At 60.3% G+C, this 115,009-nt stretch carries 99 protein-coding genes, 1 tRNA gene and 1 pseudogene (1 of these 101 cut by a window edge); 39 read left to right on the top strand and 62 right to left on the bottom strand.

What is annotated here, in order from left to right:
- Positions 1–456 carry the beginning of a tryptophan 2,3-dioxygenase family protein gene (locus EI291_RS04535; RefSeq protein WP_125418466.1) on the bottom strand. The gene continues 522 nt to the left of window position 1, outside the view, so the window shows 456 of its 978 coding nt (coding positions 1–456); its start codon is at positions 454–456; its stop codon lies beyond the left edge, outside the window.
- 163 nt (positions 457–619) lie between these two features.
- On the opposite strand from EI291_RS04535, the gene sdaAB reads away from it, so the two are divergent.
- From sdaAB to EI291_RS04500, 7 genes are all read left to right on the top strand, one after another.
- Positions 620–1,300: an L-serine ammonia-lyase, iron-sulfur-dependent subunit beta gene (gene sdaAB, locus EI291_RS04530; RefSeq protein WP_125418464.1), complete on the top strand. Its 681-nt coding sequence runs from the start codon at positions 620–622 to the stop codon at positions 1,298–1,300.
- A gap of 157 nt (positions 1,301–1,457) precedes the next feature.
- Complete coding sequence (locus EI291_RS04525; protein ID WP_125418462.1) at positions 1,458–2,948, top strand: TolC family protein; 1,491 nt, start codon at positions 1,458–1,460, stop codon at positions 2,946–2,948.
- 100 nt (positions 2,949–3,048) lie between these two features.
- Complete coding sequence (locus tag EI291_RS04520; protein WP_125418460.1) at positions 3,049–4,461, top strand: efflux RND transporter periplasmic adaptor subunit; 1,413 nt, start codon at positions 3,049–3,051, stop codon at positions 4,459–4,461.
- A 145-nt stretch (positions 4,462–4,606) separates the two neighbouring features.
- Positions 4,607–5,596, top strand: a complete 990-nt coding sequence (locus EI291_RS04515) for an NAD(P)H-dependent glycerol-3-phosphate dehydrogenase (RefSeq protein ID WP_125418458.1) — start codon at positions 4,607–4,609, stop codon at positions 5,594–5,596.
- Between the two features lies 1 nt (position 5,597).
- On the top strand, positions 5,598–6,062 hold the full coding sequence (locus tag EI291_RS04510) for a hypothetical protein (RefSeq protein WP_125418456.1): 465 nt from the start codon (positions 5,598–5,600) through the stop codon (positions 6,060–6,062).
- Positions 6,063–6,152: 90 nt separating this feature from the next.
- Entirely contained in the window at positions 6,153–6,548 is a 396-nt protein-coding gene (locus tag EI291_RS04505) for a DUF4259 domain-containing protein (protein WP_170172504.1), read from the top strand.
- Between the two features lie 2 nt (positions 6,549–6,550).
- On the top strand, positions 6,551–6,979 hold the full coding sequence (locus EI291_RS04500; RefSeq protein WP_125418452.1) for an EamA family transporter: 429 nt from the start codon (positions 6,551–6,553) through the stop codon (positions 6,977–6,979).
- A gap of 10 nt (positions 6,980–6,989) precedes the next feature.
- On the opposite strand, the gene EI291_RS04495 is transcribed toward EI291_RS04500, so the two are convergent.
- Entirely contained in the window at positions 6,990–7,403 is a 414-nt protein-coding gene (locus EI291_RS04495) for an EamA family transporter (RefSeq protein WP_125418450.1), read from the bottom strand.
- 380 nt (positions 7,404–7,783) lie between these two features.
- On the opposite strand from EI291_RS04495, the gene EI291_RS04490 reads away from it, so the two are divergent.
- The 8 genes from EI291_RS04490 (at position 7,784) to EI291_RS04455 (ending at position 14,311) form a co-directional block, all read left to right on the top strand.
- Complete coding sequence (locus EI291_RS04490) at positions 7,784–8,548, top strand: DUF1223 domain-containing protein (RefSeq protein WP_170172503.1); 765 nt, start codon at positions 7,784–7,786, stop codon at positions 8,546–8,548.
- A 108-nt stretch (positions 8,549–8,656) separates the two neighbouring features.
- Positions 8,657–9,118, top strand: a complete 462-nt coding sequence (locus tag EI291_RS04485) for a hypothetical protein (RefSeq protein WP_125418446.1) — start codon at positions 8,657–8,659, stop codon at positions 9,116–9,118.
- 1 nt (position 9,119) lies between these two features.
- Positions 9,120–9,959, top strand: a complete 840-nt coding sequence (locus EI291_RS04480) for a hypothetical protein (protein ID WP_125418444.1) — start codon at positions 9,120–9,122, stop codon at positions 9,957–9,959.
- 78 nt (positions 9,960–10,037) lie between these two features.
- Positions 10,038–10,745 carry a response regulator transcription factor gene (locus EI291_RS04475; RefSeq protein WP_125418442.1) on the top strand — a complete coding sequence of 236 codons (708 nt, stop codon included), beginning with the start codon at positions 10,038–10,040 and terminating at the stop codon, positions 10,743–10,745.
- Positions 10,742–12,259, top strand: a complete 1,518-nt coding sequence (locus EI291_RS04470) for a sensor histidine kinase (RefSeq protein WP_125418440.1) — start codon at positions 10,742–10,744, stop codon at positions 12,257–12,259. The genes EI291_RS04475 and EI291_RS04470 overlap by 4 nt, the downstream gene beginning before the upstream one ends.
- Before the next feature lie 97 nt (positions 12,260–12,356).
- Positions 12,357–13,025, top strand: a complete 669-nt coding sequence (locus EI291_RS04465) for a cytochrome b/b6 domain-containing protein (RefSeq protein ID WP_125418438.1) — start codon at positions 12,357–12,359, stop codon at positions 13,023–13,025.
- A 90-nt stretch (positions 13,026–13,115) separates the two neighbouring features.
- The gene (locus EI291_RS04460) at positions 13,116–13,886 is read left to right on the top strand and encodes a molybdopterin-dependent oxidoreductase (RefSeq protein ID WP_125418436.1); all 771 of its coding nucleotides are present in this window, start codon (positions 13,116–13,118) and stop codon (positions 13,884–13,886) included.
- Between the two features lie 164 nt (positions 13,887–14,050).
- Entirely contained in the window at positions 14,051–14,311 is a 261-nt protein-coding gene (locus tag EI291_RS04455) for a hypothetical protein (RefSeq protein WP_125418434.1), read from the top strand.
- A 249-nt stretch (positions 14,312–14,560) separates the two neighbouring features.
- On the opposite strand, the gene msrA is transcribed toward EI291_RS04455, so the two are convergent.
- From msrA to EI291_RS04440, 3 genes are all read right to left on the bottom strand, one after another.
- Entirely contained in the window at positions 14,561–15,244 is a 684-nt protein-coding gene (gene msrA, locus EI291_RS04450) for a peptide-methionine (S)-S-oxide reductase MsrA (RefSeq protein ID WP_125418432.1), read from the bottom strand.
- Positions 15,245–15,661: 417 nt separating this feature from the next.
- Positions 15,662–17,446, bottom strand: a complete 1,785-nt coding sequence (locus EI291_RS04445; RefSeq protein WP_125418430.1) for a sensor histidine kinase — start codon at positions 17,444–17,446, stop codon at positions 15,662–15,664.
- Between the two features lie 339 nt (positions 17,447–17,785).
- A complete protein-coding gene (locus EI291_RS04440) occupies positions 17,786–19,144 on the bottom strand; it encodes a sigma-54-dependent transcriptional regulator (protein WP_044017549.1) in 1,359 nt (452 codons plus the stop codon).
- A gap of 191 nt (positions 19,145–19,335) precedes the next feature.
- Between EI291_RS04440 and EI291_RS04435 the strand changes: the two genes are divergently transcribed.
- Together EI291_RS04435 and EI291_RS04430 are read left to right on the top strand one after the other, a co-directional pair.
- Complete coding sequence (locus tag EI291_RS04435; protein WP_125418428.1) at positions 19,336–19,725, top strand: YbbC/YhhH family protein; 390 nt, start codon at positions 19,336–19,338, stop codon at positions 19,723–19,725.
- A gap of 9 nt (positions 19,726–19,734) precedes the next feature.
- Positions 19,735–20,151 (top strand): DUF3592 domain-containing protein, encoded by a 417-nt coding sequence (locus EI291_RS04430; RefSeq protein ID WP_125418426.1) that lies wholly within the window; start codon positions 19,735–19,737, stop codon positions 20,149–20,151.
- 13 nt (positions 20,152–20,164) lie between these two features.
- On the opposite strand, the gene EI291_RS04425 is transcribed toward EI291_RS04430, so the two are convergent.
- The 5 genes from EI291_RS04425 to EI291_RS04405 form a co-directional block, all read right to left on the bottom strand.
- Positions 20,165–20,995, bottom strand: coding sequence for an ATP-binding cassette domain-containing protein (locus EI291_RS04425; protein WP_125418424.1), 831 nt, complete (start codon positions 20,993–20,995; stop codon positions 20,165–20,167).
- 242 nt (positions 20,996–21,237) lie between these two features.
- Positions 21,238–22,014 carry an ABC transporter permease gene (locus tag EI291_RS04420; RefSeq protein WP_125418422.1) on the bottom strand — a complete coding sequence of 259 codons (777 nt, stop codon included), beginning with the start codon at positions 22,012–22,014 and terminating at the stop codon, positions 21,238–21,240.
- Between the two features lie 159 nt (positions 22,015–22,173).
- Positions 22,174–23,952, bottom strand: a complete 1,779-nt coding sequence (locus EI291_RS04415; RefSeq protein ID WP_125418420.1) for an OmpA family protein — start codon at positions 23,950–23,952, stop codon at positions 22,174–22,176.
- Between the two features lie 283 nt (positions 23,953–24,235).
- A complete protein-coding gene (locus EI291_RS04410; RefSeq protein WP_125418418.1) occupies positions 24,236–25,225 on the bottom strand; it encodes a PspA/IM30 family protein in 990 nt (329 codons plus the stop codon).
- A 94-nt stretch (positions 25,226–25,319) separates the two neighbouring features.
- On the bottom strand, positions 25,320–26,012 hold the full coding sequence (locus EI291_RS04405; RefSeq protein WP_125418416.1) for a hypothetical protein: 693 nt from the start codon (positions 26,010–26,012) through the stop codon (positions 25,320–25,322).
- A gap of 236 nt (positions 26,013–26,248) precedes the next feature.
- Here EI291_RS04405 and EI291_RS04400 point away from each other — a divergent pair, with 236 nt between their 5' ends.
- The gene (locus tag EI291_RS04400) at positions 26,249–26,665 is read left to right on the top strand and encodes a hypothetical protein (protein WP_125418414.1); all 417 of its coding nucleotides are present in this window, start codon (positions 26,249–26,251) and stop codon (positions 26,663–26,665) included.
- Here EI291_RS04400 and EI291_RS04395 read toward each other — a convergent pair.
- Entirely contained in the window at positions 26,662–28,728 is a 2,067-nt protein-coding gene (locus tag EI291_RS04395; RefSeq protein ID WP_125418412.1) for a tetratricopeptide repeat-containing sensor histidine kinase, read from the bottom strand. The two genes, EI291_RS04400 and EI291_RS04395, sit on opposite strands and share 4 nt — an antisense overlap.
- Before the next feature lie 202 nt (positions 28,729–28,930).
- On the opposite strand from EI291_RS04395, the gene EI291_RS04390 reads away from it, so the two are divergent.
- A complete protein-coding gene (locus EI291_RS04390; protein WP_125418410.1) occupies positions 28,931–29,827 on the top strand; it encodes a DNA/RNA non-specific endonuclease in 897 nt (298 codons plus the stop codon).
- A gap of 101 nt (positions 29,828–29,928) precedes the next feature.
- Here EI291_RS04390 and EI291_RS04385 read toward each other — a convergent pair whose 3' ends face one another.
- Both EI291_RS04385 and EI291_RS04380 read right to left on the bottom strand, forming a co-directional pair.
- Positions 29,929–30,348 carry a hypothetical protein gene (locus EI291_RS04385; RefSeq protein ID WP_125418409.1) on the bottom strand — a complete coding sequence of 140 codons (420 nt, stop codon included), beginning with the start codon at positions 30,346–30,348 and terminating at the stop codon, positions 29,929–29,931.
- Positions 30,349–30,691: 343 nt separating this feature from the next.
- Entirely contained in the window at positions 30,692–30,985 is a 294-nt protein-coding gene (locus tag EI291_RS04380; RefSeq protein WP_125418408.1) for a hypothetical protein, read from the bottom strand.
- A 253-nt stretch (positions 30,986–31,238) separates the two neighbouring features.
- Here EI291_RS04380 and EI291_RS04375 point away from each other — a divergent pair, with 253 nt between their 5' ends.
- Together EI291_RS04375 and EI291_RS04370 are read left to right on the top strand one after the other, a co-directional pair.
- Positions 31,239–31,517: a hypothetical protein gene (locus EI291_RS04375; RefSeq protein WP_125418407.1), complete on the top strand. Its 279-nt coding sequence runs from the start codon at positions 31,239–31,241 to the stop codon at positions 31,515–31,517.
- A gap of 223 nt (positions 31,518–31,740) precedes the next feature.
- Complete coding sequence (locus EI291_RS04370) at positions 31,741–31,956, top strand: hypothetical protein (protein WP_125418406.1); 216 nt, start codon at positions 31,741–31,743, stop codon at positions 31,954–31,956.
- A gap of 135 nt (positions 31,957–32,091) precedes the next feature.
- Here the strand turns inward: EI291_RS04370 and EI291_RS04365 are convergent, their stop codons facing one another.
- The 4 genes from EI291_RS04365 to EI291_RS04350 form a co-directional block, all read right to left on the bottom strand.
- Complete coding sequence (locus tag EI291_RS04365; protein ID WP_125418404.1) at positions 32,092–32,604, bottom strand: hypothetical protein; 513 nt, start codon at positions 32,602–32,604, stop codon at positions 32,092–32,094.
- 173 nt (positions 32,605–32,777) lie between these two features.
- Positions 32,778–32,850: transfer RNA gene (locus EI291_RS04360), tRNA-Thr, on the bottom strand.
- Between the two features lie 152 nt (positions 32,851–33,002).
- A complete protein-coding gene (locus EI291_RS04355; RefSeq protein WP_125418402.1) occupies positions 33,003–35,327 on the bottom strand; it encodes a DUF349 domain-containing protein in 2,325 nt (774 codons plus the stop codon).
- Positions 35,328–35,376: 49 nt separating this feature from the next.
- A complete protein-coding gene (locus EI291_RS04350) occupies positions 35,377–35,943 on the bottom strand; it encodes a YqgE/AlgH family protein (protein WP_125418400.1) in 567 nt (188 codons plus the stop codon).
- Positions 35,944–36,190: 247 nt separating this feature from the next.
- On the opposite strand from EI291_RS04350, the gene pdxH reads away from it, so the two are divergent.
- The 3 genes from pdxH (at position 36,191) to EI291_RS04335 (ending at position 38,913) form a co-directional block, all read left to right on the top strand.
- Positions 36,191–36,841, top strand: a complete 651-nt coding sequence (gene pdxH, locus EI291_RS04345; RefSeq protein ID WP_125418398.1) for a pyridoxamine 5'-phosphate oxidase — start codon at positions 36,191–36,193, stop codon at positions 36,839–36,841.
- Between the two features lie 145 nt (positions 36,842–36,986).
- Complete coding sequence (locus EI291_RS04340) at positions 36,987–38,309, top strand: DUF1015 domain-containing protein (RefSeq protein WP_125418396.1); 1,323 nt, start codon at positions 36,987–36,989, stop codon at positions 38,307–38,309.
- A gap of 1 nt (position 38,310) precedes the next feature.
- Positions 38,311–38,913: a Maf family nucleotide pyrophosphatase gene (locus EI291_RS04335; RefSeq protein WP_205701563.1), complete on the top strand. Its 603-nt coding sequence runs from the start codon at positions 38,311–38,313 to the stop codon at positions 38,911–38,913.
- A gap of 456 nt (positions 38,914–39,369) precedes the next feature.
- Here EI291_RS04335 and EI291_RS04325 read toward each other — a convergent pair whose 3' ends face one another.
- The 5 genes from EI291_RS04325 to parS (EI291_RS04305) form a co-directional block, all read right to left on the bottom strand.
- Positions 39,370–40,020, bottom strand: a complete 651-nt coding sequence (locus EI291_RS04325) for a flavin reductase family protein (protein ID WP_125418392.1) — start codon at positions 40,018–40,020, stop codon at positions 39,370–39,372.
- A 151-nt stretch (positions 40,021–40,171) separates the two neighbouring features.
- Positions 40,172–40,744 carry a fasciclin domain-containing protein gene (locus tag EI291_RS04320; protein WP_125418390.1) on the bottom strand — a complete coding sequence of 191 codons (573 nt, stop codon included), beginning with the start codon at positions 40,742–40,744 and terminating at the stop codon, positions 40,172–40,174.
- Between the two features lie 174 nt (positions 40,745–40,918).
- A complete protein-coding gene (locus tag EI291_RS04315) occupies positions 40,919–42,259 on the bottom strand; it encodes a L,D-transpeptidase family protein (RefSeq protein WP_170172502.1) in 1,341 nt (446 codons plus the stop codon).
- A gap of 307 nt (positions 42,260–42,566) precedes the next feature.
- Positions 42,567–43,025: an RES family NAD+ phosphorylase gene (locus tag EI291_RS04310; protein WP_125418386.1), complete on the bottom strand. Its 459-nt coding sequence runs from the start codon at positions 43,023–43,025 to the stop codon at positions 42,567–42,569.
- Between the two features lie 63 nt (positions 43,026–43,088).
- Complete coding sequence (gene parS, locus EI291_RS04305) at positions 43,089–43,541, bottom strand: type II RES/Xre toxin-antitoxin system antitoxin (protein ID WP_125418384.1); 453 nt, start codon at positions 43,539–43,541, stop codon at positions 43,089–43,091.
- Between the two features lie 146 nt (positions 43,542–43,687).
- On the opposite strand from parS (EI291_RS04305), the gene EI291_RS04300 reads away from it, so the two are divergent.
- The 5 genes from EI291_RS04300 to EI291_RS04280 all read left to right on the top strand — a co-directional run bounded on the left by EI291_RS04300 (position 43,688) and on the right by EI291_RS04280 (position 50,549).
- Entirely contained in the window at positions 43,688–44,368 is a 681-nt protein-coding gene (locus EI291_RS04300; RefSeq protein WP_125418382.1) for an HD domain-containing protein, read from the top strand.
- 17 nt (positions 44,369–44,385) lie between these two features.
- A complete protein-coding gene (locus EI291_RS04295; protein ID WP_125418380.1) occupies positions 44,386–44,628 on the top strand; it encodes a hypothetical protein in 243 nt (80 codons plus the stop codon).
- Between the two features lie 128 nt (positions 44,629–44,756).
- Complete coding sequence (gene gyrA, locus EI291_RS04290) at positions 44,757–47,342, top strand: DNA gyrase subunit A (protein ID WP_125419082.1); 2,586 nt, start codon at positions 44,757–44,759, stop codon at positions 47,340–47,342.
- A gap of 87 nt (positions 47,343–47,429) precedes the next feature.
- The gene (locus tag EI291_RS04285; RefSeq protein WP_125418378.1) at positions 47,430–48,572 is read left to right on the top strand and encodes a tetratricopeptide repeat protein; all 1,143 of its coding nucleotides are present in this window, start codon (positions 47,430–47,432) and stop codon (positions 48,570–48,572) included.
- A 939-nt stretch (positions 48,573–49,511) separates the two neighbouring features.
- The gene (locus tag EI291_RS04280) at positions 49,512–50,549 is read left to right on the top strand and encodes a hypothetical protein (protein ID WP_125418376.1); all 1,038 of its coding nucleotides are present in this window, start codon (positions 49,512–49,514) and stop codon (positions 50,547–50,549) included.
- 159 nt (positions 50,550–50,708) lie between these two features.
- On the opposite strand, the gene EI291_RS04275 is transcribed toward EI291_RS04280, so the two are convergent.
- On the bottom strand, positions 50,709–52,388 hold the full coding sequence (locus tag EI291_RS04275) for an ArnT family glycosyltransferase (protein ID WP_125418374.1): 1,680 nt from the start codon (positions 52,386–52,388) through the stop codon (positions 50,709–50,711).
- 122 nt (positions 52,389–52,510) lie between these two features.
- Positions 52,511–53,413, bottom strand: a complete 903-nt coding sequence (locus EI291_RS04270) for a glycerophosphodiester phosphodiesterase (protein ID WP_125418372.1) — start codon at positions 53,411–53,413, stop codon at positions 52,511–52,513.
- Between the two features lie 191 nt (positions 53,414–53,604).
- Here EI291_RS04270 and EI291_RS04265 point away from each other — a divergent pair, with 191 nt between their 5' ends.
- Positions 53,605–54,585 (top strand): GDP-mannose 4,6-dehydratase, encoded by a 981-nt coding sequence (locus EI291_RS04265; RefSeq protein WP_125418370.1) that lies wholly within the window; start codon positions 53,605–53,607, stop codon positions 54,583–54,585.
- A 185-nt stretch (positions 54,586–54,770) separates the two neighbouring features.
- On the opposite strand, the gene EI291_RS04260 is transcribed toward EI291_RS04265, so the two are convergent.
- The 13 genes from EI291_RS04260 to hisG all read right to left on the bottom strand — a co-directional run bounded on the left by EI291_RS04260 (position 54,771) and on the right by hisG (position 67,184).
- The gene (locus tag EI291_RS04260) at positions 54,771–55,430 is read right to left on the bottom strand and encodes a lipid-A-disaccharide synthase N-terminal domain-containing protein (RefSeq protein WP_125418368.1); all 660 of its coding nucleotides are present in this window, start codon (positions 55,428–55,430) and stop codon (positions 54,771–54,773) included.
- Positions 55,431–55,441: 11 nt separating this feature from the next.
- Complete coding sequence (locus tag EI291_RS04255) at positions 55,442–56,224, bottom strand: glycosyltransferase family 2 protein (protein WP_125418366.1); 783 nt, start codon at positions 56,222–56,224, stop codon at positions 55,442–55,444.
- Positions 56,225–56,416: 192 nt separating this feature from the next.
- Positions 56,417–57,739, bottom strand: a complete 1,323-nt coding sequence (locus EI291_RS04250; RefSeq protein ID WP_125418364.1) for a S41 family peptidase — start codon at positions 57,737–57,739, stop codon at positions 56,417–56,419.
- Positions 57,740–57,956: 217 nt separating this feature from the next.
- Positions 57,957–58,484 carry a GNAT family N-acetyltransferase gene (locus EI291_RS04245; RefSeq protein ID WP_125418362.1) on the bottom strand — a complete coding sequence of 176 codons (528 nt, stop codon included), beginning with the start codon at positions 58,482–58,484 and terminating at the stop codon, positions 57,957–57,959.
- A 96-nt stretch (positions 58,485–58,580) separates the two neighbouring features.
- The gene (gene hisIE, locus EI291_RS04240; protein ID WP_125418360.1) at positions 58,581–59,219 is read right to left on the bottom strand and encodes a bifunctional phosphoribosyl-AMP cyclohydrolase/phosphoribosyl-ATP diphosphatase HisIE; all 639 of its coding nucleotides are present in this window, start codon (positions 59,217–59,219) and stop codon (positions 58,581–58,583) included.
- A 94-nt stretch (positions 59,220–59,313) separates the two neighbouring features.
- Entirely contained in the window at positions 59,314–60,072 is a 759-nt protein-coding gene (gene hisF / locus EI291_RS04235) for an imidazole glycerol phosphate synthase subunit HisF (RefSeq protein ID WP_125418358.1), read from the bottom strand.
- Between the two features lie 118 nt (positions 60,073–60,190).
- Positions 60,191–60,907 carry a 1-(5-phosphoribosyl)-5-[(5-phosphoribosylamino)methylideneamino]imidazole-4-carboxamide isomerase gene (gene hisA / locus EI291_RS04230; protein WP_125418356.1) on the bottom strand — a complete coding sequence of 239 codons (717 nt, stop codon included), beginning with the start codon at positions 60,905–60,907 and terminating at the stop codon, positions 60,191–60,193.
- Between the two features lie 150 nt (positions 60,908–61,057).
- Entirely contained in the window at positions 61,058–61,648 is a 591-nt protein-coding gene (gene hisH, locus EI291_RS04225) for an imidazole glycerol phosphate synthase subunit HisH (protein WP_125418354.1), read from the bottom strand.
- A 223-nt stretch (positions 61,649–61,871) separates the two neighbouring features.
- Positions 61,872–62,984 (bottom strand): bifunctional histidinol-phosphatase/imidazoleglycerol-phosphate dehydratase HisB, encoded by a 1,113-nt coding sequence (hisB, locus tag EI291_RS04220; protein ID WP_125418352.1) that lies wholly within the window; start codon positions 62,982–62,984, stop codon positions 61,872–61,874.
- Positions 62,985–63,048: 64 nt separating this feature from the next.
- Complete coding sequence (locus EI291_RS22740) at positions 63,049–63,201, bottom strand: hypothetical protein (protein WP_170172501.1); 153 nt, start codon at positions 63,199–63,201, stop codon at positions 63,049–63,051.
- Between the two features lie 519 nt (positions 63,202–63,720).
- The gene (gene hisC / locus EI291_RS04215) at positions 63,721–64,773 is read right to left on the bottom strand and encodes a histidinol-phosphate transaminase (protein WP_125418350.1); all 1,053 of its coding nucleotides are present in this window, start codon (positions 64,771–64,773) and stop codon (positions 63,721–63,723) included.
- Between the two features lie 170 nt (positions 64,774–64,943).
- A complete protein-coding gene (gene hisD / locus EI291_RS04210; protein WP_125418348.1) occupies positions 64,944–66,245 on the bottom strand; it encodes a histidinol dehydrogenase in 1,302 nt (433 codons plus the stop codon).
- Positions 66,246–66,332: 87 nt separating this feature from the next.
- Positions 66,333–67,184 (bottom strand): ATP phosphoribosyltransferase, encoded by an 852-nt coding sequence (gene hisG / locus EI291_RS04205; protein ID WP_125418346.1) that lies wholly within the window; start codon positions 67,182–67,184, stop codon positions 66,333–66,335.
- 526 nt (positions 67,185–67,710) lie between these two features.
- Between hisG and EI291_RS04200 the strand changes: the two genes are divergently transcribed.
- Positions 67,711–68,727, top strand: a complete 1,017-nt coding sequence (locus EI291_RS04200; protein ID WP_125418344.1) for a DUF2911 domain-containing protein — start codon at positions 67,711–67,713, stop codon at positions 68,725–68,727.
- Positions 68,728–68,829: 102 nt separating this feature from the next.
- On the opposite strand, the gene EI291_RS04195 is transcribed toward EI291_RS04200, so the two are convergent.
- The 6 genes from EI291_RS04195 to mnmA all read right to left on the bottom strand — a co-directional run bounded on the left by EI291_RS04195 (position 68,830) and on the right by mnmA (position 76,814).
- A complete protein-coding gene (locus tag EI291_RS04195) occupies positions 68,830–71,385 on the bottom strand; it encodes a TonB-dependent receptor (protein WP_125418342.1) in 2,556 nt (851 codons plus the stop codon).
- Between the two features lie 10 nt (positions 71,386–71,395).
- Positions 71,396–72,094, bottom strand: coding sequence for a ribulose-phosphate 3-epimerase (gene rpe / locus EI291_RS04190; protein ID WP_125418340.1), 699 nt, complete (start codon positions 72,092–72,094; stop codon positions 71,396–71,398).
- Between the two features lie 233 nt (positions 72,095–72,327).
- Positions 72,328–72,657: a hypothetical protein gene (locus EI291_RS04185; RefSeq protein ID WP_125418338.1), complete on the bottom strand. Its 330-nt coding sequence runs from the start codon at positions 72,655–72,657 to the stop codon at positions 72,328–72,330.
- Between the two features lie 193 nt (positions 72,658–72,850).
- Positions 72,851–74,557, bottom strand: coding sequence for a S8 family serine peptidase (locus tag EI291_RS04180; protein WP_125418336.1), 1,707 nt, complete (start codon positions 74,555–74,557; stop codon positions 72,851–72,853).
- Between the two features lie 159 nt (positions 74,558–74,716).
- Positions 74,717–75,496, bottom strand: coding sequence for a hypothetical protein (locus EI291_RS04175; RefSeq protein ID WP_125418334.1), 780 nt, complete (start codon positions 75,494–75,496; stop codon positions 74,717–74,719).
- A 172-nt stretch (positions 75,497–75,668) separates the two neighbouring features.
- Positions 75,669–76,814, bottom strand: coding sequence for a tRNA 2-thiouridine(34) synthase MnmA (mnmA, locus tag EI291_RS04170; RefSeq protein WP_125418332.1), 1,146 nt, complete (start codon positions 76,812–76,814; stop codon positions 75,669–75,671).
- A gap of 277 nt (positions 76,815–77,091) precedes the next feature.
- On the opposite strand from mnmA, the gene EI291_RS04165 reads away from it, so the two are divergent.
- A complete protein-coding gene (locus EI291_RS04165; RefSeq protein WP_125418330.1) occupies positions 77,092–77,715 on the top strand; it encodes a beta/alpha barrel domain-containing protein in 624 nt (207 codons plus the stop codon).
- 84 nt (positions 77,716–77,799) lie between these two features.
- Here the strand turns inward: EI291_RS04165 and EI291_RS04160 are convergent, their stop codons facing one another.
- The 9 genes from EI291_RS04160 to EI291_RS04120 all read right to left on the bottom strand — a co-directional run bounded on the left by EI291_RS04160 (position 77,800) and on the right by EI291_RS04120 (position 89,789).
- Positions 77,800–78,606, bottom strand: a complete 807-nt coding sequence (locus tag EI291_RS04160) for a maleylpyruvate isomerase N-terminal domain-containing protein (RefSeq protein WP_205701562.1) — start codon at positions 78,604–78,606, stop codon at positions 77,800–77,802.
- Between the two features lie 117 nt (positions 78,607–78,723).
- Positions 78,724–79,386: a tRNA (guanosine(46)-N7)-methyltransferase TrmB gene (trmB, locus tag EI291_RS04155; protein ID WP_125418326.1), complete on the bottom strand. Its 663-nt coding sequence runs from the start codon at positions 79,384–79,386 to the stop codon at positions 78,724–78,726.
- A gap of 116 nt (positions 79,387–79,502) precedes the next feature.
- A complete protein-coding gene (locus EI291_RS04150; RefSeq protein ID WP_125418324.1) occupies positions 79,503–80,804 on the bottom strand; it encodes a bifunctional folylpolyglutamate synthase/dihydrofolate synthase in 1,302 nt (433 codons plus the stop codon).
- A gap of 123 nt (positions 80,805–80,927) precedes the next feature.
- Positions 80,928–81,812: a hypothetical protein gene (locus EI291_RS04145; RefSeq protein WP_125418322.1), complete on the bottom strand. Its 885-nt coding sequence runs from the start codon at positions 81,810–81,812 to the stop codon at positions 80,928–80,930.
- Between the two features lie 135 nt (positions 81,813–81,947).
- The gene (locus EI291_RS04140) at positions 81,948–82,358 is read right to left on the bottom strand and encodes an ExbD/TolR family protein (RefSeq protein ID WP_125418320.1); all 411 of its coding nucleotides are present in this window, start codon (positions 82,356–82,358) and stop codon (positions 81,948–81,950) included.
- 99 nt (positions 82,359–82,457) lie between these two features.
- Positions 82,458–83,192 (bottom strand): MotA/TolQ/ExbB proton channel family protein, encoded by a 735-nt coding sequence (locus EI291_RS04135; RefSeq protein WP_125418318.1) that lies wholly within the window; start codon positions 83,190–83,192, stop codon positions 82,458–82,460.
- A 110-nt stretch (positions 83,193–83,302) separates the two neighbouring features.
- On the bottom strand, positions 83,303–84,502 hold the full coding sequence (locus EI291_RS04130; protein WP_125418316.1) for an HU domain-containing protein: 1,200 nt from the start codon (positions 84,500–84,502) through the stop codon (positions 83,303–83,305).
- Between the two features lie 194 nt (positions 84,503–84,696).
- The gene (locus tag EI291_RS04125) at positions 84,697–86,397 is read right to left on the bottom strand and encodes a TonB-dependent receptor (protein WP_125418314.1); all 1,701 of its coding nucleotides are present in this window, start codon (positions 86,395–86,397) and stop codon (positions 84,697–84,699) included.
- A 152-nt stretch (positions 86,398–86,549) separates the two neighbouring features.
- Entirely contained in the window at positions 86,550–89,789 is a 3,240-nt protein-coding gene (locus EI291_RS04120) for a tetratricopeptide repeat protein (RefSeq protein WP_240635364.1), read from the bottom strand.
- Between the two features lie 207 nt (positions 89,790–89,996).
- On the opposite strand from EI291_RS04120, the gene EI291_RS04115 reads away from it, so the two are divergent.
- The 4 genes from EI291_RS04115 to EI291_RS04100 all read left to right on the top strand — a co-directional run bounded on the left by EI291_RS04115 (position 89,997) and on the right by EI291_RS04100 (position 100,450).
- Complete coding sequence (locus tag EI291_RS04115) at positions 89,997–92,453, top strand: FG-GAP-like repeat-containing protein (RefSeq protein ID WP_170172500.1); 2,457 nt, start codon at positions 89,997–89,999, stop codon at positions 92,451–92,453.
- A gap of 502 nt (positions 92,454–92,955) precedes the next feature.
- Complete coding sequence (locus EI291_RS04110) at positions 92,956–93,525, top strand: hypothetical protein (RefSeq protein ID WP_148103377.1); 570 nt, start codon at positions 92,956–92,958, stop codon at positions 93,523–93,525.
- A 459-nt stretch (positions 93,526–93,984) separates the two neighbouring features.
- The gene (locus EI291_RS04105) at positions 93,985–98,439 is read left to right on the top strand and encodes a PKD domain-containing protein (RefSeq protein WP_125418308.1); all 4,455 of its coding nucleotides are present in this window, start codon (positions 93,985–93,987) and stop codon (positions 98,437–98,439) included.
- Positions 98,440–98,740: 301 nt separating this feature from the next.
- Positions 98,741–100,450, top strand: a complete 1,710-nt coding sequence (locus tag EI291_RS04100) for an alpha/beta fold hydrolase (protein ID WP_125418306.1) — start codon at positions 98,741–98,743, stop codon at positions 100,448–100,450.
- Here the strand turns inward: EI291_RS04100 and EI291_RS04095 are convergent.
- From EI291_RS04095 to holA, 7 genes are all read right to left on the bottom strand, one after another.
- On the bottom strand, positions 100,447–100,734 hold the full coding sequence (locus EI291_RS04095) for a hypothetical protein (RefSeq protein ID WP_125418304.1): 288 nt from the start codon (positions 100,732–100,734) through the stop codon (positions 100,447–100,449). The two genes, EI291_RS04100 and EI291_RS04095, sit on opposite strands and share 4 nt — an antisense overlap.
- Positions 100,735–100,906: 172 nt before the next feature.
- Positions 100,907–104,260, bottom strand: a complete 3,354-nt coding sequence (locus EI291_RS04090; protein WP_125418302.1) for a DEAD/DEAH box helicase — start codon at positions 104,258–104,260, stop codon at positions 100,907–100,909.
- A gap of 149 nt (positions 104,261–104,409) precedes the next feature.
- The gene (locus EI291_RS04085) at positions 104,410–104,871 is read right to left on the bottom strand and encodes an RES family NAD+ phosphorylase (protein ID WP_125418300.1); all 462 of its coding nucleotides are present in this window, start codon (positions 104,869–104,871) and stop codon (positions 104,410–104,412) included.
- Positions 104,872–104,880: 9 nt separating this feature from the next.
- On the bottom strand, positions 104,881–105,342 hold the full coding sequence (gene parS / locus EI291_RS04080) for a type II RES/Xre toxin-antitoxin system antitoxin (RefSeq protein ID WP_240635363.1): 462 nt from the start codon (positions 105,340–105,342) through the stop codon (positions 104,881–104,883).
- Positions 105,343–105,555: 213 nt separating this feature from the next.
- Entirely contained in the window at positions 105,556–107,226 is a 1,671-nt protein-coding gene (locus tag EI291_RS04075) for an NHL repeat-containing protein (protein WP_125418298.1), read from the bottom strand.
- Positions 107,227–107,255: 29 nt separating this feature from the next.
- Positions 107,256–107,969: a porin family protein gene (locus EI291_RS04070; protein ID WP_125418296.1), complete on the bottom strand. Its 714-nt coding sequence runs from the start codon at positions 107,967–107,969 to the stop codon at positions 107,256–107,258.
- Between the two features lie 94 nt (positions 107,970–108,063).
- The gene (holA, locus tag EI291_RS04065; RefSeq protein ID WP_125418294.1) at positions 108,064–109,143 is read right to left on the bottom strand and encodes a DNA polymerase III subunit delta; all 1,080 of its coding nucleotides are present in this window, start codon (positions 109,141–109,143) and stop codon (positions 108,064–108,066) included.
- 231 nt (positions 109,144–109,374) lie between these two features.
- Between holA and tyrS the strand changes: the two genes are divergently transcribed.
- Positions 109,375–110,670 (top strand): tyrosine--tRNA ligase, encoded by a 1,296-nt coding sequence (gene tyrS, locus EI291_RS04060; protein WP_125418292.1) that lies wholly within the window; start codon positions 109,375–109,377, stop codon positions 110,668–110,670.
- Between the two features lie 186 nt (positions 110,671–110,856).
- Here tyrS and EI291_RS23400 read toward each other — a convergent pair.
- Both EI291_RS23400 and EI291_RS04050 read right to left on the bottom strand, forming a co-directional pair.
- Positions 110,857–111,030 (bottom strand): annotated as a pseudogene (locus EI291_RS23400) (histone H1); the annotation flags it as partial.
- A gap of 242 nt (positions 111,031–111,272) precedes the next feature.
- Positions 111,273–112,523: an aminotransferase class I/II-fold pyridoxal phosphate-dependent enzyme gene (locus EI291_RS04050; protein ID WP_125418288.1), complete on the bottom strand. Its 1,251-nt coding sequence runs from the start codon at positions 112,521–112,523 to the stop codon at positions 111,273–111,275.
- Between the two features lie 64 nt (positions 112,524–112,587).
- On the opposite strand from EI291_RS04050, the gene EI291_RS04045 reads away from it, so the two are divergent.
- Both EI291_RS04045 and accC read left to right on the top strand, forming a co-directional pair.
- Positions 112,588–112,842 carry a hypothetical protein gene (locus EI291_RS04045; protein WP_170172499.1) on the top strand — a complete coding sequence of 85 codons (255 nt, stop codon included), beginning with the start codon at positions 112,588–112,590 and terminating at the stop codon, positions 112,840–112,842.
- A 37-nt stretch (positions 112,843–112,879) separates the two neighbouring features.
- Complete coding sequence (gene accC, locus EI291_RS04040; RefSeq protein ID WP_125418284.1) at positions 112,880–114,388, top strand: acetyl-CoA carboxylase biotin carboxylase subunit; 1,509 nt, start codon at positions 112,880–112,882, stop codon at positions 114,386–114,388.
- Between the two features lie 121 nt (positions 114,389–114,509).
- Here accC and EI291_RS04035 read toward each other — a convergent pair whose 3' ends face one another.
- Positions 114,510–114,887, bottom strand: a complete 378-nt coding sequence (locus EI291_RS04035; RefSeq protein ID WP_125418282.1) for a hypothetical protein — start codon at positions 114,885–114,887, stop codon at positions 114,510–114,512.
- Between the last annotated feature and the right edge of the window lie 122 nt (positions 114,888–115,009).

The raw sequence follows: 115,009 nt of genomic DNA, 5'->3' as shown, positions 1-115,009 counted from the left end.
CATGCGGTACTGCACGCTCTGGAAGCCCGAGGCCGGCATCAATGCCATCCGGAACTCCAGAAACTGCTGCTTATCCATGCCGTCCACCATCACATCGAACGAGTCGATGAGGTTTTCGAAGTAGCGGTTGATGCGGCCCACCCGGCGCGTAACTTCCTCCACGGTGGGCGCGGCCAGGTCGCCCAGCTGCTCATACTCGCAGAGGCAGAGCTTGAAGTAGAGCTCCGTAATCTGGTGGTAAATGATAAAAATCCGCTCGTCGGGGATGGTGGTCAGGGGGCGCTGCAGGCTCAGCAGAGTTTCCAGCTGAATGTAGTCCCAGTAGCCTAGGTACCGGGTGTGGTAGAGGCCCTCGAGGTAAGCGGCCAGATCCTGGTCGTCGGCGGCGTAGCGTTGCTGCAGGCGCTGCAGCTGGGCCAGCACGGCCGGCGTAGGCTCGAATTCGGGAGAGGTCATGAGCGCGGGGCGGAAAGGAGGGTAGTGGGTGCTACAAGGTGCAAAGATGGGAAAAGGGGCGCAAGTGCAGAGTCGGAAGCTGGTAAAGCCGGTTTAGGCAACGAATTGGCCTCGATGAGCATCTGTTTCTCAGCTCACCACTTTCCTTACCTTTACCCCGCTTATGGCAGAAAAATCCAGCATTTTCGATATGATTGGCCCGGTGATGATAGGACCCAGCTCCTCACACACGGCCGGGGTGGTGCGCATTGCGCGGGCCGCCATCCGTATTCTGGGCAGCGTGCCCACCCACGCCACCATCACCTTCTACAACTCCTTTGCCCGCACCTACGAGGGCCACGGCTCCGACCGCGCCATCGTGGCCGGCCTGCTGGGCATGCCCACCGACGATGTGCGCATCCGGGAGGCGTTTGACCACGCCAAGGAAGCCGGGCTGCAGTACACGTTTCAGGGCGTGGGCAACGCCTCTACCATGCACCCCAACACCATTAAATTGCAGCTGCGCGATGAGCGCACGGGCCGGGCGGTGGAGGTAATCGGGCAGAGCCGGGGCGGGGGCGTTATCCGGATTGTGGAGGTGGATGGGTTTCCGTCCGACTTCTCGGCCTCCCTGCACACGCTCATCATTGATGCCGACGACGTGCCCGGCTCCATTGCCTTTATTGCCAGCGTAATTGCCCACGACGACTGCAACATTGCCACCATGTTCGTGAGCCGGAAGGGTAAGAACGACGCCGCCCGGCAGTTCATCGAAGTCGATTCGGGCCTGCGCGACATTACCCTGGAGTACCTGCGGCAGCTGCGCTGGGTGCACCACGTCACGTACATTCCTACCATCGACTAACGGTGGCAATAGCCCGGTTAACGGCAGATTTTGCGCGGTTTGTTGATTTCCCGTTTGGCGGGCCGGGACCATCCGATACCTTTGGTGGCCCCGGCCACCGCGCTACGGTGTGTGCCCGGCCGCCGGTTGTGTTCCGTCAGCCCTCAACTCTCTCCCTATGAAGTGTACTTACTGGCTGCTGCTAAGTTCCGGGCTGCTGGCCGCCGGGCCGCTACAGGCCCAGCAGGTTCCGGTGCAGCCCCCCGCCGGCACGCTGCCGACAGCGGCTCCTACCGGCCCCTGGACGCTGCAGCGCGCCGTGGATTATGCCCTGCAGAACAACCTTTCGGTGCGCCAGCAGCAGCTCAGCTCCGAGCTGCAGAACGCCACCCTGCGCCAGAGCCGGGCTGCGCTGCTGCCCTCGGCCAACCTGAGCGGCACCCAGGCCTGGAACTTCGGTACCAGCATTGACCCGCTCACCAACGAGTTCAAGAGCCAGACCATCCGGTCCAACAACTTCTCGGCCAACTCGCAGGTGACGCTGTTTTCGGGCTTTCAGCTGCGCAATACCGTCCGGCGCAACGCCCTCGACTCGGAGGCCAGCGTGCTGGACATTGAAAAGGCCCGCAACGATTTGTCGCTGAACGTGGCCTCGGCGTTTCTGCAGCTGGTGCTGGCCGAGGAGCTGGTGCGCACCAATGAGGTGCGGGTGAGCAGCACCCGCAGTCAGGTGGAGCGCACGCAGAAACTGCTCAAAGCCGGGGCCATTCCGGAAAGCAACCTGCTGGATATTCAGGCCCAGCAGGCTTCCGACGAGCTGAACGTCATCACGGCCCAGAATCAGCGCGACCTGGCCCGGCTCTCCCTCACGCAGCTGCTGAACCTGCCCACGCCTACGGGCTTCACCATTGAGGTGCCCCAGCTGGCTGACCCCGACGACGCGCCGTTGCTGGAGGCCGACCCCGACGGCACGTACCAGACAGCCCAGAGCCTGCTGCCCGAAATCAAGGCCGCTGATCTGCGCGTCCGCTCGGCCCAGCGCAGCCTCGATATTGCCCGCGGCGGCTACTATCCGCGGCTGGCCCTGGGGGCCGGTATCTTCACGGGTTACTCCTCGGCGCGCTCTTCGTTTATTCAAACCGGCCTGGATTCCACGTTTATTCCGGTAATCAACCGCGCCACTGGCCTGCCCGATCCTACGCTGGGGCTGCTCACGGTGCAGCCGCGCCGCGAGTTCAGCTCCACGGCCTTCTCTCAGCAGATTAAGGACAACCTGGGTAAAAACATCCAGTTTTCGCTGCAAGTCCCTATCCTGAACGGCCTGCAGGTGCGCACCTCGGTGCAGCGCGCCCAGATCAATATTCAGCAGCAGGAGCTGCGCGCCGAGCAAACCCGCCTGACGGTACGCCAGAGCATTCAGCAGGCCTACGCCGATGCCATTGCCGCCCAGCGCCGCTACTTCTCGGCGCGCCGGCAGGTGGAGGCCCTTACCACGGCCTACCGCAACGCCGAAATCCGCTTCAACAACGGCCTGCTCAACGGCACCGAGTTCAACATTGCCAAAAACAACCTGACCGCCGCCGAATCGACCATGATTCAGGCCAAGTACGAATTCATCTTCCGGCGCAAGGTGCTGGACTTCTACCAGGGCCGCCCCATTGCCCTGTAAGCGTGAGCCGGTTTTCAGGAACTGGGCATTAGTTTAAGTAGAAGTTTTGCCAAGCGGTTGTAAGTGGCTAAGAAACTGATTTTTAACATCTCTCCCGAACATGAAAAATAATCGTACCCTGTTCATCCTGCTCGGCGTACTTGTGCTGCTGCTTGGCGGCTTTGTAGTGGCGAAAAAGATGGGTTTAATAGGGAAGCCGGCCGGTACTGAGGTGCTGGCAGCCAAAGCCACCCCGGCTACCATCGTGGAGAAAGTAAGCGCCTCGGGCAAGGTACAGCCGGAAACCGAGGTGAAGATTTCCCCCGACGTATCGGGCGAAATTACCGAGCTGTACGTGCAGGAAGGCGACTCCGTGAAGAAGGGCCAGCTGCTGCTGCGTATCCGCCCCGATAACTACCAGGCCATGGTTAGTCAGCAGAGTGCCGTGGTGGGCACCCAGCAGGCCAATGTGGGGCAGAGCCAGGCCCGCCTGCAGCAGCTCATTGCCAGCGCCCGCCAGACCGAGCTGACTTACCGCCGTAACGCCTCTCTGTACAAGCAGAAGGTGATTTCGCAGTCGGACTACGAAGCCAGCAAGGCGGCGTATGATGCCTCGCAGGAGGAAATCAACTCGGCCCGCCAGAACATCCGGGCGGCTCAAAGCAGCGTGCGCAGCGCCCAGGCCGGCCTGGAGGAAGCCCGCAAAAACCTCAACAAAACCACCATTTATGCACCCGTAAGCGGCACCGTGAGCAAGCTCAACGTGAAGAAGGGCGAGCGGGTAGTGGGTACTTCCCAGATGGCGGGTACCGAAATCATGCGTATCGCCAACCTCAACAATATGGAGGTGCGGGTGAGCGTAAACGAAAACGACATCATCAACGTGGACCTGGGCGACTCGGCCGACGTGGAGGTGGACAGCTACGCCAGCAAGGACCAGAAGTTCCGGGGCGTGGTAACGGCCATTGCCAACACGGCTAAGGATGCCCTCACGGCCGAAGCCGTAACCGAGTTTGAGGTGCGCATCCGGCTGCTGCCTGAGTCGTACCGCACGCTCACGCGCACGGTACAGGGCCGCACTATGGTGCCGTTCCGCCCCGGCATGACGGCCTCCGTGGACATCATCACCAACCGCAAAGCCAACGTACTGAGCGTGCCGCTGGCCGCCGTAACTACCCGCTCCGACAGCGCCAAGACGGAAGACAAGAAAAACGCGCCGGCCGTGCGCGTTAGTCGGGGCAACTCGGCCCAGCCCGACAAGCCAGAGGCTACCGGCGTGAAGGCCCCGGTGCAGGAAGTGGTGTTCCTGATTCGGAACGGAAAAGCCGTAATGACACCCGTGAAAACCGGTATTAGCGACTTCCAGAACATGGAAATCCTGAGCGGTATTCAGGCCGGCGACCAGGTGGTGAGCGGGCCGTTCCGGGCCGTGGCCAAAACACTGAAAGATGGGGCATTGGTAGTGGTGAAGGATGCCAAAACCCTCGACAAGGCCGCCATGAAGGAAGATGCGCCTGAGGAGGATGGGAAATAATATGCCCGAGGCTACTGCCTGAGCAGTAGTTTTTAACCCCAGCCGGAAGGCGGGTTCTCCTGACCGGAGGGCCCGCCTTCCGTTTTTTTTGGCTAAGATTGACGGAGAACTTCACCCGCTCACTCCCTCACCACTTCCCACCCCCTTGGAAAAAATAGCCATGCTCGGCGGCGGCTCCTGGGCTACCGCGCTGACGAAAATCCTCTCCGAAAACGGTAGCCGCGTCCACTGGTGGATGCGCAGCAAGGACGACGTGCAGCACCTGCTGCGCACCCGCCACAACCCGCGCTACCTGTCCTCCGTGGCCCACGACCTGAGCCGGGTGCTGCCCACCACTGACCTGGAAGAAGCCGTGCGCGAAGCCGACTGGCTGGTGCTGGCCGTGCCCGCCGCCTTCGTGCAGAGCACCCTCGACAAGCTGGGCCGCGACGAGCTGAAGAACAAGCGGGTCATTTCGGCCATCAAGGGCATGATTCCGGGCAAAAACGTGCTGGTGACGGATTACGTGGCCGAGCGGTTCCGGCTGCCCCACACCCGCCTGGGCGTGGTGGCCGGCCCCTGCCACGCCGAGGAGGTGGCCCTGGAAAAGCAGAGCTACCTCACCATTGGCTCACCCGACGCCGACCTGGCCGAGGAGTTCTGCCAGCTGCTGCGCAACCGCTACGTGAAAGCCAATCCCGCCGAGGACCTCGACGGCATTGAGTACTGCGCCGTGATGAAGAACATCATTGCCCTGACCGGCGGCATTGCCCACGGTCTGGGCTACGGCGACAACTTCCAGGCGGTGTTGGTGAGCAACGCCGTGCAGGAAATGCGCCGCTTTGTGCATGCCCTCAACCCCCAGCCCCGCGACCTGTCGGCCTCCGCCTACCTGGGTGATTTGCTGGTGACGGCGTACTCGCAGTTCTCCCGCAACCGCACTTTTGGCAGTATGGTGGGGCGGGGTTACTCCGTGAAATCAGCCCAGCTGGAGATGAACATGGTGGCGGAGGGCTACTACGCTGTGAAGAGCATCTATGAGTTGAACCGCAAGCTGCAGGTGTCCATGCCCATTACCTCGGCCGCCTACCACATCCTCTACGAGAAAATTTCCCCGGCCATTGAGATTGAGCTGCTGAAGGAGAAATTCAAGTAGGATGGAGCGGGCGAATTCTGGAAGAAGCTGGCGTACAAGCTGGTATTTTGCTTTGGGAGCCGGCTGGTGCGGTGTGTTGCTGCTGACGCTTTCCTGGTTAGTGCTGGGTAAGCCTTCCTGGCTACACCTGCTGACGGATGATGTAGGTTGGACGATTTACCCACCGCTTACCGCGTTGCCGCAGGCTTGGCCGGGCGGGGACGATAGCCTGCGCGAATGCCTGGAAGCCGTTATTTGCGGCAGCTTATTCCTCGCTGGTTGGTTTCGGGCATGGCGGCTGCGTCGTCGGAATGCGCTACCTGATGGCAACCGGTGGTTTCGTTGGTCGCTGCTGTTGCTACTGCCGCTGCTGGTGCAACTAGGTGGCAACGTGTATGCCGCCTGCTACCTGCGCAACACCGAAGAACAACTTTTACAGGAACTACAGCATAGTTCGCCAGATTCAACTTCCGGCGCGGGGCGGTAGTCGATGCGCAATTTTGCGGCTAAACAAAACCGCCGTTTCTGCGTCTGCTACTCATACTTTTTATATCAACAGCGAAACATAACACACCACATGGGCACCTGGGACTACCATAACTTCGACAACGACGACGCGGCGGATTTCGCCGAAAACTTCCGTCAGGACCCTAACGAGGCCATTTTGTACGAAGCCCTGGCTACTGCTGCCGAGACGGAGGACTCCCTGGAAATACCGGAAGCCGCTGAGGCATTGGCCGCCGCCGAAATTGTAGCCGCCATCCTGGGCCACCCGGCCACTGATTTTTTGCCCGGGCTGCTGCTGGCCGTTAATGGGATGGAAGTGGATGACGACCTGGCCGATCTGGCCGTAGAGGCCGTGGAAGCCGTGGTACGCAAATCGGAGCTGCAGGAAGAGTGGGCCAACTCGCCTGATTACCCTAAGTGGCAGCAGCAGCAACAGGACTTGCTGGCCCGCTTACAGGCTGAATAAGCATGCCCTGGCTCGTACTGGCCCTGCTCACGGCATTTTGCCTGGCGGGCTATAACTTCTTCATTAAGCTGGCCTCGGGGCACATTTCGGCGGCGGCCGGCGCGGTTATTCTGCAGCTGGTAGCGGCGGCTTTAGGCGGCGTGTGGCTGCTCATGCTGCGGCTGAAAGGCCAGCCGTTGGAAATCAGCGGGAAGGGGCTGGGCCTGGCGGCAGCGGCCGGAATAGGTGTGGGCCTGGCCGAAATCCTGACGTTCGTGGTATTCAGCCGGGGCGTACCTTCCTCGGTAGGCACGCCGGTTATCGTGGGCGGCTCGGTGCTGCTGACGGCCGTGCTGGGGCTGGTAGTGCTGCGCGAGGCGTTATCGGGGCCGCAGGTGCTGGGGTTGCTGCTGATTGTGGGCGGTATTGCCTTGCTGGCCCGGGGCCACTAGGCTGGCGGCCTCACCGGATCAGCACCAAGGTGCCGGCCAGAATCAGGCCCGCGCCCAGGCCGGTCTGCCAGGTGAGCTTTTCGCCCAGAAACAGCACCGCCAGCAGAATGGCCAGGGCCACGCTCAGCTTATCCACCGGGGCCACCTTCGACACCGGCCCCAACTGCAGCGCCCGGAAGTAAAACAGCCACGAAAGGCCGGTAGCCAGCCCCGACAGGCCTAGAAACACCCAGTTCTGCCGCGTGAGCTGGTTAAGTCCGCCCAGACCCTGCTGGAAATATACAATTCCCCAGGCCAGCACCAGAATAACCACAGTGCGCACGGCCGTAGCCAAGCTGGAGTCCACGCCCTTCATGCCGACTTTAGCCAGAATAGCCGTAAGAGCCGCAAACAGGGCCGAAAGCAGCGCGTAAAGCCACCACATAAGCAGAGGAGAAAAGATAGACTGAGGAAGGACAAGAAGCACAAATGCGCGCCCTGATGTGACTGCGCAGGCCCGGGCTGCATTGGCAACTGGTGTCGGGCCCCACGTACGCACAACGAACCGCAGAAGGTATTTGTGTACTGTTTTGGTCACGCGCGAGTCACGGGCCGACCACGGAACCGCTCTGACACAGCCCGGCGGCCGTTCAGGCAGCATACTAGATGTCACGAAACTGTACGGGCCTTCCGGTGGGTTGGTTAGTGGTGGGCAAATGAAGTGATTTACAGCGAATAAACGGCGGGAAAAGCTGGCGGATGGATGATGAATCACAATCCGCTCAGCTGGCCATGCCGCGCTTGTCCACCCCATTCATTTTTGCCATGCACGTTGCGTTTCGCTTGCTCTGGCTGCTGCCCCTGGGAGCAGCCGTTCCTTTGTCCCGGCCTGCTGCCCGGCCCGCCGCTCCGGCCCGGGTGCTGGTGCCGGTAGAGCTGTTCACCTCCGAGGGCTGTTCCAGCTGCCCCGCGGCCGATGCGCTGCTGCGCGAGCTGACGGCCGCTCAGCCCGTGCCCGGGGTAGAAATTCTGGCCCTGGGCGAGCATGTAGACTACTGGAATCGCCTGGGTTGGCAGGATGCCTTTTCGCAGCCCGCCTTCACGCAGCGGCAGCACATGTATGCCGAAGGGTTTGGGTCGGGCAGCTACACGCCGCAGGCCGTAGTGGGTGGGCGTACGGAGCTGGTTGGGCACCAGCGCGAAAAGCTGCTGGCCGCCATCCGGGAGGCTGCCCGGGCCCCGCAGGCCACCGTGGTCCTGACGGCCGAAGCCGCCGGCAGCACCCACCGCCTGCAGGTGCGGGTAAGCGGTGCCCCCGCAGCCGGCGCCCAGGTGCTGCTGGCCATTACCGAATCCGGGCTGGCCTCACAGGTGGGGCGGGGCGAAAATGCGGGCCGACTGCTGCGCCACGCGGCTGTAGTGCGGGAGCTGCGGCCATTGGGAACGGCCACTGCGGCCGGCACGTTTGCCGCTACCGTTCCCGTCAACGTCAATTCCGGCTGGAAAACGGCGGGCCTGCGTTACGTGGTGCTGGTGCAGGCGTCCGTTACCCACTACATCACCGGTGCCGCGGTATTGCCGGCGGAGTGAGGGCAGCGCGGCTTGTCGGGCGGGCGGTTCCTCAATTCAGCACTTTCCTGTGATGATTTCGTGATACCTGTCCCGCTTCTTTGTGGCCTCACTTCAGCCTACTCGGTTATGCCACAACTTCTGAAATACCTGCCGCTGCTGGGGTTGCTGGCGGCCGGTTCCACCGCCTGCTCTTCCCACGATGACGCGGCCGACCCACAGCCCGCCGCTGTTACCGACCCTGCGACGCTCACAACGCTCAAAACCGGCTCGGTGGTGGCCCAGGGTGGTACCAGCAGCAAAGGCACGCTGCTGGTAGCCCGCAATGCGGCCGGCAAGGAGCTGGTGCGCCTGAATCCGGATTTCATGACGGAATTTCATACCGGCTCGGTCGCTATTTACCTGGCCCGCTCCGCCGACCAGATTCGGGTGCAGCGTGCGGCCAACCCGGCCAACGTGCTGAAAGTGGGCGTAATCACCCAGAACGGGCTGCAGGACCTGGTATATGAAGGCTCCCACGCGGGCTTTACGCACGTGGTGCTGTACTGCGAGGCGGCGCAGTACAACTTCGGGGCTGCCGAGCTGAAGTAGCATGGTGGCCGCTCCGTTGTTTTGGCGGTGGGTGCTGAGCCTGCTGCTGCTGCCCGCCCTGGCTGAGGCCGGCGGGGGCTGGACGCGCAAAAAAAAGCGCGGCTACGCCAAGGTGGGCCTCACCCTGGTGGGCTCCTCGCGCTACCATACCCTCGGCGGCCAACTCATCGAAACGGCCCGCTACCGTCAGCAGCTGCTGAGCCTCTACGGCGAGTATGGTCTTACCGACCGCCTCGAAACCGTCGTGAACCTGCCCCTGTATCGCCGCGCCACTTTTCCCGAAACCACTCCCGGCCAAGGTATCGGCGACGCCGAGGTGGGCCTGCGCTACGGCCTGCTCAGGGGCCGCTGGCCGCTGGCCGTGGGGGTGGCCGTGGAGCTGCCCACCGGCAACCCCCGCACCCGGGGCTACAGCCGCCAGGACCCGCGCAGCTTCGTGCAGCTGCCCACCGGTGATGGAGAGCTGAACATCTGGACCCGGGCGGCGCTGTCGCACAGTCTGGGGCCGGCGTTTCTGACGCTGGAAGCCGCCTACAACCAGCGCACCCGCGGTTTCACCAGCCAGTACAGCTACGGGGTGCAGGTGGGCTACCGGCTGGGGCAGCGGCTCTGGCTCACGGCATCGGGGCGGACCCTGGCCAACGTGCGGCCCCCGCGTCCCGACCGGCTGGCCAGCATCGGGCTGGGCGAGGGCGTGGCCTACTCCACGGCCGCCGTGGGGGCCAGCTACCACCTCGGGCCCCACCTGCGCGTCGGGACCGACTGGGCCGTGGGGTTTGGCCGCCTGCGCAACGTGTACTCGGCCCGCCCGCTGACCCTGGGAGCCGCCTGGGAATGGTAACAGAATTGCGCTATTTTCAGCCCGCCGGGGCCTGGGGCGTGCTGCCCTCCACTCTTTTCCACTTCACCGTTCCCTTGTATGTCGCGCGCCCTTATTGTGGAAGATGACGTGGATATCGCCACGCTGGTGCAGGTAAATCTGCGCGACATCGACTGTCAGGCCACCATTACCGGCAACGGCCTCGAGGGGCTGCGGCTGGGGGCGGAGGGGCAGTTCGACGTCATTATCCTGGATATCATGCTGCCCGGCCTCAACGGCATTGAAGTCTGTCGGCGGCTGCGCGAGCAGCGGGTAAGCACGCCCATCCTCATGCTCACCAGCCGCGACGAGGAAATCGACAAAGTGCTGGCTCTGGATCTGGGGGCCGATGACTACCTCACCAAACCCTTTAGTGTGCGGGAGCTGCTGGCCCGGGTGAAAGCCCGCCTGCGCCGTCTGGCCCCCGACGCCGACCCGGCCGCTGGCACGGCCACCCGTTTTCGTCTGCGCGACCTGGCCCTCGATACGGAGCTGCACCGCGTAACGGTGGGCGGGCGGGTAGTGGAGCTCACGGCCAAGGAGTTCGATCTGCTGGCCCTGTTTCTGCGCCATCCCGGCCGCACGTACACCCGCACCCAGCTTCTGGACCAGGTGTGGGGCTATTCCTACGCCGGCTACGAGCACACCGTCAACTCCCATATCAACCGTCTGCGCATGAAGATTGAGCGGGACCCGGCCAGCCCCGAGTACGTGCTGACGGTGTGGGGCGTAGGCTATAAGCTCAACGATGAGCTGACCAGCGTATGAGCCGCGGACTGAGCCGGTGGTGGCCCCGGGGGCTGCAGGCGCGCCTGTCGGTGCTGCTGGTGCTGCTGGTGCTGGCGGTGAGCGGTGGGTACGTGCTGCTGCTGGCCCGCAGCACCGAGAAGTACCTGGCCGAAGACCTCCAGAAAAACAACCGGCTGCTGGCGGCCTCGGTGGCCGAGGTGCTGCAGATTGACGAAGCCACCAACGAAATTCCCCAGCCGGCCCTGCGCCGCACCTTCGATGCGGCCATGACCATCAACCCCAGCATCAAGCTGTACCTGGTGGGGCTGGATGGGCGCATTCTCACCTCATCGGCCGCGCCCCGGGAGGTGAAGCTCACCCGCATTCCAATGGCTCCGGTGCAGGCGTTTCTGGCGGGGCGGCAGCCGCTGCCCATCTTCGGGGCCGACCCGCGCAATCCGGCCGTGGCCCGGCCGTTTTCGGTGGTGCAGCTGCACACGCGCGCCGGCCAGCCGCACTGCTACCTCTACATTACCCTGGGCGGGGGCGCGGCCGGCGACGAAGTGGCGTCGCTGCGCCAAAGCTACATTCTCAGCACGCTGCTGCGTACCCTGGCCGTGGCCGCTGCCGTGGTGCTGGTAGTGGGGCTGCTGCTGATTCCGCTGCTGACCCGCAGCCTGCGCCGCCTGCAGGCGGCCGTGCGCGGTCTGCAGGCCGGCGACTACACCACCCGCGTGCGGGGCATTGGGGCGGGGGATGAGCTGGGCGAGCTGGCCGCCACCTTCAACGATATGGCCGCCCGCACCGAGCAGGCCATGCACACGCTGCAAAGCAACGACCGGCTGCGCCGCGAGCTGGTGGCCAACATCAGCCACGATTTGCGCACCCCGCTGGCCAGCATCGAAGGGTATACCGAAACCATCCTGCTCCGCCAGCACCTGCTCACCGACGCCGAGCGGCAGCAGTATCTGCAGACCATCCTCCACAACACCCGCAGCCTGAAGCGGCTGGTGTCGGAGCTGTTCGAGCTGAGCAAGCTGGAAGCCCGCCAGACGGTGCCCCGTCCCGAGCCTTTTTCCGTGACGGAGCTGGTGCAGGACGTGGTGCTGAAGCTGGCGCCCGAAGCCCGGACGCGGGCCATCAGCCTGGAAGCCCGCTGGGAAGGAGCCGTGCCGTTTGTGTGCGCCGATGTGGGCCTGATTGAGCGGGTACTGCAAAACCTGCTCGATAATGCCCTGCGCTACACGCCCGCCGGCGGAGCCGTGCAGGTGCTGGTAGCTGCCCCCGACGAGCGGCACCGCGTGCCCCTGCTGGTGCGCGACACCGGCCGCGGCATTGCCTCCCACGACCTGCCCCATGTCTTCGACCGGTTTTACCGCTCCGATCAGGTCCGCGAAAAAACCAAGGACGGCCTGGGCCTCGGGCTGGCCATTGCCCGCAAAATTATTCTGCTACACGAGGACGACCTTACCGTCAGCAGCACCGAAGGCAGCGGCACCTGCTTTACGTTCTCCCTGCCCGTTTATGCGCCGGGAGATGAGGTACTGCGCTGATCAGGTGCCCGATACGGCGGGGTACCGGCCGTAGGGCAGCTCACTGTATCCCTGCCTTCTGCTATTCTTTCATCCTGCATCATTCCCTCCTGACACCATGAAACAACTCCGCGAAAAGCATCCGCTGGCAATCCGCTGGTTTCACTGGATTAATTTTCCGGTGCTGGCCCTGATGATCTGGAGTGGACTCTGGATTTACTGGGCCAACGACGTGTACCGCCTCGGCTGGGGCAACACCACGCTGCTGCGCTTCTTCCCGCAGTCGTTTTACGAAGCCTTCGATGTGCCCTACAAACTGGCCCGGGGCATGAGCTGGCACTTTGTGCTGATGTGGGTATTTGCCCTGAACGGCCTGCTGTATGTGGTGTACACGCTGGTATCGGGGGAGTGGCGGGAGTTGCTGCCAACGCGCCGCTCCTTCGCCGAAGCCTGGCAGGTGGTGCTGCACGATGTAGGGCTGCGCAAGCAGCCGCTGCCGCCGCGCAAGTTCAACGGGGCCCAGCAGCTGGCCTACACCGCGGTGGTGCTGATGGGGGCGGGCTCCCTGCTCACGGGGGCCGCCATCTACAAGCCCACGCAGCTGGCCTGGCTGACTACCCTGCTGGGCGGCTACGAATGGGCGCGCCTGGAGCATTTTGCCCTCACCATCGGGTACGTGCTGTTTTTTGTGGTGCACGTGGCCCAGGTGATAAAAGCCGGCTGGAACAACTTCCGCGCCATGGTAGCCGGTTTCGAGGTGGTGGACGTGCCGGCGGGGGACGCCTGAGTCCTGACTGCTGCATGCTAAGCGGTGTCCGCCTCACACGGGCCTCCCTGTACGCAATCTGTATTATGCAACACGCAACAACCACACTCCATGCCTGATACCCCACAAACTCCCCTGACGCCGACCGATGAGGCGGTGCTGCAGGAGGCCCGCCGCCGGTCGCGGCGCTCGTTTCTGGTGGGCGGCACGGCGGCCCTGGCCGGGCTGCTGGGCTGGCGCTGGCTCAGCACCGGCTCCGAAGCCGACGGCCTGTCGGGGCCGCTCCGTACGGTTCTCGATGCCAATGCCCGCGTGGCCGGCCGCTACTTCAGCCCCACGCACCTGGCCCCGGAATTTGCCCGCAGCCGGGCCCGCCGCCCGCGCGCCAATGGCAGCGTGGGCCTGGACGAAGAGCTGGACCCGGCCGCCTGGCGGCTGCGCGTAACGCCGGCCGGGGGCACCATCCCCCGCGAATTCACGCTGGCCGAGCTGCAGGCCCTGCCCCGGGTGGAAATGACCACTGAGCTCAAGTGCATTGAAGGGTGGAGTACCATCGTGACCTGGGCCGGGGTGCGCTTTGCCGATTTTCTGGCCCGCTACCCGCTGGCTTCTGCCGCAGCCCCATTCGTGCACCTTACCACTCCCGATGAGGCCTATTTCGTGGGCCTGGATATGGCCAGTGCGCTGCACCCCCAAACGCTGCTCTGTTACGAAATGAACGGCCAGCCGCTCACTGCCGAGCACGGCGCGCCCCTGCGGCTGGTAACGCCCGTGAAGTATGGTATTAAGCAGATCAAGCGTCTGGGCCACATCCGCTTCCCCGCCCAGCGTCCGCCCGACTACTGGGCCGCGCGGGGCTACGACTGGTACGCCGGGCTCTGAACCGGCCCGCGCCGCGGCTGCCCGATGTGATAAAAGCATTGTTCGGGCGTGATACTCTCGTGATAGGGGGGACGCTTCTTTGCATCGGCTTCCACGGCAGGAGCCGGCCCCGGAAAGGGCCGACCGTGGCGGACCATTCATCATTCCTTACCCCCTTCAACCGTATGCTGCGTTTCCTCACCTCCGCCCCCAAAGCCCTGTTGCTCGCCAGCGCCTTACTGCTCAGCGCCGCTACCCTACCCGCTGCTGCCCACCAGGGCAAGATGCAGGATGGTAAGATGCAGGATGGCAAAATGGCCAAAGGCACCACATCGAAAACCAAAATGAAAACGGATAAAATGAAGATGGCCGACAACAAGATGGCGAAGTCGAAAATGGCGGATGATAAAATGAAGGACGACAAGATGAAAGCTGGGAAAATGTAAAGCCAGGCTTTAAATTGTCAGTACGCAAAAGGCGCGTTGGCTACCCGGTAGCCAACGCGCCTTTTTATGGGGTTGGCAGCGGCCGGCCGCGCCCTGATTCCGCAGGCTGTCCGATACTCTTCTGCTTTCTTCCTGACTCCGGAAGCCGTGGCCGGCCGGAACTCTGCCGCAGGTGACAAGGGCAAACAAAAGCACCACTCCAGTGCTGAAGTGGTGCCCGGGGAATGCGCTGCCGGAACCCGAAGTAGCTTACAGTACCGCGGTGGCCTTAAGCCGGTCGGGGAAGGCCTTGCGGAACTTCTCAACCTTAGGCTGTGACACGTGCCGCAGGTAAGGATTCTCGGGGTGGAGGCGGTAGTAGCCTTGGTGGTAGCTTTCGGCCGGCCAGAAGGCAGTGAAGGCCGCTACCTGCGTTACCACAGGGCTGCTGTAGTGATGCGAGGCATCTACCCGGCGGATGGCGGCCTCAATGAGCTGCCGTTCCTGGGGGGTGCGGTAGAACGCCACCGAGCGGTACTGCGGCCCGGCGTCGGGGCCCTGGCGGTTGCGGGTGGTAGGGTCGTGGGCTCCCAGCAGGAACACCTCCAGCAGCGTCTGGTAGCTGAGTTGGCGCGGGTCGTAGTACACCTGCACCGATTCGGCGTGGCCGGTGGTGGCGCTGCATACTTCTTCGTAGGACGGGTTGCGCACCTTGCCGCCGCTGTAGCCCGCTACTACGGCCTGCACGCCCCGGAGCTCTTCAAATATCTCCTCGAAGCTCCAGAAGCAGCCGCCCCCGAAGGTGGCCACGGCCAGCCCTCGGGTATCGGTGGGGGCCGGACCGGCTGTAGAACGGTCTGATTGGGCGTGCAGTGGGGCTGGCAGCAGCAGGGAGCCCAGCAGCAGGCCGGCCAGCACCCGGCGCTGGCAGAAAGCTAGAAAAACAAAACGCATGGGACAGGGGGAAAAAGGGGGAGGATACCGCCTCAACACCGGGCGGCTGGCAAACGTCCCGCAACCTATCCGCAGGGTATCACAAATACTTCACGGCGGCGTAGCGTTTCTGTACGCACGCAAAAGCGCCAGCGGAAGATGGAGCTTCGGCTGGCGCTTTCTGGTTGTGGAAAAGGGGACGGTGTTGGCCGCTCTTACAGGAGCATTGCCAGAGGGATGTACAAAGGTGCACCAATCCGTTGCCCGCCTCAAGCCCTTTTGTGTTCAGATTGTGACATGCCTAACCAGTTGGCAGGAGCTTTCCATTGGGACTTCTGACAAGGAAAAACTATTTATTCAATCCCGTATACAGGTATATTCGATAGTAAATAAGCCGGGTTGTGACATGCAACCAAGTTGGCTTCACCAGCTAATTCGCTACCGTTCTGATGCCGGCAGCGTGAAGCGGAAGTGGCTGCCCTGTTGCGGGGCACTTTCCACCCATAGCCGTCCGCCCTGGGCCTCAATGAACTCGCGGGAAATACTCAGCCCCAGGCCTGAGCCGCCCTTATGGCCGCTGTTCAGGCCTGGTACTTCCGAAAAGCGCTGGAAAATCCGCTCATGATACTCCGCCGCAATGCCCGGTCCGCAGTCCTGCACGCCTACTTCCAGCTGCCCGTTGCACTCCGTGGCCCGCACACATAAATCGGCGCCGTGGGGACTGTAGCGGATGGCGTTGGCGAGTAGATTGATGAGTACCCAGGTAGTTTTTTCCAGATCGGCGCGGGCGGAAGGCAGATTCTGAGGCAAGTCTAGGCGTAGCTGCAACTTCCGGTCCTCCAGCTGGGGGCGCACGGTTTCAATGGCGTAGCGCACAATGTCGGACAGCGGAATGGGCTGCACGTCGAACTGGATTTCGGCCCCGGCATCCAGCCTCGACACGGCCAGCAGCTGGCCCACCATGCCCAGCAGGCGCTGGGTTTCATCGCGGATGCCGTCAGCCAGGCGCTGACGCTCTTCCGGCTCCGTGCGCTCGTCCTGCAGCAGCATCAGACTGAGCTTGATGCTGGCCAGCGGGGTTTTCAGCTCGTGCGAGATGGTAGCCAGGTAGTTGGACTTCACCTCATCCAGCTTTTTGAAGTCGGACACGTTGCGCAAACTCAGGATGTGGCCCACAAACTCGGTGCGGCCGGTTTCGCGGTTGCGGCTCACGATGTGGTTGAGCGTGAGCTGGTAGTAGGCCGTTTCGCCGTCGGGGCGGGAGAAGGTGAGCGTGACGGGGGCGGGCGTGGTGCCGGCCTGGGGGCCTTCTTGGGCCAGCAGGGGGCGGAACAGGGCGTTGAGCAGCTCGGTTTCCTGGCTCAGGTCCTCGGCCCGCCGGCCCACCAAAGCGGCAGCCTCGCGGCCCAGCAGCTCCCGGGCCACGGGATTGGCCAGCAGCACCGTGCGGTCGGGGTCGAGCAGGAGCAGGCCCTCATCAAGGTGCTCAATCAGGCTTTCCAGGCGGCTCCGCTCCGTAGCCAAAGCCGCCCGCGTGACACTGCGCTGGTCCTGCATGTAGCCAAAGGCGCGGTTCAGGGCCAGGGCCACGGCGCCCACTTCGTCGTTTTTGGCAATGGACACCTGGGTGGCCGGGCCGGGACTGGCCACGTCCTCCACGTCGGCGCGCAGGCGGCGCAACGGGCGCAGCACGGCCCGAGGCAGGCGCACCACCAAACTCAGGCCCACCACCGTGCTCAGCAGCAGCAGGGCCAGCACCGTGCGCCGGGCCTGGCCGGCCGTAGCGGCGGCCTGGTCGGTCTGGCGGTTGAAGGAGCGGGCGTTGAGCTGCATCATGCGGTGGGTAGCGGCCCGCAGCCGGTGCAGCTGGGCTACCTGGGCGCGGGCCGGGGCGCGGTCATCCACCAGGCGCTGGTAGTCGGCCAGCTGCTGGGTGAGCGTGTCCACCAGCTCCAGCTCGCCGGGCTCGGTGATGTTGGCGGCCTCGCGGGTGAGGGCGCGGCGCAGCTGCTGCAGCGGGGGCTGGGCCGTGGGCTGGTCCTGCAGCGCCTCCAGAGCCCGCAGCATCTGCTCGCCGTATTCCACCGAGCGGAAGTTGGCCCGTTGAATGCCCCGGGCCCCGCCTTCCAGCCGCTGCAAACTAAAGAACGTGTACCCGCCCAGCCCCAGCAGCAGGACCAGCATCAGCGCAATGCTCAGGCGGATTTTGAGTTTGAGGGACATGGGATGTGCTAGAGCTAAAAACTAGTTCCCCTCCTTGGAAAGGAGGGGCTAGGGGTGGTTGATGATGAAAGAACGATGATAGAGCTAGTTGCTGGTTGTGTCTGAAAAGTCGTTTGAAACTCGCGGAACGTCATGCTGAGCTTGCCGAAGCATCTCTACCGCTTCGTCAGACGGTTCATGCGAAGCGGTAGAGATGCTTCGGCAAGCTCAGCATGACTGTTTTAGAGTTTTCAGATACAGTCTAGTTGATGTTCAACGATTGTCAACCACCCCCAACCCCTCCTTTCCAAGGAGGGGAACTAGTCTCTAGCTCTAGTTCTCCAAGTAGCGCAACTTCTCCTACAGCTCGTACTCCTGCACCTTCCGGTACAGCGTCGTCAGGCCGATGCCGAGGCGGCGGGCGGCTTCGGTTTTGTTGCCCTGGCACTGGTGCAGCACTTGGCGGATGTGGCGGGCTTCCACGGCGCGCAGGCTCTGGTCGGCGGGGTCGGCGTCGGGGCTGAGGGGGGCGGGCAGGGTGTGGAACTCGTCGGGGAGGTAGCCGGCGGAGAGGGGCTGGTCGGTGGGGGCCAAGATGGCGGCGCGCTCCAGCACATTTTTCAGCTCGCGTACGTTGCCGGGCCACTCGTAGCGCTGCAGCAGCTCCACGCATTCGGGCTCTAGGCCCGGCAGGCGCTTGCGCAGCTGGGCCGCGAAGTGCTGCAGAAAGTGGGCCGCCAGGGCCGGCACGTCGGCGGCCCGGTCGCGCAGGCTGGGCACGTTGAGGGTGAAGACGGAGAGGCGGTAGTAGAGGTCGGGGCGGAAACGGCCTTCGGCGGCTTCCTGCTTGAGGTTGCGGTTGGTGGCGGCCACGATGCGCACGTTCACGCTGGTGGGCTTGGTGTCGCCGAGCTTGGTGAACTGCCGCGTCTCCAGCACCCGCAGGAACTTAGCCTGTACGTTCAGCTCCAGCTCCCCAATTTCGTCCAGAAACAGCGTGCCGCCGCTGGCTTCCTCCAGCAGGCCTTTCTTATCGGCCAGCGCGCCCGTAAACGCGCCCTTCTTGTAGCCAAACAGCTCCGATTCCAGCAAATCCTTCGGGAAAGCCGAGCAGTTGACGGCCACGAAGGGCTTGGCTTTCCGCTCGCTGGCCTCGTGCAACGCCTGGGCAAACAGCTCCTTGCCCGCGCCGGTGGGGCCTTCCAGCAGCACGGTGCTGTCGGTGGGGGCTACCTGGCGGGCCAGGTCCTGGGCGCGGCGCAGGGCCGGGGCCGTGCCAATCATACTCTCGAAGCTGAACCGCTGGCTCATGCGCCGCTCCAGTTCGGCCACGCGGTGGCGCAAGCGGGCTTTTTCGGCGGCGCGCTCTACCACCACCACCAGCTGCTGTTCGTAGTCGCCCTTGGTGAGGTAGTCGAAGGCGCCCTGCTTCATGGCCCGCACGCCATCGGGGATGGTGCCGAAGGCGGTGAGCAGCACAATTTCGCAGTCGGGGGCCTTGGCACGGTAGCGGGGCATCAGGTCCACGCCGTGGCCGTCGGGCAGCTTCACGTCGGAAATGACCACCAGCACCTCGCGGGCGTGCTGCTGCAGCAACTCCAGGCCGCGGCTGGCATCGGGGGCCTGCAGCACGGTGTAGCCTTCCAGCTCCAGCACCCGCGCCAGCAGCTGGCGCAGGCGGGCTTCGTCGTCAATCAGGAGCAGGGTACCGGTGGGCATTTTATGAATTAGTAATGAGGGATTCGGATGCGAAAGTATCGGCTTGTGAGGAAAACTGCAGGCTGGAGTGTAGAGACGCAATATCTTGCGTCTCGTCGTTGAACAAATGGACACGCGTCCTTTAGAACAACGTCAGCAACGACGACACGCAAGATATTGCGTCTCTACAGCCTCCTTATACCTTCTTCTCCATGTTATTACGCTCTACTCTCTATTACACTTTAATCCTACTAGTACTAAGTTTCAGCAGCTGCGCACAAGGCAAAAAACATAGCCGATTAGGGCTGGAAGTTGCAAAGGAAGAGTTGCAGGAAGCACTGAAGAGAACTCCTGAATCGGTCAGTCCCACAATGCAGCAGCCATTGCCGGATAGCATTGCGGCTGTGCGATTTGCTGAGCCCATTCTATTCCGCACGTATGGCAAAAAGCATATCGTGGATGAACGGCCTTATGAGGTGTATCTTATTGACAAATATTGGGTATTGATGGGCACGCTACCAGAAGATTCGATGGGCGGTACATTCACCATCATTCTGGATTCCCGAACCGGACAGATAATTGAGTTGACGCACGGGAAATAAGTATGAGCAATGAGTAATTGGTTCTCGCAGGAAATTTTAGCCCCACTCGCCCTAATTCTTGCAAGTCCCTTCTTTATACTTTCTGGTTTCAAGCAGCGTCAAAAGCGGTTGTACTTGCAGAAGCATGGAACTCAAGCAGAGGGTATAATTATCAGAATGGAAGAGGATACAGGCATGGATGATGCTATAATCTACATTCCGGTGATTGGAATTTGGATTGATCAACAATGGGTAGAATTACGATATGAAGGCGGAAATGCATTCAGCCGTTTGACCCAAGGACAAATTGTGTCGGTACGATATAATCGACTAAATGCCCAAGATTTTATCGTTGTGCAAGACGAAAGAATATGGATTGAATGGCTATTTGGTGTGGTAGGATTGATTTTACTGTTAAGTGGTTTCATATGGAGTGCCCGCTTGTAGCTCGTTTTTGTTCCTAAGCACTGAGCCGAATCTCCTCCTTCAAATGCTCCACGAACCGGACGAACTCCGGCTCGGCTTCCACGTTTTCGTGCCAGGCGAGGCCCATTTCGGCGAGGTTGTACTGGTGCTGGGGGCTGATGGTGGCGCCGGGCAGCAGCTGGCCCGCGGCGTCGCGCTCCTGGCCCAGCAGCCAGAGCCGGTCGGAGAGGGCGGTGGTGGTGGCCAGGTCGTGGGAGACGATGACCACGGTGTTGAGCTCGTCGAGGGTGGTGACTTCGAGGATGATTTTGCGCACCTCGTCAATCATGGCCACGTCGAGGCCGGAGAAGGGCTCGTCGAGTAGGATGAGGTGGTCGGAGCAGAGCAGCTGCTGGGCAATGGCGGCGCGCTGACGCTGGCCGCCTGAGAGGTGGGCCGGGTACTTGCTGCGGTGGGGCGTGAGCTGAAACCGCTCCAAGTATTCTTCGGCTTGGCGGCGGGCCTCGGCGGGGTCGGGGTAGCGGCGGGCAGCGGCCACCAGCAGGTTGTCGAGCAGGGTGCGGTGGTTGAACAGCGGGTAGTGCTGCTGCACGAAGCCCACCGCGCCGGGCGTGGCCGGCTGCTGCGCCTCGCCCACCAGCACCTCGCCGCTGCTGGGGGCCAGCAGCCCCGCCATCAGCCGGCACAGCACCGACTTGCCCATGCCCGAGCGGCCGTAGAAGCCCACCACCTGGCCCTGGTTCATGCCCGGCCGGCACACATCCAGCACCTGCGCCGAAATATCGCGCAGAATGGTTTCCCCATTCAGCGTCAGCGACACATTGTCGAGGGTGAGGACGGGGGATTTGTAGGAGTAGGGAGTCATGGGGATAGAGTGCTTGCTGGTTGATTAGAACGTCATTCCGAGCTTGCCGAGGAATCTCGCGTGCTGACGTTGTGGTGGTGATTCGATGAATAGGAAAGGCTCCTATGCCTAGCTTGGGGCTACATGCTCAGTAGAATGATTACTTCGGCAACGTCAGCACGCAAGATTCTTCGGCTGCGGCTCCGCCTTCGCTCGGAATGACGTTCTTATCCGGCTGACGTTCTTTTAAAACCCCAGCCCACTTACCGCGCGGCGGCCAGGCTGGCGTAGGGGAAAAACACGCGGCGGAGCAGGCCAAAAACATAGTCCTGGGCGGCGCCGGCGGCCAGGATGACGAGCTGGATGGCCACCACGCCGTCGAGGTGGAGGTAGCGGTTTTGCTTGTAGAGCAGCAGGCCGATGCCGCCTTCCGATTGGTAGAGGGTTTCCACCAGGGTTATCATCGTCCAGATGATGGCGAAATTCTGGCGTACCACTTCCAGCATATCGGCCAGCTTGCCCAGCACCACCACTTCCCAGAAGCTGCGCCACTCGCCCAAACCCAGGGTGCGGGCGTGGTCCAGCTCCTGCTGGGTGGTGCCGAGCATCACGGCCGTCATGCCCGTGACCAGGTACACGGTGGTGGCGAAGGTGAGCACCGAGAGCTTCACCTCGTGGCCCGAGCTCACCAGCAGGGCCACGAAAAACGTGAGGCCGGTAAGGGTGAGGTAGCGCATCTTGGAAGCCGCGTAGGCCAACGGCCGAAAGAAGGGCAGGGCCGTGAGGTAGGAAATCAGCAGCGCCAGCACTGTGGCCATGCCCAGCGCCTGCAACGCGGTGGTCATGCTGGCCCACAGCTCCGGCACCAGGCCCTGGGTGGTAGTGAGGTCGGCCAGGGCGCGCAGCACGTCGCCGAGGGAGGGAAACAGCTGCAGCGGGTAAAACAGCCACAGCAGCAGCAGCAGCCCCGCCTGCCCGGCCACCATCAGGGCAAACGTGGTGCGCGGCGGCCGGGCGTTGGGGAGGAAGAGGGTTTTCATGGGTAGGGTGTGAGAGGAAAAAGAACGCCATGCTGAGCTTGCCGAAGCATCTCTACCGCTTCGTTAAACCAATGCAGACGAAGCGGTAGAGATGCTTCGACTTCGCCTCCGGCTACGCTCAGCATGACGGACGACCTGCACCATCTCGTTCATTCACTGCTAGTTCCCCAGCACGATTTCCACGCGGCGGTTGCGGGCTTTGCCTTCGGGGGTGGTGTTGGGGGCCACGGGCTCCTGGGCGCCGTGGGCGTAGGTTTGCACGCGGCCGGCGGGGAAGGCGCTGGCGCTGCGCTGCTCCAGCCACTGGCGCACGGCCTCGGCGCGGTCCTGGCTGAGCTGCTGGTTGCGCTGGGCGTCGCCCACGTTGTCGGTGTGGCCGTGCACGGCTACTTTCAGGCGGCCGGCTACTACCAGGTCGTTGAAGAGCTTGCTGAGCTGCTGCTCGGCGGCGGGGGTGAAGGTGCGCTGGCCGGTGTTGAACTCGATGTTCCAGGCCCGGCGGCTCACGCTCTGGCGGATTTCGTCATCGGCGGCAAACTGCTGCTGCTCGGCCGGGGCCAGGGTTTTGCCGCGGTATTTGTCCTGCAGCTTGCGCAGCGGGCTCAGGTCCAGCATCTGGTCGAGGGGCACGTAGCTGGGCAGTTCCTTGGGGTAGAGCTGGTGCTGCACGTCGCCGAAGGTTTTATACACGGCGGCGTAGATGTTGGTGCCGCCTTCGTTCAGGCCAAACAGGGCCAGGTTATCGGCAAAGTTGAAGGCCTTGGAGCCACCCAGCTCCACCACCTCGCCGTTGCGGTCGGCCTCGCTCACGCCCTTGTAGTAGCGCAGCCAGTAGCTGCCGGGCTTGTCCTTATCGCCGTACACGGAGGCCGAAATATCGGCGGCGCGGCTCAGGGCCTCGGGGTGCGATTTTACCTGGTCGCCGGCCACGGCCAGGGCCGTCATCAGGGCTTCTACCTCCTTCGGGTGGGCGTCGTACCAGCGCTTGGTGGTTACCATGATGTTGGGCATCTGGTTGCTGTAGTCCTTGGTGCTCACGATGTTCACGAGGCCGCCTTTCTGCTTGGCAATGTTCACGTCGCCGGGCGTCCAGGTGGCAACGGCGTCGGCCACCACGTCTACTTTTACGCCGGTGTTCTTGCCTTTCACCACCTTTACGCGCTGCTCGGGCTTGCCGATGATGTATTTCTCGGCGGCCACCAGGAAGTCGGAGGCGGCCATGAAGTTCACGGCCTCGGGGTCGTAGGTAGTTTCGTCGGGGTTGACTTTGAGGCCGTTGTCGGCGCACCATTTCAGGGCAATGTTCTGGTCCCCGTCGCGCAGGTAGCAGGCCACGGTTTTGCCCAGGGCGGCTTTGGGGTTATCCAGCCACTCCTTGGGGCCCATCAGCTTGTCTTCGCCGAAGCTCTTGCCCACCGAGTAGGGAATGATCTGCAGCCCGGTGCCGGCTTTTTCCAGCTGGGGCTGCACCGCCGAGAAGGCCGGCAGCCCGTCGCCCATGATGCTCACCAGCAGGCCCGGCGTTTCGGGGTTGCTTTGCAGGTCGAGGGCGTTTTTCACCAGGTCGGCCTGCATTTTGGCCACGTCGTCCTGGCGCACAATCTGCATATCCAGGCCACCGGCAGCCATGCTGGAGCCCTGGGTGGTGCGGGGGCCGCCGTTGGCCAGCATACCGGCCATCTGCGAGTTCCAGGCCATCACCTCCCACACGAGCGGGCTGCCCTTACCGGCCGGAGTTTCAGAGGGCAGCGGAGCCAGCGGCACCGCTACGTTGGTGCGCGAGCCGCCGGCGCTGCTCGGCAGCTCAATGGAGCTCAGCAGCACCGATTCGGTGGCGGCTTTCTTGAACAGCACCCCGCTCTGCACGAGTTTGTTGATGCCGAAGTACAGCAGCGCTGCCAGCAGCACGCCTAGTACCAGTTTACCACGGGTTGTCATTGTCGTTATTGGTTTTTAGTTGGTTGTTGTTAGTTTTTGGCTCCCCTCCTTGGAAAATGTCGCGCATCAAGCGAGGGTGGGCTGGGGGTGGTTGATGACGTCTGGCCGTTTTAAGCGCTAGTCGCCTCACCCCAACCCCTCTCCGGGGGGAGAGGGGCTCTAGCTGTAGCTTTTAGTTTTTCTAGTGGTTGTTCTGGTGGGTTTACCACCCCGCCCTTCGGGCACCCCTCCTTGAAAAAAGGAGGGGAGTTTGTAACTCTAGCTTTCATGTTTTTCCTAATCCCTAATCCAGCAGACTGCGGTAGGCGTCGTTGGTGGCGGTGCGCTGCTGGGCGGGGGTGGTGGGGGCGGGTTTCTCGTCGAGCAGGGCGTTGAAGTCGCCTTTCTGATATTTTTCGAGCAGGCGCTGGCCCTTCTCGCTCATCACGCCGTTTTGGATGTCCATTTCCTTCACAAACTCCTGCGAGTAGCGCATGGCCTGCTTGATCTGTCCGAGCTGCTGGGCCATGTCCTGGGCCACGCGGTCGGTAGCCAGGTCGAAGAAGTACTTCTTGTCCGGGTCGCCGCGCAGGATGTTCATGGCGGCCCGCATACCCGAGCTGGTGCGTTTCACCAGCTGGTACTCGTCCTTGAGCAGGTTCACCTTGAACTTGCTGCCGTCAATCTGGCGCAGGGCGGCTTTCAGAATCTGACGCATCACCAGGCTCACGTTCTGGGTGGTGGTGAGCATGGGCTGCAGGCGCTGGTTGTAGTCCTGGAGCTGGGCGGCGCGGCTGGCGTACTGCTCGGCCGCGTCGGGTTCGCGCTGGCGGGTGGCGGCGTCGGCCAGGGCCAAGTACTCGCGCATCTGCAGGGTGTTGGCCTCCAGTTTGCGCTTCACCAGCTCGTGGGCGCCTTCCACGTGGCCCACTTCCTCCTCCATCTTGCGGGCCTCCTGCGAGGTGCTGCGGATGTAGTCCTCCATAATGCCGATGGGGTCGGTGTTGACGAAGATGCCCGCCGCGGTGCGGAAGATCCGCTGCCCGGCGTACCACAGCCCTGCCTTTACGCGGGGGCTGGTGAGCACCAGCCAGGCCGCCAGCAGCACGCCCAGCCCGATGCCCAGCTTCACGGTGTCGAACACCATTTCGACCAGGAAGGGTACAATGGTACCCCAGCAGTACACGCCGGCCCCGGCCAGCCCGGCCAGAAACACCCAGCCGGCTACTTTTTCGGGCTGCTGCCACTTGGGCAGCTCGCCGGATTTGAAATCGGGAGTGGAAAGAGAGTTCATGGTTGTAACAGTGAGTAGTTGGTAGTGAGTAGAGAGAAGCGCCCGGTTAGAAGTCGGTGGGGAGGACCAGAATTTTCACCCGGGCCAGGTCGCTTCACTTCAGCAGAAAGGCCTGCACGGCCTGCTGGTGGGCTTTGAGCTCGGCCGAGGCGGTGGCGTGGGCCAGCTCGTAGGAGGCCAAAGCGGCGGTGGCTTTCTGCTGTTGCTGCTGCAATTCCTGGCGCACGGCCTGTAGGCGCTGCTGGGCTTCTTCCAGCTGCCGGGCCAGGTCGGCCAGGCCGGTTTGCAGCTGCTGTTCCTGCTGCTGCAGCTGCACCAGTGGGCTGGGCGGCACGTTCGGAATCCGGATTTCGCCCACCTTCTCGCGGTGTCGCTCCAGAATGCTGTTGCGGTCCGAGGTCAGCTTTAGCTCAAACTGCTCGGCCGATTTCAGGAGGGCCGGCAAGTCCAGGCTGGTGACGGCGGCAAAGGCGTTGAAGGCCGTCTGGTACAGAATGGGGCCCGAGAGGCCGCTGGCCTGCAGGCTGCTTACCATTTTGGTGAAGGCCATGAAGTCCTTGCCGTCGCCGGCGAGCAATTGCCGGATGTGGTCGAGGTGGCGCTGCTCGGGCTGGGTGAGCAGCGGGGCCGCCAGCGGCGCAGCTGGGGCGGCGTAGCCCGGGCCACTGGCTACGGGGGCGGGCTGGCCGGGCAGGGGGCGCGGGGCCGCTACGGAAGGGCCCTCCGGGGAGGTTTCTTCAATAAAGAAGTCCTTGGCGGCTTTTGCTATGTTGTCGAAGAGAGCCATACAGGTCGGCGGTGTTTGGGAGATGGTACCCCAATGCCAAGTCCGGTGCCTGCTTTTGATAAATAGGATTGTTGTTTGTGTAAATAGTTGATTTTTAGATATATAAATTGATAACAAGATGGCCCTAGTAGGGCAGCGAAAAAGAAAACCCTTCCATTTTGGAAGGGTTGGTTACCGGAATGATAAGACCAGCTAAACAAAAACGGCGGCTTGTTGGTAGTTTGCGGCCACATTCTATGCGCCCGGACATCCCTACACTGTATTTCGAAAACCAAGCCGCCCGGATTCTGGAAGATCCTGCCGGCTACCTGCGGGTGATATGGAAGCCGCAGGAGCGGGACCACCTGACGTTCAGCTCGGTGTTTAATCATATGGCGCAGGCTTTGCAGCGCCACGGCTGGTCAAAAATCCTGGTAGATCAGCGGCATATGAGTGCCTTCAATACGGTTGAGCAGCAATGGATTGTGCGCGAGTGGCTGCCCCGGGCCGTGCTGGACGGGGGCTACCGCTTCGGGGCGGTAATAGTAGCGGAAGATGTTTTTACCCGACTGGCCACGGCTTATGTCACCACATCGGTCCAGAACCTACCGCTGGTGTATCGCACTTTTTCCGATGAGGCTTCGGCTGCCGCGTGGCTGCAGCAGCAACGCTAGCTGCGAGCCGGGCCCGACAGCGGATCAGTTGGCAGGCTGATGGTATACTCCGTACCATTGCTGGGCAAGCTGGCGGCTACCAGGGTGCCGCCTTGGGCCCGCGTAATAATGTCGTAGCTCAGTGCCAGGCTCAGGCTGGTATCGGAGCCTCCCGGGAACCGCTGAAACAGGGTAGTCAGTGCCTCTGCGGGCAGGCTTCGGCCATTATCCCGCACCCGGATTTCCAGGGTAGTGCCGGTATTTAGCGTATGCAACTCCACCTGGGGCACGTAGTCTTCATCGGCCTCCGTAAGGCGTTGCTGCACCGCCAGCAGGGCCGCGCTGAACACGCCCACCAGGGCACGGCCAATATCCTGGCGTACTACCTCTACCCGGGTCAGGGCCGGATCGAGGCGCAGGAGCAGGGCCACGTTGAAATGTCGGTTTTTGGCCCGCAAATCGTGGTACGTAAGCCGTAGGTACTCTTCGGCCAACAGGTTGAGGTCGGTTGGCTGCCGGGGGCCGTGGCCACCCTGGGAGTACTCCAGCATCCCGCGCACAATGGACTCGGCCCGCTGCCCGTGTACCATAATTTTGGCTTGGTTCTGCCCAAGGTTCTGGAGCATCTCATCTACCAGCTCCTGCTCGTGCTCCGGCAGCGTAAGCCGGCTTAGCTCCTGACGTACATCTTCGCACAGCTCCACGCTGATGGCGGCAAATTTGCGCACGCAGTTCACCGGGTTTTGAATTTCGTGGGCCACGCCGGCCATCAGCTCCCCCAACGAGGCCATTTTCTCGCGGAGTACCAGCTGGCTCTGGGCAATTTTCAGCTCCTGCAGGGTACGGGCCAGGTCGTCGCGCTGGGCCGTCAGCTCCTGGGCCTGCTGGCTCACCTGCTCATGCAGGGTACGAAGCTGTTGATGAGCCCGCCGCTGCTGCCGGTTGTTGCGCCACAGCAGGATGGAAATCAGCAGTAGTCCAGCCAGGCCGGTGAGCAATCCGGCCAGTTGCAGGCGCGCTACCAGCTGAGTCCGCTCGTCTTCCAGCTCCTGCAGCCGCTGCTGCTCGGTAAATCCAATGGCATCCAGCTGCTTAATGCGGCGCGGGTTATAGAGACTGTCCTGAGCCGTCAGCATGGCGCGCATGTATTTGAGCGTACTGTCGGGCTGCTGCCGCGCCTCAAACGCCTGGGTAAGCAGCGTGCTGTTACGCACTACGCCCACCACAAAAGGCAGGGCATTGGCCAGGGCCAGCGCTTTGCGGGCATAGTGCACGCTGGAATCGGGCTGGTGAAGCGTCTGGTACAACTCCGCCATGTACTGATAGGCGCGGCTGGCACTACGCAGGTCGTTTTCCGGAAATGCGGCTTTGGCGCTGCGCCGGTAGTACAGTAGGGCCGCTTCCGGGTGCCCCTGCGCATGCTGAAGCAGCCCCAGCTCCCGGAGCACGTACGGCGCCGGATTGCCCCAACTGCTCTGGTGCACCGCGCGGGAGCTGGCCGTGTACCTCCAGGCCTGGTTGAGAAAGAAAGCGGCAGAATCATACCGCCGCAGGCCTTCGTAGCTGGCACCCAGGTTGGTAATCACGCTGATCAGCTGGGACGTGTCGCGGGTGCGGGCCTGCTGGTAGAGGTGTAGTGCCCGAAAAAAGTACTGCAGTGCCGGGCGGTAGTCATCCAGGGCAAAGTAGAGCAGTCCGGTCTGGTTGAGTGTGCGGGCCGTTCCTTCCGTATCGTGACTTTGCTGATTCAGGCGCAGAGCCTGCAAATCCACGCGAAGCGCCTGCGGCAGGTTGCCCCGCTCCCCCAGCAGAATTGCCAGCCGGGAAAGGCAGCGGCCCTCCCCCTTGGGGTAGGTAATGCGGCGTGCCAGCTCCAGGCCCTGCCGGGCATACCATTGCACCGAGTCGAAGCGGGAATAGCGGTAGGAAGCCGCCAGATCGGCCAGCAGCAGTACCCGGGTAGTATCATTGGGGGCCAGAGCCAGGGCCCGCTGCAAGGGCCGGGTCTGGGGGCTCTGGGCCGCAAGTGGCAGGGGCAGCAGCAGCAGTAGGGCCACAAGCCCGCGCAGCAGGCGAAGCATCATTGGGGAGGGGCACAGGTGTGGTATCGGCAGCCGGGTACTGGGCGCATCGATAGTAGTAGGCAAAAGAAGGGCGCAGATTAAAGCAGGAAGCTACGCTATTTCTTCGTAACAAAGAGGGGCGGCGCCGCTCCCGGCCGGAGCGCCGGAAGTAGGCTGCAGGAGGTCGGGGCGCTGCTAGTTTTTCGTCGGCTACCTTTGCCACATGCTGTTCTCACTACCATCCTTCCACCGGAGCGGGAGCAGAGCCTTCTTGCTGGCTGCGGCCTGCTGGGTATCTGCCTGCTCCACCTCGCCCGACCCCACACCGGTTGCGCCCCCCACACCTTCACCGCCGGCCGCTGTGCTGCCCGAGCACCTGACGCTGGGAAACCCCAGCGGAGCCTCGGCGGATGAAAATCAGCCCACCAACTACCTGCTGCTGAAGCCGCAGTATGCCCTCAGTTACCACCGTGACCGGGGTATCCCCAATTGGGTAAGCTGGCACCTGACCATCAGTAACCGGGGCAGTGCTGCCCGCCAGGATGATTTCCGGGCCGATGCGACGCTGCCGGCCGGCTGGTACCAGGTGCAGGCTACCAGCTACTCGGGCTCGGGCTTCGACCGGGGCCACAACTGTCCCTCCGCCGACCGCACGAGTACCGTGGCCGATAACTCCGCCACGTTCCTGATGACGAATATGATGCCTCAGGCTCCGCGCAATAACCAACAGACCTGGGCCAATCTGGAGGATTTCTGCCGTGCTCAGCTCGGCAACGGGGCCAATGAGGTGTACATCATCTGTGGCAGCTACGGCAAAGGCGGCACGGGCTCCGGCGGGTACAAAACCACCCTGGATCAGGGCCGCGTTACTGTGCCGGCCCACATTTGGAAAGTTGTGGTTATTCTGCCCACCGGTGAGCAGGACGCTTCCCGAGTAAGTGCCATCACCCGGGTTATTGCCGTGGATACTCCTAACGATAACACCATTAACACCAACTGGGGGCAGTACCGCACCAGCGTCGATGCCATTGAAACTGCCACTGGCTACGACCTGCTCTCTGCTGTGGCGCCCGCCGTGCAGCAGGTCGTGGAAAGCCGCGTGGACGATGGCCCTATGTAACGAATCCTGTTGATGACTTTACTCAATCACCAAACAAGCGCCCTGACACTAGCCAAGGCGCTTGTTTGGTGACAGGGAGTACTTTTCGATAGTAGCGGCAATCAGTTCAGCTGCCGCAGCCAGGTGGTAGCCGATCCTGCCTCCGTAAAAAGGTGATACAGCAGCACTCCCTCACGTAGGTCCTGCTGTTTAAATTCTGGCGGTAACCGGACGAATACTTCTTCTGAAACCAGCACGGCCGCCTGCATCTCCTGCTGCATGGCGTGCGACACCTGCAGCCACTGGTTGTTCACGAACTCGTGTTCCTGCTCCGTGAATGGGTCCATGCGTCGGTGGTCGCCCAGCATTTTATTCCAGCCCCGTCGTTTCAGCAGATTTTCCAGATGGTGCAGAAACGACTGGAAAATTTCGAAGTGGCGTGGGCCGGAGTTGTAGTCAATGATTACGTAGCCATCAGGGTGTTCGTAAAAACGCCCGATGGGATTCTCAAAGTAGAGCGGCAGGCCCGCAAGCTGTGGCATCGCGCAACGAAAGCAGACAAGTGTTGGAAAGGAGAGGAAAGACCGGCAAGATAAGCGAGAAAATAACTGCTGTATCCTGCTGAAACCGTAAGTTGCCTCCCCGAAAGCCTAAACGCCACCCGACGTGGGAGGTTACATAAAGCTGGAAAGACTAGGCTGGACCACCAGGTTCACCGGGGCCCGGAACAGGATTACGGGCACGCCAGCCAACTTATAACTCATAAAGAACACCCCGATCTGTACAGGCCGGGGCGTTCTTTGCTGCAGAAGTAACCAGCTAGCTACTAGGGCTAAACTATGATTACTGGTCCAGGCGTATCAAGCCAGCCCTGCCAGTAATACACTATGCCAGCACCACCTCTTCGATGGCGGCGCTGATATCTATTTTCTCCACTGGTGGCACCAGAGCAAAGCGGCTTTCGTGAAAGTTAGCTTCCGGAAAACCCGGTGCTACGGCCGCGTTGTTGATCTGGGTGAGCGTGATGCCGAAGCCATTATGCGTATCGTAGATGTCCCGCACGGTATAAATAGGCCCGCGCTTAGGAGTCTGGATATTAGGGTTCTGTGCCAGCAGCAAGGTAAAATCATCATTGGTACAGACTACTTCCTGGCCGGGGTGAAACAGCGGTGCTTTCATGTCAGCAAAGATACTACCAGTGAGCCTACTGTTGCGGCCGAACGGGCAGCGGCACCATGCTCAGCATGTTGCAAGGATGATTATGACCTACTGATTTGCAGTTTGCATTCCGGCTCCCCAGCAAACTTTGCGCTTAAATCCGGCGGCCCGACACGGGAGTAGTACGTCAAAATCCGGCGGAAAGTATCCTTTATAGCTTCGATCCAAGTGGACCATCTTGCCGGCCTGCTTATTCATTTTATCCCATTCTTGCATGAAACATATTGCGTACTCACTGGTCCTGTGCGGGCTGGTGTTCGGCGGCTTGGTTGCTGCACCCGTGCACGCCGCCGTTGCCCCGATCCGGCAACTGACTGCCTCCGTCTCCGATTATTACAGTGGCCTGGCTACCGGTCAGGGCTATCAGGATTACTACGCGCGCATCTATGGTGCCGGGTCGCCGGCTTATACGGCTGCTATCAACAGTGAATACCTGCGCGGGCCAGCCAAGCCCGCTCACAGGCGGCCTCCGACAACGACCAGCAAAACGTAGATTTCTGAACCGACTTCATCGATGGGCTGGGTCGCACGGCCGAGGAGTCCTTCTAGGCCTGCGCGTAGAGCACCCCAGGTCCAACACCCTACAGCTACCTTACAGCAAAAGCCCCGCCCTGCAAAGAGGACGGGGCTTTTGCTGTAAGGTAGCTGTAAACAGCATAAATCCTTGCCAGGATACCGATGAACCCTTTTGGCGCAGATACACGTTGGCCTTATATATGGCAACCACAACAAAATCAACGAAACGCCCCCGCAAAGCCAGCGAGGAAGCTGGGCCGGTGCTCTCCCATGCCGAGCAAATGCAGGCTATGCAGCAACGGGAAGCCGGCAAAACGGTCATGTACCGCTACGATGCCTGGGGGCACATGGAAACGCGCTTTGTGCGCACACAGAACGTGGCGACCTGGGAAGCTAAAGGCTTCATCCGACGCTAGCCTCCGGCAGGTTTTTTTGCAAAAAGAAGAGCCCCTCCACACGTGAGGGGCTTTTTTATGTAAGTAATAGGGGGCTATGTCCTGACTTGGCTAACTAGCAACTCTACGCTATACCGCGCCGTGGCCGCAGAAAATCTACCGAACGATGTAGGGTAAATTGAATTCCCCATCCGTTATCGTTTTGGTTTTTCCATTCGTGCTGCACACGGTGCCTGAGAAGATGCCACTGACTGTTTTCGCCTTCTCATTAAATTCGGTGATCTGAAAAGCCCGGACATTAGACGTGCACCGGTCGCTGGAGAAGTCACCATCCGGACTATTCAGGTATTCGCCCGTTACAATCAGATTGCTGGGTGAACCTGCGCCAAGCGTGATTTTCTCCGCCCGTTTCCGAAACTCGACAATGCGAAAGGAAACACTGGCTCCCTGCACGTCGGTTGTTCCAATATTCACATACAGTTCTCCGGTGCTGGAATTGAGCGTTGCAATGGTGTTTTTCATGACCACGGGAAACGCCGCACCATCCACCTTCACCGAAGCGGTATTAGCCGCTATGGGATTGGCCGGAGTGGGGGAATCGTCATTGCCGGAGCAATCCGTGAGTAGCAGTCCGGATAGGAGTAAGAATGGGAGGTAGATGTATTTCATGATGGTGAAAGATAGTGTTAGCGTAAAAATACAAATTGTAGAGTAGCTACCGCTACGTATGAAAGCCTGCATATAGCGTTGCTGGCTCCTGAAAATAAGTGTATCGACGGATATATCGACCAAACAAAAACGCCTTGCAAATCAAAAATTTACAAGGCGTTTTAAGTGCTGTGAGCCCCCAGTCGGAATCGAACCAACGACCTACTGATTACAAGTCAGTTGCTCTACCAGCTGAGCTATGGAGGCATTCAGGTGGCACAAAAGTAGGAGTTGACGTTGAGCAGGGCAAGTGTTTCAGACAAAAAATGTTGAATAAATCAGTAACGTATTGACTTACCGGGAAATAAAAAAGGGCTCATCCAGTCAGGATAGAGCCCTTTTTTGAAAAGTATGCACGATTAGCTTCTCACGGCGCGTAGCTGGCGTTTCAGGCCGTCGATGCGGGCCTGGGTTTCCGTGATGCGGCCCTGGTACTCCTCCCGCAGCTGCCCCGCGTTTTTGGAACGGGCAAAAAACTCCAGGTTGGTTTTCAGGGTTGAAATATCGTTTTCCAGCTCATTGATTTCCCGGCGCAGGGCTTGCTCCTTTTTGTAGAGCTGCTGCTGGGAGTCGGGAGAGGACTTGAGACGCTCCACCTGCAGGCTAAACAGAAGGTCCGTCCGCTCCGGATAGGAAAGGCCGGGTACCTGGTCCAGGTATTTTGCCATCAGGCTTTGAAATTTTTCTTCAGCCTGACCGGAGGAACGGGCACCATCAAACCCGCGCCACTCCTGCACGTGCTGGCGGAAGCCTTCCAGAGTACCGGGCTGCTCGGGGGTAAGTGCGGCAATGGCTTCGGCCAAGTGGGCAAGATGCTGGATCTGCTCCTGGCTAAGCTGTTGGGCATGCTGCTCCCGCTGGCGGGTTTCTTCCTTCTTACGGTCGAAAAAGGCGTCGCAGGCAGTCCGGAACCGGTTCCATACTTTATCCGATTGCTTTTCAGGCACCCGGCCAATCAGCTTCCAGTCCTTCTGCAGGCGGATAACGGTTTCGCGGGCCCCTTCCCAGTTCGGGTCCTGCAGGGCTGCTTCGGCCTGCTCGCAAAGCTCCAGCTTCCGCTTTAGGTTGGCATTCTTTTCTTCGTCGAGGGCCTTGAAGAACTGGTTCTTTTTTTGAAAAAAGCCCTTGTAAGCGCCCCAGAACTGCTTGTTGAGCTGTTCGGCCTTCTCGCGGGGCACCAGCCCGGCTGCATCCCAGGCTTCCTTGAGTTTCTGCAGCTCATCGGTTTTGGCGCGCCACTCGTTTACCCGCTCCGTCTGAAATTCGCCGTAAGGCCGCAGCTGCTCCAGCAGCGCGGTTTTGCGCTCCAGGTTAGCGTTTTCCTGCGTCTGGCGGGCCGACAGAAACTCCTGCTTACGGTTGTGCACCTGCTCGGAGGCCTGCAGAAAGCGTTGCCAGAGGGTTTCGCGCTGCTCGTTTGGTACGGGACCAATGTGCTTCCACTCCTCGTGCAGCTGGCGCAACTCCTGCAGCGCCTTATTGATGCTGGGCTGTTGTTGCAGAGCATCGGCCCGGCTTATGAGGCCTTCCTTGGCTTCCAGGTTGCGGCGCCGGTCCAGTTCCTTCATCTCGAAGAACAGGCCCCGGTTGTTGTAGTAGATGTCGAGCAGGGCGTGGTAGCTGTTCCAGAGCTCCTGGGCATCCTTTTGGGGTACCGGACCGGTGGCTTTCCAGTCGTTCTGCAGGGCTTTGATGCGGGCCGAGCTATCCTTGGTTTCCGCCGATTCTACCAGGGTGCGCAGCTGGGAGAGCAGGTACTGTTTGTGAGCAAGGTTTTTTTCCCGCTGCTCGTTTTCGGCTTTGGTGTCGCGCGCCCGGGTTTCCCGGAAATCATGGAGGGCTTTGGTAAGGTCGGCGTGGCCGGTGGGACCAGCGTAGGCGAAATCATCCGCCTGGCCGCCTTGTTCTTGGAACTGCTGCCGGGCCGCGGTGCGGTCGGCCTGAATTCCGGTTTCGTACTGCCGGTGCAAATCTGCTATCTGCTTGCGGTTCTGGCGGGCATCCGGCCGACGCAGCAACCCCAGCAAGTGACTAGCCTGACCGGGCAGATCCAGAGAGTTGAAATCAACGGCGGGTACTTCCGGAATGTATTCTTCCTCTTCCTCCGTAGCAGCGGCGTCGGAGGAGGTATGCAGTGAGCCAACGGTAGGGGACTGCTCCAGCGTGGCTTCCACAGAAGCCGCGGTTGGTAACTCCACTACCGGGATTACGTGAGGTGCTTCGTCTTCCATGGGGGCTGCGTCCGGTCCGGTTGTAGCCGCAGGTGGTGTACTTTGGGGCTGCGGGTCAGTTTCGGGGGCTGGTTCATCCGATTCCAAAGTCTCCGTTTCCGGTTGATTTTCGGCGGGCGTAATAGTTCCGTAGTGGGCCATAGCCCGGGCCTCGCCGGCCGAGTGCACGTCGGTGGAGTCAGCTTCGGCAGATACGTGGGTTACCGACTCGGCTGCAGCAGCGGCTTCCGGGGTGCCGGGGGCCGGGTCGGGAGAGGTGGCTTCTGGTTCGGCAGTGCCGGCACCGGCCGGTTCTGCGGGCAGGGGTGGTGTGCCCTGCGCCGGGCGCTCCGTTATATCGTCGGGGGCATTCTGGCGGGAACGAATTTCGGCCAGACGGCGCTCCAGAATGCTTTGTGGCGATTCTCCGTTATCGGCGGAGTTGGAGGTGGGGGTATCTTGGTCAGGTAGCATACGCAATCAGAGGGATGGCCCTGCGCAAGGCAGGGCAAGTGGTGAGGCGTTAATTGAGGCGGGGGTCAGTGGGGTAGTTGGACAGCATCCGGTAGCGGCCGCCTTTTTCGCGCAGAATGGACTGCCAGAAGGCATCGGTGGTCAAAGTAAATACTTTCGCGGCAGCATTGGGCTCCACAATCCAGACATTTTCCCGGACTTCTTCGGCTAGTTGCCCGGCCGTCCAGCCGGAATAGCCCACGTACAGACGGATCTGCTCCGGCGGCACCTGGCCGGTAATCAGCTGATTCAGGAGCTGGCCAAAGTCGCCGCCCCAGTATACCTCACCACCCAGATGCTGCGCCTGTGCCAGGTGGGCCTGCTGGTGGAGGTAGTGCAGGGTATCGGGCTGAACGGGGCCTCCCACGCCCAACGGGAGCCGGGCGGCCGGCAGGGCGTCGCCGCCCTGTAACTCCAGCACGTCACCCAGTTGCAAGGGCGACGGGCGGTTCAGTACCAGGCCAAACGAACCCTCTTCCTCGGAATGACTGCACAGCAGCACCACAGTGCGCTCGAAGTTGGGGTCTCCAAGGAAAGGCTGGGAAATCAGCAGACTACCAGGACGAAGTCGGGACATGGGCTACGGAAAAAGAATAGCGGAAGCGGACAGGAGGCAACAGGAGTAAGTACGGAAAAGATTCGGACTGCGCCCGGAAGCAGCAGCCCGCCGCCGGATAGAAGTACGATGGGGAGGGGGGGCGGGGTTCCGTAGGCCGCCATCATTTGTGCTACCTTGCAGCCGGAATCGGGCGTTACCAGCTTGTGCACCCACACAGCGGCCCCCGGCTCCACCTGTCTGCTTTCGTGTATAAACTCCTGCCCACATGACTGACCAACAGCTGGCCGACCTGCGCCAGACCTACTCGCAACGCACCCTGACGGAAACCGATGTGCAGCCCGATGCAGTGCGGCAATTCCGGGTGTGGCTGGAAGAAGCTCTGCAGGCCCGGCTGGAGGAGCCTTCCGCCATGACGCTGGCTACCGTGAACGAAGCCGGGCAGCCCGCCGCCCGCATTGTGCTGTTGAAAGGCTTGCCGGATGACACCGGTTTTCTGTTTTTTACCAATTACGATTCGCGCAAGGGCCAGGAGCTGGCTACCTGCCCACTGGCCGCTCTCACGTTTTTCTGGCCGGGCCTGGAGCGGCAGGTGCGCATTGAGGGCCGGGTGGAAAAAGCCCCGGAAACTGCATCGACGGAGTATTTCCAGAGTCGGCCGCGCGGCAGCCAGATTGGGGCCTGGGCTTCACCACAGAGCCAGCCCATCCGAAGCCGGGAGGAACTGGAGGAGCGGGAGCAGGCGGTAGAGGCCCGGTTTGCCGGGCAGGAGCCGCTGCCCCGGCCGGAGCACTGGGGCGGCTACCTGCTGCGCCCCCAACGCATCGAATTCTGGCAGGGCCGCCCTTCCCGCCTGCACGACCGGATTGTGTATGAGCGGCACCCCGAAGGCTGGAAAATCAGCCGCCTGGCTCCGTGAGGCTTCGCCACGCCAGAATTCTGAATCAAGAAGTATGAATTTGGACGTACGGGCCGGGTTGCTATCCTCTTAGTTGCGTGGTGCAGCGCCCAGTACCTACTCTTACTTCATGATTCAACTCTCATAACTCATTACTCCACTATTCTTGGCAGAAATTCAACCCATTCGCGGCTGGCGGTACAACGCGGAGCTTAGTCGTCAGATTGATGCGTACGTGTCGCCGTTGTTTGATGTCGTGTCGGTCAAGCAGCGGGAGGCGCTCTACCGCAATCCGCTTAACAGTATTCATCTGTCGGTGCCCCGGGGGCAGGATCCGGCCGGGGAGGCGTGCCGCCGCCTGCGGGAATGGCAGGAGCAGGGCATCCTGCGCCAGGATGCCCTGCCGGGCATCTACGTCTACTACCAGTATTTCCGGCTGCCCGGCAACTCGCACGAGTATTGCCGCAAGGGCTTCATGGCCCACATCCGGGCTTACGACTGGGCCGAAAACGTGGTGCTTCGGCACGAGAATACGCTGCCCGCGGCCGTGAACGACCGGGCCGAACTGCTGGCGCGTACCGAGTTTCAGACCAGCGCCACGCACGGCCTGTACCGCGACGAGGAATTTGAGCTGGAGCAGTATATGGATGAAGCCATGCTGAACCCGCTGTACCAGACGGAAGAGGATTACCAGGGTGCCCGCGACGTGCTGGCCGTTATTCAGGATGCCGGGGTTATTCGGCGGTTTCAGCAGGTGCTGGCCGCGCGGCAGGTGATTCTGGCCGATGGGCACCACCGCTACGAAGGCTCCCTGGCTTACCGCAAAGCCCGGCAGGCGGCGGCCGGGGCGGCCTACTCCGGGCAGGAAACCTGGAATTTTCATTTGATGTATCTGACCAACGCCGCCGCCGACGACCTGCGCATTCTGCCCACGCACCGGCTGCTGCTGGAGCTGCCCGGCGGCCTCACCAATGCGGAGCTACTCTCCCGGCTGGCTCCCTATTTCACCGTGCTTCCCCTTGATGACCCCTACGACCTGCCGGAACGCATTGCGGGCAAGCCGTGGGCGTTTGGGCTGTATCTGGGAGAAGGCCAGGTGTACAAAATCCGGCTGCGGCCGGAGGTGCACGAGCTGCTGGACTGGGACACAACCCCCGAAGTGAAGGCTCTGGACCTGACGGTACTGCACTATTTCGTGCTGGAAAAAGCCCTGGGCGTGGTAGGGCCGGAGCAGCAGCGCCAATGGTCGGGCATTGCCTACGTGCGCAATTTCCCCGAGTGCCTGACCCGCGTTGACCGGGGCGAGGCCCGGGCCGCCTTCATCACCAACGAGGTGACCATGGAGGAGGTGGAGCGGGTATGCCATTCCGGGGCGGTAATGCCGCCCAAATCCACGTTTTTCTACCCCAAAACCATTGGCGGATTCCTGTTCAGCAGCATCCGGGAAGCCGAAGCCAATACCTCCTTTTACGCCGCTTTCCGAGTCTGATATGTCTTTGATTTCGTCCGATTTCCGGCCCCGGCTGGTGCTGGCTTCCAACTCTCCGCGCCGTCGTCAGCTGCTCACGGAGCTGGGCCTGACGTATGAACTCCGACTGCGGGAAGTGGATGAGAGTTTCCCGACCCATCTGGTGCGGGCGGAGGTGGCCGAGTATTTAGCCGCCCATAAAGCCGACGCCTATGCTACCGATCTGGCCCCCGATGAACTGGTCATCACGGCAGATACCATCGTGTGCCTCGACAACGACGTACTCAACAAGCCTGCCGATGAGGCCGAGGCCGTGCAGATGCTCCAGCGCCTGCAGGGCCGGGCCCACGACGTGTACACCGGGGTCTGTTTGCTCCACGGCGACGGGCGGCGGGTAGTTTTCTCCGACCAGACCGGCGTACATTTCCGCCCGCTCAGCCTGCCGGAAATCGAACATTACGTACACCAGTACCGCCCTCTGGATAAAGCCGGGGCCTACGGTGCCCAGGACTGGATTGGTATGGTGGCCGTTACCCGTCTGGAGGGTTCCTACTTCAACGTAATGGGCCTGCCCGTGCACCGTGTGTGGGAGGAATTGGTGAAACTAGGTGCTGTGGCAGTGTAGTAGGTGATGGTTATTGTCCTGTGCATTCTCACCTATGTGGTGGGGCTGAGTATCTATAATGCAGTTCAGACTTACGGTATACAGAACCGGTTATTGACGGATGGAATTTCAGCTGCCGGCCATTTGGTTAATTGGCAGGTGTCAGGCTCCGGGCGTTCCAGGCAACGAAAGGCATTGGTGGAGTTCCGGACAGCTGCTGATGAAGTAATTCAAACCGTAACGGACATGAATACTTCGGCCATTCTGGGATTTAGTGCTGGGGACTCACTGCATGTGCGTTATAACCCTTCAAACCCCAGCGAGTGTAGTATAGATGAGCCTATGTTACTGCCTCTCTGGTTAAAGCTGACACTGCTTATTCTTGCATGGCTAACCCTTCTCATTGGAGGATGCATAGTCACCTGGCAGAACTGGTAGTAGAAAACAAGGCATAATTTCCGGATGGTACTGCCCTCCTTATTCATCTGAGAGTGGCAACTCCGGCAGGGGCTGGTTGGGGCGGGCATAGCCGTAGCGGGCGACAGGCGTCGCCGCATAGTAAGTGTCCAGACCACTAAGGGCTACGGTGCCGGCGGCAGCCAAATCCAGGGAGCCATCGGGACGCTGCACGTTGTCATCAGGCAGATAGACGTGTTCCACGCGGCCAACCAGTAGCACAGTACCATTGGCTTCAATGGGTAGCTCCTGCAACAGCGTCAGGCCAATACGAAGCCGGCTTTCCTGCACGTACGGGGCCGCAAACCCATCCAGATATTCCGCCGTTAGGCCGCAGGCCTCAAACTCCGACACTGCGCGCGGAAAGTTGGCCGATGTCAGGTGAGCCGCCTTCACAATGTCGGCATGCACATGATTGAGCGTGTAGCAGCGGGTTGCCCGGATGTTGTCGTAGGAGTGTCGCTCCACTGTGGGCGGACGCATCACCAGGCCCAGCAGAGCCGGGTTGGAGCCCAGGTGTACTACTGAGCTGATGATGGCCAGATTTGTGTGGCCCTGCTCGTCTATCGTGCCCAGCAGATTGGCTGGCTTAAAGCCAGTTATGGCATTAATCAAATTGAGGCGGTATACCTTTTCCAGGCTGGTAATATCGGCGGCGGTCAGATGGGGCATGGGGGTGGTTGGTAAGGAAGTATCCTGCTAACCAGCAGCCGGGTATTTTGTCTTTATCTGCAGTGAAATTATTTAGATAATAAAAAAACAGGGTAACCCGGTTGAAATTAATTTCAACCGGGTTACCCTGTTTTTTTAGGTCGTAATTTAATTACGGCATCAATACTTTGTCAATCACGTGAATTACACCGTTGCTCTGAATTACATCGTAAGTGGAAATAGTGGAGATATTTCCCTTTTCATCAACCAATACCACGTTCTTCGGGCCATTCATCATGGCTTTCAGCGTGCCGCCGCTTACGGTCTTGAGGGTAGCAGTGCCTTTGCCTGCTTTGATGGCGGCCATAATCTTATCGGCGGTCATGTTGCCGGCTACCACGTGGTAGGTCAGGATTTTGGTGAGCGTGGCCTTGTTCTCCGGCTTCACCAGGGTTTCCACAGTGCCGGCGGGTAGGGCGTTGAAGGCCGCGTTAGTGGGAGCAAATACCGTAAATGGGCCTTTGCCCTGCAGCGTTTCCACCAATCCGGCCGCTTTTACAGCAGCTACCAGCGTAGTGTGGTCTTTGGAGTTGACGGCGTTTTCAACGATGTTTTTGTTGGGATACATGGCCTCGCCACCCACTGAAACGGTGCCGGGGGTTAATTTGGCCTGGGCCGCAGCAGTAGTAGCAGAAGCAGCGCCCATCAGGGCAACCAGGGCGAAAGAAAGCAGGTGCTTTTTCATTGTAAATGCAGACAAATGGGTGAGAAGGTTGAACCTATTTGCCGGCATGTACGCCGCTTTGCTTTTGTCTGGATTTAGAGTAGCTAAAAAATATGTAAGCACAGTGACAGGTGCTAGACTTAGTGGACTGAATATGGGGTATTTAAAAATGAAAAAATAAATACAGATTAGATATCAATTAAATAAAGCCATTTCCAGTGGTTTGTCCTGAGAGTAGATATCGGGCAGAAAGACGAGTTTGCCTTTGTCGGTTTCACAGGTGTAGTAGCGCAGATAAATGGGCAGGCTACGGGTCAGGTCATAGCGTTGCTTCTCATGCTCCCGCACGCGCTGGTACATTTCCGTCAGTTCGGCGGCCCGATTCTCGCGGCGCAGCAGGTATTCGGCCAACTGTAGGGGTTTTTCCACCCGTACGCAGCCGTGGCTCAGCGCGCGGTCTGTCCGGGTAAAAGCGCTGCGGGCCGGGGTATCATGCAGAAATACGGTCTGCTGGTTCGGAAAGTAGAATACCACGTTACCCAGGGCATTGAACGAGCCCGCCCGCTGCCGGATGGCGTAGGAGAATTTTTCCGGAGTCATTTTCTGCCAGTCCACGCGCCAGGGGTTGATGAGCCTGCCCCGCCCATCGTACATCCGATAGTGGTTATCATACAGGTAGCCCGGGTCGCGCTGGAGCTCCGGCAGAAACTCCCGTACCGCAATGCTGTAGGGCACGCGCCACTCCGGGGCCACCACAAACACCACCATGCGGCTGCTCAGCACCGGGGTTGGCATGTCGGGCTTGCCCACAATCACCCGGTGTGTGCGCAGGACCTGGCCGTTGCGGATCAGCTGCAGCCGGTAGGCCGGAATATTAACAATTGCATACTCCGAGTCGGCGGCCGGTTCCCAGCGCAGGCGTTCCAGATTCACGGCCACCCGCCGGAAGCCGGCCGTAGTATCCTGCATCAGGCGCGCCGAATCAGTAGGAGAGGCGTGCAGCGCGCGCGCCCAGGTTTGCTGCAACAGCCGATAGCCCCGTCCCGTTGGCTGGTAGCGCAATAAGGCAGTTACCAGATCGGGCGACTGCAGGGCTTGGTATAGTTGGTCTGCTATCAGTACGGCCGTGAGGCTGTCGGGGGGGGAGGCCGCCGTTAGCGAGTTAGGATGCAGCCGGCCCCGCTGCTGGTGTAGCAAGTATTGGAGCAGTGCATCGGTCAGGTGTAGCTCAGAAAGTGCGAGCTGTTGCCCCCGTCCGGCCCGGGCTGCGAGGCGCAGAGAGTCAGGGAGACCCTGCAAGCCGGGCCAGGCGTAATGGTTTCGGTCCAGACCTACGTCGGCGGCCCGACCCAGCAGGTTCAGGGCCTGCCGGGCCTGCGGGTTCCAACCTGCTTCCTCTACCCAATGCGTGGTAAAGTTGTTGCGGATATAAAACGTATGGGCCGCCGCACCTCCTGTTAAGCCCAGTGCCTTGTAGGTGGCTGCCGGGCCCAGCTCACGGGTATCCAGCAGGCTCCGCAGTGAAGCCCGGGCCACCAGGACAGTGGCTGAAACAGCCTCCTCACTATGTTTTCCGGGATGTGCTTCCACGGATAACGCGCCGCTAGTGAGCAGGAGAATAGATACGGCAGACCGCACAATGCTTCTTAACCAGTTCATAGAGGCAGTGGTCAGAAGTTACGGGAAATGCTGGCAGTACAGGTTTACGACATGTGCGTAGGCAGGAATACGGAGCAGGATAAACCGGGGAGAGGTTTTTGTGATAATTTCGGTAAAAAATGGGGTATATCCTACTGACCGTGCCGTTGGAGTACGTTCCAAGCAAAGAGGTCTGCCGGGCGCGTTAAGATTCTTTCAGGCGCGCATCAAACGGATGCGGTTCCAGGCTGACTGTGCGTAGCAGCCGGTTGTGGTCGGGGTGCAACGGGTTGAGCAGATAATTCCACTCGGAAGGAGCGTGGGCCGAGGGCACACGCATGAGCCAGTAGCGGCCCTCTTCCAGCCAGGCCTGCCCGATTTCAGCCAGCTCGGCCGGGTAGGGCACCTGCTGCCAGTTGGCCGGCAGGTCGGCGGCATTGATTTGCAGCAGAGGCAGGCCGTCGGGAATTTCAAGCGTAAGGGCGAAGTAGTTGCGCGGCAGTACCGGCGAGTTGGCCAATACTTCCAGTTTCGCCAACGACAGGTGCTCGGCGGTGTATAGAATCTGATGGCCGATGCGGTGCCAGCGCCCACCATAATACAAGCCTCCCTGCCCGGAGGTATCCGAAATGTAGGGGGCCTTGCCCAATCGGTAAAGCAGCATGGTGTTTGTGCGCTGGTAGCTGTTGGCTGACGTCGATACCTACTCCGGCTAGCAGCCTATAGCTTAGGAAAAATGTCCGTGCTGAATGCGGCCCAGTACATCCTGCACTTGGTTGCGGCCAATTACGGAATGAAGCAGGTGCTTGGGCTTCTGCCCGCCGAGAGCCGGGACAGGGGAGTTCAGCCAGAAATGAAGGTCTTCCTCATCCTCAAATACCTCCATGCCCTTAGCCAGCACGGCCGAGAGCTGAATAGCCTTTTCGCCTTCGTCCAGGGTGAGGGGCTTGCGGGTTTGCTCACGGCGGGCCAGGGTGCTTTCCGAAACGCCCAGTACCACGCTCATCTCCTTGTTCGAAAACCCCAGATGCTGCTGAAGGGCCCGCACCGCCTGCACCGAAATACCTTTTATGGCCACGGCCAGCAGGTCCATTTCGTTGCGCACCAGCTGCGGAATCACGGCCGGGCCGCCCATCAGCTCTACCATGCTGGATACGGCAGTTTTACGAAGCGTTGTCATTTGAATGAATTTTATTCGTCATTTGAAGGCAATATACGCAGGAACTGATAAAGTGGCTGTCTGGGTTCCCGGTGCGGACATGCGGTCGGAAAATGTGCGGCTGGTGCCGGAAGCCAATATCTTTGCCGCACACTAGCTGCTACTGCATGTCTGCTACCATCACTGAGCATCCCCTGATTACGCGCACCGCCGAATTCATCCGCGAGAAATTCCTCCACGAAGGTTCCGGCCACGACTGGGCCCACATCCGCCGGGTGTGGCAGGTGGCCCGTGCGTTGGCCCGCGACACGCCCGGGGCCGATACACTGGTAACGGAGCTGGGCGCGCTGCTGCACGATGTGGCCGATTGGAAATTCCACGACGGCGACGAGGAGGCCGGCCCCCGGGCGGCCCGTCAGTGGCTGGAAAGTCAGGTGGCCCCGCCGGAAGTCATTGCCCGCGTAGAGGCCATCATCCGCGAAATCAGCTTCAAGGGCCTCGGCGTGGCCACGCCTATGAGCTCGGTGGAAGGGGAACTGGTGCAGGATGCTGACCGCCTCGACGCCATTGGGGCCATCGGGGTAGCCCGGGCCTTTGCCTACGGCGGCCATAAGGGCCGCCCCCTGCACGACCCCGCCGTGCCACCCGTCACGCACGCCACCTTCGAGAGCTACAAGCAGAACACGGCACCCACTATCAACCACTTCTACGAAAAGCTGCTGCACCTGCGGGAGCGGCTCAATACGCCCGCTGCCCGCCGGGTGGCCGAGGAGCGGCATGCGTTTATGGAGCAGTTCCTGCAGCAGTTTCTGCGGGAGTGGGAGGGTGAGGACGTTGCGTCGGCCTAATATCTATCTTTACCGCCATGCGTTTTTCTTCTCTCTTGTCCCGGTGCGTGTTGCCGTTGCTGGTGGTGCTGGCCGCCGCTTCCTGCCGCACGTGCCCTATTGAATCCTGCCACACCCGTAAAGTGCATCTGCACGGCGGCACCAAGTACCGCGGCCAGCCCTGGTTCAAGAAACAGAACCCGGCCATCGGCGAAAAAATCAAGGTGCACAAGCAGGAAACCGGCAAGCATAATAACGACCGGAGCAAGACCCTGAAATAGCCCCGTAAATTGGGTTTTTGGCTAGGTAAAGCGGGTTTTTATCCCTATCTTGCAGGCTTAACGAAGTTCACTCTCACGGGCTGTGACGCCCCGTTTGCACGGGGCCTATGGCCGACTACATGCTCCCTATGGCGGAAGGCGAAAAGATCATTCCGATAAACATTGAAGATGAGATGCGTGGGGCCTACATCGACTACTCGATGTCGGTTATCATCTCCCGGGCTTTGCCCGACGTGCGCGACGGCCTCAAACCCGTGCACCGGCGCGTGCTCTACGGTATGTCCGAGCTGGGCGTATCCTACAACAAGTCCTATAAGAAGAGCGCCCGTATCGTGGGGGAGGTGCTCGGTAAATACCACCCCCACGGCGACTCCTCGGTGTACGACACCATGGTGCGCATGGCCCAGGACTGGAGCCTGCGCTACCCGCTGGTAGACGGGCAGGGAAACTTCGGCAGCATCGACGGCGACTCGCCGGCCGCTATGCGTTACACCGAAGCCCGCCTCAAGCGCCTGGCCGACGAAATGCTGGGCGACCTGGACAAGGAAACCGTGGATTTCCAGCCCAACTTCGACGACTCCCTGGAGGAGCCGTCGGTGATGCCGGCCAAATTCCCGAACCTGCTGGTAAACGGTACTACCGGTATTGCCGTGGGTATGGCCACCAACATGGCCCCCCACAACCTCACCGAAGTGGTGGACGGCATCGTGGCCTACCTGGCTAACCCCGACATCACCATTGCCGAGCTGATGGAGCACGTAACGGCTCCTGACTTTCCCACCGGCGGTATCATCTACGGCTACGAGGGCGTCAAGCAGGCCTTCGAAACCGGTCGGGGCCGGGTGGTAATGCGGGCTAAAGCCCACTTCGAAACCACGCCTTCGGGCAAGGAGCAGATTGTCGTGACCGAAATTCCCTACATGGTGAACAAGGCTTCGATGATTGAGAAGACGGCCGGCCTCATCAACGAGAAGAAAATCGAGGGCATTGCCGATCTGCGCGATGAGTCGGACCGTGACGGTATGCGTATCGTGTACGACCTGAAGCGCGACGCTATGCCCACGGTGGTCCTGAACAACCTGTTCAAGTACACCCAGCTGCAGTCGTCCTTCGGCGTGAACAACGTGGCCCTGGTGAAAGGCCGCCCGATGACGCTCAACCTCAAGGACCTGATCCACCACTTCGTGGATCACCGGGCCGACGTGGTGGTGCGCCGCACCCGCTACGAGCTGGCCGAAGCCCAGAAGCGTGCCCACATCCTGGAAGGCCTGCTGATTGCCCTCGACCACCTCGACGAAGTTATTGCCCTGATCCGCGCCTCCCGCGACGGTGACGTGGCCCGCGCCCAGCTCATCGAGCGGTTCTCGCTGAGCGAAGTACAGGCCCGCGCCATTCTGGATATGCGTCTGCAGCGCCTCACCGGCCTGGAGCGCGACAAGCTCATGCAGGAGTTCAACGAGCTGATGCAGCTTATCGACCACCTGAAAGCCGTGCTGGCCTCCGATGAGATGCAGCGCGACATCATCCGCCAGGAGCTGATCGACATCAAGGACCGCTACGGCGACGCCCGCCGCACCAGCATCGAGTACGCCGGCGGCGACTTCTCGATGGAGGATATGATTGCCGATGAGAGCATGGTAATCACTATCTCGCGCGAGGGCTACATCAAGCGCACGGCGCTGGATGAGTACCGGGCGCAGGGTCGGGGAGGAGTAGGGGCCCGCGGCGCGGCTTCCAAGCAGGATGACTTCACGGAGCACCTGTTTGTGGCCACCACCCACGAGTACCTGTTGTTCTTCACCGAAGCCGGCCGCGTGTTCTGGCTGAAAGTGTACGAAGTGCCGGAAGGCGGCAAGAACACCAAGGGCCGGCCCATCCAGAACCTCATCGAAATTCCGCGCGAAGACAACGTGCGTTCCGTATTGAACGTGCGCGGCCTGCGCGACCCGGATTACCTCGACAATACCTTCCTGATGTTCTGCACCGAGCAGGGCACCGTGAAGAAAACCCCGCTGGAGGCGTACTCACGGCCCCGTACCGCCGGTATCAACGCCATTACCATCAACGAAGGCGACCGGCTGCTCGACGTGCAGTTGCTCAACGGCAATTCCGAAGTGGTACTGGCGCTGCGTTCCGGCCGGGCCGTACGTTTCCCCGAGGAGAAAGTACGCTCCATGGGCCGCACGGCCGCCGGTGTGCGTGGCATCACCTTGTCGGAGGAAATGGCTGATGACCGGGTAGTAGGCATGGTGTGCATCGACAAAGACAGTCAGGATGAGCTGCTGGTAGTTTCCGAAAACGGCTACGGCAAGCGCAGCCCGCTGGAGGAATACCGCATCACCAACCGCGGTGGCAAAGGCGTGCGGGCCATGAAGCTGACCGATAAAACCGGCCAGCTGGTGACTATCAAAGCGGTCAATGATTCCGACGACCTGATGATCATCAACAAGTCGGGCATCACCATCCGCCTGCGGATGAGCGAGCTGCGCAGCATTGGGCGGGCTACGCAGGGTGTGCGGCTGCTGAAAATCAGTGCCGGCGACGAAATTTCGTCGGTGGCGAAAGTAGCGGCCGAAGAAAAGGAAGCAGATTCAGAAACGGATTTGTTTGCTACGCCGGATCAGAACGGCGCATCGGATGGGGAAGGCCCGGCCGACTCACCGGATACGGACCTGAACGACCTTACAGACCCTGATTTCATCAGCGCTAATTAACTTGCGACGGCAGAACTCGGAAACGGGTTCTGCCGTTTGTCTTGCAATTCCTTTCACTTTACCTGTACATTCTTCAGCAAAACTCCCATGAAGAAGACTCTGTTGACTCTCGTGGCAGCTGCCGCGCTCCACACGGCATCGGCCCAGAACTCGGCTGTTACCAATGCTATTCTCTACCAGCGTCAGGGTACGCTGGATAAGGCTCGGACCGAAATAGATAAGGCTATTGCCAACGAGAAAACCCAGGGCAAGGCCAAAACGTGGTATACCCGCGGGGAAATCTACGAAGGCATGGTTGCCAGCCCCATCTATGGCAAGGCGCTGCCCGCTGGGGAGGGCACCAAAACAGCCTTTGAATCGTATTCTAAAGCTGTTACCCTGGAGGGCAAGGACAGTGAGTATGGCAAAATGGCTAGTGCGAAGCTGGATGGCCTGTACGGGCTGGCCCTGAACGCTGGTGTGGAAAGCTACAATGGCAAAGATTTCGCCAAGGCCATTGAGTCATATCGGATGGCTCAGCAGATTCGTCCGCAGGACTCGACGGCGTATCTGTATGCGGCATATGCTTCGGAGGCCAACCAGGACTTTGTCGGCGCTAAGGAAATGTATGGTAAGTTGCAGGGCATCGGCTATAAGTCGCCCCAGATGTACGGCCGTCTGCTGCAGATTGCTCGCCAGGAAAAAGACGACGCTGCTGCTATGAAAGCCGTGCAGGATGCGCTGGCTGCTTACCCAACCAATAAAGGCTTTATGCTGGAGGAGCTGAATATGTACATCAGCGCCGGCCGTGGTAAAGAAGCCTTGGATAAAATCGACCGTGCCATTGCCGCCGACCCAACCAACTCCAACCTGTATGCGGTTAAAGGCTCCATTTTGGATCAGGATAAGCAGCCGGCCAAAGCATTGGAAGCGTACCGTAAAGCCGTTGAAGTAGATCCAAGCAACTTCGATGCGAACTTCAACCTGGGCGTTTACAATTACAATAAGGGCGCTGATCTGTTCACGAAGGCGAGTAAGATGAGCCTGGCGGAATATCAGAAGAGCGGTAAGAAATATGAGGCTGACGGTAAGAAGTACTTCCAGGAGTCGCTGCCATATTTCGAGAAGGCGCTGCAGATTCAGCCGGATGACCGTTCAACCATTTCCTCGCTACAGAAAGCATATCTGCGAGTAGGTCGCACAGCTGATTCTGAGCGAATGTCAGCTAAGCTGGATGGCCTGAAGAAGTAGCGGAATAGTAGGGGATATTAATCTCCAGACAGCCGAATGTATCCATTCGGCTGTCTTTACGAAACATTACTTAACATAATATAAATTATAAGACAAGCGAAGAACAATGTTTTAGTACTCTATGAGCCAGTTGTTTGAATACGCTAAGAAATGTTGCTACTATACCACCTTTACTTACCGACTCCACTATCTGGACTCTTGTGAGCCAGTAGTTATGTGGTTCGTGGCCGGGCTTGCTAACAGCAGCCAATATCTTGTCAAGGCAGTTGTATCGGCGAGAAACCATTAATGCAGTTTGGTTTGGGCATTGATCTAATATCGGGCATGAATTTATAAAGTAAGCAGCTATAGCATTTTCGAGATACCTGTCGAAACTTTGACGGCACTTGTACCAGAATTTAGTCGGACTTAGAGGATAACTTCGTTTGGACTACTGGCTCCGATGAACTACCGGAAGAGTAGTGTGAGCATAGATACACGTTGTCTTTGATTGGGTTCCTTCTACCCTACTCACATCCCAAACCAGAATTCGATTATTCTGGTTTGGGATTTTATTCTGATTACAAAGATGTTGAGTATCATGCTCTAAAAACGTGTTAGGCATGCCTTAGTGACAACTACACTTCTCAGGCTTCTCACCCTTATCAGTAAGCCCGTTATGCTGGTAGGATGCGCCTTTTGACAATGCATCAACTCGTCAGCTCTCCGACCAGCCCCGGACTTATTTAGAGGGTATTAATTATGTAAGTGTATTTAGTGTTTGATACATATAATATTAATGAATGTAATAAAACAATAATAGTAAAAAAAAGCACAAAAAGTATAAGAAAGTTTAACTATTTTATACTTTATACTACTTTTATATACTATTATTCTTTGTAATTGTCTTTTACTCCTCTATTTTTACCCCACTGATTCATCTCCTACTTATATACCCTCATGCCTAAAACCATAGACTACCCACGCACTTCTTATCAAGGAGCTTGGGAAGTAGCTGAAGTTGTTGATGACACTGGAGGAAAGTGTGCTATCGACACAGCCGCCCGCAAATTGAATCGTAAAGTCAGTGGCTCATTTAAAGCCATTATTGGATCAGCTGTCAAGTTTGGCCTCTTAACCAGTAAGCGGGAGTTCCTGACCACTACAAACCTGTTCAGGCGTATAAAGCACGCCTATGATAAACAAGAGGAACGCATCTACCACCGGGAAGCATTTCTTCATCCCCCCATGTTTAATCAGATTTGCCGGAAGTTCCGCAACCGAGAGCTACCTGTACACATGTTTGATGTAATGCTGATCCGGGAATTTGGGGTTGAGGAAATAAATGCTCAGGGCGTTGCCAAAGCGTTTATCGATGGAGCTCGCATGGCAGGCATTCTGGATGAGAACAACTTCATTGCAGACATTGACCAACTGGCTGCTCAGCAAACTCCCCGCAAGGAGTTAAGCGCCGGAGAGATGCCCGCCAATCTGTTTCGGAGTGGCTCCCCTGCTACACCTTCACCACTACTTCCAGTAAGCACTCCTGTTCCTCTTATACAGCCTTCTGCCAACCTTGATCCGGGTATATCCTCACCAGCGAGCTTTATACCATCTGTGCCGGCTCCAGCGCGTACGCAGGATGCTATATCCAGCTTGTTTGGACTCGATACTGCTGATCTGGATGACGCTGCTTTTCTGCAGGAAGAACCAGAATCTCCCTACGCCGGACCAGAAGCTGTATTTGTACCCCAAAGTCCTCAGCAGGCTCCAACAGAATTGCCTATCCAGTCCGGGAATACATCAACTAAGCCTGAACCACCGCAGACTACTAATACAGCCCCCCGGATAGCAGTACCTGAACAGGAAATGACGTTTTCCATTCATATACAGGGCCCGGGATTGGATACTCATCTGACTATCCATGAAGCAGAGGATCTGGACGTGGTGGAAGTTCTGTTGAAACAGATCCGACGCAGGTTATCCTCATCTTCCTAATACGCTCAGTGAATAATGACACTTTCCAATAAGAGCTTCCAGGACTCTCCTATTGGAAAGTGTCATCTTTTATGAAACTCCATTTATGTTTTTATATTATGTTAATTACTTTAATACAAACAACTCTAGAACACAACAACATGATCAGTCCAAGCTGAATCAGCGAATTGGATCTAACCTGGATATAAGCCAGTATCCGGATTTTTGGTCTCGCCCAAGGTAGAAGCTGTCCTCCTGGCTGATACGCACCCACCGGTGCCAGTCGGGCGGCAGCTTCTTTTTAATGGAAGACCCTGCTACCAATACTACCGGTGAAGAAAGTGCCTTTAGGGATTGAGTACTCGGGTGCCAGATCGGTACCACCCGCCCAGCACTCCAAACCTGCTTGACATGCAGCGTATCGAGACTGCGCCACTCGGACACCCATCTGAAGCCAGGAGCAGCGGCCATATCTTCTACATGGCGTAAGCCGGCGGTGGCCTTGCGGGCCTCCCACACCGGATAAAGGGGCATGAGTAAGCCAATTACAGCACTGGTCATGACCAGCACGGTAGTCATCAGTACCACCGGACGTACTCCCCGCAACAGGTGCATCAGCAATCCGAGGGCCAATAGCCCGAACACCACACTCACTAGCACAAAGCGCATACTGCCCAACTCAAAGCCCGGCAGGTGTACAGTACCCAGCGCCACCGGCAACCCCACACATAACACCAGCAGCAACCACCCCCACCCCCGAATCAGCCAGCCGTCGGTGCGGGACCACCGGCCCGACGGGACCGACTCCCAATACCGCAGCAAGCCCGCTACCAGCAACGCCAGCGGCGGCATGAGCGGCAGCATATACCGCTCCTTTTTCTCAGGCACCACACTCAGCAACACCAATCCGGCCACTAGCCAGCCCAGCACGAACAGATACGGTATAAAGGCCTGCAGCCGCGGACGGGCATACGCTACAAACAGCGAAGCCAGGGCAACCAAGGCCCACAGCCCGGTAAAGGCGAAGAACGACCAGTAGTACCAGAACGGCTGCACATGTCGGTCGGCCCAGGACGAAACTTCGGTACGGGCTACCTGCAGCGCCACCGGTGCCACGTGCAGCCATACATAGGCAGGCCAGCTTACCCCAATCATCAGAGCCAGGGCTACTGCCGCCGTAGTGGCTACACCGTACCGGGCCACTCGCCGCCGGTTCAGGGGCTGACCAATCAGATAGGCCCCCAAGAAGGGCAACAGCACCCCATACAATGGCACCGGACCCTTACTCAGTATGGACAATCCAATAAGCACACCGGCTCCGGTCAGACTCCAGCCACCCGCCTTCGGTTGCTGCCACCCGCGCACCAGCAGCCACACCCCTCCTACCATCAGGCTGTTGGCGAAAATATCCCACTGCCCTTCCCGGCCCGTGGTAATTACCAGCAGACTACTGGCCAGTACCAGCGCCCCCAGCCAGGCAGTACGCCCCGGGGCCGGGGCCTCCGCGGGTTGAAAGCGGGTCAGTTCCCGCGCCAGACCCCAGAAAAACAAGACCAGCAGGGTCGCAGCCAAAGCGGCTGGCAAGCGTAGAAGGCTCAGGTCGGTTGTGGGGCCGGTAACGTGCTGCACGGCGGCTACGGCCCAGGTTGGCAGCGGAGGCTTGGCCAGCCGCAGTTCCCCATTCATGGTCGGAATAAGCCAGGAACCACCAGCCACCATTTCGCGGGCGGCAACGAAGTTGCGTGCTTCCATTAGGCTGACGGCCGGTGCATCGCCGTGGATAAAGAAGCTGCTTACACACACCAGCACCACCACTACCAACCGCCCCCACCGGGACTGTATCAGTTGTTCTGTAGACATATAAAAAGGCAAGCGACTGGAGTAAACGCCCCGGATATTCCCTCCACACTCATTGCCCCAGCTTCCGGGCCGACTCCGGCCATCAGTATACTATTTGGTACTCACAAAGCTTCCGAAACAGGCTACCGCCGTAGCGCAGCCTGCAGATGCCGGACGTTATCAACCTCGTAGGCATCGGGGTTTGCGGCAACTACCCGGCTAACAGCACGGGCGGAGCGCCCCCCGAATACGACTACCTCCCGGCCCATAGCATGCAACACGGCGGAGCGCTCCGGGGTTATTTTGTCCTTGTGCAAGACGGCAACCTGCACCCCCGGCAGCTGACGCAGCGTGGCCAGGTCGGCCGCAAAGTCGTTGTTCATTTCCAGGCCCAGCGGTACCAACGGCAGCAGCTGCCGCAGATACACCAGCGTACTGGCCCGGTTAGTCAGAATCAACAGCCGGGTGGAGGGCACGTGGTAGCGGGTCAGCAGCCCGCGCAGGCGGCGGGCCAGAGCCTGACTGCAGGCGGGGTCGCCCCCGTTGCAGTCATCGTCTTCGTGCAGGTCCAGGTGCAGATACGGAAACTGCGGCCGCCGGCTCAGTTGCTGTAGCAGGGTTTCAAAGGTCACCACCTGCTCGTGCTGAAACCAGTCGTAGGGCCAGCCGCCCCGGTAGTGCAATGCTGTCAGGGCCGCCGCCGGAGTCTGGCTGACACACCCCTCCCCATTGGTCATGGAGTTAAGCAAATTGTCGTGGTAGAGCACCGGTACGCTGTCCTGGCTAAGGCGAATATCCACTTCCACCCCGTCGGCACCCCGGTGCAGGGCGCGCGTAATGCTCCGCAGGCTGCTGGGCGGTAGTGGGTTGAAGAAATGGAAAAACCCGGAACCGGCGTGCCCAATCACCAGCGTGGAGCGGGAAAGTGGTCCCGGGGCCGCAGGCGTATCTGCCGGTGACGCCTGAACCAGGGCACCGGGGAGCAGCAGTGCGCTCATCAGGGCCAGAGCGCAGGCGCGTAGCACAGGAGAGAATGGCAGAGACATAGAGTAAGGAACGGAAAGGATACCCGAACGTGCAGTGAAAACGAAAACCGGAAAAGCAACCTGTGACAACAGTTCTCTGCTCTCCTTGCGGACCTATACGGAGGATAACCGGCGGCGGGTAATTCCGTTTACCTTTGCGCCCTCCCTTTTAGGGCACACTTCTCCTATTCCCTTTTCCCTGCATCTCACGCATGGCATCCATTCTGGTAACGGGCTGTGCGGGCTTTATTGGCTCGCACCTGGCTGAGCGGCTGCTCCACGACGGGCACCGCGTAGTGGGCCTTGATAACTTCGACCCTTTTTATGACCGGGCCCACAAGCAGCAGAACCTGACCGCCTGCCTGGCTCACCCCCGGTTCAGCTTTCACGAAGCCGACTTACGCCAGGGCCTGGATGCGCTGGTAGATGCCCTGCCCGCCGACCCGATTGAGGTGGTGGTGCACCTGGCCGCCAAGGCCGGCGTCGGACCGTCGGTGAAAGACCCTATCGGCTACCTCGAAAACAACGTCATCGGCACCACCTCCCTGCTGGAATGGATGCGCCACCGGGATATTGGTAAGCTGTTTTTTGCCTCCTCCTCTTCCGTGTACGGCAACACCCCGGAACAGCCGTTCCGGGAGGATATGAACCTGCTGGCCGCCTGTATTTCACCCTACGCCGCCTCCAAGCTCAGCGGTGAGCAGCTCACCTACACCTACCACCACCTCTACGGGCTGGGTGTGCTCAATGCCCGATTTTTCACCGTGTATGGCCCCCGCCAACGCCCGGACCTGGCCATCCATAAGTTCGTGCGGCTCCTGCAGAGCGGCCAGCCCATTCCGGTCTTCGGCGACGGCACCACGGCCCGCGACTATACCTTCGTGCTGGATACGGTGGATGGCATTGCCCGCGGCGTGGAGTATCTGCTGCTGCACACTGGCGTGTATGAAACCATAAACCTGGGCAATAACCGGCCGGTATCCCTGCTGCAGCTGATTGCGGCGGTGGGGGAAGCCGTGGGCGTGGAGCCGCAGCTGGAGTTCCAGCCAATGCAGGCCGGGGATGTAGATATAACGTATGCCGATATCAGCAAGGCCCGGCAGCTTTTGGGTTACGCTCCCCAAACACCCCTGCCTGAGGGCCTGCGCGCTTTTGTGCAGTGGCTGGAAACAGTACCCACGGAGCATCTGTAAGTAGTTTGCGGGCGTTAGTGTCCCAAACTTTCTTATCTCTCGTATAGCAGCTCCCCTTTCAGCACAAGCAACGCCACCTGTCCCAGCAGGAACTTACTCTCCCGAAGAAACCCCGATTGCGCCAGCAGTCGGGGTTTCGCCGTTTAACAGGCTACCACGTTGGTGGGGTATGTACCGCTAAGGGTCTATTGAGCAGCACCTGCTGAGTTAACCGGTGCTTTCCGCAGCTCCCGGCGCAGCAACACAATGTTGCGGGCGTACACCACGGTTCCAAATACGTTGCCGATGATAAGTACGGCATCCCAGCGCAGGAACGCATAGATGAGAATCAGAACGGAGCCCACAAAACTGATGACCCAGAAGCTGAGCGGAAGCGTAGATTCTCCCTTCCGCTCGGAATACAGCCACTGGTAGACAAAGCGGAGCAGAAAGATAGTCTGCCCGACAGCACCCAGTGCCAGCAGCCCGCCCGGAATGCGGCTGCCCAGCATGGCCCGCAGGCTGAAGTGCTGGGTGCCGGCCACAAACCAGCCCAGCATAGCCACCGGAAACAAGTAGGCCCCGGCCCGAAACCACGGACTCAGCTTACCCCACTCCTTCAGCAGCTGCAGATTACGGATGTAGATGGCGTAACTAATCACCTGCGCACCCAGAATCACCGGGTCGTGGCGCAGGATGCCGTACACAATCATCAGAAACGAAGAAATCAGGCTGATCTGCCAGAACAAGGTGGGCACCAGCACCCGCTTGGCCCGCTCGCTCTGAATCCACTGCAGCACAATGCGGCTCGAGAACAGCAGCTGCGACACCAGCCCAATTCCCAGGGCAACGGTTTGCGACGTCATAGCCCCTAGGGTTACTTGCCTACGTTGGCTGCCGCACCCACCTCCTGGCGGTGGGCCTCCCCGATTTCGTAGTTCTTCCAGCGGCTGCGGATCCAGCGGAAGCCGAACGTGTCCACCAGCGGCTTCCAGGCCCGGTTCCAGAGGTTGTACTTGGCCGTGCCCGCAAACCGCGGAAAGTGGCGCACCGGCAGCTGCTTCACCTGGCCGCCCTGCAGCTGCACCAGCGCCCCAAGGAAGCGGTGCATGCCGTGAAACAGCGGAATCCGGCGGGCGTGCTCGGTTTTGATGATTTTCAGCGGGCAACCCGTGTCCTGAATGCCGTCGTTGATGAGCGTACGGCGCACGGTGTTGGCCACCAGGGACGACATCTTCTTCACGAATGTATCCTGCCGCTTGGCCCGGATGCCGTTCACCATGTCGAACTCCGGGAAGAACTCGAAAAAGGTCAGGAAATCGAGCGGGGTGGTCTGGATATCGGAATCGATATAGCCGATGAGCGTGGTGCGGGCGTGGTCGATGCCGGCTTTCACGGCCGTGCTCAGGCCCCGGTTCTGGCTTAGGCTGATGAACTCGTACTGGGGCTTCTGGCGGCACACGTCGCGCAGGATGGCCAGGGAACCGTCGGTGGAGCCGTCGTTCACGAACAGGACGGTGGTGGGCACGGGCGTTTTGGCCAGAAACTTGTCCATCTCCACCACAAACTGCCCCAGGCTTTCTTCTTCATTATAGACGGGTACTAGCACCGTCAGACTTTGGGAGGCGAGGTAGGCAGCGCGGTCGGGAGCAGCAGACATAGAAACAGAGGGGGTAAAACGGGCTGCAAGGTACGGAAGGTTTAGCAGCACAATATCTGCCCATACGCAAAAGCGTCCGAACGGATGGGTACGGGTACTATAGACTGCCTGAGTATCGGCCTTGGTTAAAAGTTTGGTACAAATGTTAAACGGACGGCGCAACCACTACCCCGGTCTGGCAATGCCACGTGATTAGTTCCGTTCTTTTCGCCGTTCCTCGAAGACATTGCCGTCACTGACATAGAGCCTGATATGCGACCATCTGCCGCGACTGTCTTGCACAAACTCGGCGTGCGCGTTATCATCCAACACAAACCGGTGGGGGGCAATCGGCCTGAGTTCGGTAATTAGATTACCTGCGTCGGCATTTTTGCAGAACAGCTTGTTGCCCGTCAGGTACATCGTTAGCGGCCCGTAGGTGCCGGTGTACAGCTGCAGCTGGCTCAACGGTTCCTTAGCCGCCGGACGCTGGGTGGCCAGCTCATCCAGTAGGTAGTCCATTTGCCGCTTTTCCTGCTCACTGGTAGCCCTTTGGTGCTGGGCCCGCAAGGCCAGCTCCCGGGCTTTGGTCAGGGCCTGCTGGGCGGCTACTTTCACGTCGGGCACCACCCCGGTTCCTTCCCAGTCGGTGTGCGTAACCGGGTTCAACGAGCGAGCATACGGGATGGAAACCACGAAGCCCTGCCCCACCGACACCGGCCTGGTGGGGTGTGCCCCGCCGCCCGTAGTTTCGCCCACCACCACGGCACGCTTGGCCATTTGCATGGCATACGCAAAGTCCTCAGCCCCGGAAAACGTGTGATGGCTGGTGAGAATATACACCGGCATCGACACGGTAAACGGCACTTTCGCCGGGTCCGCGTAGAAGACCGTCGTGTCGTTGGTGGACCGGTTTATTAGGTCGTTCATATGCGTTTTGATCGGAAAAAAGTAGCTTTCCAGCAGGCTCACCAGTTCCGGGCTGCCCCCCATATTTTCGCGCAGGTCAATGACCAGGGCGCTGGTATTGGCTAAAAACTGCAGGGCCCCGCTGATGGTCGGCTTAGCTCCGGCCACGTCCGGCACAAAACCCGTGAAGGGGAAGTAGCCGATATTGCCGGGCAGCACTTCGGCTTTCTTGAACAGGTAGTTGTTGGCCACCCAGTACTTTTTGGCCTGCGCCTGCTCCTCGGCCGAGGGTTGCGGGCTGCGTCGGCTCGCGGTAGCCAGGGCCGGGTTGTACTCCACAAACAGATGCGGGTCGCGGTGGACGGCTTGCAGGTCTGCCTGCAGCTGCTTCACCACACGTTTCGGGTCGGTCGCCAGCGCGACGTATGCTTGCTTCCGGGCCTGGCCTTGTACATACGTCCCCATGCGCCCGGCTTCTACCGGAAATATGTAGTGCTGTTGGAGGCGCAACGCCACCGAATCCATCAACTGAGGGATGTGTAAGACGGAGGGGGCAGTGGTTTGAGCCTGGCACCAAAGTGGACCGATAACGGCCAGCAGGGGGACGCACAATGTAAGGTAACGCATAAGTAAAGCAGGGGGCTGTATGCTGTATTTCACGCAGCAGTTACTACGAATTATTTCGTAGAAGCAACTATACGAATTATTTCGTAGATACAATTACTCTGCTTACTTCGCTACCTATCTTTTTACAGTGGCGCTTTTGGCCTAGAGGTAAGGTAGGCTAATTAGCCGTTTAACCTTTGGACCAAACTTTTAACCAAGGCCAGTATCCATCAAACTCCTACGTGCCCCATTCCTCCCGCAGCATCGACATCACCAGCTTATCGTGAAATCTCCCATTGCGGAAGCAGGCCTGCCGCAGCCGGCCCTCCAACTGAAACCCGGCCCGCAGGTAGGCTTTCACGCCGCCCTGATTGGGCTCCGAAACTGTGAGCATAATCCGGTTCAGGCCCAGCTCCGCAAAGCCCCGCGCCACTACTTGCCGGGTTACCTCTGTGGCAATACCCTGGCCCCAGTACTGTGTTTCGCCCAGCAGTATGAAATACTCGCCCGCCTGATTGGCCGTAGAGATGCCGGATATACCGGCGTGGCCAATCAACTCCTGCGTTTCGGTCAGGTACACCCCCAGGTTCAGGCAGCGCGGATCAGCCAACGTAGCTTCCAGCCATCGGCTGACCTTCGCCGGCGAATCCATCTGCTGGAAGGCATTCAAGGAGTAAAGAATAACCTCCGGCTCCTGCAGCCAGCGGTGGAAAATTGCAGCCTGATCAATTCGCAGGGGTAATAACTGGATAGCGGCAGAGGGCATTGGAAACGTAGCTTACAGAGTTGCAGAAATGGAAAAACGCTGCCCGAACCTACGGAAGGCACCGGCAGCGTTTTCGAGTTTGTTTGGAAGCTAAGGCTACTCCCGGCGCACCCCGCCGGAAATGGTGGTGTGGCGTTGCTTAAGCACGTCCACCACGTCTTCCATGGAAAGCCCGGAGGCCGTCAGCAATACCAACAAATGGTACAGCAGGTCGGCGGCTTCGCCTTTCAGGCCTTCTAGGTTGCCACCCACAGCGTCGATGACGGTTTCCACGGCCTCCTCTCCCACTTTCTGGGCGATTTTGGGCATACCCTTCCGGAACAGGGAGGCGGTGTACGACTTGGGGTCTTCGTCGGGGTGCTGGTGGCGGCGCTGCACTAGGCGCTCCAGCTCCGCCACGAAACTCACGGCCGGGGCCGGGTAGCGCGTCTGCTGGGGCTGTTCGAAGCAGCTGGTGGTACCCCGGTGGCAGGTGGGGCCGTCGGGGCGGGCCAGGATGAGCAGGGCGTCCTGGTCGCAGTCTTCATGCTCGCTCACCACGGTGAGGTAGTTCCCGGACGTTTCGCCCTTGGTCCAGAGGCGCTGCTTGGAACGGGAGAAGAATGTCACGCGGCCCGTCTGGCGGGTCACGCGCTGCGCTTCCTCGTTCTGGTAGCCCAGCATCAGCACCTGCCCCGTGTGGGCATCCTGCACAATCACCGGAATCAGCCCATCGGGCATTTTGGCAAAATCCATTGGATCTAGTTGTTAGTTGGTAGTTGACAGTTGTTAGTACAGGCACGAGCAGTCAATAAACTGACAACGGACAACTACCAACTGACAACTAAAATTACAGCCGCACAGCAATGCCGTCCTGGCGCAGGTGTTCTTTCAGCTCGCGGATGCCGATTTCGCCGAAGTGGAAGATGCTGGCGGCGAGGCCGGCGTCGGCGTGGGCCTGCTGGAACACATTGGTGAAGTCCTGCTTGGAGCCCGCACCACCCGAGGCTACTACCGGGATGGTTACGGCCCGGCTCACGGCCCCGGTGATGTCCAGCGCGAAGCCGTCCTTGGTGCCGTCGTTGCTCATGGATGTTAACAGGATTTCGCCCGCGCCCCGCTCGGCAGCTTCCCGGCACCACTGCACCGCGTCACGGCCGGTGTTGTGGGTACCGGCCCGGGTGTAGATCTGCCAGCCGTCGGCGTCGTTGTAGCGGGCATCGGCGGCCACCACGATGCACTGGGACCCGAAGCGGGCCGCCAGCTCATCAATCAGCTCGGGGCGCGCCAAAGCGGCGGAGTTGATGCTCACTTTGTCGGCCCCGTTCATGAGCAGGGCCTCCACATCAGATACGGTGCCGATGCCGCCGCCCACGGTAAACGGAATATCCAGCTCGCGGGCCACGTCGCGCACCAGCGCCACCAGCGTGGCGCGCTTCTGGTTGGTAGCGGTGATATCGAGGAACACCAGTTCGTCGGCACCCTCGCGGGCGTAACGGGCGGCCAGGGCCACCGGGTCGCCGGCGTCGCGCAGGCCTTCGAAGCGCACCCCTTTCACGGTGCGCCCGTCCTTCACATCGAGGCAGGGTATGATTCGTTTGGTTAGCATCTTGCTCGTTTTTCGTTAGTGGTTGTTCGTTTTTCGGCTGTTGAGTATTCGTTGGCAGACTTCGTTTCCTCTTGGACGAACCGAGCGAGAAACGAATAACCAACAACGAAAAACGAAACTACAGCCAGGGCTGCAGCTGCTCCAGCGTGATGGTGCCTTCGTAGATGGCTTTCCCGATGATAGCCCCATGCATGCCCACGGCGGCCAGGGCCTCCGCATCGGCAATGGTAGTGACGCCGCCGCTGGCAATGAGGCGGGCGGCGGGCAGCTGCTCGCGCAGTTCGGTGTACGTAGCCAGCGACGGGCCCTGGAGCTTGCCATCCTTGCTCACGTCGGTGCAGATGAAGGTGGTGGCTCCGCTGGCCAAGTAGCCTTCCACAAACTCGCGCAGGGTCCGCTCGCTCTGCTCGGCCCAGGCGTTGATGGAAATGTGGTTGTCGCGGTAGTCGGCCCCGATGATGATGCGGTCGGCCCCGAAGGTGTGGAGCCAGCCGTTCACGGTTTCGGGCTCGCGCACGGCAATGCTGCCGGCGGTAATCTGCCGGGCTCCGGCGTCGAAGGCCTGGCGCACGGCGTCCTCGCTCTGCAGTCCGCCCCCGAAGTCGATGTGCAGGCTGGTGTGGCGGGCAATGCGCTCCAGTACGGGCAGATTCACGGGACGCTTGGCACGGGCCCCGTCGAGGTCCACCAGGTGCAGGCGCTTCACACCGGCGGCCTCGAAGCGTTGGGCCACGGCCAGCGGGTCGGCGTCGTAGGTGGTCTGCTGGGCAAAATCGCCCTCCGTCAGGCGCACGCACTGGCCGCCTATGAGGTCAATTGCGGGAATGATTTCCATGTAGGTTTTGAGCTTGGTGCTGATAGCGAATCAACAGAACGTCATGCTGAGCCTGTCGAAGCATCTCTACCGAGGGTAATCAAATACCACCACAACGAAGCGGTAGAGATGCTTCGACAAGCTCAGCATGACCGTTGTTTTATCACGGGCTTACAGCTTGAGAAAGTTTTCCAGGATGCGGGTGCCGACGGGGCCGCTCTTTTCGGTGTGGAACTGCACGGCGTAGAAGTTCTCGTGCTGCACGGCGGCGCTGAACGGCGCGGGGTACGTGGCCTCGGCAATGGTATACTCACCCACCGGGGCATAGTAACTGTGCACGAAGTATACATAGTCCTCGGCGCTGAGGCCTTCGAACAGCGGACCACGCAAGGCTTGCAGGTTGTTCCAGCCCATGTGCGGCACTTTGTACTCCGGCGTGGCCGGGAACCGCACCACGTCGAAGGGCAGAATCCCGAGCAGCTTGGTGCCCCCGCCCTCCTGGGTGTGGCGGCCCAGCAGCTGCATGCCCAGGCAGATGCCCAGGAACGGCTGCGTGAGCGTGGGCAGCAGCTCGTGCAGCCCTTGGGCACGCAGCTCCCGCATGGCGGAGGCAGCCTCGCCCTCACCCGGGAATAGCACCTTATCGGCGCGGCGAATCACGTCGTGGTCGGCCGTGAGCGTGGCCTGCACGCCCAGCCGTTCCAGCGCAAACAGCACCGACTGCACGTTGCCGCCTTTGTAATCTACTATGGCTATTTCCATTTGAACATATCGAGTGAAGGACGTTGTTTACTCTTTTGCTTAAACAAATGTTTAAAGAGGTTTTTGCTTATAAACCGTCATCCTGACTGGAACCGAGAGCATTCATTATGGTAGCATGAATCGGTGCAAGATGTAAGGTTCTTCGCTTCAGTCAGGATGACAATTATGCGTGCAAATCACGCGCAACCATATCTTTATCCATTTGTATAAACAAATGGATAAATTACAAAATGCCTTTCGTGCTGGGGATTTCCATACGGCCGGCGTCGCGCACCAGGGCCATTTTGATGGACTTGGCTACAGCCTTGAAAATGGCTTCGATCTTGTGGTGCTCGTTCTGCCCTTCGGCTTTGATGTTAAGGTTGCAGCGGGCAGCGTCGGAGAAGCTTTTGAAGAAATGGTAAAACATTTCGCAGGGCATATCCCCTACTTTTTCGCGCTTGAACTCGGCGTCCCACACAATCCAGGAGCGGCCCGAAAAGTCAATGGCGGCCTGAGCCAGCACGTCGTCCATGGGTAGTAGGAAACCGTAACGGGCCAGGCCGCGCTTGTCGCCGAGTGCCTGGGTGAAGGCTTCGCCCAAAGCAATAGCCGTGTCCTCGATGGTGTGGTGCTCGTCGATGTGCAGGTCGCCCTGGACGGTGATTTTCATATCCACGCCCGAGTGCTTGCTGAGCTGGTCGAGCATGTGGTCGAAGAAGCCCAGACCGGTGTGCATCTCGGGGCGGCCGTTGCCGTCGAGGTTTAGCTCGATGCTGATTTTGGTTTCGTTAGTGTCGCGTTGTACCACGGCGGTGCGGGCGGGCAGCCGCAGAAACTGGTATATTTTTTCCCAGCTCATGGTGGTTAACGCAGCGCGCTCGTCGCCCTCCCCTTCCGGCTTCAGCAGGATGGACTGGCAGCCCAGGTTCTGGGCCAACTCCACATCGGTCAGCCGGTCGCCGATAACGAAGGAGTTTTTGAGGTCATAGCCGCTGCCCTCGGCCAAGTACTGGGTGAGCATGCCGGTGCCGGGCTTGCGGGTGGGCAGGTTCTCGTGGGGGAAGCTCCGGTCGATGTGCTCGCGCACGAACTCCACTCCTTCCGAGCGCAGCACGTCGAGCATCATATTGTGCGCTGGCCAGAAGGTATCCTCCGGGTAGCTGGCGGTGCCGAGGCCGTCCTGGTTGCTCACCAGCACCAGCTCGTAATCCAGCTCGCGGGCAATGCGCGCCAGACCGGTGATGGCACCGGGCACAAACTGAAATTTTTCCCGCGTCAGCGCGTCCACCTGAAAATCCGTCGGCGGCTCGATGAGGATGGTCCCGTCGCGGTCAATGAAGAGTACTTTTTTCATGAGTTGGTCAAGCCTGTCATCCAACGACAGGGTTAGCAGTACAAAATGTAAGACAGCTGATTGATTACTTCAGCTTCATGCGTTCCAGCAGTTTTAATAGCGCATCCCGGTTCTTGGCGGATTTAATAAACTGCGGCAACTGCTCCACCATCGTCATGTAACGCGGTTGATTCCGTTCCCGCAGCTTGGCACCGATATACTGCTCCAGATAAAACAAGTGCTCCGGACCATAGGCCCAAAGCAGTTCATCTTTGAAGGGGGCCTGATACTAGAGCGGCAGTTGAAAAAAGGATCGACGCCATCAGAGCTATAGGAATAGCCTACGTGTTCGATATACGTTGGCTTGTACGATTCCTCACAGCCGCAATCGGGGCACCGGACTTTGATGGCTTCCTTCTTATGCCTGACCTCTGGCGTTTCCACCACAATCTTGAAGTTGCACTGTTTGCAATACTCCTTCACCACCATATCAAAAAACACCAATGGTTTGTCCGACTGATAAAAGCAGTTTGGGCAATGAAGGCGGCTATAGTATGAAGTGAAGTCCGTGGAAACCTCCGCCCTCTTTTCACACTTAGGACAGCACACCGCGGTGCGTAGCTGAAAGTGTCGAAGGATTTTATTCTGATCCTTGAACCGAACGGACGAAGCTATTTTCATAACATCAGCTATTCAGATGGAGTGACGGAAGATCCTGGGAATGCTATTCGTGAAACTGCTTTACTCCTTATATATACTACCCCGCTAACTCCCGCAGGGCCTGGAGCAGCAGCTCGTTCTCAGCGGGGGTGCCTACGGTGAGGCGGAGCGTGCCGACGCAGCCGGGCTGGGTGGTGCGGTTGCGCACGATAATGCCCCGGGCGACCAGGAAATCGTACACGGCCGTGGCGTCGGGGTGGAAGCGCACCAGCAGGAAGTTGGCATCCGAAGGGAACACCTCCGCCACGATGGGCAGCGCGGGCAGGCGCTCGGCCAGCCAATCGCGGCCTACCAGTAGCTGCTGGCGTAGCGCCTCAAACCGGTCGGCGTCGCGCAGGGCCTGCAGGGCGAAGCGCTGCGTGGCCTCCGACACGTTGTAGGGCGGCTTGATTTTGTTGAGGTAGCCAATAATTTCCGGCGAGGCGAAGGCCATGCCCAGGCGCAGACCGGCTAGACCCCAGGCCTTCGAGAAGGTTTGCAGCACCACCAGGTTGGGGAATTCGGCCAGGCGGGTAGTCCAGCTGGGGGCGGCGGCGAAATCGGCGTAGGCCTCATCTACCACCACCAGCCCGCGGAAACCGCGCAGGATTTCCTCCATGTACTCGGCGTGGAGCAGGTTGCCGGTGGGATTGTTGGGCGAGCAGAGCCACACGATTTTGGCGTCGGAAGCCAGCACGCCGGCCACGATTTCGGGCGAGAGTTGGAAGTCGGGTGTCAGCTGCAGGCGCTCCACGCGCACATCGTTCAGGTTAGCGGCCACCTCGTACATGCCGTAGGTGGGCGGCAGGATCAGCAGGCTGTCGTGGCCGGGCACGCAGGTGAGGCGCACCAGCAGGTCGATGGCCTCATCGGAGCCGTTGCCGAGGAAAATCTGCTCGGGGCGTACGGCTTTGAGCTGAGCCAGCTCCTGCTTCACGGCGCGCTGCAGCGGGTCGGGGTAGCGGTTGAACTGGTCGGGACCGGCGCTGCCGAGGCTGTTCTCGTTGGCGTCGAGCATGACCTGGGCCTCGCCCTGAAATTCGTCGCGGGCCGACGAGTAGGGCTTCATATCCCGCAGGTTGGGGCGTACGAGGCTATCGAGGTTGAACATGAATCACGGATTTAAACGGATTATTCGGATTTCACGGATTTTGTAGAACGGCCGGCGGCGGTTCAGTAGCCCAGGGTTTAAACCCTGGGCTATTGAGCGGTTGTTGTTTTGGCGTCGGCAAGCGAGATACTTCGACAAGCTCAGCATGACGTTCTACTGTTATCCTATACTTATTCCTCCCCGCCGGCCAGGGCTTCCAGGCGGAGGGTGACGGCGCGGGCGTGGGCGCGGAGGCCTTCGGCTTCGGCCATGGTTTCTACCACGGGGCCCACGTTCAGCAGGCCTTCGGGGGTGAGGCGCTGGAAGGTGATTTTCTTCAGGAACGAATCAAGCGACACGCCGCTGTAGTTGCGGGCGTACCCGTTGGTGGGCAGCGTGTGGTTGGTGCCCGAGGCGTAGTCGCCCACGGCTTCTGGGGTGAGGTGGCCCAGGAACACGGAACCGGCGTTGGTCACGCCTTCGGCCAACTGCTCGGGGTTGCGCACGGCCAGAATCAGGTGCTCGGGGGCGTACTGATTCGAAAAATACAGCATTTCCTCCGGCGTGCGCAGCAGAATGGCGCGGCTCTCAGTAAGGGCCTGGGCGGCCACCTCGGCCCGGGGCAGCTCGCGCAGCTGGCGCTCCACTTCGGCTTTGGTCTGCTCCAACATATATAAGGAGTCGGACAGCAGAATCACCTGGGAGTCGGGGCCGTGCTCGGCCTGGCTGAGCAGGTCGGCGGCCACAAAGGCCGGCGTGGCCGATTCATCGGCAATAACCAGCACCTCCGATGGTCCGGCCGGCATGTCGATGGCCACGCCGTAGCGGGTAGCCAGCTGCTTGGCGGCCGTCACGTAGCGGTTGCCGGGGCCGAAGATCTTGTCCACGGCCGGCACGGAGTCCGTACCGCCGCTCAGGGCGGCCACGGCCTGGGCCCCGCCGGCTTTCACGATGGTAGTGATACCCAGCAGCTGGGCGGTGAACAGGATGATGGGATTCACCGAGCCGTCCTTTTGCGGCGGGGTGCAGAGCACAATTTCGGGGCAGCCGGCCAGCTTGGCCGGTACGCCCAACATCAGCAACGTGCTGAACAGCGGCGCCGAGCCGCCCGGGATGTAGAGGCCCACGCGCTGCACGGGCACCGCCCGCCGCCAGCACGTAACACCCGGCATGGTTTCCACGCGCTCCTCCTGCGGGATTTGCGCTTTGTGAAACCGCAGAATGTTGGCGTGCGCCTGCCGGATGGCCGTTTGCAACTCGGCCGGCAACTCGGCCGCGGCAGCCGCCAGCTCCTCGGGGCCCACGCGCAGACCACTAGAGAGGTCGGCACCGTCGAACTGCCGGGCGTAGTCGAGCAGGGCCGCGTCGCCGCGCTGGCGCACGTCCTCGAAAATCTGCTGCACGCGCTGCTCCACGTCCTGGGCCTGCTGCTGGGCCGCCCGCTGCTGCAGCGCCGCCCACTCCGGCTGGGATGGATATTGGAAGATGTTCATCTGGAATAGTGCTTGGTGCTTAGTTGTTAGTGCTTAGTATTTCATGGCCTACTCACCAGGCACTAAGCACCAACAACTAGGCACTAATCAGGAAATCATTTTCTCAATCGGGAGAACCAGGATGCCTTCGGCGCCGACGGCTTTGAGCTGGCTGGTGATGTGCCAGAAGTCGTCCTCGTTCACCACCGACTGCACCGATACCCAGCCTTCTTCGGCCAGCGGCGTAATGGTGGGCGACTTGATGCCGGGCAGCAGCTGCTTTACCGCATCCAGGGCCGCCACGGGGGCGTTGAGGATGATGTACTTGTTGCGGCGGGCGCGGCGCACGGCCTGCATCCGGAACTGCAACTGCTCGAGCAGCTCCTTTTTCTCGGCGCTCAGGTTCTGGTTGGCGATGAGCACAGCCTCGGAGCGGAACACGGTTTCCACCTCGCGCAGGCCGTTGCCCAGCAGCGTGGAGCCGCTGCTCACAATATCACAGATGGCCTCGGCCAGCCCGATGCTGGGGGCAATTTCCACCGAGCCGCTAATGGTGTGCAGGTTGGCTTTCACGCCGCGCTCCGTGAGGTAGTCGCCCAGAATGCGCGGGTACGAGGTGGCAATGTTCACGCCCTGCAAATCCTCGATGGAGTCGTAAGTGGCGGCGCGGGGCACGGCCAAGCTCAGGCGGCACTTGCTGAAGCCCAGACCTTCTACTTCCAGCGCGGGAAAACCGGCTTCTACCAGCACGTTCTGGCCCACAATTCCCAGGTCGGCCACACCGTCCTGCACGTAGCCGGGAATATCGTCGTCGCGCAGGTACAGGATTTCGAGGGGGAAGTTGGTGGCTTCGGTTTTGAGCTTGTAGGAAGCCGAGAGGAAGCTGATGCCGCATTCCCGAATCAGGTTCAGGGAATCTTCGCTTAAGCGGCCCGATTTCTGGATGGCCAGACGGAGCATATCGTTGAGAATTAGTAATTAAGAATTAGCAAGTAAGAATTGGCCGGAGTGACCAAGGCTTAACTGTAATTCGGGAAGAGTGACTTGGGGGGAACGGACCCAGGCGTTGGGATGGGGCCAAACTACGGCCGGGCCACCGGTTTTTCGGGGGCCGGGGAACCAAATGCGGTTCACCCAACGGGTCAATATGATGCATATATTCCTCTAGAAAGAGGAATGATGCCCGTGGTGATGGTGATGCTTCGACTCAGACGCGCAGGCCTCGGCCAGGCGGCCCGCAACGGGGGCGGCCGGGTGGCTCAGGGGGCACAGGAAAAGCGCGGAGAATGGCATACGGGGCTTATAGTAGCGGGGCAAAGGTAAGCGGCCACTGGCAGGATGAAAACTTTTTCATCAAAATTTTACCTGAAAAGCCGGACCTTTGTGGTTTCTGCTCACTGTTACCCGGTTTCTGGCATTATTGTTTCGGTACTGGTGGCTCCGGAACATCCCGCTTCGATTCTGCTCATCCCTATTGCCATTGCCTATGCATAGTATCCGCTTGATGGTGACCCGTCTGGGTATCGGACTTTGCCTTTGCGGTTGGGCTACATTTGCCCAGGCCCAAACACAGCCAGCCGGTACTCCGGCCACACCAGCGCCGGCCGCTACTCCGGCCTTGCCGACTCCTGCCCCAGCCTCTTCTGCCTCGGTTCCTCCCTCCAGTCCGACAGCCCCGACCGGCACCGCCAGCACGTCAACTCCCCAGCTGCCACTGCCGCAAGCCAGCCCCCGGGCCGTAGTCTCCCAAACGTTTGGGCTTACGGAAGCCACGGTGGAGTATCATGCGCCGGCGGTTCGGGGCCGCAACGTGTGGGGTACGCTGGTTCCATTTGAGCAGGTATGGCGCGCCGGAGCCAACGAAAACACGCTGATCCGCTTTTCTACTCCTGTTTTATTACGCGAGCAGCTAGTACCGGCCGGGCAATACTCCTTCTATGTGCTGCCGCACCAAGACCGGGACTGGGAGCTGATCCTGAACCGCGTGACCACCCACTGGGGCAGTGAAGGCTACGACCAGCGCGACGATATTATCCGGGTACCGGTGATGCCGGAAACGGCTCCATTCCACGAAAACCTGCTGTATTGGTTTTCGGATGTGAAGACCACCGGCGCGCATCTGAACCTGACCTGGGAAAAGCGGACACTCATTCTGCCCATCGAGACGGAAGTACACAAGCAGGTACTGGCGGGCATCGAGCAGGTATTGCAGCAGCAACCCAACGACTGGCAACTGCTGGCTCAGGCCGCCGACTACCTGGTGCAGAACAATATCCAGCCCGAGCGGGCCCTCAACTGGATCAATGAGTCATTGAAGCTGCAGGATGCGGCTACCAATAACTGGATTAAGGCGCGGCTGCTGGCCCAGCAGCAGGATTTCGGCACTGCCATTGTGTACGCCCGCAAAGCCATTAAGCTGGGCGACAAAGAAGATACTGCTTTCAAGTCGCAGCTACCTAATATGCGTATTGCCCTCACTGAGTGGCAGGCCAAGGCGTATTAAAAGTAAAAAAGGAAGAAGTAAAAAAGTCAAAGCGCCTACGCAGTCTTCACCGGACCACGTAAGCGCTTTGACTTTTTTACTTCTTCCCTTTTGATTCCAACCTTAAAACCGGGCAATAACCCGCAGGTTTACCAGGCGACGCGAAAGGAAATTAGGAACTGAATACAGCCGGCCATTCAAATCCTGGACGTAGTTGTAGCCGGCCAGGTTGTCGGCGCCCAGCACGTTCAGCACTTCCAGACTTATCCAGAGCGTTTTAAGCTGCACGGCCGGGCCGTTGGCCTGCTCCACCGCCGTGCGCAGACTCAGCACCTTGGTAAAACCCAGGTCGGCGCGCTTGTAGCTGCGGGTAAGTTTGCTGGTGCCGCGCAAATCGGGCGCGTCGGGGGGGCTGAACGGCAGACCGGTACCGAACACCAGGTTCACGTAGCCTTTCACCGAGGGGTTGCCGGGCAGGTTATCCTGCAGAAACACCCCCAGGTTTACCCGCTGATCGGAGGGCCGACGAATGTAGCCCTTCGGTACCCGACCGGTGACGTTACCCTCGGCATCAAACGTATTGAGGGAGTCGCCGGCCAGGTTCTCGCGGGTAGTCAGCACACCCAGGCTGAACCACGATTCGGTGCCGGGAATAAACTCTCCACTTACCCGGGCATCCACCCCGGCGGCGTAGGCGCGGGCCTCGTTTTTGGCGAAGTAGCGCAGCCGCACATTGTCGATGTCGTAGGGCACCACATCGGTCAGGTACTTGTAATAGGCCTCACCGGTAAACCGGAACGGCCGGTCCCACTGCATGAAGCGCAGCTCGTTGCCCACAATAAAATGCAGGGAGCGTTGGGCGCGCAGCTCCAGGTTCAGAGCACCCTGCTGGGCTTGTGGGGTTCCGGTCTGGTAGCGCAGTTCCCGGTAAAACGGCGGCTGATGATACACGCCCACCGCCGCCTTCCACGACAGGCGCGTGTTGCGGGCACTGGTAAAGGCATACTGCACCCGGGGGCTGACGGTGGTTTGCCCGTTCACTGTCCAGTGACTTACCCGGGCTCCGTACGTAAGCGTCCGCAGCGAATCAAAGCGTACGGTATGCTGCAGATACCCCTGCGTGCGGGTGCTTTCCAGGTTCAGGTCCGACAGCAGCCGGGTCCGGCGGGAGTCGGGCACGAAGTCGGCCGAGTCGGTAAAGCTGTACTCGTTGAGCGCATCCTGAATTCGCTCCCGCCCCACCTTCAGGCCCCAGCGTACCGTGCTCCGTGTGCCCGGCGTCCAGGTACCACGGGTTTCCAGGGTAGCAATGCGGGCGGTAAGGTTGTTGCGGGAATGCTGAAACCGGGAGCCAATGCCCCGGCGGTTGATATCAGCCCCAAAATCGGGCGAGTTCTGGTCCCGGTTTATTTCGGCAATGCTATAGGCCGCTTCTACGTCGCGGTACTCAAACTCGCGCGAGTACAGCAGCCCGGCCAGCAGCTCCACGCGCAGGTTGCGCAGCACATCGTGGCGTAGGTTGAGGCCGCCCTGGTACATATCGTACTGCATACGCTCCTGCCCGGCGTACCCGATATACAGGCGGGAAAGCTGGTTGGTAGCGGTACTGAACGTACTCTGACCACTTTCTGGGTTAAAGCGAAAGTCATTGTGGGATACCGTATTAAAAATACCCAGCGACGTGCGCTCTATATTGTCTTTCGGCCCCAGGTGAACGGTAATCAGGCTTTGTCCGTCGTAGAACGTGGGGTTGTAGCGGCCCTGCTGCTGTTGCAGCGAGTTGAACACGTAGGTGGCGTTCTTGTAGCGTACCCCGGCCAGGTAGCTGATCCGCTTATTGGCTGAGGCGGCCCCGGCGTGTACCGTGCCGCCCACCAGACTAGCCGTAGCCGAGCCTTCAAACTTCTCCGGCTGCTTGTACTCAATGTTCAGCACCGAGGAGAGCTTGTCCCCGAACCTGGGCTGCCAGCCCCCGGTGGAAAACTCCACTTTGCTTACCAGATCGGGGTTGATGAAGCTCAGGCCTTCCTGGGCCGCCGCCGTTACCAGAAACGGCCGGTACACCTCAAACCCATTCACGTACACCAGGTTTTCCTCGTAGTTGCCGCCCCGCACCGAGTAAGTACTGGTCAGCTCATTGGTACTGGCTACGCCGGGCAAGGTTTTGAGCACGGCTGAGAAGTCGCCGAAGGGCGAGGGAATTTCCTTGGCGGTGCGGGGTTCCAGCTGCAGAATGCTTACCTGCTCACGGGTATCGGTGGCATCGGAGCGGCCGCGCACGGTTACGTTGCCTAGGGCGCGACTGTCCTCCTGCATCGTCAGGGCCAGCTCACGTTGGCTGTTCAGGTCCAGTACCACCCGCTCGGTACGGTAGCCCAGCCGCCGGATTACCAGCACGGGGGCTTTAGCACCCAGCGGACGCACCACGCTCAGGGCAAAGCGGCCCCGGTCGTCGGTGGTGCTGCCGCCGGGCATACCCTCCACCCCCACGGCCACCTGTTCCAGCGGCAGCCCGGCCGCGTCGAGCACGGTGCCGGTTACCAGCACCCGGGCCGTTTGCTGGGCCTGCAGCGTGGTAGTGCTTAACCCGGCGGCCAGTGCTACGGACAACGCAACCGGCCGGGGCTGCAACAGCAGCCGCAGCCACATAGCCGACTGAGCGCGGAAAAGTTGAGGCATCCGCAGCAGATTAGTTAAGCTCCCGCTCGGCCGAAACCGTTAGCTGCTCCCGCATCTGGGCCAACGTAGCCACGGGGTCGGGAGAGCTGAACACGAACGAGCCGGCCACCAAGGCATCGGCACCGGCATCTACCAGCGCCTGGGCATTGTCCAGGGTCACGCCGCCGTCAATTTCAATCAGGGCTTCCGAGCCGCAATCCACCAGCAGTTCCTTGAGCGCCGCCACTTTGCGCAACGTGTTCGGAATAAAGGCCTGCCCCCCAAACCCCGGGTTCACCGACATAATCAGCACCAGATCCAGGTCGGCGGCAATATCGGTCAGCACGCTCACCGGGGTGTGCGGGTTGAGAGCCACGCCGGCCCGGCAGCCCAGCTGCTTGATCTGCTGCACGACGCGGTGCAGGTGGGTGCAGGCTTCGTAATGTACTGTAATGTTGGCCGCTCCCGCGTCGCGGAAGGCACTGAGGTAGTGCTGCGGCTCCTCAATCATCAGATGCACATCAATGGGCTGCTTGGCGTGGCGGTGTACGGCCTGCAGCACCGGAATACCAAACGATATGTTGGGTACAAACCGGCCATCCATTACGTCGAAATGCAGCCAGTCGGCGGCAGAGCCGGCCAGCCGCTCGGTTTCAGATTGCAGATTGCCAAAATCAGCGGCGAGAAGCGAGGGAGCCAATAGTGGCGCCATACGACGGGTTGGGTTCATAGCGCGAAAGTAACTGAATAACGCAGGATTGAATAACAGAACTCGACGGGACCAGCTAAAGCACGCAGTAGTTCTAAGATGGCAGCTTCCTGGAAAAGCCAAAGCCTCCGAGCGGAACAGCAGTCTGCTGGGCCCACGAGTACCTACTCCTGAACGCACAAACTGGCTGAACCCGTACAGAGGCTCTGGTAAAAAAATCTGCTTCGGGCTATACCCGGTTGGCAGCTAGCCGACTACTTGGTGGCCGGCTCTTTTTCCCACGCACGCCAGTCGAGCTTGCCGTCTTCCGTCTTGCGCAGGAATACCGTCTTATCATCATCTGCCCGCTTGCCGAACGTCACGTCGCCCCGGCAATCCAGGCACTTCAGGCTAGTGTATTTGAACTTGTCCTGGGCCACGCGGGCCGTCAGGTCCAGGTTATCGGAGCCGCAGAGGCCGCATTTGGCTACATCGGGGAAGCTGAGCCGGTCGTACTCAGCCACCACCTCGTGGAAGTTGGCCCCCTGTACGGTGAAATGAAACTGGCGCTTGCCCAGGCGCTTGGTAACCATCATCTGAAGCATGATTGAAGAATTTAGAAGTGAATCCGGGGGAATGAAGTACTGACTGACAACATAGTCATCTGGTAAATCATTGCCAATTTACTAAAAATATTCGCCATGCCAATCAAGCCAATTTAATTAGCAATATATATTTGAATATAAAAAAACAGGCCAACGCAGCCTGTTTTTTTATGTTCAAATATCCCGCTGTGCATTAAAGCTTTACAAACCGAACAGTACGCTGTTCACGCCCATTGCTTACGCGGCAGGTATAGATGCCTTTGGTCAGCACACCCGGGTGCAGCCGCACGGCCGCAGAGGAGGTGGGCGCAATGCGCTGCTCGGCAACCAGTGCGCCGCGCGCGTCAAAGATCAGCACCTGCAGCGGAGTTGACTGAAAATCAACGGCCAGCTGCAGATATAGCTCATCATCCTTGCTGGGATTGGGATAAATCAGCAGGTCCTGGCGTGGAGCGGGCGGCGCGGCGGCCAGCGGGGCGCTGGGGTTAGCGAGGTTGTAGGCCCGCACGAAGTTGGGAATACCATAGCCGGTATCATCGTTGGGGGTGAGGGCCCGCGTGCCGGAACGCTGCAGAAAGCTGATGACCTGCTGGGCCGTGAGCGTGGGGTTGGCCTGCCAGAATCCGGCCACCATGCCGGCCAGCACCGGACAGGAATAGGAGGTGCCATTGCCCCGGGTAACCACGCCGGAGGGCGTCACAATGGCCGTTTGCACACCCATAGCCGCCAGATTGGGCTTGATGCGGCCATCGGCAGTTGGCCCCCGGGAGCTGAAGCCGGCCACGACCGACAGCGAGTCGGTGGCTCCAACCGTCAGAATGGAGTCGGCATCGGCGGGAGCCGTGATGTAGTGCCAGTTATTGTTACCCTCGTTGCCGGCGGAGCTGACCACCACCATGCCTACCCGTGCCGCTACCGTAGCCGCCCGCGTGGACAGCGCCGTGCGGCCGTTCATGTTGGCGTAGGTATAATCGATGGAAGGATAATCGAACGTGCTGTAACCCAACGAGGAACTGATAATATCTACCCCAGCCGAGTCGGCCTTTTCAGCGGCAATCAGCCAGTTGGCTTCTTCCACCGGATGCTCCGAAAAGATATCCTCGGTGAGGAACAGCCGGAACGTGGCCTTGGGCGCGGTGCCGATAAACAAGCCCGACTGGTCGCCTCCGATAGTAGACAGACAGTGCGTTCCGTGGCTGTCGCGCTGGTACACCTGCGTGGTTTTCTCCACCACGTTGAAGGTGCTGGCCAGGCGTTGATCCTGAAAGATGGAAGTAAACTCCGAGGCGGTATTCACGCCCGGGAAGCCAGCGTCAAACACGGCAATCTGCATGCCTTCGCCCCGGTAGCCGGCATCGTGCATCTGCACGGCCCCCAGCATCTGGGCCTGGGTGTAGGCTTTGCCATACTGGCTGCGGGTACCGCGTTCCAGCGCCTGGGGCTCATCGGCATCGTCGCCTTTGGGCTTGCGGGTACCGGCCACGCCCCGGTTCAGGGTCTGGGCCGAGCGGACGCAGGACAGGGCCTGCACCTGCTGCAGCGTAGCCGAGTCGCAGGCGACAATAGCGGCGTTAAACCACCGGGACGTGTACCAGAGCTGCGTCCCGGGCACGGCTTTGACCTGCTGCACATACGCCGGGGATACCGGCAAATCCCGGGGTAGAATGGCAATATTCTGCCGCTGCCGACGCTGTATGGCCCGGGCCGACAGGAACGCCTGCGGGTTGGTAACGGTAAATGGGGTGCCCGCTTTATCCTTGAAATACACAAGGTGTTTGCGGACGGTGCCTGTTGTTCTGGCGGGCGTATCCACCGGCGGCTGAGAGCCACCACCGGCGGCCTGGGCAAAAAAGGCCGGTAAGCTCAGACCAGCAGTAAGTAAAAGGCGGAATAAAACCATTCGGAGCGCGAATTGACGTGCCGGAAGATACACACGAATCCTGGAAATTCACACCCTAGAAGGGGTTTTAGCTGACCCTGTGCATTGTTAAAAAAGCGCGACGCCCCGCTGAGCTTTCGTTTCAGCGGGGCGTCAGGTCGGGGCCTGGCTATACGGTCGTTACTTGCCGCTCTCAATCAGGACCTCGCTGCGCGACTGACCCAGATAAATAAAGGATGGATTACAGCCGGCCAGGGTGCCCGAGTCATGTGAATACCGCCGCCGCACCCTGTACACCGGCCCGATGCCTTTCGCAAAGGTGGTACGCAGCACGGTGGTCCCACAAATGTTCACGCCATTGGCTGCCGTCAGGTCGTTAAAGGTAGTCACGGTATTGTCGTACGCGTAGCTGCGGCCGTCACGCTGAAGACTCAAGGCCGCACCCGTTTGCGCGTAGTACCGGTTTCTGACCTGGTAGTCCCGATTAGCCTGCCGCGCCGAATCAAGAGGACCGTTTAGCGTGTTGAAAGCATTGCTGTCCCAGTTTTTGCCCTGCAGCGCAGGAAAAACCATCACTACCGTGCGCCGGTTGCCCAGTTGCTCCGTGACAAAGCTTTTGGCTACCGTCACGGTAAGCACAGAGTCCGCGGCCCAGCTATCAGTGGCGGTGGCGCGACGCGACCGAATCACGCGGTACACCGGTTGGCCCGTAGCATCGGGACTGAGTTCAGCCGCTACCTGCTCCCGAAACTGAAAACGGCTAACCGTCGGCACATTGTTGCGCCAGCTGGTATCGGCCACGGCATAAATGCGGTAAGCTCCTACTTCCATGGGGTAATACTCGGGTCCCTGATCGGGTAGTACCTCGGTTTCGTTCTTACAGCTCGCCACGGCAAGCAGCAAGCCACCCAATAGCCACTGGGCAACGCGTAATTGTTGAAAAGAATAGGTCTGTTTCATAGAATTGAATTCACTGGCTGAAAGTACACTTCCTTCGGCAACTTCCAGTTCTGCCCGCTTTGAACGGCCGATGCCCCGGTGCAGTTCCACCGCGGTAATCAGCTGACGTATGAACGTAGAAAAGCCGGTTTCTGCTGCTAGAGAACCGGCTTTTCCTGTCAAATCAATGCGGTTAGCCCACGGCTACGGCCTCGGAAGGCTCGGGAATCTCACCAATGGTGTGACGCTCGATCCAGCCACCGCCCAGCACGTCGGTGCCTTCGTAGAACACGGCGGCCTGGCCGGGCGTAACGGCGTGCACGGCCTCCTCGAAGTACACGTAGATTTTGTCGCCCTTCTGCTCCAGGAAGGCCGGGGAGCCGTCGTGGTTGTAGCGTATTTTGGTGATGCTGGGCACCAGCCCGCGGCCTTCCAGCGAGGCATACTTACCCATGTTGAGCTTGCCCACCACCGTGCGGGTGCTGGCCAGGTCATCAAAGTTGCCCAGCACCACGCGGTTGGTTTCGGGGTCGATGGCCGTAACGTACACCGGGAAACCCAGCGCCACGCCCAGACCCTTGCGCTGCCCGATGGTGTAGAACGGATAGCCCTCGTGCTTGCCTACCACCGTACCGTCGCGCAGCACAAACTCGCCGCCGGCCACGCGCTCCTCCAGGCCCGGCACCCGACGGCGCAGGAAGCCGCGGTAGTCGTTGTCGGGGATGAAGCAGATTTCGTAGCTCTCCGGCTTGTTTACCAGCTCGGTGAAGCCCCGCTCCCGGGCAAAGTCGTAGATGGCCGTTTTGCGCAGCTGGCCCAGCGGGAACAGCGTGCGGGCCAGGCTTTCCTGCGTTACGCCCCACAGGGCATAGCTTTGGTCTTTGTTGTCGTCGAGGCCTTTGCTGATAACGTAGCGGCCGTTTTCGTGGCGCACCTGGGCATAGTGGCCGGTGGCAATGAACTCGCAGCCGAGCTGGTCGGCGCGGCGTAGCAGGGCGTCCCACTTGATGTGGGTGTTGCACAGTACGCAGGGGTTGGGGGTACGCCCGGCCAGATATTCCTCGGTGAAGTTGCTGATGACGAAGTCGCCGAATTCGTCGCGGATATCGATGATGTAGTGCGGGAAGCCCAGTTCCACGGCAATCTGGCGGGCGTCGTTGATGCTGTCGAGGGAGCAGCAGCCGGTTTCCTTCTTACTGCCGCCCGCCGAGGCGTAATCCCAGGTTTTCATAGTCATCCCGACCACTTCATACCCCTGCTCGTGGAGCATCACGGCTGCCACGGAGCTGTCGATGCCGCCGCTCATAGCGACGAGCACCCGTCCTTTCGTTGTATTCATACGTGAATCAAATTGCGCCCGAAGCGTGAAAGGTTCCGGCCGAATGGGCAAAGATACGAAAGAGGGATTGTTGAATGGGTAGATGGCTAGATGGGTGGATAGATAGGCAGCACGCAGGACGGCAGATATGTTCTCACATATACCCATTGAACAATCCAAGCAATTCCCCCCTTCAACAATTCACCCATTCAACAATCCAACAATTCACGCAGAAGTCCCGATTATTGCAGCGGCAACGGCGGAAGCGCCGGGCCTGTTTCCCTCAATTTTCTTTGCTATGTCTTTGCTAGTTCCCGTGATGGTGCGCGGCATCAATAACCTTTCCGATGCCCGATATTGCGCCGGCATGGGAGCCGAATCCCTCACCTTTCGGCTCGACCCGTCTTTTGCCGATTACCTGACGCCGGAGGCCGTACAGGAGCTCAGCGGCTGGGTAGCCGGCGTGCAGCTGATTGGAGAGTTCGATACGCTGCCCGTAGCCGAAATCAATGGCCTGGTGCAGCAATGCGGCCTGCACGCGGTGCTGCTGCACCGCCGCCGCCCCGCCGACGAACTGGCTCAACTGACCGTACCCGTTCTCAAGCTCACGACCTGGATACCGGATATGATGCCCGAGGATGTGGAGCTGCGCTTCCGGGAGCAGGCTCCGCACTATCTGGGCTTCGTACTGGCTACCCCGCCTTCACCCCTGCCGAATCCAGCTGAGCTGCTGCGTCTCACGGAGCAGGCCCGCACTTACACTATCTGGCTGGGTGCCGGATTTGCCCCGGACATGCTGCGCACCTTTGTGGATAAAGTTCGCCCGGCTGGCATTGTACTGCAGGGCGGCGACGAAATCAAACCCGGTCTGCGCGACTTCGACGAAATGGAAGCCGTGTTTGAACAGCTGGAAATCGATTAGACACCCGCTCATTCGTAAAAAGCGTAATGCCTGTTACTGCTGCAGTAACAGGCATTACGCTTTTTATGGCATTCGACAGCTTACTCAGGCCATTACAGTGACCAGTTGCAGAAATGGCTCCGTGAGATGTTGCGGCCCTTCCAGCGTTACCGCTTGCCGGGCTTCCGCCAGCGGCAGGCTCTTGGTGAACAGCCGCCAGGCCAGCGGCGCGGGAATTTCTATCTGAGCTACGGCGGTGGCATCGGGCAGATAGACCAACTCCCACCCGGCTGCGGTGCGCAGCAACTCCCAACTGCCTTGCCCTGGCACCGTAAGGCGCACTACGGCCCCAACAGGGGCTTCTACGGCGCGGTACTGAAAAGGCCAGGCCTGCAGGCTGGTTTCCAGAAACGGCCGGTATAGCTCGGGGTGCAGCAGCGGAGTCTCCTCGCCCACTGCCTGCCGGATTTGCTGCTGGTGGTGCCACTTCTCGGTGTACTCGCGGGCTACGTGGAAATGATTGGTGGAGCGCTCCTCCCCCGCCCAGGCCACCGAAAATGCCGCCGGCGCGGCGGGGTGCAGCTGCGCCAGGAAGGCGTTGTACTGGGGCCCGATGTGCTCCAGCAGGCTCAGCAGCACGGCCGGGCTAAGCCGCCGTCCCGCCTGCACCCAGGAGTTGTTAAGCTGGTTCAGGTACGTCACCACATCCGCATACTCGCCACTGGCGGGGCCCGGGCCGGCAACGTGTCCGTCGCGCAGCATCGACAGGCTGCGTAAGCTGCCGTCCAGCAAGTGCAGGGCTACATCCTGCACCGTCCAGCCGGGCGCCAGCGTGGGCCGTTGCCAATCAGCGGGGCTTAGCCCGCGCAATACGTTTACCAGCAGGTCATCCAGAACCAGGAAGAGCGGCATAGTTTGAGGAATCTGAACAGGCTGCATCAGTCAAGTCGTTAGCAGGCCCAAGTAAAGCAAAAAGGCGTGACCTGCATGGGCCGCGCCTTTTTGGCTGATATCCGGAAGTAGCCGGGCTTAGCTCACCCGAAATTGCAGGTACTTGATGGGTACACCCACGGAGCGGTACTTACGCTCGAAGGTGGTCTGGATGTCCTCGGCGTGGGGCAGCAGCTCGGGCGTGGCGTACAGGTCTTTGGTATGGGCCACGATGGTAGCACCGGAGCGCTGCTGCACGGTTTCCAGGGAGTAGTCGAACAGGTCCTCGTTGTCGGTTTTGAGGTGAATCAGGCCGCCGGGGCGCAGAATCTGCTGGTACAGGTCCAGGAAGCGCGGGGCCGTGAGGCGGCGCTTAATGTCCCGGTCGCGGGGGCGTGGGTCGGGGAAGGTAATCCAGATTTCGTGCAGCTCGCCGGGAGCGAAATGCGTGAGCAGGTCGTGGGCGCGGGTGCGGATGAAGCCCACGTTTTTCAGGCCCAGGGCCTCGGCCCGGGTGCTGCCCCGCCAGATTCTTTCGCCTTTGATATCCAGCCCCAGAAAATTGCGCTCCGGGTACCGCTCGGCCAGGCCCACGGTGTACTCACCTTTGCCGCAGCCCACTTCCAGGGTAATCGGGTTTGGGTTATGAAAGAACTCCTGGTGCCAGCGGCCGCCGAGCTGCTGATAGGTGGCTTTGCCGGGTTCTACTACATCGGGCCGTTCGGCATTATCGGCAAAGCGCTTCAGTTTTACGCGACTCACTGGGTTGGTTTTTCGTTATTGGTTTTTAGTTGTTCGTTGCTCGGTTTCAGTGGTTGGAAGCCGCTGTTGCGCTCTGCAACCAACGAAAAACCAACAACCAAAAATGAACAACAACTTTACAGCTCCTCGATTTCCGCCACCACAAAGGTACTACCCCCAATGAAGACCACATCATCGGGCCGGGCGGCGGCGCGGGCAGCGGCTACGGCGGCCGGTACGGGGCCATACACTGCCCCAAACAGCCCGAAAGCAGCGGCTTTGGCCGCCAATTCTTCAGCCGGTAGCGCCCGGGGAATGTTGGCCTGACAAAAGTAATACGTGGCCTCCGGAGGCAGCTGGCTGAGCATTTTGCTCACGTCTTTATCCTGCACCACTCCCAGCACAAAATGCAGCTGCCGGTACGGGAGCCGCGCCAGTTGGCCGGTAATGAACCGGATACCGGCCTCGTTGTGCCCCGTGTCGCAGACCACCAGCGGCTGACGGCCCAGTATCGTCCAGCGGCCTTTAAACCCCGTGAATCGGCGCACGTCCCGCAGGCTCTGGCGGAGCGCGTCTTCACTGATGATGAAACCCTGGCGGCGCAGCTCGTCCACGGTGGCCAGCACGCCGGGCAGGTTTAGCCGCTGGTAGTCGCCTACCAGGCCAAGCTCCAGGTTATCCAGATAGATGTCGTCGTTGCGGAGCACCAAGAGCTGCTGGGTTGCGTCGTCGGGCGCGGGCGGCTGCCGCAGTTCCGCCCGGAAATGGGCATCGGCGAAGAGTAGCGGAGCTCCTTCTGCTTCGGCCTTCAGCCGGAACACGTCGGCTACTTCGGGCTGGGTCTGGCTGATGATGGCGGGTATGCCGGGCTTGATGATACCGGCTTTTTCGGCCGCAATGAGCGGCAGCGTATCGCCCAGCAGGTTTTGGTGGTCGAGGCTGATGTTGGTGATGAGCGACACCAGCGGCCGGATGATGTTGGTGGAATCCAGCCGGCCGCCCAGGCCCACTTCCACCACGGCCACATCCACCTGCTGCTCGGCAAAATAGTCGAAGCAAAGCGCCACGCACATCTCAAAAAACGAGGGCTGCACCTCGTCGAACAACCCGCGCCACTTCGCCACCCATTGCACCAGGTAGTCGGGGTCCAGGTCTTGGCCGTTGACTTTGATGCGTTCCGTGAATTCCTTGAGGTGGGGCGAGGTGTACAGACCCACTTTGTAGCCGGCCGCCTGCAAAACTGCGGCCAGCATATTCGAGGAGCTGCCTTTGCCGTTGGTGCCGGCTACGTGTACGCAGCGCAGCCGCCGCTCGGGGTTGCCCATGGCCGCCGCCAGTTCCTCCGTCCGCTGCAGCCCCGGCTTGTACCCCGCTTCCCCCACCCGCTGAAACATGGGCAGCTGCTGGTAGAGAAAGTCGAGGGTTTGCTGGTAGGTCATGGGGCCAGAATGTGCGGGTGGACTGCAAAGGTAGCGCACTCCGCCACTCGCCCACGGCCTTAGCCACGCAAAAGCGCCACCCCGTTGCGGAAGTGGCGCTTTGCGTGGCTGAGCCGACAAGACTTACTGCACCGTGAAGCGGAAGGTATAGAAGCCCGTAGCCCCGCCCTCGGCGGCACTGGTCCGACGGAATTCCACCTTTTCCAAAGCATCCCGGCAAAGCCGGTCCTGCGCCGGTGAGACGTTGCCGGACACCTTGGTTACAGCCTCAATCTCACCATCGGCGTTGATTTTGATTTTGTACTTCACAAAACCCGGACTGTTGTCAACCCCAGCTACGTTGGGTCGGTTAACAGCAGCCCAGCCGGACATTTCCAGACCGCCGCTGCCGGGGCTGGTGCCACGGCCGCCGCTGCCCGGCTCCCCGGAGTACGCCGTGCCGGCGTAGGTGCCGCGCGGGTCGCCTTTGTCGCCCACGGTACCGGGGTTGTCGCCGTTGTTGTTGCCGGTGGGTGCGTTGCTGGTGCCGTTTACGCCGTTGCCGCCGCCCTCGGCGCGGTTGGCGCGGGGCGTGAACACGGCGCGCTGGTCCACTTTGGGTTTGGGCGGCTCAGCTTTCACCACTTCCTTCGCGGGGGCTGGTTTCTCTACCGGCGGTACCGTTACGGGGCTTTCCTCGGCCTCACTGGTTACTACCCGCTCCTCGCTGGGCGGCGTGGGTTCGGGTTGGGCGGCGGGCTGAGGGGGCGTGGGGTCGGGCTGGGCCGCGGGTGGGCGGCTGTCTTCCCGGTTCTGCGACTCATTGGCGGGGGCCTGGCTCTGGATATCGCCCGAGCCTACTTCGTCCACGCCGTAGTTCAGTTCCACCCCGTCGCCCCCGAGGGTTTCCAGGGGTGGGTCGGGGCCTTTGAAGACGGTAAAGATGAACAGCGCCGCCAGGGCCGCGTGCACGGCCACGGTGCCGATGAGCGCCTCCCGCCGATGTTCTTCCCGATAGTCAGTTGCCATGATGGTAATATTTCGGAGGCAATGGCCGAGGCCGATGCAGTCAAACAGTACGCCCCGCTCCGAAAAACGGCAGACGGGGCGTGGTGCTATTTCCCGAACGGCAAAACGGCCGCTCCTGGTTCAGTTGGTTTCGGGCTACTTACCGGACGCTTGCTGGGCCTGGGTGGCCATCACCATCTTAATCTTAAGGCGGTTGCCGATTTCGAGGATATCCACCAGCTTCTGCACGTTCAGCGAGGCATCCACGCGCAGCACGGCTGTGGGGCTTTCCAGCCCCTGCACCCGGCGCTGCAGCTCCGGCTCCAGCTGATCCGGCGTAATGGGCTGCCGGTCGATGAAGTAGGTACCGGCCGCATCCACGGAAACGGTGATGGGTTGCTTCATGGCCTGCTTGCCCGAGCGGGCATTGGGCAGCATGAGCTTGATGACGTTGGGGTTCACCATCGTCGAGACAATCAGGAAGAACAGCATCAGGAAGAACATGATGTCGTTCATCGAGCTGGTCTCGACATGGGAAGAAAGCTTACGACGCCGGCTTAAATCCATTTTGCGTTTATCAGTTGCCGGTTGCCAGTTGCCAGTTATTGACGTTGCTTCTTCAGGCTATCCTGCGCGGGCAACTGTTAACTATTAACTGGCAACTGATTAATTGTCCTGAAGAATGTCCATGAACTCGATGGCCGAGTTTTCCATGCGGAATACCATGCGCTCCACCATGATGCTGAGCCAGTGGTAGCCAATGTGGGCAATGATACCCACGATAAGGCCGGCCGCCGACGTCACCATTTTGGTGTACAGACCGCCCGAAATCTGGGCAATGCCAAAGTCGCCGGTGGAGCTGATGGCGTAGAAAATCTTGATTACCCCGATGATAGTACCCACGAAACCGAGCATGGGCGCAATACCGGCCACAATGCCCAATACGTTGATGTTCTTTTCAAGTCGGGCAATTTCAATCTTGCCCACGTTTTCCACGCTGGTTTCGATTTCCTTGAGCGGTAGGCCAATGCGGCGAATACCCTTCTCAATCATGCGGGCCAACGGCGTGGAGTTCTGCGCACACAGCATTTTGGCCCCCTGCAAATCACCCTTCACCATCAGGTTCCGAATTCCGGGCATGAACGACTCCGGCACGGCTCCCGCTTTGCGGATGGTGATGTAGCGCTCAATGATGATGTAAATGGAGATGAACGAGAGCAGGAAAAGCGGCACCATAATCCAGCCCCCGGCCAGAATCAGGTCGATGAGCGAGAGGCCGGGCGCAGCAGCTGCGGCGGCATTGGCGGCTGTAGCCGCGGAGTCGGCAGCGGCGGCGGGCGTAGCGGCGGGGGCCGGTTGCCCTACCTGAAGTTGCAGCAGCAAAGAGAGCAGGTGCGTCATGCGGGAGAGAAAGTAAGAGCAAAAGAAAAGCTAAAACACGAAGGCCCTAAACAGGTTGCCTCCAGCGTTTTAGCTTTTCACAAATGCGTAAGATTAATTCAAGTGGGAGACTAGTAATTTTTGATCCACAGGTCGCCGAGGCGCTTGCGCAGGATGGTAGCCTGACGGTCGGCCGACGTCCGGTCCGGGTAGTCAGCTACCGACAGCATGTACTGGCGGCTGCCGGCGGCGGGCAGAATTACCCGGGCCGGGTGGCCCAACCGAACCAGCGCCTGACGGCCCTTCTCGGCATTGGCGAGGCTGGTGTATGAACCTGCCACAATGAAGTAACGACCCGTGCGGTGATTAATTGTCGAAGAAGCGGCCCCGTTGGTTGCATTGGTAGCCGCAGCTTTTTCCCAGCCCGGCGCTTTCGTGGCCGGCTTAGTGGCGGTTTTGCCTTTTACGGTTTGTACCGCGGGCTTAGCCGCCGGCTTGGCTACCACCGTGGCCGCAACGGCCGGATGAGCTACTACCACGGGCTTGGCTACCGGAGCTTTGGCATCCGCTACAGCTACCGCGGCAGGCTTAGGGGCAGCCGTAACCGGCGCAATGCTGGGCGTGGGCGTAGCGGCGAGTTCCGACGATGGATTGCCCAGGGCGGCCTGCTGGCTGCGCACCGGGACTGCCACGGCCTCAGCCGCCGGGGCGGCAGCCGTGGTGGTGGGCAGCGGCATCCGCAGCTGCTCGGGTAGGTAGCCGAACATATCGGCGAAGATGTAATTGGCCGACAGCACCAGCCCGGCAATAACTACGGTACCAACCGTACGGAAGGCCCGCACCATTTTTTTCGAGCGTGATGCGGCCAGCAGCGGGGCCGGAGCCGGCCGCTCACGGGCCAGCAGGGCATCCGTGGCGCGAACCGGGCGCGACACCAGCTCGGGCAGGCCGAAGCTGGCATTCAACAGGTTTTGCGCGCCTGTGTATTCAAATTCCAGCCCACGGCCGGGCGTGCGGCGGAATATTCCTACCCCGCTCAGCTCGGTACGCGCACCGCTTTCCAGCTCCTGCTCCATACGCAGCACCGCGTCGCGCACCAGTTGGCGGGCCTGGGCGGTGCTGATGCTGAGCTGAGCACTCAGGGCATCAACCAGCAGCCCGTCGTTGCGGGTGAGCGACTGGTTGAAGGCCACGCGTTTGGCCGGCGGGGCCAGCGTGTGCCGCACCGGATGAATCTGGGCGGGCGCATAGTCAGCAATCAGGCCCCCAAAATCAGGAATAATGACGCAGTCATGGTTCCGGAGCAAGGTGCGGATATGGTCAGAAAGCATTCGGTTGCGGGTACTGGTAAAGAAAAAACGCCGAGCGAAAAACAACTAAAATATCCCGCATCCTGAGTACAGCGAAGGACCTTGCCCCGCTTTCACAACCAATCCGGTTATGCGTTCAGGCGGGGCAAGGTCCTTCGCTGTGCTCAGGATGACAGATGATTAGCTGGTTGGTTACGCATTAAATCAGCGCCGAATTAAAAGTCATACGTTACGCCAGCCAGTACGTTGATTCCCTTCACCGGATAGTTCAGGAACCGCTCATACTTGCGGCCAATGAGGTTGTTGCCTAAAGCAAAGATGCTCAGATTTTCCATAATCCGGTAATCAGCCCGCAGATTCAGGTCGATTACCGTGTCGGTCGGGCGCACGATTTGGGCACCGGGAATATAGGCCGGGTCGAAGCTCCCGGGCTTGTAGCCGGCACCGTAGCTGGAGCTGTACGTGTACAGCTCGCCGCCCACCAGCAGCTTGTCGTAGAAGTTGTAGCTACCAAACAGCACCGACTGAAAGGCCGGGCGGTGAAAGGCTTTGGCCAGCGTCTTCACGTTGTAGCCGTTGTAGTCGGCCTTGAAGCCGAGGCGGAACTGCTCGGCGGCGTTGTAAATGATTTCGCCGTGTACGTTCACCAGTTGGGTGGCTTTCTTATCGTACACCAGGTCAAACTTGCTGGAGTCGCGGCGGGAGTTGTTGTAGAAGTACAGGTTCCGGTCGTTGCTGAGCGTGACGCGGCCATTCACCTCCAGAGCCCGGGCCGGAGCAGCCTGGAATCCGAAGTACAGCGTGGGCCCGCGGCGGGTATCGGCCACGCGCACGTTGGGGGCCAGCCAGGGGTTTTCGGTGGTCAGGTCGTACATCGTCACGCGCTGGATAGCGCCGCCCAGGCCCGCGTAAGCCACGAATTTGTCTTCCGTGACGGTGTAGGCCGCCCGCACGGCCGGGTAGGCGTTGAACTGCCGGGCGTTGCCGATGGTGTCGCCGGTGTAGCCCAGCGTGGCTCCTACCGACAGGGCCAGCCGGTCCAGAGTCAGCTCGTAGGCGGGCGTTACCTGCACGAAGGGCCGGCTCACGGTGAGCGAGTCCTTGTGGGAGATAAACGACACGTCGCCATTCACGCTCACGCGGCTGGTTTCGCCCAGCGTGTAGCCCGAGCGCAGAGTGGCGTACACGTTGCTTTCCCGGGCGTTGTAGAAATCGGACCAGTAGTTGAAGCCCAGGCCGAAATCATACTGGAAAGCGGCATCCTTGGCCCGGTTGCGGGCATACACCTTGATGGCCGCGCGCTTGAACACCTGCTTGATGCTGTCAGCCTTGGGCAGCTCACGCAGCACGTTGCCGTTGTAGCCGTAGAAGTTGTACCGCTCCCGGCCCACGTCCACCTTCGCGCCCAGCACCAGCGGGCCCTGGTAGGTTTCGCCGTTCAGGCCCAGGCTGGTCTGGCTCTGGCCGGAGTTGCGACGGTCCACCGGGCCGTTGGCCGACGAGAGGTGCTTAAAATCGAGGCCGTAGCTACCGGCTTCGGAGCGGGTGTTGTGCAGGTAGGCCCGGCCGTAGGCGGTGCCGTAGTTACCCAGGGCCGCCTTCAGGTAGTTGCCGGTAAGCGGGGCCAGCTCTTCCTGCCGGATGGTGAGCACCCGCACCGAGGGATTGAGCTTGTCGGCAGGCAGGCGGAAATCCTGGAAGGAGTAGTTGACGGGCTCGGCGGATTTGGCCGGGGCTTCCACCTTCACCTTCTCGAAATTGCGGGTGGCCTCGGGCAGCTCGTTCACCCGCTCCTTCACAATCTCAATTTCGGCATCCTCAATCTTACCGCGCGTTTTCTGGGCCCAGGCATCGGTACCGTGGGCGGTGGCAGTCAGCAGGGCCGCAGCGGCCAGCAGTTTAGACGAATTTGTCATTCTATCTGGGAAACTTAAGCAAGGAGGAAAGCCGGATTGCAGACCTGCAGAAAGCCTGATGCCCCCTCCTATTACTCAGTGTTTATTTCTTATTAACAACCAATTACCACATTCAGCATCAAGCTGTGCTTGCAGCTACTACCAGCATTCAATTACTCCTCCCGGGGCGTGGTGCTGGGGTTGCTGGTGGTGTCGGTGGGCTGCACTTCCGAGGGGGCCAGGGAGTTGCGCACCGGCGTTTTGCCCGGAGTGGTTTTGCCGGTGGGCCTGGTGGTAGTAGCGGGTTTGGTAGTTGATTTAGGCGGGGTAGCCGGGGCCGACTTAGGCGTGGTTTTGGGCGCGGCCGGGGCCGGCGCGGCGGGGTCGGCGGGCAGGGCGGCGAGGCGCTCCTTGGCCCCGGCCACCACTTCGGCTACCGGGAATTTGTTGTCGATGATGGAGTTGAGCGTGGCCCGGGCCTGGAAGATTTCGTTCTGCTCCCGGTACACGTCGGCAATCAGCAGGAAGGCACGGCCCAGCCACAGGTCGTAGTTAGCGAAGTCGGAATTGCTCTTGTAGGCCGCGTCCAGGGCTTCGGGGTACTTTTTCTGCTGGTAGAGGGCGCTGGCAATGAGGTACTGGGCTTCGGCACCGCTCTCGTCCTTGGCGGTGGCGGCGGCCGTGGTCAGCTCGCCGATGGCCTGCTCCAGACTGCCGGCTTTGTAGCTGGCCTTGCCCAGGTACAGCAGGGCCAGGTTGGTGGCGTTGAGCGAAGCGCCGCCCTGGGCCTGCAGCTCCTGAGCCACCCGGCGGGTGCCTTCCAGGTCGCCGGCTTCGTAGTAGCTCTTCATCAGCCCGATACCGGCGTTGGCCACCTCGCGCTTGTTCTGCGACACCTCGCGCAGGCGGCCGTAGTACTTGGCGGCCTCGGCGTAGTTCTTGTTTTCAAACTCCAGGTCGGCCACCCGGCCCACGGCCCGGTTCACAAACTCGCTCTTGCCTTCCTCCACCACCGCTTTCAGGCGGGGCAGCGCGTCGGTTTTGCGGCCCGTGCGCAGGTAGGAGTCGGCCAGGAAGTAGCGGCCATCGGCGGCCAGGGTGGTGCTGGGGTACTGCTGCAGGTAGCCTTCGAGGCGCGGAATGGCCTGGGCGTACTTCTCGGCCAGATACAGCGACTTGGCGGCCTCAAACTCCACGCTTTCGGTGGCCTTGCTGTCGGGGTTCTGTTGCTTGAACTGGGCCAGGTACTGGTCAAATTCCTCCGTTTTGCCCTGGGCGCTCAGGCTTTCCTGCAGACTGTAGATGGCGCTGCTGGCCGCCTTGGTGCGCGGGAATTGGGTAAGCACCCGCTTGAAGTCCTCGGCGGCCTTGTCGTGCTGGTCCAGGTTCTGGTAGGCCACGCCGCGCTTCTGCAACGCCTGCGGAATCAGGGCCGAGTTGGGGCGGTTGTTGATGAGCTTGCTGAAACCATCCACGGCGGGCTGGAACGAGCCGGCCTCGTAATCAAGTTGGGCCTGCTGGTACACCGCATCGTCGGCGTAGCGCGAGTTGGGCGAGGTTTTGAGCAGGGTGCTCAGCGTGGCGCCGGCTTCCTCCCGTTTGCCCAGCAGCCCCAGCACCACGCTTTTCTGGTAGTAGGCGTAGTCCTTATCGGCGGCGTTGGCCTGAATGACTTTGTTGTACTGCTCCAGGGCCTGCTGGTACTGCTTACTGATATAGTAGGTGTCGCCCAGGCGCAGGGTCACGTCGTAGTAGTTCGGGCTGGCGGGCTTGGCCACGGGGTCCTGCAGCCAGGCCTGGAACTGCTGCCGGGCCCGGTCGTACTGCTTGGTGTTGTAGTAGGCGTAGCCCAGGCCGTAGCGGGCTTTTTGGTCGAAGTCGGTTTCGGAGGCTGAGCCGGTGCGGGCCGTGCGGGCGGCGGCGGTGTAGGCCGTAATGGCGGGCTGGTACTGCTGCCCGATGCTGTAGATTTCGCCCTTCAGCACCTGGGCGGCAGCACGCAGGGCCTCGTCCTCGGGATATTTCAGACTCTTATCCAACACCGGCAGCGCATCCTGGTAGCGGTTGTCGTTGTAGAGGGTGGCCGCCTGCAGGTAGGCCACGCGCTGGTAGGTGGCGTTGAGCTTCTGGCTCCGGTCGTCGAGGTTATCGAGGTAGCTGAGGGCCTGGGCGTAGTCGGAGGAGTTGAGGAAGCTCTGGCTCAGGATGTCGTCGGCGGCGGCGCGGTTTTTGGAGCGGGGGTACCGCTTGCCAAAGTCGCGCAGGGCGTTGATGACTTCCTGGGTGTTGCCCAGCTCGTAGCTTACCTGGGCGTACTTCAGCGTGGCGTTTTCGGTAATCACCTTGTCGAAGGTGAGCTTGCGGGCCGCGTCAAACGAATTCAGGGCCAGCGGCTTCTGGCTGGTTTTCAGGTAACTCAGCCCCAGGTGGTAAGCCGCATTCTGCCCCAGCGAGTCGCGGCGGGCGGCCACGCCCTTCAGGTTGCCAATGGCCCCCTTGAAGTCGCCCTGCTTGAAGTTGGCGTACCCGATTTTGTACTGCACCTCGGGCTCGATTTTCTTGCGGCCGGCGGCGTACTTATCGAAGTACTCGGCGGCTTGCTTGAAGTCCTCCTTCTGGTAGTAGGCGTCGCCCACCAGCAGCTGAATCTCGTCGGCGCTCTGGGGCGGCGGGGTTTGCTGCAGGGCCGGCGTGGCGTAGGCAATCAGCCCGTCGTAGTCGCCTTCCTTGTAGTAAATCTGCGACATAACGGCCGGCACCACGGGCTTGTAGGCGTCGTTCTGCTCGGCTACGGCCAGGTCCTTGCGGGCCCCGGCGTAGTCGCCGGCGCGGTAGGCCAGGTAGCCGGCGTAGTAGGAGCTGGCGAAGCGGTACTGGTGGTTGCCGGCTTTGTTGCGGTCGAACTGCAGCTTGGCCTTGTCGAACTCCTTCTGGGCGAAGTAGGCGTAGCCGAGCTTGAACTCGGCCTCGGCCCGCTGGTCGTCGGTGAGGTTATCGGGCCCCACCTTCTGCAGGTAGTCGATGGCCCGCACGTAGTCCTTCTTATCGAAGTAAAACTTGCCCAGCTCGAAATAGGCCTGGGCGGCTTTGGGGTGGGCCGGGTTCTGGGTGGCGAAGGCCAGGATGCGGTCCTCGGCGTCGGGGTGGAACAGGTAGAGGCCGGCTACGGCGTAGTAGTATTCGGCATCCTGGGTGCGGCCGGGGGCCAGCTCGCCGGTGCGGCGCTGGGTGAGGTCGAGGTAGCGTTGGAAAGCCTGCTGGGCCGCGCCGTACTTGCCACGGTCGAATAGTTCGAGGCCTTCCTGGAAGTGGCGTTCATCAGCGGTGAACACCTGCGTTTGCTGGGCCGAAGCTGCCAGCGGAGCGGCAGCGGAAAGGGAGGCGGCCAGCGCCAGGCGGGGGAATAGTTTCATCAGAAAGCGTTACGCGGAAGAGGAGCCGCGGCGGGAAGCCGCAACGGGGGTAGCCAAAAGTATAGAAAAATGCCCGCAGGTTGCGGCGAATCCATTTTTTGTCTTGGTAAAACGACTATTGCCTCCGTTTCTTACCTAGTTTTACTGGCTTTTTCCGAAGCAGTTCGAATTTCCACGTCTACATTCCTCATTTATTCAGCGTTTTCTATGCTTCAACGCTTACCTCTTCTCCTGGCCGGTAGTTTACTGTTACCAGCCCTGGCAGGCTTCGCGCAGTCATTCCCGGTTTTTCCGCAACCCATCGGCTACGGCGTGGGCTCTCCCTACCCCGAAACGCCCCGCAGCGTGGTAGCCGTTGACTTAAACCGGGACGGCCGCCCGGATGTGGCAACGGCCAATTTAGTGGGTAACAAAGTGGGTGTGCTGTTAAACGGCGCAACCAATACGTTGGGGGCCGTGACGACTTACGCCGTCGGCAGTAGCCCGAATGCTATTGTAGCCGCTGATTTCAATGGGGATTTGTATCCGGATCTGGCCGTAACCTCCTACGGGGGGCAGTCAGTTTCGGTGTTGCGCAACGACCGTTCCGGGCGCTTCAACGCGGCTGTCAGCTACCCTATGCCTAATAGTGCCGCTGCCTACGAGTTGGCGGCCGGCGACCTGACGGGGGATGGCCGGCCGGATCTAGCCGTCCTCAGCTCTGCGGGTGCTACCGCCCAGCTTACCGTGCTAGCCAGCCTGAGTAATGGGACTTTTACAGATGTAGGCACCATGCTCACACTACCGCAGGGGGCGGGCGGCATTACCATAGCCGATATGAATGCCGATGGCAAAGCAGATGTACTCGTCTCGAACAGTACCACCGCTACCTTTGAAATACTGCGCAACTCCGGCACCGGCGTGCTGACTTCGGTGGGGCGCTATCCGGGCGCGCAGGATGGGGTGGAGCTGCTGGTGGCTGATTTCAACGGGGATGGTCGCCCGGACGTGGCGCAGGCCGACTTTGCCAACGCGGCCACTGTTACCCTGGCAACGGCCACTGGCTTTGCTGCCCCCACCACGTACCCGGCCGGCCTAGGCTCTACCGGCATTGCCAGTGCCGATGTGAATGCCGATGGTTTCCGGGATATCGTCGTATCCAACAGCCGCAGCAACGACATCACCATGCTGCTGGGCTCGGCTACGGGCGCGTTTACCTCGGCCGGTTCCTTTGCTGCCGGGGTAACGCCCTACGATGTGGCCGTGGCGGACCTGACGGGCGACGGCCGCCCGGACCTGGTCACGGCCAACTATGTCCAGACGGTTTCCCAGTCGCTCAGCGTGTTGCCGGGCCTGGGCAACGGCCGGTTCACCGCCGCCGCCTCTACCGCCATTAATGCGCCCAATGGCCCGCTCCGACTGGTGCAGGGCGACCTGAATGGCGACGGTCGGCCCGATGTGGTGACGGTAAGCGGCGTTTCAGCCACGGGGAGTAATCTGGCCGTGCTGCTCCGCCAGGCCGATGGTACACTGGCTCCCGCAGTTACTTATCCGGTAGGTCGGCAGCCGGAAGCGGTAGCGCTGGCAGATGTAAACGGAGACGGCCGTTTGGATGCCGTAACGGCCAACCGCGGGGCCGCTTCGCTTTCGGTGCTACTGAATACCACCAGAACGGGCACACTCACAACGGCTACGACCATCAGCGTACCGGGCAACCCCACGGGCGTCGTAGCCGCCGATTTCAATGCGGACGGCCGCCCGGACCTGGCCGTATCCGGGGCTAGCGGCAACTCGGTGGCAGTACTCCTCAATACCGGAAACGGCCAATTTGCCAGTCCGCTGGCGCTACCCACGGGAGCCTTTTCCACCGGCTTGGTAGCCACTGATATGGATGGCGACGGCCGGCCCGACTTGGCGGCGGCCCACTCCACCGGCCCGGTAGCCGTTCTGCGGAACCTCGGCAGCGGGCAGTTTGCGGCCCCCAGTATTATTACCGCCAGCGGGACTCCCGTACAAATTATTGCTGCCGACCTCACGGGCGACAACCGCCCCGAGTTGCTTACCAGCAGCGAAGGCCGGTCGCCGGTAGTTGTGCTGCGGAATGATGGCACTGGTCAATTTCAGGTTGAGCCCCAACAGAACAGCTTTTATTCCAGCGGCCTGAGCGTGGCGAATATCTATGGCAATGCGCAGCCTGAAGTCATTGTCACGAATGCCCAGTATAGGGAGGTATCCATCCTGGGTAATACCAACGGCGTCCTGTCGTTTGGCCTCGTTTTAGTCGTAAGCGGAGCACCGTATGATGTGACGGTGGCGGATGTAAACGCCGATGGCCGCCCCGATCTTACAGTAGCCAACCTGGGAGCCAGCGCGGTGAATACGTTCCTGCAAGGAGGCGGCACTGTTACCAGCAACCAAGCCGTGGCTGCTGCTGCCGACCAGTGGCAGGTGTATCCCAACCCGGCTGCCGACCGCCTGTATCTGCGCTTTTCCGGGGCTGTTGCCACTTCCCCTTATCGGGCAGAGCTGCTGGATGCAACTGGCCGAATAGTGCTTAGCACTAGCTTGACCGGCAACCTGTCAACGCAGGAGCTGCAGGTAGGAAAACTGGCGCGCGGCTCCTACGTTTTGCGGCTCACCAGTACTTCGGCCTCACCTGTTACCCGCCACCTTCTGCTTCGGTAACAACCTTCTTTAACCGTGCTGAACGGCTGGAATGCAGGCTTGCGCCGGTGCATTCCAGCCGTTATTGTTTGTGGGCCGTTCATACTATTTCTGAGTAGCAAGCATACTTACAGCAGGCTGTTGGCAAGGCGCTGATAAGCCAACAGAGCAGAGAAGGGCGCATCCAGGAATTAGGTACCATGAATTATTATGTATTGAGCTATAGAGGATTGGTAACAAATACCATATAGCTCAATTCATTCAGAACCGGCCAGCACTACTCCATTTATTTATGCGCCGCATCTACCTACTATTCCCTTTGCTACTGGCGGCCTGCTCATCGCCTACTAGTAGCCAGTCAGTCTATCCGCAAAACCCGGCTATATCCGATGCGCAGGGGCTCCCGCGGGATTCCAGCACGTTTTTCTTCCCGGCGGCGGATTCCTCTTATACCTCTACCGACTCCATCACGACACAGACAACTGGGAGTCTGCCTTATGAACTCCGTTTTGCCTCCTGCAACTTGTGGCATTTCGGGGCTCCGGTACTGTCGAACTACTACTTTGGGGCCGACCGGTACCGATTTCTGTGGCTACGGTCTTTCGGCCGGCCGGTGCTGCTTACACTCACCCAGCAGGCCGCCGGCGCAACATTGCGGACGCAGTTGTTGGATAAGCCCGCCTGCGGCCCTCGGCTGACACCTATTCAGTTCATCCCGCCGGGAACATCAGCGGAGGAAAAAAGAAAACTGCAACAGGAGTTCCGTACGCGGCAGGCCGACCCGGCTGTGCGACGGGCCGTGGCCGAAGCCAACCGCCCACCGGTTCAGCTGGTGGCCCTGGAAACAACGCGGCCTGTCAGCCCGGCGCAGTGGCAGCATTTTGAGCAGATGCTACGGAATAGCACTTTTCAGCAGCTGCCCGCTTTTGAGGAGTCGTTGGCGCTGGACGGGGCAACCTGGGTCCTGGAAGCACATACTGCCGCCGGGTATCACCTGGTGCTGCGTCACAGCCCGGATAGAGACGCTCCATTTCGTCGGGCTTGCGAGTATCTGCTGGATTTGAGTTCGGCGCGGAATGAAGCAAGGAATTAAAGAAGCCTCGCACCCTTGGAATCCGGATAACACAAGTTGATGTCTTAGGCGCAGAACAACAAGCGGCATATCACATCTTTGTGTATTAAATAAGGCATATATTTTATTTAAAAATTACCGTAAATTACTCCCTTTACCACCACCGTTCAGTGCTGCTTGAGGCTCGTTGGGTGGCCCGGCTGGGTGCCGGGCTGATATATATGTGTGGTGCAGCCCGCGTGGCCGGCACTGGTGCAGGGTATAGTACATCAATTGTAACGGGGCGCCAATAATCGAGCGGCCGGCACAAATGCTTTTCTAACCTCAGAACGGACTTACCGCAGCCTGCTAAAAGCCTGCGGCTTTTGCGCGGACTGCAGGCCGCGCCTTACTCCACCACCCCGTCTTTCTGGCTTTGTTCCGCTGCCCGCCCGGCAGCTGGCCGGGAGGTGGCATGTCTCATCTTAACTCCCCTCCGCTATGCGCTACCGTATTCTTTGCCTGCTCCTGCTAACCCTGTTCTGCCCGCTGGCCCTGCCGGCCCAGGCCCCACCCGCGGGCTTTACGTCCACTGTGGTGTCCGACCAATGGAACGAGGCCGTGGGCCTCACGTTCACGGCTTCCGGCTCGCACATGTTTGTGTGGGAGCGGCCCGGTAAGGTGTGGACGGTGCAGAACGGGCAACGCCGCCTGCTGCTCGATATCAGCGAGGAAGTGGGAGCCTGGCACGACCACGGCCTGCTGGGCTTTGCCCTGCACCCGCAGTTCGAAACCAACGGCTACTTCTATCTCTTTTACCTGGTGGACCGCCACTACCTGCTCAACTACGGCACGGCGGCCTACAACCCGGCCACCAACGACTACTTCAGCGCCACCATTGGCCGGCTCACGCGCTACACAGCCACCCTGAACGGGGGCGTGTACACGGTAAATCCGGCCAGTCGCAAAGTGCTGCTGGGGGCCACCAAAACCACCGGTGTGGCCTCCACGGAGCGCAGCCACGTGACGGGCAGCCTGGTGTTCGGGACCGACGGGACGCTGCTGGTGGCAACCGGCGACGGGGCCAACGGGGCCGATGCCGACTTCGGCAGCAACCCCGGCACCTACTACACCCAGGCCCTGGCCGATGGCATCATCACCGATAAGGAAAACGTGGGCGCGTTTCGGGCTCAGATGGTGGACTGCCTCAACGGCAAAATCCTGCGCCTCGACCCCGAAACCGGCGCGGGCGTGCCCAGCAACCCCTTCTACAACGCCACCGACCCGCAGGCCCCGCGCTCCAAGGTGTGGGCCCTGGGCTTCCGGAACCCCTTCCGGATGACGCTGCGGCCCGGCACCGGCAGCACCTCCGCAAGCGCCGGTAACCCCGGCACGCTCTACATCGGCGACGTGGGCTTTTTTACCTGGGAGGAAGTGGACGTGGTAAACCGGCCGGGCCAGAACCTGGGCTGGCCGCTGTTTGAGGGCTTGGAAGCCAACAGCTCGTTTGTGGCCCAGAAGCGCTACAACTACTACATGCCCAATCCGCAGTACGGCGTGAACGGCTGCACCCAGCAGTATTACTACTTTCAGGATTTGCTGACCCAGGCTACGCCCACCGGCACGGCTACCTTTCTGAACCCGTGCAGCGGGCAGGCCATTGCGGCCACGGTGCCCACCTTCGTGCACTCCCGCCCACTCATCGACTGGAAGCACGGCACCGGGCCTTCGCGCACAGGCACGTTCAGCGGCAGCACGGCCACGGTGGTCAACCTGGGGGCGGCCGGCTCGCCGGTGGCGGGGCCACAGTTCGGGGGCAGCGCCAGCGTGGGTGGCGTGTTCTACCCCTACTCCGACTTCCCGGCCCAGTATCAGAATACGTACTTCTTTGGCGACTACTCGGGGGGCTGGATCCGGAATATGACCGTGGATGGCAGCAACGTGCCCTCCGTGGTGCGCGACTTTGTGCCGACCGGGGCGGTGGTAGTGGGCCTGGCGGTGCATCCTTCGCAGCCGGGGCTGTACTACGTGAATTTCCCGTCCGAAATCCGCAAAATCACCTACAACTCATCCAATCAGCCGCCCGTGGCGGTGGCGTCGTCGGATAAGAAATTTGGGCCCAGTCCGCTGGCAGTGCAGTTTACGGGCAGTGCTTCCACCGACCCCGAGGGCCAGCCGCTGAGCTACCGCTGGGATTTCGGCGACGGCACCAGCAGTACGGCCCCCAACCCGGCGCACACCTTCACGGCCCCCAGCGCGGCCCCGGCGGCGTATTCGGTGCGGCTGACGGTAACCGACAACCAGGGCCTCACCAGCCAGGCTACGCTGCTGATTTCGGCCAACAACACCCCGCCCCAGGTCACCATCACCAGCCCCGCGAATAACGCGCTGTACTCCCTTGCCGCTGAAACGACGTTCCCGCTCACGGCTACCGTGACGGACCAGGAGCACAGCGCGGCCCAGTTGAGCTACCTCTGGCAGTGCTACCTGCACCACGCCGACCACGAGCACCCTGAGCCGGTGCAAACCACGCCCACCGGCAGCCTCACCACTTCGCCCCTGGGCTGCGGGGCCGAAACCTACTATTACCGCGTGGTGCTGACTGTAACGGATGCCGCCGGCCTGGCTACCACCCAGGAAATCCGGCTGAACCCGGACTGCAGCACTGCCCCGGCCTACACCTTCTACCGAGCTGTTAATTTAGGCGGGGCGGCCCTGACGCTGGACGGCAACGCCTGGAGTGGCACGCCGGCGGCCAATTTCACCACCAACGGCACTTTCTTCTCGAATGGTAGCGTAACCCTGCTGCCGGCTACCGATGCCGCCCGTACCGGCATGATCCGCAGCTCGGCCTATAGCCTGACCAGCTTGTCCGCCACCCTAAGCCAGGTGCCCAACGGAGCCTACCGCGTGTGGGCCTACGTGTGGGAAGACAACAACGCGGAAGTGTTCAGCCTCGCCCTCAACGGGCAGACGGTGCAGACTAACTACAACAGCGGCCCGGCCGGCACCTGGCGCAAGCTCGGGCCGTTTGATGTGAGCGTCAGCACCGGCCAGCTGCAGCTCACCACCTCGGGTGGCACCTGCAACCTCTCCGGTCTGGAAGTCTGGCAGGCCAGCGGTACGCCGCCGCCGCCGCCCACCAATCAGTTGCCCACGGCCAATGCCGGGCCGGATCAAACCATCACATTGCCGACCAGCGCCGCCACACTGGCCGGCTCCGGCTCCGACCCCGACGGCACCATCAGCAGCTACGCCTGGAGCCAGAGCAGCGGGCCCAATACGGCAGTGTTTTCTTCGCTGACTACCGCTGCCCCGACCGTTAGCGGGCTGGTGGCCGGCTCCTACGTGTTCAGCCTGGTGGTGAAGGACAACGCCGGGGCCAGCAGCGCCGCCGATCAGGTGACTATCACCGTCGGCTCTGCTCCTCCTACTGGCACTTACACGTTCTACCGGGCCGTGAATTTGGGCGGGGCGGCCCTGACGCTGGACGGCAACGCCTGGAGTGGCACACCGGCGGCCAACTTCACTACCAACGGCACTTTCTTCGCCAACAACAACGTGGCCCTGCTGCCGGTTACCGACGCCGCCCGCACGGGCATGATCCGCAGCTCGGCCTACAGCCTGACCAGCTTGTCCGCCACCCTGAGCCAAGTGCCCAACGGCCAGTACAGGGTCTGGGCCTACGTATGGGAAGACAACAACGCGGAAGTATTCAGCCTTGCCCTCAACGGGCAGACCGTGCAGGCCAACTACAACAGCGGCCCGGCCGGCACCTGGCGCAAGCTCGGGCCCTTCGACGTGAGCGTCAGCACCGGGCAGCTGCAGCTCACCACTTCCGGCGGTACCTGCAACCTCTCCGGCCTGGAAGTCTGGCAGGCCAGCGGTACGCCGCCGCCGCCGCCCACCAATCAGTTGCCCACGGCCAATGCCGGGCCGGATCAAACCATCACATTGCCGACCAGCGCCGCCACGCTGGCCGGCTCCGGCTCCGACCCCGACGGCACCATCAGCAGCTACGCCTGGAGCCAGAGCAGCGGGCCGAACACAGCGGTGTTCAGTTCCACCACCGTCGCCGCCCCCACGGTTAGCGGGCTGGTGGCCGGCTCCTACGTGTTCAGCCTGGTGGTGAAAGACAACGCCGGGGCCAGCAGCCCGGCTGACCAGGTAACCGTAACCGTCAATCCGGCGGGAGGCTCGACCTACACCTTCTACCGGGCCGTGAATCTAAATGGGCCCGGGCTGACGCTGGACGGCAACGCCTGGAGTGGCACACCGGCGGCCAACTTCGCCACCAACGGCACTTTCTTCGCCAACAACAACGTGGCCCTGCTGCCGGCTACCGATGCCGCCCGCACGGGCATGATCCGCAGCTCGGCCTACAGCCTGACCAGCTTGTCCGCCACCCTGAGCCAAGTGCCCAACGGCCAGTACAGGGTCTGGGCCTACGTATGGGAAGACAACAACGCGGAAGTATTCAGCCTTGCCCTCAACGGGCAGACCGTGCAGGCCAACTACAACAGCGGCCCGGCCGGCACCTGGCGCAAGCTCGGGCCCTTCGACGTGAGCGTCAGCACCGGGCAGCTGCAGCTCACCACTTCCGGCGGTACCTGCAACCTCTCCGGCCTGGAAGTCTGGCAGGCCAGCGGCACGCCGGCTGCCCGGCCGCTGGCAGCAGCCACCGTACGGCAGCTGGCTCCGCCTTCGGCCATTTACCCCAACCCGTCGCCCGACGGGCATTATACCCTCACGTTTCCGCCCGCCCAGAACGCCACCCTCACGTACTTGCTTCTTTCGCCGGTGGGCCGCGTACTGGCCCGGGGGCAGCTGCGCCTGCCAGTAGGTAGCACCCAAACTGAGCTGGACATTGCCACCGTGCCATTGAGTACAGGCGTTTACTACGTGCAGCTCACCGGGGCCCGCTCTACACCTATTCACTATAAATTGCTGCATTAGGCTATGTCTAGAAAAGTCGTTTGAGACTCGCGGAACGTCATACTGAGCTTGCCGAAGCATCTCTACCGCTTCGTGCGAACCATCTGACAAAGCGGTAGAGATGCTTCGGCAAGCTCAGCATGACTGTTTTGGAGTTTTCAGACACAGCCTAGTCCGGTACCAGCCGCAGCACGTTGGGTAGTGAAGTACAGGTGCTTCGCTACCCAACGTGCTGCGCGCGACCAGAAAAAGTCCGAAATTTTCGCTGCACACGCAACGCTTCGGGGCGTTTACTACTCCCGGGAGGACATTCCTCCAGTTTATGCGCGCGGCTTTCCTTCTGCTTCTGTTCTGCTGTTTCCGGTTTACCTTATTCGCTCAGACTACCCGGCTGCAGGGCACCGTACTGGATGCGGCCACCCACCAACCAATACCCTTTGCCTCGGTAGGCGTAGCCGGACGCCCCTTCGGTACCGTGGCCGACAGTGCCGGACATTTCCGGTTTCACCTCCCCGATTCGGTGCAACACCCGGTAGTAGTTTCCAGTGTGGGATATGCACCGGCCACGGTGCCAACGGCCAGTCTGCGAACCGCCAGAGCGGCAGTTATTCAACTGAAACCACTGGCCCTGCGTTTGGGCACCGTAACGGTGCGGCCCGGTAAGATGCGCACCCGCACGTTCGGACGCACCAGCAGCTCCACGCTCATGACGGCCCGCCTCTACACCGAGCCCGGCCTGCTCAGCGACGAGCTGGGCAAGGAACAGGGTACCATTGTGCCGCTGACCACGGACTGCCGCCTGCGCGACGTGAACCTGTTTGTGGCCTTCAACCGGTTCCGGGCCGTTACGTTCCGGCTGCTGCTGTACCGGATACGCCACGGCCGCCCCGCCGAGCCCCTTTCCCACCCTGATATCCGCTTCACCGTGACCCAACCCCGAGGCTGGGTAAAAGTTGATTTGCTGCCCTATAGTCTGTATTTGCAGGACCTGCAGGAAGTAGCCGTAACGGTGCAGTGGCTCCGGAGTGAGGCGCAGGAAGGCAACCCCAAAGCCTTCGGCATTGCCGCCGTGCCGCTGCCGGGCCACAGCATTTTCACCCGCGACAAAAGTCAGGCCCGCTGGCAGGAAACTGCTGGCTACCTGAGCATCTACTTCACCGCCGATACCTACCAAACCTCCCGCAACCAACCCGTTGCCGACACAGGGGCAGCGGCGGCGGATACACCCGAAAACTACGCGCTGCCCGACAGCCTGCAGTACACACGCTTCATTTCTCAATCGGGGCTACCACTCACCAACCCTCAGCACTACGGCAGCAACCCCGCCGCCGGACGCTACCTGAACGTACGCGGCGGCCGGCTGTACTACGAGCGGTACGGGAAGGGCCAGCCGCTGCTGCTGCTGCACGGCAACGGCCAGTCCATTGCCGCTTTCCAGCTCCAGATTGCCGAGTTGGCCCGGCAGTTCGACGTTATTGCCCTGGATACCCGCGCCCAGGGCCGCAGTCAGGATTTTACCACCCAGGATTTCAGCTACGAGCTGTTTGCCGATGATGTGCGCCAGCTCCTGGACACCCTGCACCTGCGCCGGGTGAATATTCTGGGCTGGAGCGACGGGGGCAATACGGCGCTAAGTCTGGCGCTGCACCACCCGGAATACGTGGGCCGCCTGGCCATTATGGGAGCCAATCTATTCCCTACTTCTGAAGCCATTGAGCCGGCTGTGCTGACGCAGTTTCAGCGGCAGTTACAGCAGGCCCAGAGCCGTAACGCCACTTCCACCGAAACCCGCTTGGTGCGGCTCCTGGTGCAGGAGCCGCACTTCACCCTGCCGCAAATCAGCACGATTCAGGCCCCGGTGCTGGTGCTGGCCGGGCAGCATGATGTGATTCGGGAGGCGCACACGCGGGCCATTGCCCGGGCACTGCCTAACGGACGGCTGCTCATTTTGGAAGGGGCTACGCACTACGCCCCGCAGGAAGTGCCCGCCGTGTTCAACAGGGAAGTGCTGCAGTTTTTCCGGCCGCGCTAAGCTGGCAGCGGCACCAGCGTTACTTCGTCCTGGGTGAAATCGAACTGCTTTTTATCTACCTGGCCCTGGCAGCTGATAACCCGGGGCGGGGCCAGTTTGCCCTTGCGGCCGGCTTCTACCTGCACCTCTCCGGTAGCCTGCAACGTCACTACGGCCTCTCCGTTGCGCCGCAGCTCCCAATGTCCCGGCTTCACCGGCCCGCTTACATACCCCACAATGAACACCTCCTTCGGCGACATCTGGATAACATCAACGACTTGCATATCGGGCGAGGTCTGAAGCATGGCGGGGCTGGTTGGAATGGTGTAAAGCTGCGGATTTTATCGGGGAAATGAGATTTTGACCGTCATTCCGAGCGAAGCCGAGGAATCTCGCGTGCTGATGTTGTAATAGTAACTCTACCATCAGCACGCACGATTCCTCGGCTTCGCTCGGAATGACGTGCTGTTTCCTCTATCACTCGCCCTCTCCTACCAACGCCAGCAGCTCCTGGGGCGTGAGGGATTTGAGCAGGGCGGTATCGGTGTGGATGAGACCCTGGGCCAGCTCCCGCTTGGACTGCTGCAGGTGCTGGATTTTCTCCTCCACGGTGCCGGGGCAGATGAGGCGCACTGCTACTACGGGTTTGGTTTGGCCGATGCGGTAGGCCCGGTCGATGGCCTGGTTTTCCACGGCGGGGTTCCACCAGGGGTCCAGCAGGTACACGTAGTCGGCCGCAGTGAGGTTGAGGCCGGTACCGCCGGCTTTCAGGCTGATGAGAAACACCCGTACCTCGGGGCGCTGCTCAAACGCCTGCACGGCGGCCCCGCGCTGCCGGGTCTGCCCGGTGAGGTACTGGTAGGGAATATCGTGGACCTCCAGCATAGGCCGCACCAGGTTCAGCATGCCCACGAACTGCGAAAACACCAGGATTTTATGCTCCGGGGCGTGGTTCTGAATTTCCTCCAGCAGCACCGCCAGCTTGGCCGAAGTAGAGCCGTAATCTTCCAGGTCGGGCAGCAAAGCGGGCGAGTCGCAGATTTGCCGCAGGCGCGTGAGGCCCCGCAGCACCGAGGCGTGGTGGCGGGCCGTCATGTCTTCACGGCGGCCCAGCAGCAGGTTCCGGAAATCCTGGCGGCAGGCCTCGTACACGCGGCGCTGCTCGGGCGGCATCTCGCAGTAGAGCACCATTTCCGTTTTCTCAGGCAGCTCGGTAGCCACCTGGGCCTTGGTGCGGCGCAGCACAAACGGCCGGATTTTCTGCTGCAATTCCCGGGCCTTATGCTCATCCCCGAACTTATCGATGCGCGTGGCATACTGGGCCCGAAACTGCCGCAGCGTACCCAGCAACCCGGGGCAGGCAAAGGATAGCAGGGCGAAAATATCGTAGGTGTTATTCTCCAGCGGCGTGCCCGTCAGCGCCACCCGCCCCCGGCTGCGCAGCTGGCAGGCAGCCCGGTAGCGCAACGAAGCCGGGTTTTTGATGGCCTGGGCCTCGTCGAGAAATACATACTCGAACTCCTGGCTTTTCAGCCGGCGCAGATCCGATACCAACGTGCCGTATGTCGTCAGCACCAGGTCATAATCAGCAAAATCAACCGGGGTACGCTGGCGGCCACCGCCGTGCCAGACCAGCACCCGCAGGTTGGGGGCAAACCGGGCAGCCTCAGCCTGCCAGTTGAATACCAGCGAGGTGGGCACTACCACCAGACAGGGCCCGGTCCGGCCAGCTTCACGCAGGCGCACCGTAAAGGCCAGCACCTGCAGCGTCTTGCCCAGGCCCATATCATCGGCCAGGCAGCCGCCAAACCCGAACGTATCCAGGAAATTCAGCCAGTTGAGCCCCTCCTGCTGGTAGTCGCGCAGGGTGGCGTGCAGGCCGGCGGGTACCGGCACGGGCGCAATGCCCGTGAAATCGGCCACGGCGGCGCGGGTTTCGGCCAGCCGCTGCCGGGCTGAGGGCAGCAATTCATCCGCCGCATACAGCTCCTCCACCGCCGCAAACCGGCTGTGCAGGGTGCGCAGCTGGCCATCGATAAGCTCGGCGGCGGCGAAGTAGCGGGCAAATTTCTCCAGCCACTGCTGAGGTAGCACGCCGTGGCTGCCATCATCGAGCACCACGTAGCGGCGGCGGTTGCGCAGGGCCTGGCTGAGTTGCGGCAAGGTGGCGTGCTGCCGGCCAAACCCCACTGCCAGCTTGGTATCAAACCAGTTGGTTTCACTGCTCACCTGCACCGACACCCGGGCCGGGTGCGGATTAAGGCGGTTGCTCTTGAGCTGCCGGAACCCGAGTACCCGAATGCCCTCCTCGCGCCAGTCGGCCAACGCCGGCAGCACCCGGTCAGCGTCCAGAAAACCGCTGCGGGCCAGGTAAAACGACTCCTGAGCCTGCTGCCCGGCCAGCTCGGGCCAGTGCCGGAGCAGCGCCGCCACCAACCGGTCTTCAGCCAGAGCATTGCGGGCCACGGTGAATGCCCGCCCCAGCGCATCAGTAGCCTGTAGCTGCCGTTTGCTGAGCACGGCCACTTCCCGCTCGCCGTAGCGCATTACGGGCAGCAATTCCACGTGGGGGCCGGCATCGGAGAGGTAGAGCACCGGCTCGGGCGCTTCATCGAAGCCTTCGGCCTGCAGCTGCTGGCGGGTAGCGGGGCGCAGGTAGGCGTAGTGAATCTGCAGGCGGTTTTCCAGGTTGGTCAGCACGTCTTCCCGGAACTCCGCAAACTGCGACTGATGAATCAGCAACGCGTTGTTCCGCTTCCGGAAGAACTCCACCACCCGCCAAACATCCAGGTCATCGAGCAGGTATAAATCGTCGTGCAGGGCCACGAAGTAGTCGTAATGTACGGTCAGCAGTTCTAGGTTCAGGGCCTGGTCGTGGAGCAGCAGGTGGCCGGTTATATGGTAGAATTCAGCTTCCTGGGTTACCTGCAGGCGCAGTTGCAACCGGGCGCTATGCAGGCGCACCGGCACCAGCGCCGCGGCCGTGAGCTTGTCGCCCTGGGGGCCGCGGTGGGCGAATACCGGCAGCCGAAACGGGTTCTGCACCACCGCCCGCAACGCCTCCACGGCCACCGGGGTGCGGTTTTCCTCGTAGTTGTGCTGGAAGCGGGCCAGGCCGGTGTAGAACTTCAGCTCCGCCGGGTTGGTCAGCTGCCAGATAACGTCCAGGGGGTTGAGCAGCGTCAGCGGGTTTTTGGGTTTACCCGCCGCCGTGAGGCTGGCCTCGACCAGATGCAGCGTGAGGTGGCTGTAGTACCGGTGCCGGGCCAGCACCAGCAGCCGCTGCCCGCCTGCCCCCGGCACCACTGGTTCCGGCTTCGCGGGCAGTAGCTGCCGCATCAACTCCAGCTTGGAAGCCGGCGTCACGGGCAGCAGATCCGTCCGGCGCGGACTCACCGCCGTAGCCCCGTTGGCAAACGTCAGCTGGAAGTGTGCTTCTACATCAGGAGCCTGTTCCAGGCCATATTCCTGAGCCGTAGCGCGCAGCTTTCGTACGCGCAACTCAGCGTCGAAAAACGCCCGCAACTCCGGCCGGTGCAGCAGCGCCAGCAGCGTCAGCGCCTGGTTTTCGCACAATTCGTCAGCTGCGCCGGTGGTGCAGGTGCAGGCCAGGCTCAGGCCGGCCTCTGTTTGACGCACGTCTACTTCCGGCCCGGCAATTCCGCCCACTACCGCACCAGTCGAAAACCGCCCGACATCCACGGCCAGTTCCAGCGGCGTCACGGCGCGGTACTGGCGCGTATCCGGCACAAAGCTGCGCGGGGCCAGCTTCAGCAACTGGGGTGGCGTCAGATCAGGAAGTAGCTGGGGCAGATGAGTGGTATGCGGCACAATGGGCTTTACTGGAGCCGAAAATTACGTCAAGCAGTGTATACTTTGTGGTTATGACGGTAGGACACACCGCATCGTGTTACCGCTGGCAGTACGTATTCTGACTGTCATTCCGACTGACAGTTTGCGTGGAGTTGTTCTTCCACTCACTACCCTACCTCATCGGTCTTGATGCGTGCATCAAACCGAAACTCCTCCCGACTCACAATTTGAATGCGCTTGAAATCGGGGTGGCGGCTGTGCAGCACATAGTTAAATTCCTGAGGCACAATGGACGAGGGCACGCGCAGCACCGCCGAGCTGCGGCGCGTGTACCACTCCGCCCCGAGGGGCTGGCACACGGCGTAGCGGCTGGCCTGCTCCCAGTCCCGGGGTAACTGGGCCAGCGGTATTTCTTCCACCAGCAGGTCGTCGGGCACGTCAATCACCAGTACCCGAAACTGGCCGGTGAGGCCCTCCCCGCTCCGGTGCACCACGTTTTCCAGGCAGGCCAGGGCCCGGCTGGCGGCCGTGTAAATCACAAACTGGTCCTTGAAATTCCAGCGCGCCCGGTAGCCGGAGGCAAACAAGTCGTCCGAGTATTTAGTCAGGCAGATGCGGTACACCAGCATACCCGAAGCCTAGGATAAGTCGCCGTAGGCAATGCGCGTGAGCTCCTCAGCCACCAGATCAATGCCCCCGCTGGTTTCCAGCAGCCGCAGCGGAATCTCCTGGTCGAGGCCGTGGGCGGGCTTATCCAGCCAGCGCAGAAACGCCGCAGCTTCCCCAAATACTTCCACCCCCAGGTTATAAAGGCTGATAATTTTGAGGGTTTTCTCGCTGCTGGCAGCGCTCAGGTTTTTCTTTTCCTGGGAATAGGTGCGCAGGGTTTTGGTGGATAGCTCGTAGATGGCCTCCAGCTCCTGGGCCTGCAACTGGTAGGCCTCGGCCACCTCAAACGCCGTGGCGGCCGGTACGCCCTTGCGGGCCTCCATCACCAAGGCATACGCGTCCTGGCCGGTCCGGCCCCAGGCCGCCCATTTCTTGCGCAAAGCCGCCGGCATAACGGCTGTTATTTTCGGGTGGTGTGCAGCAGTTGCCATGATTACAGATTTGATCAGACGAACTTATGGAATTTTTTCTGCTTAACGTGGAAATTTTTCCCTTGGTTCGAAAGTAGCGCCCAGCTCCGTTTCGCGCACGAGCGAAGCAAGTGTAACGGCACCGGGTAAATGATGAGCCAGATGAATTCCCGCAGGATACTACCATCGGTTATGGAGCAGTTTTCCGTACCCGCGGCGACCAGTGCATACCCGCTATTCAATTACCACCCTAGTAGTCTGGCCCGCCGCCCGCAGCCAGTAGACACCCGGAGCCAGATCTGCTGGTAGTGTAAGCTGCTTTGAAGTGACCTCCGCACTATTCGCTTTCCACACCATGGCACCCAACGCATTATATAGGAATACCGAATGGAAACCGGGTAGCCCGATGATGCGCGCATTACCACGGCTAGGGTTAGGTACCACAGCAAGTGCAGATGCCGGAGCCTGACCAGTAGCAGCCAGCGGCAGGCTAGTGCTGTTGATGTGTGCAACGAAACCCATGCTGTAGGGCAACGTGGCGGCCAAGTGAGCCTGCCCAAAATCCGCTTCCTGTTGGAAAGTACCCGCTACATACACCTTCCCATTCCGGTCTAGTACAATACTTCTTCCCACATCATCCAGCGCCCCGCCGCCGCTCGTCAGCCAAAGGCAGTCGCCCGTGGTAGAGTTAAGTTTGAAGACGTACGTATCTAACTCGCCAATCTGTGGTATTCCCAACAGACCGGCGGTAAAGTAGGCGCTCTGATGGGCACCCGTCACGTATACATCTCCCTGGGCATCCACAGCAATACCGCCCATCGAATCGGATCCGGTGCCACCGGCCCGCTTGGCCCAAAGCCACACACCAAATGGGTCGAGTTTGCCAACGAACACTTCGGCTAATCCGGTTTTATACAAATCGGTGGCCCCAAAATGCGCCACGGCACTGAAAAAACTGCCGGCCACATAGGTGTTTCCCTGGCGGTCAACGGCCAAAGAACTGCCGTTGTCCCAGTTGTTACCGCCACCGTTGTTTATCCACTGTGGAGTTCCGTGAGCATCCAGTTCGGCCACCAACATATTGCAGGATCCGAAATTGGCAATCCGGTCGTACCCGAAGGTTAGGGTTGGACTGGTAAAGTTGCCCATCACGTGCACTTTACCGGCCGCATCAACGGCTATATCCTGGCCAGCTTCATTGCCACTACCGCCAATACCCACTGCCCATTGCCACTGCCCATCGGTATTGAGTTTGACCACAAACATATCCCGGTCAGAGTTGCCGGTGCTAGCGTTGGTAAGTGTAAACGGTCCAAAGTAGGCCGGGCCGTATTGGTAATCCCCCGTCACATACACATTAGCCTGACTATCCAACGCCAGGGCCGCTGGCTCCGCTGCAGTCAAGCCCCCACCTCGTACCGCCCATAGCCAAGTACCCGTCGGGCTTAGTTTGGCAATAAAACCGTTATGCCCGGTCTGGTTCAGCACCCGAATAGAACCGAAGGTGGCGGGGGCGTTGTCAAAGTAACCCGTCACGTACACATTGCCCGCTGCGTCCACGGCCACGTCGTGGCCGGCTTCCCACTGTCCCCCGCCCGCTTGAGATACCCATAGGTACCGGCCCGCCGGGTCCCGCTTAGCCACGAAAATACGGCCCTTCGTATGATCTAAGGTTATGTTGCCTAGTGTTACGGTATCGTAGAAAGCCCCTGTTAGGTAAGTATTACCGGCCTGGTCAACAGCAATAGCAGTGGGCGTGACCGTGCTATAGGGCCCGTTCTGCGTAGCAACGGCCGCCGCCTGGCTGAACGTAACGTATTGAGCTTCTACGGAAGAAGAAACTGACAGCAGCCCAACGATGATAGGCAGTGGGGTAATAACTCGTCGAAAACGGGAAGTATACATCTGGATTGAAGCGCGCTAAGCAGGATATCCTATTTTGTGATGCTGAATAGATAGCTGGCTGATAGTTGCACTACGCGGTTGTAATAACTGGGTGAGATAAAACGGTTGCCGTTGACATCATTATACCGAGGACGCAAATCCCGTAGTCCCAGGCTGTACTCGGCCTGCACCAGCAGATTATTATACCGGTATCCAACCCCCGCCTGCACACCAGCATCGAACCGCTGTGAGTACGCACCCTGCGAAGGATAATCGATAGTTGACGCTGGTTTTATTTTGCTTTCTCCACGGAAAGCCAGTTCTCCAATCACCCGGTTTTGATAGTAGTCATCGTACTGCAACTGCCCGTTGAGTAGCATCCCCACGTAACTACCCGCCAATATCTGCACTCCCTGACCGTCCTCATGCTGAGTATACACTACCTGAACAGGCAGCGTCAGGTAATTCAATCGATAGGTATCCTTCTGACGGCTATAGTCACTGCCCGATTTGTACTCATCATCCAGTCGGAAACCCTTTTGTTCATACAAGGCTGCAGCCTGCAGAGCCAGATGCCCGCGCCGTGCCTCCGCCATCACGCCAACCGAGCCACCGGGTTTGTACTTAGTGGTGAAGGTACGGTCGTAAGAATAATGCGAGGTGCTGGCATTGAAGCCAAGCCGAGGACCAAAACTAATTACTGTTTGTGCTTGAGCAGCACTGCATCCGAATACTACAACGGGAAGAATAAAGCTGAATTTCATCCGGCAAAACTACCTCGCTTCCCTCAAAAAACCGGTTTAAAACCTGTTGTAAGGCACTTTTATACTTCGCAAATTCTGATAAGGCAGCAGTAATCTACTGCCCCACCACCGCGTGCAGCGGCACCGGGTGGATGATGAGCCAGATCAGCTCCCGCAGGATTTCGCCGTCGGTCATGGAGCCCGAGTCGATGCCTTTGCTCTGGGCGTCGGCGCGGCGGATCAGGTGCACGATGTCGCGGGTGCGGTGGAAATCGAATACTTTCAGGCCTACTTGGTAATCCTGGCGTTGGATGGGGAAGCGCAGGCCCATTTTCAGCCAGTCGGCCTCCGCGGGGCTCCCGGGCAGCTGGTGCAGCACAAGCAGACGGGAGAAGTAGTTGAACAGCAGCGTCAGATTCGGGATGAGCGGGTTGTTCTTGGGGTTGGCCTCGAAGTAGAGCAGGATGCGGTTGGCCTTGAGCACGTCGCGGCGCACCAGGGCACTCTGCAGCTCGAAGATGTTGTACTCCTTGCTGATGCCCACCATGCGCTGCACCAGGTCCTCGTCGATGCTGTGGCCGGGCAGCAGGTTGATGAGCATTTTATCTACCTCGTTGGTCAGGCGGCCCAGCTCCCCGCCGATGTACTCGGCCAGCATGGCCGTGGCCTGGGGCGTAATCTGCTGGTTTTTCGAGCGCACGTAGTTGCTCAGCCAGGGGGCCACCTGGTTATCGTAGAGCTTTTTGCTGGTCATGAGCACCGTGCCGGCTGGGGCGGGCTCCTTTTTGTCGCCGGCCAGCAGCTTGCCCAGTTTTTTGCGCGCGTCCAGGGTTTTGTGCTTGTAGCAGAATACCAGCACGGTGCTTTGCAGCGGATTGCGCAGGTACGCCTCCAGAAACGGCCACGTCTTCTCGTTTTCCAGATCGGCCACAGCCTGCGCCTCCTTCACAATCACCACCGAACGTTCGGCCATCATGGGGAAGCGCTTAGCCTGGTTCAGGATGCCGGCCACGTCGGTATCCTTGCCGTACATCACCACCTGGTTGAAGCCCTTCTCATGCTCGGGCAGCACGTGCTTTTCCAGCAAATCGGCCACCTGATCAATGTAATACGGCTCCTCCCCCTGCAGAAAGTACACGGGCGCAAACTGCCGCTGCTGGAGCTGCTTCAGGATTTCGTCGGGCGAGAGAGTCAATTCAATTAAAAATTGAGAATTAAAAATTAAGAATTGACGCAGATGGACCAGTTGGCATCTTCGGTAATTCTTCTCACTCAAAGGTACGTCCTGCCTCTTACCTTTGCGGCTCTCCTGTAAGAATTGCGCGGTTGCTGGCAGAGCTCCTACTCTTCCTGGCCTAAAGGCTACCAGCCGTCTTCCCGCAGCCAATTCTTAATTTTTAATTCTTAATTTTTAATTGAATTGACTTTGAACCTCATAGACGAACTGCGCTGGCGGGGCATGTTTCACGACATGATGCCCGGCACCGAGGAGCACCTGCTGAAAAACGCGCCCATCACCGGCTACATCGGCTTCGACCCTACCGCGCCTTCTTTGCACATCGGCAACCTGGCCACCATTATGCTGCTGGTGCACCTGCAGCGGGCTGGCCACCGGCCCCTGGCCCTGGTGGGCGGCGCTACCGGCATGATTGGCGACCCGTCGGGCAAATCGGCCGAGCGTAACCTGCTCGATGAGGAGGCTCTGCGCCGCAACCAGGCCGGTATTCAGGCGCAGCTGGAGAAGTTCCTGGTGTTCGACGATTCGCCCACCGGCGCGCGCGTGGTGAACAACTACGATTGGTTCAAGGACTTCGGCTTCCTGCAGTTTCTGCGCGAAGTGGGCAAGCACCTCACCGTGAACTACATGATGGCAAAGGACTCGGTGAAGCGCCGCATCGGCGGTAACGAGGAGTCCGGCGCCGAGGGCATCAGCTACACCGAGTTCAGCTACCAGCTGCTGCAGGGCTACGACTTCTATCACCTCTACAAAGAGCTGGGCACCACCCTGCAAATGGGCGCTTCGGACCAGTGGGGTAATATTACCACCGGCACCGAGCTGATCCGGCGCATGTCGGGTGGCGAGGGCAAGGCCTACGCCCTCACCGGCCAGCTCATCACCAAGTCCGACGGTACTAAGTACGGCAAGAGCGAAACCGGCACCGTGTGGCTCGATGGCGCCATGACGAGCCCGTACCAGTTCTACCAGTTCTTCCTCAACGCCGCCGACGCCGACGTGCCCCGCCTCATCCGCGTGTTCACGCTGCTGAGCCAGCCGGAAATCGAAGCGCTGGAAGCCGAGCACGCCGCTGCCCCGCACCTGCGCACCCTGCAGAAAGCCTTGGCCCAGGACGTGACCATCCGCGTGCACGGCCAGGCCGCCTACGAGGCGGCCGTGGCGGCCTCGCAGGTGCTGTTCGGCGGCGGGGAGCTGAGCAGCCTCGACGAGGCCACGCTGCTCGACGTGTTTGCCGGCGTACCGCACGTAGAGGTTTCCCGCGCCGAGCTGGAAGGCCAGGATGCCCTCACGCTGCTCAGCACGGCGGCCGGCAGCGTCATCTTCTCAAGCAAAGGTGAGGCCCGCAAAATGGTGCAGAACAACGGCGTAAAGCTCAACCGCCAGAAAGTAACCCTCGACCAGACTGCCACGGCCGTAGCCCCGCTGCTGGACAAGTATCTGGTAGCGCAGAAGGGCAAAAACTACTTCCTGATTAAGCTGGTGTAACCCACCCACCGGCTCCATAACAAAAAGAGGCCCTGCTGATCATCAGCAGGGCCTCTTACGTGTAAACAGGTTCGCTACGACGGGCGTAGCGCCCAATTACTTCTTTTTGGCGGGAGCAGCTTTCTTAGCAGCGGGAGCAGCAGCCTTTTTGGCAGGAGCAGCTTTAGCAGCGGGAGCAGCTTCGCCACCGTCGTTTTTCTTGTTCTGCACCTCGGTACGGATGGTCTGAGCCATGTTCTTCAGTTCCTGCATGCCTTTACGCACGCGGGTACCAGCGGCCGAGTTGCCTTTGTCATAGAATTTCTCGAAGTCAGCTTCCAGCGACATAACGAGGTCTTTCAGTTGGGCGAAATTGCTCATGGTTGGGAGGGGTTGTATGGTGTGGAAAAAGTATTTAACCGGCTCTAATATACAGGGATTTCAAATACAAGCAAGTTGCCCTATTTTTTTTCTAATGCCCATTTCCAGCATCCACAGGCCGATTTTCATCCTTTACCCCTGCTAAACAGCCCCCAACAGCCACGGCCCGCTATTGAAATAGTCCTAAAAACAAAAGTCAGCTCTCTTACGAAAGCTGACTTTTGCACTTAGCGAAGCCCGGATTAGCGTTGCAGGCCCTCGGGAACTTCTGCTTTGGAATAAAGTCCTTTTGCCAGCTTCTCCTGCACGGCCTCGAAGGCCTTTATGGTGATGGCCACGTCATCGAGGGTGTGTACCGCCGTAGGGATGATACGGAGCATGATGACGCCCTTGGGCACCACCGGATACACCACAATAGAGCAGAAAATGCCGTGATTCTCACGCAGATCGAAGGTTACCTGCGTGGCATCGGGAATTTGGCCTTCCAGCAGCACGGGCGTAACCGGCGAGGTGGTGGTGCCGATGTTGAAGCCTTTTTCGCGCAGGCCGGTTTGCAAGGCGTGCACAATCGTCCAGAGGTTTTCCTTCAGCTCGGGGCGGGTACGCAGCAGCTCCAAACGCTTCAAAGCGCCCACTACAAGCGGCATTGGCAGGCTTTTGGCGAAAATCTGGCTGCGCATGTTGTAGCGCAAATATTCAATTACGTTCTCGGGGCCGGCCACGAAAGCGCCGATGCTGGCCATGCTCTTCGCAAACGTCGAAAAATAAAGGTCGATACCGTCCTGTACGCCCTGTTCTTCGCCCGTACCGGCACCGGTTTTACCCATCGTACCGAAGCCGTGAGCGTCATCCACGAACAAACGGAACTGGTATTTCTCCTTCAACGCCACCACGCCGCGCAGGTCGCCCTGGTTGCCCGACATGCCGAACACGCCCTCGGTAATCACCAGGATGCCGCCGCCGGTTTCATCGATGATGCGCTGCGCGCGCTCCAGTTGCTTCTCCAGGCTGGCCATGTCGTTGTGCACGTACACGAAGCGCTTGCCGGCGTGCAGGCGTACCCCGTCGATGATGCAGGCGTGCGACTCGGCGTCGTACACAATCACGTCGTGGCGGCCCACCATGGCGTCGATGATGGACACCACGCCCTGGTAGCCGAAGTTCAGCAGCATGCACTCGGGCTTCATCACAAACTCGGCCAGCTCATTTTCCAACTGCTCGTGCAGGTTCGAGTTACCCGACATCATGCGGGCACCCATTGGCAGGGCCATGCCGTACTCGGCGGCCGCGTCGGCGTCGGCCTTGCGCACCTCGGGGTGGTTGGCCAGACCTAGGTAATTGTTCAGGCTCCAGGTGAGAACCTCTTTACCGCGGAAAATCATGCGGGGTTTAATCTCGCCTTCCAGCTTAGGGAAGGTGAAATAACCGTGTGCGTAGTGTGAATGGCTACCCAGCGGGCCGCGGTTGGCGGCAATCTTCTCAAATAGATCCACGAGGGAACGGGTTGAATGTGAAACGAAAACAAGCGGTTACGCTCGGGGGCATAACGCTCGGAGAATGTACAAAGTTATGGCAATCCGCAAAGGTAGCCGTAAGCAGGCAGGCATCCAACCTTCCGGAAATTGGCCCGGCGGGTTTTCTGGTGCGGTCGGAATGGCGTTTCTTTGGGTATTGGAACTGTTCAATGAACATAATCGGAACGTCATGGTGAGCTTGCCGAAGCATCTCTACCGCTTCGTTGCAACGGCATTGATTAGCACTGCGGTAGAGATGCTTCGGCAAGCTCACCATGACGTTCTTTTCAATTTATAGTAAAGCCCTTCCCCACCCGCACCCACACTCTCTCCCAATGAAGAAAATTACGAAGCTGCTCGTAGCCAACCGCGGTGAAATTGCCCTGCGCGTGCTGCGCTCGGCCAAGGAAATGGGCCTCCAGACCGTGGCCATCTACTCCGAAGCCGACCGCAACGCCCTGCACGTGCGCTACGCCGATGAGGCCGTGTGCGTGGGCCCGCCCGCCAGCAAAGACAGCTACCTGCGCGGCGACAAAATCCTGGAAGTATGCAAGCAATTGGGCGTGGATGCCATTCACCCCGGCTACGGCTTCCTCTCCGAAAACGCTGAGTTTGCCCGCATGGTGAAGGAAGCGGGGCTGATTTTCGTAGGTCCTTCGCCGGAAGCCATGGACGTGATGGGCGACAAGCTCTCGGCCAAGCAGGCCGTAAAAGCCTACGACATTCCGCTGGTACCGGGCCTGGATGAAGCCATTAGTGACGTGCAGGAGGCCAAGCGCGTGGCCGAGCAGGTAGGTTTTCCGGTGCTCATTAAGGCCTCGGCCGGGGGCGGCGGCAAAGGCATGCGCCTGGTGTATCAGCCCGAGGAGTTTGAGGAGCAGATGCAGCTGGCCGTGAACGAGGCCGTGTCGGCCTTTGGCGACGGGGCCGTGTTTATTGAGAAGTTCGTTACCGGCCCGCGCCACATCGAAATTCAGGTGCTGGGCGACGAGCACGGCAACATCGTGCATTTGTTTGAGCGGGAATGCTCCATTCAGCGCCGCCACCAGAAGGTGATTGAGGAAGCGCCTTCCTCGGTGCTCACGCCCGAGCTGCGCGCCGAAATGGGCCGCTGCGCCGTGGACGTGGCCCGGGCCTGCAACTACACCGGAGCCGGCACCGTGGAGTTTCTGCTGGACGACCAGCGCAACTTCTACTTCCTGGAGATGAACACCCGCCTGCAGGTGGAACACCCCGTAACGGAGCAGATTACGGGCCTCGACCTAGTGAAGGAGCAGATCAAGGTGGCCCAGGGCCTGCCCCTCGCCTTCCGCCAGGAAGACCTTACCATCACCGGCCACGCCCTGGAGCTGCGCGTGTACGCCGAAGACCCGCAGAACAACTTCCTGCCCGACATCGGGACGCTGACCACTTACGTGCGCCCCCAGGGCCCCGGCGTGCGGGTGGATGATGGCTTCGAGCAGGGCATGGACATTCCGATTTACTACGACCCGATGATTGCCAAGCTCGTCACCTTCGGAGCTACCCGCGAGGAGGCCATTGCCCGGATGCTGCGCGCCATTGAGGAGTACCAGATTACCGGCATCGAAACCACGCTGGGCTTCGGCCGCTACGTGCTGCAGCACCCGGCCTTCGTGAGCGGCAACTTCGACACCAACTTCATCAAGGACCACTTCACGCCCGAGTCGCTGAAGCCCGCCGCCCCGGACGAAGCCACCGCCAAGCTCGCCGCTGTGCTCACCGCCATGCTCCTGACGGAGAAAAAGCCCGCCACCGCCGCCTCGGCCGATGCGCCGGCCGCCACTGGCTCAGCTTGGAAGCGGAACCGGTTAGGGGTGCGGTAGAACGAATAGGTTATTATAAAGCAAGACGCCCGACCATCTGGTCGGGCGTCTTGCTTTATGTGTTTTTGGATGATTTACCTGATTGGGAAGCGGAAATAAAACTATTCTATTGGGCTCATGATTACCCCGCTTTTGGCTTTGTAATTTCTGCTGAATCTATGGGCTTGTAGCGTACCATCAGATACCACAGCATAATTGCTGGCACTACATTTACGCCAAAAAACCACTCTTCCTGATTAGCCACGGCAAAGCTAAACTTGACCTCATAGAGAGCATCTAGAGTCAGGCCGATATTACTTGAGGCATCAAGGCCGAATACGGCTAGTACTCCATTACTGAGCACATACTTCAGCCCTCCATATCGAATGAATGGTAATTGCAGGATGGCCATAACGCCCATCAATGTAGGGTCTTGCAGCTTCTGATATGTGATGAACGAGAGAATGGAGAGCACGAAGGCCAATGCCGCATATATAGCGGATTCATGAACGGTATACATGATAGCCGCAATGGTTGAACCAGGCTTTGGCGTCCTTGCTGGAAATCCAGTCCACGGCCGTTTGGATAGCCGCCTCCACTGCTTCACGGGTACGGGCCTGGGCTTGTCGCAGCTTGGTTTTG

Origin of the sequence: Hymenobacter rigui (assembly GCF_003944715.1) — a bacterium.
Taxonomy (GTDB): Bacteria; Bacteroidota; Bacteroidia; order Cytophagales; family Hymenobacteraceae; genus Hymenobacter; species Hymenobacter rigui.
The sequence above is the reverse complement of the archived record's forward strand: the minus strand, read 5'-3'. Positions and strand labels throughout refer to the sequence as shown.

Excerpts from the sequence above, each read along its gene's own strand:
- sdaAB (WP_125418464.1), top strand. The coding sequence starts at position 620 with ATGGCAGAAAAATCCAGCATTTTCGATATGATTGGCCCGGTGATGATA.
- EI291_RS04525 (WP_125418462.1), top strand. The coding sequence starts at position 1,458 with ATGAAGTGTACTTACTGGCTGCTGCTAAGTTCCGGGCTGCTGGCCGCC.
- EI291_RS04520 (WP_125418460.1), top strand. The coding sequence starts at position 3,049 with ATGAAAAATAATCGTACCCTGTTCATCCTGCTCGGCGTACTTGTGCTG.
- EI291_RS04510 (WP_125418456.1), top strand. The coding sequence starts at position 5,598 with ATGGAGCGGGCGAATTCTGGAAGAAGCTGGCGTACAAGCTGGTATTTT.
- EI291_RS04505 (WP_170172504.1), top strand. The coding sequence starts at position 6,153 with ATGGGCACCTGGGACTACCATAACTTCGACAACGACGACGCGGCGGAT.
- EI291_RS04500 (WP_125418452.1), top strand. The coding sequence starts at position 6,551 with ATGCCCTGGCTCGTACTGGCCCTGCTCACGGCATTTTGCCTGGCGGGC.
- EI291_RS04495 (WP_125418450.1), bottom strand. The coding sequence starts at position 7,403 with ATGTGGTGGCTTTACGCGCTGCTTTCGGCCCTGTTTGCGGCTCTTACG.
- EI291_RS04490 (WP_170172503.1), top strand. The coding sequence starts at position 7,784 with ATGCACGTTGCGTTTCGCTTGCTCTGGCTGCTGCCCCTGGGAGCAGCC.
- EI291_RS04485 (WP_125418446.1), top strand. The coding sequence starts at position 8,657 with ATGCCACAACTTCTGAAATACCTGCCGCTGCTGGGGTTGCTGGCGGCC.
- EI291_RS04480 (WP_125418444.1), top strand. The coding sequence starts at position 9,120 with ATGGTGGCCGCTCCGTTGTTTTGGCGGTGGGTGCTGAGCCTGCTGCTG.
- EI291_RS04475 (WP_125418442.1), top strand. The coding sequence starts at position 10,038 with ATGTCGCGCGCCCTTATTGTGGAAGATGACGTGGATATCGCCACGCTG.
- EI291_RS04470 (WP_125418440.1), top strand. The coding sequence starts at position 10,742 with ATGAGCCGCGGACTGAGCCGGTGGTGGCCCCGGGGGCTGCAGGCGCGC.
- EI291_RS04465 (WP_125418438.1), top strand. The coding sequence starts at position 12,357 with ATGAAACAACTCCGCGAAAAGCATCCGCTGGCAATCCGCTGGTTTCAC.
- EI291_RS04460 (WP_125418436.1), top strand. The coding sequence starts at position 13,116 with ATGCCTGATACCCCACAAACTCCCCTGACGCCGACCGATGAGGCGGTG.
- EI291_RS04455 (WP_125418434.1), top strand. The coding sequence starts at position 14,051 with ATGCTGCGTTTCCTCACCTCCGCCCCCAAAGCCCTGTTGCTCGCCAGC.
- msrA (WP_125418432.1), bottom strand. The coding sequence starts at position 15,244 with ATGCGTTTTGTTTTTCTAGCTTTCTGCCAGCGCCGGGTGCTGGCCGGC.
- EI291_RS04445 (WP_125418430.1), bottom strand. The coding sequence starts at position 17,446 with ATGTCCCTCAAACTCAAAATCCGCCTGAGCATTGCGCTGATGCTGGTC.
- EI291_RS04440 (WP_044017549.1), bottom strand. The coding sequence starts at position 19,144 with ATGCCCACCGGTACCCTGCTCCTGATTGACGACGAAGCCCGCCTGCGC.
- EI291_RS04435 (WP_125418428.1), top strand. The coding sequence starts at position 19,336 with ATGTTATTACGCTCTACTCTCTATTACACTTTAATCCTACTAGTACTA.
- EI291_RS04430 (WP_125418426.1), top strand. The coding sequence starts at position 19,735 with ATGAGTAATTGGTTCTCGCAGGAAATTTTAGCCCCACTCGCCCTAATT.
- EI291_RS04425 (WP_125418424.1), bottom strand. The coding sequence starts at position 20,995 with ATGACTCCCTACTCCTACAAATCCCCCGTCCTCACCCTCGACAATGTG.
- EI291_RS04420 (WP_125418422.1), bottom strand. The coding sequence starts at position 22,014 with ATGAAAACCCTCTTCCTCCCCAACGCCCGGCCGCCGCGCACCACGTTT.
- EI291_RS04415 (WP_125418420.1), bottom strand. The coding sequence starts at position 23,952 with ATGACAACCCGTGGTAAACTGGTACTAGGCGTGCTGCTGGCAGCGCTG.
- EI291_RS04410 (WP_125418418.1), bottom strand. The coding sequence starts at position 25,225 with ATGAACTCTCTTTCCACTCCCGATTTCAAATCCGGCGAGCTGCCCAAG.
- EI291_RS04405 (WP_125418416.1), bottom strand. The coding sequence starts at position 26,012 with ATGGCTCTCTTCGACAACATAGCAAAAGCCGCCAAGGACTTCTTTATT.
- EI291_RS04400 (WP_125418414.1), top strand. The coding sequence starts at position 26,249 with ATGCGCCCGGACATCCCTACACTGTATTTCGAAAACCAAGCCGCCCGG.
- EI291_RS04395 (WP_125418412.1), bottom strand. The coding sequence starts at position 28,728 with ATGATGCTTCGCCTGCTGCGCGGGCTTGTGGCCCTACTGCTGCTGCTG.
- EI291_RS04390 (WP_125418410.1), top strand. The coding sequence starts at position 28,931 with ATGCTGTTCTCACTACCATCCTTCCACCGGAGCGGGAGCAGAGCCTTC.
- EI291_RS04385 (WP_125418409.1), bottom strand. The coding sequence starts at position 30,348 with ATGCCACAGCTTGCGGGCCTGCCGCTCTACTTTGAGAATCCCATCGGG.
- EI291_RS04380 (WP_125418408.1), bottom strand. The coding sequence starts at position 30,985 with ATGAAAGCACCGCTGTTTCACCCCGGCCAGGAAGTAGTCTGTACCAAT.
- EI291_RS04375 (WP_125418407.1), top strand. The coding sequence starts at position 31,239 with ATGAAACATATTGCGTACTCACTGGTCCTGTGCGGGCTGGTGTTCGGC.
- EI291_RS04370 (WP_125418406.1), top strand. The coding sequence starts at position 31,741 with ATGGCAACCACAACAAAATCAACGAAACGCCCCCGCAAAGCCAGCGAG.
- EI291_RS04365 (WP_125418404.1), bottom strand. The coding sequence starts at position 32,604 with ATGAAATACATCTACCTCCCATTCTTACTCCTATCCGGACTGCTACTC.
- EI291_RS04355 (WP_125418402.1), bottom strand. The coding sequence starts at position 35,327 with ATGCTACCTGACCAAGATACCCCCACCTCCAACTCCGCCGATAACGGA.
- EI291_RS04350 (WP_125418400.1), bottom strand. The coding sequence starts at position 35,943 with ATGTCCCGACTTCGTCCTGGTAGTCTGCTGATTTCCCAGCCTTTCCTT.
- pdxH (WP_125418398.1), top strand. The coding sequence starts at position 36,191 with ATGACTGACCAACAGCTGGCCGACCTGCGCCAGACCTACTCGCAACGC.
- EI291_RS04335 (WP_205701563.1), top strand. The coding sequence starts at position 38,311 with ATGTCTTTGATTTCGTCCGATTTCCGGCCCCGGCTGGTGCTGGCTTCC.
- EI291_RS04325 (WP_125418392.1), bottom strand. The coding sequence starts at position 40,020 with ATGCCCCATCTGACCGCCGCCGATATTACCAGCCTGGAAAAGGTATAC.
- EI291_RS04320 (WP_125418390.1), bottom strand. The coding sequence starts at position 40,744 with ATGAAAAAGCACCTGCTTTCTTTCGCCCTGGTTGCCCTGATGGGCGCT.
- EI291_RS04310 (WP_125418386.1), bottom strand. The coding sequence starts at position 43,025 with ATGCTGCTTTACCGATTGGGCAAGGCCCCCTACATTTCGGATACCTCC.
- parS (WP_125418384.1), bottom strand. The coding sequence starts at position 43,541 with ATGACAACGCTTCGTAAAACTGCCGTATCCAGCATGGTAGAGCTGATG.
- EI291_RS04300 (WP_125418382.1), top strand. The coding sequence starts at position 43,688 with ATGTCTGCTACCATCACTGAGCATCCCCTGATTACGCGCACCGCCGAA.
- EI291_RS04295 (WP_125418380.1), top strand. The coding sequence starts at position 44,386 with ATGCGTTTTTCTTCTCTCTTGTCCCGGTGCGTGTTGCCGTTGCTGGTG.
- gyrA (WP_125419082.1), top strand. The coding sequence starts at position 44,757 with ATGGCGGAAGGCGAAAAGATCATTCCGATAAACATTGAAGATGAGATG.
- EI291_RS04285 (WP_125418378.1), top strand. The coding sequence starts at position 47,430 with ATGAAGAAGACTCTGTTGACTCTCGTGGCAGCTGCCGCGCTCCACACG.
- EI291_RS04280 (WP_125418376.1), top strand. The coding sequence starts at position 49,512 with ATGCCTAAAACCATAGACTACCCACGCACTTCTTATCAAGGAGCTTGG.
- EI291_RS04275 (WP_125418374.1), bottom strand. The coding sequence starts at position 52,388 with ATGTCTACAGAACAACTGATACAGTCCCGGTGGGGGCGGTTGGTAGTG.
- EI291_RS04270 (WP_125418372.1), bottom strand. The coding sequence starts at position 53,413 with ATGTCTCTGCCATTCTCTCCTGTGCTACGCGCCTGCGCTCTGGCCCTG.
- EI291_RS04265 (WP_125418370.1), top strand. The coding sequence starts at position 53,605 with ATGGCATCCATTCTGGTAACGGGCTGTGCGGGCTTTATTGGCTCGCAC.
- EI291_RS04260 (WP_125418368.1), bottom strand. The coding sequence starts at position 55,430 with ATGACGTCGCAAACCGTTGCCCTGGGAATTGGGCTGGTGTCGCAGCTG.
- EI291_RS04255 (WP_125418366.1), bottom strand. The coding sequence starts at position 56,224 with ATGTCTGCTGCTCCCGACCGCGCTGCCTACCTCGCCTCCCAAAGTCTG.
- EI291_RS04250 (WP_125418364.1), bottom strand. The coding sequence starts at position 57,739 with ATGCGTTACCTTACATTGTGCGTCCCCCTGCTGGCCGTTATCGGTCCA.
- EI291_RS04245 (WP_125418362.1), bottom strand. The coding sequence starts at position 58,484 with ATGCCCTCTGCCGCTATCCAGTTATTACCCCTGCGAATTGATCAGGCT.
- hisIE (WP_125418360.1), bottom strand. The coding sequence starts at position 59,219 with ATGGATTTTGCCAAAATGCCCGATGGGCTGATTCCGGTGATTGTGCAG.
- hisF (WP_125418358.1), bottom strand. The coding sequence starts at position 60,072 with ATGCTAACCAAACGAATCATACCCTGCCTCGATGTGAAGGACGGGCGC.
- hisA (WP_125418356.1), bottom strand. The coding sequence starts at position 60,907 with ATGGAAATCATTCCCGCAATTGACCTCATAGGCGGCCAGTGCGTGCGC.
- hisH (WP_125418354.1), bottom strand. The coding sequence starts at position 61,648 with ATGGAAATAGCCATAGTAGATTACAAAGGCGGCAACGTGCAGTCGGTG.
- hisB (WP_125418352.1), bottom strand. The coding sequence starts at position 62,984 with ATGAAAAAAGTACTCTTCATTGACCGCGACGGGACCATCCTCATCGAG.
- hisC (WP_125418350.1), bottom strand. The coding sequence starts at position 64,773 with ATGTTCAACCTCGATAGCCTCGTACGCCCCAACCTGCGGGATATGAAG.
- hisD (WP_125418348.1), bottom strand. The coding sequence starts at position 66,245 with ATGAACATCTTCCAATATCCATCCCAGCCGGAGTGGGCGGCGCTGCAG.
- hisG (WP_125418346.1), bottom strand. The coding sequence starts at position 67,184 with ATGCTCCGTCTGGCCATCCAGAAATCGGGCCGCTTAAGCGAAGATTCC.
- EI291_RS04200 (WP_125418344.1), top strand. The coding sequence starts at position 67,711 with ATGCATAGTATCCGCTTGATGGTGACCCGTCTGGGTATCGGACTTTGC.
- EI291_RS04195 (WP_125418342.1), bottom strand. The coding sequence starts at position 71,385 with ATGCCTCAACTTTTCCGCGCTCAGTCGGCTATGTGGCTGCGGCTGCTG.
- rpe (WP_125418340.1), bottom strand. The coding sequence starts at position 72,094 with ATGAACCCAACCCGTCGTATGGCGCCACTATTGGCTCCCTCGCTTCTC.
- EI291_RS04185 (WP_125418338.1), bottom strand. The coding sequence starts at position 72,657 with ATGCTTCAGATGATGGTTACCAAGCGCCTGGGCAAGCGCCAGTTTCAT.
- EI291_RS04180 (WP_125418336.1), bottom strand. The coding sequence starts at position 74,557 with ATGGTTTTATTCCGCCTTTTACTTACTGCTGGTCTGAGCTTACCGGCC.
- EI291_RS04175 (WP_125418334.1), bottom strand. The coding sequence starts at position 75,496 with ATGAAACAGACCTATTCTTTTCAACAATTACGCGTTGCCCAGTGGCTA.
- mnmA (WP_125418332.1), bottom strand. The coding sequence starts at position 76,814 with ATGAATACAACGAAAGGACGGGTGCTCGTCGCTATGAGCGGCGGCATC.
- EI291_RS04165 (WP_125418330.1), top strand. The coding sequence starts at position 77,092 with ATGTCTTTGCTAGTTCCCGTGATGGTGCGCGGCATCAATAACCTTTCC.
- EI291_RS04160 (WP_205701562.1), bottom strand. The coding sequence starts at position 78,606 with ATGCCGCTCTTCCTGGTTCTGGATGACCTGCTGGTAAACGTATTGCGC.
- EI291_RS04150 (WP_125418324.1), bottom strand. The coding sequence starts at position 80,804 with ATGACCTACCAGCAAACCCTCGACTTTCTCTACCAGCAGCTGCCCATG.
- EI291_RS04145 (WP_125418322.1), bottom strand. The coding sequence starts at position 81,812 with ATGGCAACTGACTATCGGGAAGAACATCGGCGGGAGGCGCTCATCGGC.
- EI291_RS04140 (WP_125418320.1), bottom strand. The coding sequence starts at position 82,358 with ATGGATTTAAGCCGGCGTCGTAAGCTTTCTTCCCATGTCGAGACCAGC.
- EI291_RS04135 (WP_125418318.1), bottom strand. The coding sequence starts at position 83,192 with ATGACGCACCTGCTCTCTTTGCTGCTGCAACTTCAGGTAGGGCAACCG.
- EI291_RS04130 (WP_125418316.1), bottom strand. The coding sequence starts at position 84,502 with ATGCTTTCTGACCATATCCGCACCTTGCTCCGGAACCATGACTGCGTC.
- EI291_RS04125 (WP_125418314.1), bottom strand. The coding sequence starts at position 86,397 with ATGACAAATTCGTCTAAACTGCTGGCCGCTGCGGCCCTGCTGACTGCC.
- EI291_RS04120 (WP_240635364.1), bottom strand. The coding sequence starts at position 89,789 with ATGAAACTATTCCCCCGCCTGGCGCTGGCCGCCTCCCTTTCCGCTGCC.
- EI291_RS04115 (WP_170172500.1), top strand. The coding sequence starts at position 89,997 with ATGCTTCAACGCTTACCTCTTCTCCTGGCCGGTAGTTTACTGTTACCA.
- EI291_RS04105 (WP_125418308.1), top strand. The coding sequence starts at position 93,985 with ATGCGCTACCGTATTCTTTGCCTGCTCCTGCTAACCCTGTTCTGCCCG.
- EI291_RS04100 (WP_125418306.1), top strand. The coding sequence starts at position 98,741 with ATGCGCGCGGCTTTCCTTCTGCTTCTGTTCTGCTGTTTCCGGTTTACC.
- EI291_RS04095 (WP_125418304.1), bottom strand. The coding sequence starts at position 100,734 with ATGCTTCAGACCTCGCCCGATATGCAAGTCGTTGATGTTATCCAGATG.
- EI291_RS04085 (WP_125418300.1), bottom strand. The coding sequence starts at position 104,871 with ATGCTGGTGTACCGCATCTGCCTGACTAAATACTCGGACGACTTGTTT.
- parS (WP_240635363.1), bottom strand. The coding sequence starts at position 105,342 with ATGGCAACTGCTGCACACCACCCGAAAATAACAGCCGTTATGCCGGCG.
- EI291_RS04075 (WP_125418298.1), bottom strand. The coding sequence starts at position 107,226 with ATGTATACTTCCCGTTTTCGACGAGTTATTACCCCACTGCCTATCATC.
- EI291_RS04070 (WP_125418296.1), bottom strand. The coding sequence starts at position 107,969 with ATGAAATTCAGCTTTATTCTTCCCGTTGTAGTATTCGGATGCAGTGCT.
- EI291_RS04045 (WP_170172499.1), top strand. The coding sequence starts at position 112,588 with ATGTACAAAGTTATGGCAATCCGCAAAGGTAGCCGTAAGCAGGCAGGC.
- accC (WP_125418284.1), top strand. The coding sequence starts at position 112,880 with ATGAAGAAAATTACGAAGCTGCTCGTAGCCAACCGCGGTGAAATTGCC.
- EI291_RS04035 (WP_125418282.1), bottom strand. The coding sequence starts at position 114,887 with ATGTATACCGTTCATGAATCCGCTATATATGCGGCATTGGCCTTCGTG.